Annotated in this window: 97 protein-coding genes and 3 pseudogenes (2 of these 100 cut by a window edge); 42 read left to right on the top strand and 58 right to left on the bottom strand. The window is 47.2% G+C overall.

Annotation, left to right across the window (positions count from 1 at the left end; genetic code table 11):
- Positions 1 to 58 carry the 3' end of a 3'-5' exonuclease gene (locus G3352_RS10475; protein WP_163756246.1) on the top strand. It extends 614 nt beyond the left edge of the window, so the window shows 58 of its 672 coding nt (coding positions 615–672); the start codon falls outside the window, past its left edge; its stop codon occupies positions 56 to 58.
- A gap of 55 nt (positions 59 to 113) precedes the next feature.
- Here G3352_RS10475 and G3352_RS10470 read toward each other — a convergent pair whose 3' ends face one another.
- The 3 genes from G3352_RS10470 to G3352_RS30880 form a co-directional block, all read right to left on the bottom strand.
- Positions 114 to 1,079, bottom strand: a complete 966-nt coding sequence (locus G3352_RS10470) for a helix-turn-helix transcriptional regulator (RefSeq protein ID WP_163756245.1) — start codon at positions 1,077 to 1,079, stop codon at positions 114 to 116.
- Positions 1,080 to 1,241: 162 nt separating this feature from the next.
- Positions 1,242 to 1,946 (bottom strand): hypothetical protein, encoded by a 705-nt coding sequence (locus G3352_RS10465; protein ID WP_163756243.1) that lies wholly within the window; start codon positions 1,944 to 1,946, stop codon positions 1,242 to 1,244.
- Positions 1,947 to 2,153: 207 nt separating this feature from the next.
- Positions 2,154 to 2,321: a hypothetical protein gene (locus G3352_RS30880; RefSeq protein ID WP_205524809.1), complete on the bottom strand. Its 168-nt coding sequence runs from the start codon at positions 2,319 to 2,321 to the stop codon at positions 2,154 to 2,156.
- 340 nt (positions 2,322 to 2,661) lie between these two features.
- On the opposite strand from G3352_RS30880, the gene G3352_RS10460 reads away from it, so the two are divergent.
- The 6 genes from G3352_RS10460 to queF all read left to right on the top strand — a co-directional run bounded on the left by G3352_RS10460 (position 2,662) and on the right by queF (position 6,743).
- A complete protein-coding gene (locus G3352_RS10460; protein WP_113051754.1) occupies positions 2,662 to 3,117 on the top strand; it encodes a hypothetical protein in 456 nt (151 codons plus the stop codon).
- A gap of 18 nt (positions 3,118 to 3,135) precedes the next feature.
- Entirely contained in the window at positions 3,136 to 3,840 is a 705-nt protein-coding gene (locus G3352_RS10455) for an AIM24 family protein (protein WP_163756241.1), read from the top strand.
- Positions 3,841 to 4,202: 362 nt separating this feature from the next.
- Positions 4,203 to 4,892, top strand: coding sequence for a 7-cyano-7-deazaguanine synthase QueC (gene queC / locus G3352_RS10450; protein ID WP_163756783.1), 690 nt, complete (start codon positions 4,203 to 4,205; stop codon positions 4,890 to 4,892).
- Positions 4,889 to 5,380, top strand: coding sequence for a 6-carboxytetrahydropterin synthase QueD (gene queD, locus G3352_RS10445; RefSeq protein WP_163756239.1), 492 nt, complete (start codon positions 4,889 to 4,891; stop codon positions 5,378 to 5,380). The genes queC and queD overlap by 4 nt, the downstream gene beginning before the upstream one ends.
- Positions 5,373 to 6,125, top strand: coding sequence for a 7-carboxy-7-deazaguanine synthase QueE (gene queE / locus G3352_RS10440; protein ID WP_163756237.1), 753 nt, complete (start codon positions 5,373 to 5,375; stop codon positions 6,123 to 6,125). Before queD ends, queE begins: the two co-directional genes overlap by 8 nt.
- 126 nt (positions 6,126 to 6,251) lie before the next feature.
- Positions 6,252 to 6,743, top strand: a complete 492-nt coding sequence (queF, locus tag G3352_RS10435) for a preQ(1) synthase (RefSeq protein WP_063564570.1) — start codon at positions 6,252 to 6,254, stop codon at positions 6,741 to 6,743.
- 88 nt (positions 6,744 to 6,831) lie between these two features.
- Here the strand turns inward: queF and G3352_RS10430 are convergent, their stop codons facing one another.
- A complete protein-coding gene (locus G3352_RS10430) occupies positions 6,832 to 6,972 on the bottom strand; it encodes a hypothetical protein (protein WP_163756235.1) in 141 nt (46 codons plus the stop codon).
- A 217-nt stretch (positions 6,973 to 7,189) separates the two neighbouring features.
- Here G3352_RS10430 and G3352_RS10425 point away from each other — a divergent pair, with 217 nt between their 5' ends.
- Complete coding sequence (locus tag G3352_RS10425) at positions 7,190 to 8,458, top strand: MFS transporter (RefSeq protein ID WP_062324021.1); 1,269 nt, start codon at positions 7,190 to 7,192, stop codon at positions 8,456 to 8,458.
- A 231-nt stretch (positions 8,459 to 8,689) separates the two neighbouring features.
- On the opposite strand, the gene G3352_RS10420 is transcribed toward G3352_RS10425, so the two are convergent.
- From G3352_RS10420 to abnA, 7 genes are all read right to left on the bottom strand, one after another.
- Positions 8,690 to 9,538: an EcsC family protein gene (locus tag G3352_RS10420; RefSeq protein ID WP_163756233.1), complete on the bottom strand. Its 849-nt coding sequence runs from the start codon at positions 9,536 to 9,538 to the stop codon at positions 8,690 to 8,692.
- Positions 9,539 to 9,731: 193 nt separating this feature from the next.
- On the bottom strand, positions 9,732 to 10,712 hold the full coding sequence (locus tag G3352_RS10415; RefSeq protein WP_163756231.1) for a glycoside hydrolase family 43 protein: 981 nt from the start codon (positions 10,710 to 10,712) through the stop codon (positions 9,732 to 9,734).
- Between the two features lie 708 nt (positions 10,713 to 11,420).
- Positions 11,421 to 12,842, bottom strand: a complete 1,422-nt coding sequence (locus G3352_RS10410) for an arabinan endo-1,5-alpha-L-arabinosidase (RefSeq protein ID WP_163756781.1) — start codon at positions 12,840 to 12,842, stop codon at positions 11,421 to 11,423.
- Positions 12,843 to 12,898: 56 nt separating this feature from the next.
- Positions 12,899 to 13,741, bottom strand: coding sequence for a carbohydrate ABC transporter permease (locus G3352_RS10405; protein ID WP_076290170.1), 843 nt, complete (start codon positions 13,739 to 13,741; stop codon positions 12,899 to 12,901).
- A gap of 26 nt (positions 13,742 to 13,767) precedes the next feature.
- Entirely contained in the window at positions 13,768 to 14,658 is an 891-nt protein-coding gene (locus tag G3352_RS10400; protein ID WP_062324023.1) for a carbohydrate ABC transporter permease, read from the bottom strand.
- 247 nt (positions 14,659 to 14,905) lie between these two features.
- Positions 14,906 to 16,246 (bottom strand): ABC transporter substrate-binding protein, encoded by a 1,341-nt coding sequence (locus G3352_RS10395; protein WP_163756229.1) that lies wholly within the window; start codon positions 16,244 to 16,246, stop codon positions 14,906 to 14,908.
- 132 nt (positions 16,247 to 16,378) lie between these two features.
- The gene (gene abnA / locus G3352_RS10390) at positions 16,379 to 17,338 is read right to left on the bottom strand and encodes an arabinan endo-1,5-alpha-L-arabinosidase AbnA (protein WP_240343037.1); all 960 of its coding nucleotides are present in this window, start codon (positions 17,336 to 17,338) and stop codon (positions 16,379 to 16,381) included.
- A gap of 351 nt (positions 17,339 to 17,689) precedes the next feature.
- Between abnA and G3352_RS10385 the strand changes: the two genes are divergently transcribed.
- Together G3352_RS10385 and G3352_RS10380 are read left to right on the top strand one after the other, a co-directional pair.
- The gene (locus G3352_RS10385; protein ID WP_076290172.1) at positions 17,690 to 18,607 is read left to right on the top strand and encodes an ArsR/SmtB family transcription factor; all 918 of its coding nucleotides are present in this window, start codon (positions 17,690 to 17,692) and stop codon (positions 18,605 to 18,607) included.
- Between the two features lie 224 nt (positions 18,608 to 18,831).
- Complete coding sequence (locus G3352_RS10380; RefSeq protein ID WP_205524807.1) at positions 18,832 to 19,359, top strand: NAD(P)H-dependent oxidoreductase; 528 nt, start codon at positions 18,832 to 18,834, stop codon at positions 19,357 to 19,359.
- Positions 19,360 to 19,444: 85 nt separating this feature from the next.
- Here the strand turns inward: G3352_RS10380 and G3352_RS10375 are convergent, their stop codons facing one another.
- Together G3352_RS10375 and G3352_RS10370 are read right to left on the bottom strand one after the other, a co-directional pair.
- Entirely contained in the window at positions 19,445 to 19,804 is a 360-nt protein-coding gene (locus G3352_RS10375) for a winged helix-turn-helix transcriptional regulator (protein WP_163756225.1), read from the bottom strand.
- Positions 19,805 to 19,846: 42 nt separating this feature from the next.
- Positions 19,847 to 19,942: pseudogene (locus tag G3352_RS10370) on the bottom strand (helix-turn-helix domain-containing protein); the annotation flags it as partial.
- A 399-nt stretch (positions 19,943 to 20,341) separates the two neighbouring features.
- On the opposite strand from G3352_RS10370, the gene G3352_RS10365 reads away from it, so the two are divergent.
- Positions 20,342 to 22,642, top strand: a complete 2,301-nt coding sequence (locus G3352_RS10365; protein WP_163756223.1) for a helix-turn-helix domain-containing protein — start codon at positions 20,342 to 20,344, stop codon at positions 22,640 to 22,642.
- Between the two features lie 113 nt (positions 22,643 to 22,755).
- On the opposite strand, the gene G3352_RS10360 is transcribed toward G3352_RS10365, so the two are convergent.
- The 8 genes from G3352_RS10360 to G3352_RS10325 form a co-directional block, all read right to left on the bottom strand.
- Positions 22,756 to 23,802 carry a glycoside hydrolase family 18 protein gene (locus tag G3352_RS10360; RefSeq protein WP_163756221.1) on the bottom strand — a complete coding sequence of 349 codons (1,047 nt, stop codon included), beginning with the start codon at positions 23,800 to 23,802 and terminating at the stop codon, positions 22,756 to 22,758.
- A gap of 6 nt (positions 23,803 to 23,808) precedes the next feature.
- Complete coding sequence (locus tag G3352_RS10355) at positions 23,809 to 26,442, bottom strand: transglutaminase domain-containing protein (RefSeq protein ID WP_163756219.1); 2,634 nt, start codon at positions 26,440 to 26,442, stop codon at positions 23,809 to 23,811.
- Between the two features lie 7 nt (positions 26,443 to 26,449).
- Positions 26,450 to 27,472 carry a carbohydrate-binding family 9-like protein gene (locus G3352_RS10350; protein ID WP_163756218.1) on the bottom strand — a complete coding sequence of 341 codons (1,023 nt, stop codon included), beginning with the start codon at positions 27,470 to 27,472 and terminating at the stop codon, positions 26,450 to 26,452.
- Between the two features lie 63 nt (positions 27,473 to 27,535).
- Positions 27,536 to 28,822 carry an alpha-L-fucosidase gene (locus G3352_RS10345; protein ID WP_163756215.1) on the bottom strand — a complete coding sequence of 429 codons (1,287 nt, stop codon included), beginning with the start codon at positions 28,820 to 28,822 and terminating at the stop codon, positions 27,536 to 27,538.
- 33 nt (positions 28,823 to 28,855) lie between these two features.
- Entirely contained in the window at positions 28,856 to 30,451 is a 1,596-nt protein-coding gene (locus G3352_RS10340; RefSeq protein WP_109997973.1) for an extracellular solute-binding protein, read from the bottom strand.
- Positions 30,452 to 30,492: 41 nt separating this feature from the next.
- Complete coding sequence (locus tag G3352_RS10335) at positions 30,493 to 31,401, bottom strand: carbohydrate ABC transporter permease (protein WP_076290184.1); 909 nt, start codon at positions 31,399 to 31,401, stop codon at positions 30,493 to 30,495.
- Positions 31,402 to 31,416: 15 nt separating this feature from the next.
- Positions 31,417 to 32,388, bottom strand: a complete 972-nt coding sequence (locus G3352_RS10330; protein WP_076290185.1) for an ABC transporter permease — start codon at positions 32,386 to 32,388, stop codon at positions 31,417 to 31,419.
- Between the two features lie 1,201 nt (positions 32,389 to 33,589).
- The gene (locus G3352_RS10325; RefSeq protein ID WP_090997860.1) at positions 33,590 to 34,513 is read right to left on the bottom strand and encodes an S-layer homology domain-containing protein; all 924 of its coding nucleotides are present in this window, start codon (positions 34,511 to 34,513) and stop codon (positions 33,590 to 33,592) included.
- Positions 34,514 to 34,872: 359 nt separating this feature from the next.
- Between G3352_RS10325 and G3352_RS10320 the strand changes: the two genes are divergently transcribed.
- The 3 genes from G3352_RS10320 (at position 34,873) to G3352_RS10310 (ending at position 39,086) form a co-directional block, all read left to right on the top strand.
- On the top strand, positions 34,873 to 36,615 hold the full coding sequence (locus G3352_RS10320; protein WP_163756213.1) for an ABC transporter ATP-binding protein: 1,743 nt from the start codon (positions 34,873 to 34,875) through the stop codon (positions 36,613 to 36,615).
- A gap of 106 nt (positions 36,616 to 36,721) precedes the next feature.
- Complete coding sequence (locus G3352_RS10315; protein WP_163756777.1) at positions 36,722 to 38,467, top strand: ABC transporter ATP-binding protein; 1,746 nt, start codon at positions 36,722 to 36,724, stop codon at positions 38,465 to 38,467.
- Positions 38,468 to 38,570: 103 nt separating this feature from the next.
- On the top strand, positions 38,571 to 39,086 hold the full coding sequence (locus tag G3352_RS10310) for a hypothetical protein (protein WP_163756211.1): 516 nt from the start codon (positions 38,571 to 38,573) through the stop codon (positions 39,084 to 39,086).
- Positions 39,087 to 39,099: 13 nt separating this feature from the next.
- Here G3352_RS10310 and G3352_RS10305 read toward each other — a convergent pair whose 3' ends face one another.
- A complete protein-coding gene (locus G3352_RS10305) occupies positions 39,100 to 39,531 on the bottom strand; it encodes an Lrp/AsnC family transcriptional regulator (protein ID WP_163756209.1) in 432 nt (143 codons plus the stop codon).
- Positions 39,532 to 39,658: 127 nt separating this feature from the next.
- Between G3352_RS10305 and G3352_RS10300 the strand changes: the two genes are divergently transcribed.
- Positions 39,659 to 40,432 (top strand): MBL fold metallo-hydrolase, encoded by a 774-nt coding sequence (locus G3352_RS10300; RefSeq protein WP_163756207.1) that lies wholly within the window; start codon positions 39,659 to 39,661, stop codon positions 40,430 to 40,432.
- A gap of 207 nt (positions 40,433 to 40,639) precedes the next feature.
- On the opposite strand, the gene arfA is transcribed toward G3352_RS10300, so the two are convergent.
- Positions 40,640 to 42,145, bottom strand: coding sequence for an arabinosylfuranosidase ArfA (gene arfA / locus G3352_RS10295; RefSeq protein WP_163756205.1), 1,506 nt, complete (start codon positions 42,143 to 42,145; stop codon positions 40,640 to 40,642).
- A gap of 374 nt (positions 42,146 to 42,519) precedes the next feature.
- Here arfA and G3352_RS10290 point away from each other — a divergent pair, with 374 nt between their 5' ends.
- Entirely contained in the window at positions 42,520 to 43,428 is a 909-nt protein-coding gene (locus G3352_RS10290; RefSeq protein ID WP_099855718.1) for an ArsR/SmtB family transcription factor, read from the top strand.
- Positions 43,429 to 43,515: 87 nt separating this feature from the next.
- On the opposite strand, the gene G3352_RS10285 is transcribed toward G3352_RS10290, so the two are convergent.
- From G3352_RS10285 to G3352_RS10265, 5 genes and pseudogenes are all read right to left on the bottom strand, one after another.
- Complete coding sequence (locus G3352_RS10285; protein ID WP_163756203.1) at positions 43,516 to 44,295, bottom strand: C40 family peptidase; 780 nt, start codon at positions 44,293 to 44,295, stop codon at positions 43,516 to 43,518.
- A gap of 425 nt (positions 44,296 to 44,720) precedes the next feature.
- Positions 44,721 to 47,996, bottom strand: coding sequence for a glycoside hydrolase family 48 protein (locus tag G3352_RS10280; RefSeq protein WP_163756201.1), 3,276 nt, complete (start codon positions 47,994 to 47,996; stop codon positions 44,721 to 44,723).
- A gap of 75 nt (positions 47,997 to 48,071) precedes the next feature.
- Positions 48,072 to 51,064, bottom strand: a pseudogene (locus G3352_RS10275) (glycoside hydrolase family 9 protein).
- Positions 51,065 to 51,394: 330 nt separating this feature from the next.
- On the bottom strand, positions 51,395 to 53,131 hold the full coding sequence (locus G3352_RS10270) for a methyl-accepting chemotaxis protein (protein ID WP_240343016.1): 1,737 nt from the start codon (positions 53,129 to 53,131) through the stop codon (positions 51,395 to 51,397).
- 202 nt (positions 53,132 to 53,333) lie between these two features.
- Positions 53,334 to 53,885 carry an undecaprenyl-diphosphatase gene (locus tag G3352_RS10265; RefSeq protein ID WP_076290195.1) on the bottom strand — a complete coding sequence of 184 codons (552 nt, stop codon included), beginning with the start codon at positions 53,883 to 53,885 and terminating at the stop codon, positions 53,334 to 53,336.
- A 184-nt stretch (positions 53,886 to 54,069) separates the two neighbouring features.
- Here G3352_RS10265 and G3352_RS10260 point away from each other — a divergent pair, with 184 nt between their 5' ends.
- Both G3352_RS10260 and G3352_RS10255 read left to right on the top strand, forming a co-directional pair.
- The gene (locus tag G3352_RS10260) at positions 54,070 to 55,059 is read left to right on the top strand and encodes an LCP family protein (RefSeq protein ID WP_163756199.1); all 990 of its coding nucleotides are present in this window, start codon (positions 54,070 to 54,072) and stop codon (positions 55,057 to 55,059) included.
- Positions 55,060 to 55,220: 161 nt separating this feature from the next.
- Positions 55,221 to 56,471 (top strand): acyltransferase family protein, encoded by a 1,251-nt coding sequence (locus G3352_RS10255; protein ID WP_163756197.1) that lies wholly within the window; start codon positions 55,221 to 55,223, stop codon positions 56,469 to 56,471.
- Positions 56,472 to 56,522: 51 nt separating this feature from the next.
- Here G3352_RS10255 and G3352_RS10250 read toward each other — a convergent pair whose 3' ends face one another.
- Positions 56,523 to 57,257: a hypothetical protein gene (locus tag G3352_RS10250; protein ID WP_163756195.1), complete on the bottom strand. Its 735-nt coding sequence runs from the start codon at positions 57,255 to 57,257 to the stop codon at positions 56,523 to 56,525.
- A gap of 219 nt (positions 57,258 to 57,476) precedes the next feature.
- Between G3352_RS10250 and G3352_RS10245 the strand changes: the two genes are divergently transcribed.
- Both G3352_RS10245 and G3352_RS10240 read left to right on the top strand, forming a co-directional pair.
- A complete protein-coding gene (locus G3352_RS10245) occupies positions 57,477 to 58,424 on the top strand; it encodes a hypothetical protein (protein ID WP_163756193.1) in 948 nt (315 codons plus the stop codon).
- Between the two features lie 36 nt (positions 58,425 to 58,460).
- Complete coding sequence (locus G3352_RS10240) at positions 58,461 to 58,721, top strand: NHLP leader peptide family RiPP precursor (protein WP_240343015.1); 261 nt, start codon at positions 58,461 to 58,463, stop codon at positions 58,719 to 58,721.
- Between the two features lie 77 nt (positions 58,722 to 58,798).
- Here G3352_RS10240 and G3352_RS10235 read toward each other — a convergent pair whose 3' ends face one another.
- Positions 58,799 to 60,658 carry a sensor histidine kinase gene (locus G3352_RS10235; RefSeq protein WP_240343014.1) on the bottom strand — a complete coding sequence of 620 codons (1,860 nt, stop codon included), beginning with the start codon at positions 60,656 to 60,658 and terminating at the stop codon, positions 58,799 to 58,801.
- A gap of 206 nt (positions 60,659 to 60,864) precedes the next feature.
- The gene (locus G3352_RS10230) at positions 60,865 to 61,146 is read right to left on the bottom strand and encodes a hypothetical protein (protein ID WP_076290201.1); all 282 of its coding nucleotides are present in this window, start codon (positions 61,144 to 61,146) and stop codon (positions 60,865 to 60,867) included.
- Positions 61,147 to 61,290: 144 nt separating this feature from the next.
- On the opposite strand from G3352_RS10230, the gene G3352_RS30875 reads away from it, so the two are divergent.
- The 3 genes from G3352_RS30875 (at position 61,291) to G3352_RS10220 (ending at position 62,268) form a co-directional block, all read left to right on the top strand.
- The gene (locus tag G3352_RS30875; RefSeq protein ID WP_017690239.1) at positions 61,291 to 61,452 is read left to right on the top strand and encodes a hypothetical protein; all 162 of its coding nucleotides are present in this window, start codon (positions 61,291 to 61,293) and stop codon (positions 61,450 to 61,452) included.
- Positions 61,453 to 61,651: 199 nt separating this feature from the next.
- Entirely contained in the window at positions 61,652 to 62,020 is a 369-nt protein-coding gene (locus G3352_RS10225) for a hypothetical protein (protein ID WP_163756054.1), read from the top strand.
- A 38-nt stretch (positions 62,021 to 62,058) separates the two neighbouring features.
- Positions 62,059 to 62,268 (top strand): hypothetical protein, encoded by a 210-nt coding sequence (locus G3352_RS10220; protein WP_163756189.1) that lies wholly within the window; start codon positions 62,059 to 62,061, stop codon positions 62,266 to 62,268.
- Positions 62,269 to 62,450: 182 nt separating this feature from the next.
- Here G3352_RS10220 and G3352_RS10215 read toward each other — a convergent pair whose 3' ends face one another.
- Positions 62,451 to 63,662, bottom strand: a complete 1,212-nt coding sequence (locus tag G3352_RS10215) for an MFS transporter (protein WP_076290204.1) — start codon at positions 63,660 to 63,662, stop codon at positions 62,451 to 62,453.
- Positions 63,663 to 63,919: 257 nt separating this feature from the next.
- On the opposite strand from G3352_RS10215, the gene G3352_RS10210 reads away from it, so the two are divergent.
- Complete coding sequence (locus G3352_RS10210) at positions 63,920 to 64,567, top strand: peptidylprolyl isomerase (protein WP_163756187.1); 648 nt, start codon at positions 63,920 to 63,922, stop codon at positions 64,565 to 64,567.
- A 145-nt stretch (positions 64,568 to 64,712) separates the two neighbouring features.
- On the opposite strand, the gene G3352_RS10205 is transcribed toward G3352_RS10210, so the two are convergent.
- Positions 64,713 to 64,895 (bottom strand): hypothetical protein, encoded by a 183-nt coding sequence (locus G3352_RS10205; RefSeq protein ID WP_024632483.1) that lies wholly within the window; start codon positions 64,893 to 64,895, stop codon positions 64,713 to 64,715.
- Between the two features lie 128 nt (positions 64,896 to 65,023).
- On the opposite strand from G3352_RS10205, the gene G3352_RS10200 reads away from it, so the two are divergent.
- Positions 65,024 to 65,281, top strand: a complete 258-nt coding sequence (locus G3352_RS10200) for a YqkE family protein (RefSeq protein ID WP_024632484.1) — start codon at positions 65,024 to 65,026, stop codon at positions 65,279 to 65,281.
- Between the two features lie 156 nt (positions 65,282 to 65,437).
- Positions 65,438 to 66,232 carry an SDR family oxidoreductase gene (locus G3352_RS10195; RefSeq protein WP_090997800.1) on the top strand — a complete coding sequence of 265 codons (795 nt, stop codon included), beginning with the start codon at positions 65,438 to 65,440 and terminating at the stop codon, positions 66,230 to 66,232.
- Between the two features lie 160 nt (positions 66,233 to 66,392).
- Here G3352_RS10195 and G3352_RS10190 read toward each other — a convergent pair whose 3' ends face one another.
- Entirely contained in the window at positions 66,393 to 67,154 is a 762-nt protein-coding gene (locus tag G3352_RS10190; protein ID WP_163756184.1) for a YwaF family protein, read from the bottom strand.
- Between the two features lie 225 nt (positions 67,155 to 67,379).
- Between G3352_RS10190 and G3352_RS10185 the strand changes: the two genes are divergently transcribed.
- Positions 67,380 to 68,354: a ring-cleaving dioxygenase gene (locus G3352_RS10185; protein WP_163756183.1), complete on the top strand. Its 975-nt coding sequence runs from the start codon at positions 67,380 to 67,382 to the stop codon at positions 68,352 to 68,354.
- A gap of 103 nt (positions 68,355 to 68,457) precedes the next feature.
- Here G3352_RS10185 and G3352_RS10180 read toward each other — a convergent pair whose 3' ends face one another.
- From G3352_RS10180 to G3352_RS10170, 3 genes are all read right to left on the bottom strand, one after another.
- On the bottom strand, positions 68,458 to 69,171 hold the full coding sequence (locus tag G3352_RS10180) for a stalk domain-containing protein (RefSeq protein ID WP_163756181.1): 714 nt from the start codon (positions 69,169 to 69,171) through the stop codon (positions 68,458 to 68,460).
- A gap of 248 nt (positions 69,172 to 69,419) precedes the next feature.
- Entirely contained in the window at positions 69,420 to 70,265 is an 846-nt protein-coding gene (locus G3352_RS10175) for a hypothetical protein (protein ID WP_163756180.1), read from the bottom strand.
- 169 nt (positions 70,266 to 70,434) lie between these two features.
- Positions 70,435 to 71,712, bottom strand: coding sequence for a methyl-accepting chemotaxis protein (locus tag G3352_RS10170; RefSeq protein ID WP_113054149.1), 1,278 nt, complete (start codon positions 71,710 to 71,712; stop codon positions 70,435 to 70,437).
- 324 nt (positions 71,713 to 72,036) lie between these two features.
- On the opposite strand from G3352_RS10170, the gene G3352_RS10165 reads away from it, so the two are divergent.
- The gene (locus G3352_RS10165; protein ID WP_163756178.1) at positions 72,037 to 73,467 is read left to right on the top strand and encodes an aspartate ammonia-lyase; all 1,431 of its coding nucleotides are present in this window, start codon (positions 72,037 to 72,039) and stop codon (positions 73,465 to 73,467) included.
- A gap of 158 nt (positions 73,468 to 73,625) precedes the next feature.
- On the opposite strand, the gene rpoN is transcribed toward G3352_RS10165, so the two are convergent.
- A complete protein-coding gene (rpoN, locus tag G3352_RS10160) occupies positions 73,626 to 74,930 on the bottom strand; it encodes an RNA polymerase factor sigma-54 (protein WP_163756176.1) in 1,305 nt (434 codons plus the stop codon).
- A 122-nt stretch (positions 74,931 to 75,052) separates the two neighbouring features.
- Positions 75,053 to 76,600 (bottom strand): L-glutamate gamma-semialdehyde dehydrogenase, encoded by a 1,548-nt coding sequence (gene pruA / locus G3352_RS10155; RefSeq protein WP_163756174.1) that lies wholly within the window; start codon positions 76,598 to 76,600, stop codon positions 75,053 to 75,055.
- Positions 76,601 to 76,843: 243 nt separating this feature from the next.
- Here pruA and G3352_RS10150 point away from each other — a divergent pair, with 243 nt between their 5' ends.
- The 3 genes from G3352_RS10150 to G3352_RS10140 all read left to right on the top strand — a co-directional run bounded on the left by G3352_RS10150 (position 76,844) and on the right by G3352_RS10140 (position 82,315).
- Positions 76,844 to 77,767: a proline dehydrogenase family protein gene (locus G3352_RS10150; protein WP_063564617.1), complete on the top strand. Its 924-nt coding sequence runs from the start codon at positions 76,844 to 76,846 to the stop codon at positions 77,765 to 77,767.
- Between the two features lie 834 nt (positions 77,768 to 78,601).
- On the top strand, positions 78,602 to 80,272 hold the full coding sequence (locus G3352_RS10145; protein ID WP_240343013.1) for a sigma-54 interaction domain-containing protein: 1,671 nt from the start codon (positions 78,602 to 78,604) through the stop codon (positions 80,270 to 80,272).
- Positions 80,273 to 80,365: 93 nt separating this feature from the next.
- Complete coding sequence (locus G3352_RS10140; protein ID WP_240343012.1) at positions 80,366 to 82,315, top strand: AraC family transcriptional regulator; 1,950 nt, start codon at positions 80,366 to 80,368, stop codon at positions 82,313 to 82,315.
- Between the two features lie 197 nt (positions 82,316 to 82,512).
- Here the strand turns inward: G3352_RS10140 and G3352_RS10135 are convergent, their stop codons facing one another.
- Positions 82,513 to 84,582 carry an ATP-binding protein gene (locus tag G3352_RS10135; RefSeq protein WP_163756168.1) on the bottom strand — a complete coding sequence of 690 codons (2,070 nt, stop codon included), beginning with the start codon at positions 84,580 to 84,582 and terminating at the stop codon, positions 82,513 to 82,515.
- Between the two features lie 308 nt (positions 84,583 to 84,890).
- Between G3352_RS10135 and G3352_RS10130 the strand changes: the two genes are divergently transcribed.
- Positions 84,891 to 85,175: a hypothetical protein gene (locus G3352_RS10130; protein ID WP_163756166.1), complete on the top strand. Its 285-nt coding sequence runs from the start codon at positions 84,891 to 84,893 to the stop codon at positions 85,173 to 85,175.
- Positions 85,176 to 85,228: 53 nt separating this feature from the next.
- Here the strand turns inward: G3352_RS10130 and G3352_RS10125 are convergent, their stop codons facing one another.
- Positions 85,229 to 86,899 carry a PucR family transcriptional regulator gene (locus G3352_RS10125; protein ID WP_163756163.1) on the bottom strand — a complete coding sequence of 557 codons (1,671 nt, stop codon included), beginning with the start codon at positions 86,897 to 86,899 and terminating at the stop codon, positions 85,229 to 85,231.
- A gap of 190 nt (positions 86,900 to 87,089) precedes the next feature.
- On the opposite strand from G3352_RS10125, the gene ald reads away from it, so the two are divergent.
- Positions 87,090 to 88,223: an alanine dehydrogenase gene (gene ald / locus G3352_RS10120; protein WP_163756162.1), complete on the top strand. Its 1,134-nt coding sequence runs from the start codon at positions 87,090 to 87,092 to the stop codon at positions 88,221 to 88,223.
- 151 nt (positions 88,224 to 88,374) lie between these two features.
- Here the strand turns inward: ald and G3352_RS10115 are convergent, their stop codons facing one another.
- On the bottom strand, positions 88,375 to 89,292 hold the full coding sequence (locus tag G3352_RS10115; protein ID WP_163756773.1) for a PD-(D/E)XK nuclease family protein: 918 nt from the start codon (positions 89,290 to 89,292) through the stop codon (positions 88,375 to 88,377).
- A gap of 389 nt (positions 89,293 to 89,681) precedes the next feature.
- Between G3352_RS10115 and G3352_RS10110 the strand changes: the two genes are divergently transcribed.
- Positions 89,682 to 90,365, top strand: coding sequence for a serine/threonine protein kinase (locus G3352_RS10110; RefSeq protein WP_163756160.1), 684 nt, complete (start codon positions 89,682 to 89,684; stop codon positions 90,363 to 90,365).
- A 125-nt stretch (positions 90,366 to 90,490) separates the two neighbouring features.
- Here G3352_RS10110 and G3352_RS10105 read toward each other — a convergent pair whose 3' ends face one another.
- A complete protein-coding gene (locus tag G3352_RS10105; protein WP_163756158.1) occupies positions 90,491 to 91,378 on the bottom strand; it encodes an AraC family transcriptional regulator in 888 nt (295 codons plus the stop codon).
- 130 nt (positions 91,379 to 91,508) lie between these two features.
- Here G3352_RS10105 and G3352_RS10100 point away from each other — a divergent pair, with 130 nt between their 5' ends.
- Both G3352_RS10100 and G3352_RS10095 read left to right on the top strand, forming a co-directional pair.
- Complete coding sequence (locus G3352_RS10100) at positions 91,509 to 92,396, top strand: sugar phosphate isomerase/epimerase family protein (RefSeq protein WP_072735191.1); 888 nt, start codon at positions 91,509 to 91,511, stop codon at positions 92,394 to 92,396.
- Positions 92,397 to 92,471: 75 nt separating this feature from the next.
- A complete protein-coding gene (locus tag G3352_RS10095; RefSeq protein WP_163756156.1) occupies positions 92,472 to 93,527 on the top strand; it encodes a Gfo/Idh/MocA family protein in 1,056 nt (351 codons plus the stop codon).
- Positions 93,528 to 93,835: 308 nt separating this feature from the next.
- On the opposite strand, the gene G3352_RS10090 is transcribed toward G3352_RS10095, so the two are convergent.
- Complete coding sequence (locus G3352_RS10090) at positions 93,836 to 95,155, bottom strand: glycoside hydrolase family 125 protein (RefSeq protein ID WP_163756154.1); 1,320 nt, start codon at positions 95,153 to 95,155, stop codon at positions 93,836 to 93,838.
- 248 nt (positions 95,156 to 95,403) lie between these two features.
- On the opposite strand from G3352_RS10090, the gene G3352_RS10085 reads away from it, so the two are divergent.
- Positions 95,404 to 96,462, top strand: a complete 1,059-nt coding sequence (locus G3352_RS10085; protein WP_163756152.1) for a LacI family DNA-binding transcriptional regulator — start codon at positions 95,404 to 95,406, stop codon at positions 96,460 to 96,462.
- A gap of 133 nt (positions 96,463 to 96,595) precedes the next feature.
- On the opposite strand, the gene G3352_RS10080 is transcribed toward G3352_RS10085, so the two are convergent.
- The 3 genes from G3352_RS10080 to G3352_RS10070 form a co-directional block, all read right to left on the bottom strand.
- On the bottom strand, positions 96,596 to 98,191 hold the full coding sequence (locus tag G3352_RS10080) for a DUF4179 domain-containing protein (RefSeq protein ID WP_163756150.1): 1,596 nt from the start codon (positions 98,189 to 98,191) through the stop codon (positions 96,596 to 96,598).
- The gene (locus G3352_RS10075) at positions 98,172 to 98,744 is read right to left on the bottom strand and encodes an RNA polymerase sigma factor (RefSeq protein WP_163756148.1); all 573 of its coding nucleotides are present in this window, start codon (positions 98,742 to 98,744) and stop codon (positions 98,172 to 98,174) included. The genes G3352_RS10080 and G3352_RS10075 overlap by 20 nt, the downstream gene beginning before the upstream one ends.
- A gap of 199 nt (positions 98,745 to 98,943) precedes the next feature.
- Positions 98,944 to 99,459 carry a mismatch-specific DNA-glycosylase gene (locus tag G3352_RS10070; RefSeq protein WP_163756147.1) on the bottom strand — a complete coding sequence of 172 codons (516 nt, stop codon included), beginning with the start codon at positions 99,457 to 99,459 and terminating at the stop codon, positions 98,944 to 98,946.
- 121 nt (positions 99,460 to 99,580) lie between these two features.
- On the opposite strand from G3352_RS10070, the gene G3352_RS10065 reads away from it, so the two are divergent.
- Entirely contained in the window at positions 99,581 to 100,501 is a 921-nt protein-coding gene (locus tag G3352_RS10065) for an AEC family transporter (RefSeq protein ID WP_163756771.1), read from the top strand.
- A 191-nt stretch (positions 100,502 to 100,692) separates the two neighbouring features.
- Here G3352_RS10065 and G3352_RS10060 read toward each other — a convergent pair whose 3' ends face one another.
- From G3352_RS10060 to G3352_RS10045, 4 genes and pseudogenes are all read right to left on the bottom strand, one after another.
- On the bottom strand, positions 100,693 to 100,944 hold the full coding sequence (locus G3352_RS10060; protein ID WP_063567677.1) for an RNA-binding protein: 252 nt from the start codon (positions 100,942 to 100,944) through the stop codon (positions 100,693 to 100,695).
- Between the two features lie 247 nt (positions 100,945 to 101,191).
- Positions 101,192 to 101,446 (bottom strand): annotated as a pseudogene (locus tag G3352_RS30870) (polynucleotide kinase); the annotation flags it as partial.
- The gene (locus G3352_RS30865; protein WP_205524805.1) at positions 101,430 to 102,236 is read right to left on the bottom strand and encodes a nucleotidyltransferase domain-containing protein; all 807 of its coding nucleotides are present in this window, start codon (positions 102,234 to 102,236) and stop codon (positions 101,430 to 101,432) included. The gene G3352_RS30865 and the pseudogene G3352_RS30870, both read right to left, overlap by 17 nt.
- Positions 102,237 to 102,261: 25 nt before the next feature.
- Positions 102,262 to 103,755 (bottom strand): TROVE domain-containing protein, encoded by a 1,494-nt coding sequence (locus G3352_RS10045; protein WP_163756141.1) that lies wholly within the window; start codon positions 103,753 to 103,755, stop codon positions 102,262 to 102,264.
- Between the two features lie 459 nt (positions 103,756 to 104,214).
- Here G3352_RS10045 and G3352_RS10040 point away from each other — a divergent pair, with 459 nt between their 5' ends.
- Both G3352_RS10040 and G3352_RS10035 read left to right on the top strand, forming a co-directional pair.
- Entirely contained in the window at positions 104,215 to 105,570 is a 1,356-nt protein-coding gene (locus G3352_RS10040) for a helix-turn-helix transcriptional regulator (protein ID WP_163756139.1), read from the top strand.
- Positions 105,518 to 106,411 (top strand): WYL domain-containing protein, encoded by an 894-nt coding sequence (locus tag G3352_RS10035; RefSeq protein ID WP_163756138.1) that lies wholly within the window; start codon positions 105,518 to 105,520, stop codon positions 106,409 to 106,411. Before G3352_RS10040 ends, G3352_RS10035 begins: the two co-directional genes overlap by 53 nt.
- Before the next feature lie 150 nt (positions 106,412 to 106,561).
- On the opposite strand, the gene G3352_RS10030 is transcribed toward G3352_RS10035, so the two are convergent.
- The 6 genes from G3352_RS10030 to G3352_RS10005 all read right to left on the bottom strand — a co-directional run bounded on the left by G3352_RS10030 (position 106,562) and on the right by G3352_RS10005 (position 110,708).
- Positions 106,562 to 107,059 (bottom strand): LURP-one-related family protein, encoded by a 498-nt coding sequence (locus G3352_RS10030; RefSeq protein WP_163756136.1) that lies wholly within the window; start codon positions 107,057 to 107,059, stop codon positions 106,562 to 106,564.
- A 134-nt stretch (positions 107,060 to 107,193) separates the two neighbouring features.
- Entirely contained in the window at positions 107,194 to 107,934 is a 741-nt protein-coding gene (locus G3352_RS10025; RefSeq protein WP_163756134.1) for a hypothetical protein, read from the bottom strand.
- Positions 107,931 to 108,629 (bottom strand): ABC transporter ATP-binding protein, encoded by a 699-nt coding sequence (locus G3352_RS10020; RefSeq protein WP_163756133.1) that lies wholly within the window; start codon positions 108,627 to 108,629, stop codon positions 107,931 to 107,933. Before G3352_RS10020 ends, G3352_RS10025 begins: the two co-directional genes overlap by 4 nt.
- A complete protein-coding gene (locus G3352_RS10015) occupies positions 108,622 to 109,032 on the bottom strand; it encodes a GntR family transcriptional regulator (protein WP_090893961.1) in 411 nt (136 codons plus the stop codon). The genes G3352_RS10020 and G3352_RS10015 overlap by 8 nt, the downstream gene beginning before the upstream one ends.
- A 190-nt stretch (positions 109,033 to 109,222) precedes the next feature.
- Positions 109,223 to 110,089 (bottom strand): aldo/keto reductase, encoded by an 867-nt coding sequence (locus tag G3352_RS10010; RefSeq protein ID WP_163756130.1) that lies wholly within the window; start codon positions 110,087 to 110,089, stop codon positions 109,223 to 109,225.
- 37 nt (positions 110,090 to 110,126) lie between these two features.
- The gene (locus G3352_RS10005) at positions 110,127 to 110,708 is read right to left on the bottom strand and encodes an STM3941 family protein (protein ID WP_163756128.1); all 582 of its coding nucleotides are present in this window, start codon (positions 110,706 to 110,708) and stop codon (positions 110,127 to 110,129) included.
- Positions 110,709 to 111,051: 343 nt separating this feature from the next.
- On the opposite strand from G3352_RS10005, the gene G3352_RS10000 reads away from it, so the two are divergent.
- Complete coding sequence (locus G3352_RS10000) at positions 111,052 to 113,052, top strand: S9 family peptidase (protein WP_163756126.1); 2,001 nt, start codon at positions 111,052 to 111,054, stop codon at positions 113,050 to 113,052.
- 245 nt (positions 113,053 to 113,297) lie between these two features.
- Here the strand turns inward: G3352_RS10000 and G3352_RS09995 are convergent, their stop codons facing one another.
- A complete protein-coding gene (locus G3352_RS09995) occupies positions 113,298 to 113,993 on the bottom strand; it encodes a stalk domain-containing protein (RefSeq protein ID WP_163756124.1) in 696 nt (231 codons plus the stop codon).
- A 330-nt stretch (positions 113,994 to 114,323) separates the two neighbouring features.
- On the opposite strand from G3352_RS09995, the gene G3352_RS09990 reads away from it, so the two are divergent.
- On the top strand, positions 114,324 to 115,343 hold the 5' portion of the coding sequence (locus G3352_RS09990) for a MalY/PatB family protein (RefSeq protein ID WP_163756122.1). The gene runs 177 nt beyond the window's last position; 1,020 of the gene's 1,197 nt are visible here — the first part of the coding sequence; it begins with the start codon at positions 114,324 to 114,326; the stop codon falls past the right edge of the window.

Raw genomic sequence — 115,343 nt, 5'->3', positions numbered from 1 at the left:
TGACGAGAAAGATTCCCCTTTCGGTAACCTTGCACACCTGTTCAAGACCAAAGAATAATGGACTACGATTGCATGTTGAACAAAGGCAGACCAGCCATGATCTGCATTGAAGTTCAGTTGTAGATCTTTCTCCAACGTTCCAGACGTTCTTTCATCATGAGGCGGCATTTCTCGGGTTCCAGAATTTCGGCATCGGGTCCATATTGAGACAACCACGTTAGAAACCCTTCTTCATCACTCAATATGGCTTCAAACAACAACGTGCCTTCCGGTTCAATCGTCAAGATGGGGCGTGCAAAAAACTGCTCCTGCATGACACGCTCCACAGCGTGCGGTGAGAATCTGATTTTGAATGCAGTCCACTCCGTACTGCCGCTAAGTTCCTGTGGCGTACGGAAGTGAGATTGTAAAAGGTAGTCATCTTTGCGGAACGTGCGTGGCAAAATCCGAACCCTGTACAAACGGTTCACTTGAAATATTCTCAGTTTCTCTGACAGGTGACAATACGCCAACAGATCAAATCGGTATTCACGAGGAATAAGACAGTAGGGGTCCATTCGTGCAGTCCCCTTTTTACCTTGAAACAGATATTCTCCTTCAATAGTGTTCTGGGAAATTCCGGCCTGAAGCAAGGTCACCAGTGAATGATTCAGAAGTTCGGTACTTTCATTTTGCCAAGCAGAAGTACCCACCTTGAACAACCCGCCAATTTGCTCAGACCATTCCACTCGCTCTGTTTTGTTTTTCTGACTCGAAGCAACCACTTTCTCATACGCGCTCTCAAAAGCAGGCTTCAGCAACGGACGAATATTCTCCATGACTTCTGCCAGGTGCATAAAGGCTTGAGCTTCTTCATCAGACCAATTCAGCGGATACATGGCAAAATGGCTGATAAACATATATCCTCTCCCGTGTCCCATATTGGCGATGGGGATATGCATTGCACTGAGGGCCTCCATGTCGCGGTATATCGTCCTTTCCGTTGTCTCGCACCGCTCGGCAAGCTCACGGGCCAGAATACCCGGCTTGGCCTGCACAAGAGTTATAATGCGCATTAATCGGATCAGTCGGTCTGTCATTTTGCCGGACCCTCCACGATGTTGTTTCAATAAATTCGATACAACTCCATCCATTTTTTTATTATTATGTTGTTTAGTACATTCGACTTATTCCTTGACTTCACCTTCAAAAAATTATGTAGAAATATTCCTTTCCGCACCAACATCCCTAGTTCTTTATCCCTATTCTCCTAACATCGTTTTTCCGCGATTACGAACCATGGAATTAAAAGTAATCCCGTAATGGTGCCGAAGTTTCTCCACAATTTCGGCTTCCGCATAATAATCCAGATCCTGTTTTCGTGCCGCTTCAATTAACAGAGCATCTGCGTGACGACGCAGCATGTCGCTGCCCTCTTGTGTACGACCTCTTTCATAAGCGCGCAAAGCTTGTTTAATCAGAGGAACTGTTTCGTTTAATTTGATTGTCTTCTCTACCTTGGGATCTTCCGGCTGGCGCAGCATGCCCAGATGACTGGTGTACTGAATGTACAACTGTTCTCTGCGCAGCAGTACTCTCTGGCTTTGTTTCAATTTTCGCGTACTCCAATAAGCTGAACATACGGCACTTTTCCCCGATACACGAGGTCCCATGGCGAATTCGAGTAAAATTTGTTTACTCTCTCCCTTGTATACATCTCCAAGTCTTAGAACCCAACCGATATCCGTTTCTTTGGAACGACAGCCGTAGATGCCTTTAAGCTGAATTCCAAATTCCGGTTTGAGCAAAAGTTCCAAGTCTCGCGACACAATTTTGGGTGCTATTTTCCTGAGTCTTTTGGCAGGGGCACCGTTACGCCACTCTACCATCATATATACGGGGTCCGCTCCCCCTGTCGGTATGGCCTCTCTATTCCACGAATAAGATACTTCAAAGACTGAGTTCACTGGTAGTCTCTCCCCCGATTTATATGTATTATCTTCTAAGTTATCAGGGTAAATGGACACTATATTGTCACGGAACATATGTTCGCAGGAAATTTTTCCATAATATTAGTTTCTCGTCCCTAAATCCGTGTAATTACGACAATAAACGACGAAAAAGCTTGGCAGTATGCCAAGCTTTTAGACCACTTTCATATGACAAGTCCTAACTTAAATCGCAGAAGTATTTATTCCCATTTTGTGTGAATTTTGTATAGAATCAGGTTCTGTAATCGGAGCATAAGTAATACTGTCGATAATCAATTCACGCCCGATTGGCTCACCATTTACAGTGATCATAATCGTTTTGGTTGTTGCAGTTTGTTTAGTTGTGTACATACGTTTCTACCCCTTCGTATTCACGATCTTCATAAAAATCGGATATATTGTTTTCACTCATTAAATTACAAATTTCGTTAATATGAATAGCAGGCACCATGAGCTGAAGTAAAAGAATGATGTCAAGATCGTCCGCAGTACTGCCCTGTCCTTCTATTACCCCGGCGGCCTAGAAATTAAACACCTGTCTACATGTATTGAATTATTCTCATATAGGGTAATTAAAACTACATCATCTTGAACCCATTGTCCCGGTTTTGACGTATAATGTAAGAGCCGTATTTCAACAAATGATGACGAAATCGGCAAACGATTATGTAACCGAAAGAAGGTGCCATTCATGCCAAAATCCATTCAGGGTTATTTCATTCGGGTGTTATTCACCACATGTGTATTATTTACTGTTTCTTTGACTTCTACAGTCAGTGCAGCAAATGCCAATATATTCTCCGATATCTATAGTGGATGGGAACGAGTCTCCGAGCTTCCTGGAGAAGTGAACGCCTTGCAGGAAAGCTATAAACAGACGCTGGAGCAGTTGAATCAGACTTCCGCCCAATTGGGACAAGCCCAGGCAAATGTCGAAGCATTCAAGGCCCAGAACGAGTTGCTGCTGGCGCAAAACGAAAAACTGACCGACATGGTGAGTAAGCTGCAAAATGATCAGGATGCCAAAACGGCAACTGCCAAACGCATTCAAACGATGATTATCACAGCCGTTTCACTCATATTGGGATACTTTATTCTGATTCGGGTGATGCGCTGGGGAATGCGTCGCCGTTCAGGCCGAGTATAAAAGAACAGGAGCAACCGCATGCACATACACCTGAATAATGCCGAAGCTGGCGGAGCCGGACAAGTGGTCACGTTCTCGTTGATCCAGGACGACCGCCTGCATATTCTCCATCCCCAGCAAATTGTCGCTTTTCGCGGCCCCAGCAGCAGTCGCCATGATAAATTCATGAATATTTCGGGTATCTATCGCAAAAAAAAGCTGATCAAATCCGAAATTACCGGTCCTTGTCAATTTGTGGCCGCCCTGCCTCCCGGATTCACTATGAAGGAAGTTGAACTGAGTGAGAACAGTGATCTACTGTACGACTTCCGCCATCTGTTCTTCTACTCTGACGGCGTCACGATGCACACCAAAATTCAGAAAATCAAAAACATGCTCATCACTCGGGATGCCGTGAAAATGAAGTTTTCGGGCAAAGGCAAAATTGGATTGCTGACACAAGGTCAGGTCTGCCAACAGGAATTGCACCCTACCGCACCACTATACGTGGATGCAGGCAGTATTATCGCCTATCCTGAGAACGCGCAGCTTGAACTTACCGTATACGGGAACAATCTTGCCAGCCAGCATATGAATTATCATTGGAAGATGACAGGACATGGCTCTGTACTCTTTCAGGCTGGTCGTGAAAATCATAGACTGGAACAGGATATGAACGATGAAGGCTTATTTAAGCGCATTCTGAAGGAAGTCATTCCTTTTGGAAATGTATTGATCAAATAAGTCCAGATGACGTTAGGCTCGGTTATAAATGGGTTCTCATGGAAAGCATGCTCACCGTATTGGAAATGTGATATACTGAACCGGACAATTGAAGAAGAAAATCCATGCCTATGGCATGGGAGAGGTTCGCGAACTCCCTCTATAAGACTCGACCTTTAGTAAGGTCAATAAGTCTTGCGTACATTTTAGGTAACAGCGTACGTAAAAAACTAAGGACACTAGATCGTGCCTGCTTTTTTTGAAGCAGCCTACGAGAAGGTGTGTTTTTTGATGGATGCCAGTTCATGAACTTCTCTGTTCTTCCGACGCTCTGTGCCTATGTGCATGGATTGATCTTAAGAAGATGGAGAGGTTTTTTTATGTTGAACGAAGAAAAAGCAGTCGTTGTATTCAGCGGCGGTCAGGACAGTACAACTTGTTTGTTCTGGGCCAAACAGCAATTTGCTGAGGTCGAGGTGGTTACCTTCGATTACGGCCAGCGTCACAAGCTGGAGATTGAATGTGCCGCAGAGATCGCTCGCGATCTGGGTGTACAGCAAACGGTACTGGACATGAGTTTGTTAAACCAACTCGCGCCCAATGCACTCACCCGTACGGATGTAGAGATTACGCATGAAGAAGGCGAACTGCCGAGTACGTTCGTCGATGGACGGAATTTGCTGTTCCTCAGTTTTGCAGCCATTATGGCGAAGCAAAAAGGGGCTCGTCACCTCGTCACAGGTGTATGCGAAACGGATTTCAGCGGTTACCCGGATTGTCGGGATTCGTTTGTGAAATCGATGAATGTAACGCTGAATCTGTCCATGGACTATCCCTTTGTTATTCACACCCCACTGATGTGGCTGGACAAAGCCCAAACATGGAAAATGGCGGATGAGCTTGGTGCCTTCGATTATGTACGTGAGCGCACACTGACCTGTTATAACGGGATTATCGGCGATGGCTGCGGAGAATGTCCTGCCTGCAAACTTCGCAAAGCCGGACTGGATCGCTATCTGGAGCAACGCACTGATTCTGCTACTGTTGAAGCTGCGGGAGCGGACGTACGATGAGAGAACCGGGAACATTTCGTATTGTGGAACGGTTGCAGCGGATTGGTGAAGACATCCTCCCTGCACAGCTTCGCTATCATCGTAAACGTGTGCTTGTCAGCAAGGAGTTTACGTTTGACGCTGCGCATCATTTGCATTGTTATGAAGGCAAGTGCAAGAATTTGCACGGGCATACGTATAAAGTCGTTTTTGGCATTAGCGGTTATCCGGGTGAGACCGGACTTACGGTTGATTTTGGACATATCAAGGAGATATGGAAAACACAAATAGAAGGGTATCTGGATCATCAGTATCTGAACGAAACCCTTCCCCTCATGAACACAACTGCTGAAAATATGGTCGTCTGGTTGTTCGAGCAGATGGAACAAGCCTTGCAGACCGAACCGTATGCCGCACTGACCGAAGGTGGTCGAACAGAGTTTGTCCGCTTATACGAGACACCGACCAGTTACGCCGAGGCTAGACGGGAGTGGATGATCGATGAGTAGTGTGGAACGCAGCAAAGAGACTCGCATTCCTGTGATGGAAATCTTCGGTCCTACGGTTCAAGGTGAAGGCATGGTTATTGGGCAGAAAACGATGTTCGTCCGCACCGCGGGCTGCGATTATCGATGTTCCTGGTGTGACTCGGCCTTTACTTGGGACGGCAGCGGCAAGGATTTGATCCAAATGATTACGCCGGAGGACGTGTGGAAGGAGCTGCGCCGCGTTGGCGGCTCGCGCTTCTCCCACGTGACGATTTCCGGCGGCAACCCTGCCCTGCTCGCTTCGCTGGGGGGATTGGTTAAGCTGCTTCAGGAGAACGGCATCCGCACCGCGGTAGAAACGCAGGGCTCCCGTTGGCAGTCTTGGCTGGCGGACATTGACGAAGTCACCGTGTCGCCCAAGCCTCCCAGCTCAGGCATGAACACTGACTGGGCTGTGCTGGATGATCTGATCCACCAACTGGCTGCACGCCCGGTGGAACGAAGCCACAGTCTGAAAATCGTGATTTTCGATGAGACAGACTTGGACTATGCCCGCCGTGTGCATGCACGGTATCCGGGCACGGATTTATTTTTGCAGACCGGAAACCCGGATGTCACTTCTGCTGATACGCCAGATCTGGCGTCTTCGCTGCTTGCCCGTTATGAGTGGCTGATTGATCAAGTCAGTGCTTCCGATGATCTGAACAACGTTCGTGTGCTACCACAGCTGCATACCCTTGTGTGGGGCAACAAACGCGGCGTCTGATGGGCTATTTGGATGGAATAATGGGCGGCATGATGTAATTTTGGGAACAACCAGAGGCTAAGATGGCCTATCATATATACCGGTAAGCTTCGTGCGTCGCCGGAAATAAGGAGCGTTTACGAATCCATGAGACAACCTGATGAGATGCAAGATCTAACGTTGCTGGGAAACCAGGGCGTAAAATATACGTTTGAATATGATCCGGGAATTTTGGAGAATTTCGATAACAAACACCCGTACCGGGATTATTTTGTCAAATTCAACTGCCCTGAGTTCACCAGCCTGTGCCCAATCACAGGTCAGCCGGACTTTGCAACGATCTATATCAGCTACATCCCTGATGTGAAAATGGTGGAGAGCAAGTCACTTAAGCTGTACCTGTTCAGCTTCCGTAACCATGGCGATTTCCACGAGGATTGTGTGAACATCATCATGAACGACCTGATTAAGCTGATGGACCCACGCTTCATTGAAGTGTGGGGTAAATTCACGCCGCGCGGCGGCATTTCCATCGATCCGTACACCAACTACGGCAAACCGGGTACGAAGTATGAACAAATGGCTGAGCATCGCATGATGAATCATGATATGTATCCAGAGACTATTGATAATCGTTAATTGGGTAGACACACCAATTATGCTTTGTATGAAATAAAATTATAGAGCGCACAAAAGCCGAACTCTTCTATCTGAAGAAGTTCGGCTTTTACTTTTTTACAAAAAATCCGATAGCAAAGTACAGAGACGTCGATGCAACATAGATAGTCAGAAAAGTCATGACTGCCATAAATAGAATGGTCATCGCCAAATTACGTTTGGCAAGAACATATGGTGATAGCGATTTCATATTGATCAGTCCTTTATCATTTCTGTTTTAGTAGAACTTTAATAGTAGAATTTTTAAAGTATATTAATAGTTTACATTATAAAGAGAACGTTAATTTCACCTGTTCCCCTTGTCGACCTTTCAAATCTGTCCTATTATGTAACAATATGCTTAGGCACATCACATCATCAGGCGCTGATCCCTCGTGACCGCGACCAAAGGAGAACTGTTCATGTCCATGCAAAATTCATTATCCAAAGACGCCGCTGCGCGTTCGAAAGCTCCACCCGGATTGGATGCTCAAGGTACCGTTTACCGGATCTTAATTGCCATCAGTCTGGTCCATTTGTTCAACGATTCAATCCAATCTGTCATTCCGGCTATTTTTCCAATTCTGAAAGACTCCATGCATCTCACGTATACGCAGATCGGATGGATTTCGTTTGCTATTAACTTTACTGCTTCCATTATGCAGCCTGTTGTAGGCTGGTTTGCTGATAAAAAACCGACACCATCCATTCTGCCCATTGGCATGGGCTTTACGTTTACCGGTATGCTATTGCTTGCCTTCGCCGACAGCTATATGGCTGTCCTGATCTCTGTCATCTTTGTTGGGCTCGGTTCGGCGGCTTTCCATCCAGAGGGTTCACGGGTATCTCATATGGCCGCAGGGCCTCGTCGGGGTCTCGCTCAGTCAATCTTCCAGGTGGGCGGTAACGCTGGTCAATCTCTGGCTCCATTGCTCACCAGATGGATTTTCATCCCGTTTGGTTTGTTCGGTGCCATCGGATTCACGGGCATTGCAGCTGCGGGAATCGCGGTTCAAATCTACATCGCTCGCTGGTATGGACGAATGCTGCAATCGGGAGGATATTTGCGCAGACAGGCTGCAGCTCGTCGTGCTCCCAATCCAGCATTACGTAAAAAGATTGCTGCTGCAATAACCATTTTGATTCTGCTCGTCTTTGTCCGTTCGTGGTATGTCGCTTCGATCGGCAGCTTCTATGCGTTTAACCTGAAGGATACATTTAACTTGTCCACAGAGGACGCACAGATCTATATCTTCCTGTTCCTGGCGGCTGGGGCTCTTGGTACGTTCTTTGGCGGTCCACTCGCGGATCGCTTCGGTAAACGTAACATGATCTTCCTGTCAATGGCCGGAGCCGCTCCACTGGCGCTGCTGCTGCCTTATGCGAATCTGTTCTGGACAGCCGTGTTGCTGAGTATTATTGGGTTCATCATGTTGTCCAGCTTCTCGGTGACCGTTGTGTATGCACAAATGCTGATTCCAGGTAAAATTGGGACCGTCTCCGGTCTGATTACTGGTCTTGCATTTGGTATGGGCGGTCTGGGGGCACTCGTGCTGGGGAACTGGATCGACGTGTTCGGCGTATCTCCAGTCATGCAAATGTGCAGCTTCCTGCCACTGATCGGTATCTTCACCTTCCTGCTTCCATCGGATAAGTTGCTGAACCGTTGGGCGGAAGAGAACGGTAGCGAAGAATAACAGATCCTATATAATCTAAGCTCCAATATACAATGAAACAAAAGTACGCTGTTAAGACAGCCTAATGAAAAGTAACGTCAGATGGTTAACCAAGCTAGAATTAACGCCAGCATATGCAAATGGGATGAAGCCTGTACCTTTAGGGCTTCATCCCGTTTTTGTTTTGTCAGCGTTAGCGTTAGAATCAGAGCCTCGTATCTGTCGTTTCATTGCCAGTTTTGGTGATGGACATCATTGCGAAAGGCGCTGAAGTATCAGCCGTTTTTTGTACAACATTTTTCCGGCTTCGGCAACATCACGAATCGTATTTTTGTTACTCACCGAACCGAATACCATGCCAGCAATCGGAATGAGTTGGAACAGCTTTTTCCACCCAAACGATTCACTGTAGGAATTAAAAACCTCCCGCCAGCCCTGCATTTGAGAGATAACCTCAACCTGCTTGTCCGGATTATCGTAATCGGCGAGTTCATCAATTATCGCTTTCTTGCCCACAATATCGGCAGAGGAGAATTGCAGACATTTGACAATAAATATGCGCTCTTGAGGTTCGTCAGGATCATATCCGTAGCATAACGCCATCTCCTGCAGCACCTTCAGGGAAAGCCCCATCACCATTGGAATATCTGCCGCAATTGTCACTATGCCACCGATGCCTGTTGCAGCTCCTTGTGCGGCAGCAAACCTCGTTCGACTGTCCGTAATGTTATCGGCAGTGCGATCCAGCACTTTAAGCGGTAAACCTTCCACACTGTGAATTTTCGTCGTATCTTTTGATTCTCCATCCTGTTCATCGTAAGAGGTATCGGCCTTCATGGAATAACCGGATTGGATCGCTTCTTCTTGGAGCAGCTCGGCCACCTTCTTTTTCTGAACGAGAAATTTCCCGCCATTCTGCACATACAGACCGACTTCGTTCAGCGAGTCCCCAATCTTCTGTTTCAGCGCTTTGGGCATAACTTTATCCAGCATGGCAAATGGCAAACGTCCAATTTTGTCCCAAATAAACAAGTCCTTCTGCCCTTTTTCCCATTTTAAAATCTGTTCCAGCTCCCGGTCCAATGTCTCGCGTGAATCCATATATGGCCTCCTAATGTTATGTGTATAGTGAATTGTATACTCCTCATACGCAGAGTTCAGAGGATGGTTGCTTCTATGCTACCCCTCGTATCCGTCTTCATGTCTCCCTTTTCAATGTGTACATAAGTAAAAGCCCCTAATCAGCATGGCTCGCTGACTAAGGGCTTACTATATTAAAACTCTAGCAGTATTATTATTTCGCTTCAGCCGCAGCCTTCCCATCTGGAACAGGGACTCCAAAGTCAGGTGTGCCATCTTCGTTCCAGTGAATTACCTGCGCGCGGGCATGACGGTTTGGATCATAGAGAGGATCTCCCTCGATGTCCTTGTAGTTTCGTGCGTGATAGATCAGAATATCCGCTTTGCCATCCGGTGATACCGTAAAGCTGTTGTGACCCGGACCATATTGACCATTCGTCTCACACGTTTGGAATACCGGCTTAGGCGATTTCACCCAGCTCGCTGGATCAAGCAAGTCGGCATTTTCATCCGCAGTGAGCAAACCCATACAATAATTATAGTCGGTCGCACTTGCAGAGTAGCCAATGAAAATCCGGCCATTGCGATGCAACACTGCTGCCCCTTCATTTACCTTAAAGCCAATGATCTCCCAATCGTACTCAGGTGTAGCGATCATGACCTGTTCTCCACGCAGCGTCCATGGATTTTCCATCTCGGAAATGTACAGGTTTGAGTTACCCACAATGTCCGGATCTTTCTGTGCCCAAACCAGATAACGAATTCCCTTATGTTCAAAAGTCGTTGCATCTAATGCAAATGTCTCCCAGCGCGTATGAATCTGTCCTTTCTCCACCCAATCACCTTCCAGTGGATTCGCAGAATCGTTCTCCAACACATACATCCGGTGGTCGAAAAGGCCTTCATTCGTCTCGCTGGTATGAGCTGCTGCGTAATATATGTACCATTTTCCATCGATAAAATGAATTTCAGGTGCCCATATGTTGGCACTCATCGGTCCTGTATCACGTTTGTGCCATGCCGTTACCGGCTCAGCATCTCTTAACTCTTCCAGCGTTTGTGCACGACGAATCTCAATCCGGTCAAAGGCTGGCACGGAAGCTGAGAAATAATAGTACCCATCGGTGTGACGGTACACCCACGGATCAGCTCGCTGCTCCAGGATGGGATTGGTAAATGTAATGGAATCAGTCATGGGAATGCTCCCCTTTCAAATGTGTGTGTATGGCTCGGAGTGAAGGTTTGAAAAAGCTGACGGATAAAGTGCAAAGACTATTTTGGTGGTGCACCGCGGACGCTCCGGGGGTGGTAGGGCCTTGTCGCTCTCTTGTCCTCCGATTTCCTTTCCCACCGCTCTTGGCGGTTGAAATCGGATGCCAAAGTCGCTCCCTCGGCTCCTTCCTCCCCCTTCGCTGCTTGTGCACCTTGAAAGCACAGCTTCGCTCTATCAGCGCTCGCTGAACCAAACCCAAACTCCGAGCCATCGGTGTGGCTCTGTATCTATGGGGTCGACCGCTTCGCTTGGTCGACTCTCCCCACTAAATGCTTGGCTGGACTTTTTTTTCGGGCCAGCTCTTGGTGCACCGCGGACGCTCCGGGGTCGGAGGGCCTTGTTGCTCTCTTGTCCTCCGATTTCCTTTCACACCGCTCTTGGCGGTTGAAATCGGATGCCAAAGACGCTCCTTCGGCTCCTTCCTCCCCCTTCGCTGCTTGTGCACCTTAAAAGCAAGAGCTTCGCTCTAACCGCGCTCGCTGAACCAAATCCAAACTCCGAGCCATCGGTGTGGCTCTGTATCTATGGGGTCGCCCGCTTCGCTCGGGCGGCTCTCCCTACTAAATGCATGACTGGCCGTACTTTCTCGGCCAGCTCCAATTCCAAACTTCGAGCCATATCTACGGCTCTCTACTTCTCCGCTGCGCTAATCTGTTTGCCCCAGACGGCAATGCCGTGGTCGTTCAGGCCGGTAACTACAAGCGCAGGCTGGCTTCGCTCCCAGTCCCAGGACGGGAGCAGCTTGAGCTCCTCTGTGGAAGCTCCGCCCCACGGGCTTTCTTTCCACTCCAGCGTCAGTGTTTGTTTGCCGTCAAACGTCCATTTGCCTGAACCGTTTTCGCTTTTCAATTTGCCGTTGGCTTGCAAAGTGTAAGGCACTGCCTGCACCTGTCCGTCCACCGATGGGTCAACAGCCAGGCCTTCCCACTCCCCAGCGATCATTGACTTCGGAATGTCCTGTACGTACTCACCTGCATAACGTTCTGGTGACACAACAGGCCAGCCGTCCTTGGTCCACAGCATTTTACGTACATGCAGATACGGCCAGTTTTTATCCGTCTCGCCTCTCGCATGATGCACGATATAATAATCGTCGCCATCCTTAAGGACTGAGTTATGTCCTGGTGCAACCCAGCCCTCACCTTCGGTGAAGCGATAGCCACCCAGAATTTTGGTTCCAACTTCATATTGAGGCAGATGCTCCGTATCCAGCATGTTCATACCATTTACATCCGTGTAGGGGCCTGTAATGGAATCAGCGCGGGCTACACGCACGTTATAATCTTCGAATAAGGAATCATACGAGACGAATAGGTAATACTTTTTGAACTCCGGGTTATACACAATATATGGGCCCTCGACCGCACCTTCTTCCGTAGCACGATCACGGGCGGCAATGCGTGTACCATACCCCTCTTCCTTGAACTTTCCGGTTTCCGGATCGAGAGGTGCAATGTATATTCCGTCAAAAAAGGAACCGTAAACCATCCATGAATTGCCTTCGGCATCCAATACTGGATTGGCATCAATGGCATTCAACTTATCCTTTTCATTCTCGGATGTTTTAACTACCAACCCTTCATCTGTCCAAGGACCCACCGGAGACGAGGATGTCTGTAAACCAATAGCCGAACGCGTACTGCCAAAGGTTGAAGCCGAATAATACATTCGGTAGGTATCACCAACCTCAATCACATCCGGTGCCCACAGGTTAACTGCACCTGTCCAATCGAGGGCTTCCTTTGGAATACCCGGCAAAGCCTGACCTATCCATGACCAGTTGATCAGATCATCCGACTTGCGTACCATGACGCCAGGTTTCGCTTCCCCTGCTACACGAACGTCTGTGGAATAAACGTAATATCCCTGATCTGTTTTGATAATGGCCGGATCATGCGCATTGTTCACCGTCCAACGGGATTCGTCGTCCAGAATGGAGGTGTCATACAATTGAGTATCTTGGGGAGCATCCGGAAAGACTGGCGGGGAAACTGATTCCCCTGCTCCATCTCCAGAACAGCCTGTAGCCCCAACCAGCAGCATAAGCAACATGGAAGCAACAACTCCTTTTCCTGAATTCGTCCAGCCCCGGAACAATTTCCGCGGGTTCATCCCTTCACTCCTGAGATCGCTACCGATTCAATAATCTGTTTCTGGAAGATCAGGAAGATGATCAATACTGGCAACAGAGCAACAATGGACGCTGCCATAATAAGCGGATAATCCGTCTGAATCGCATACGTGGCATTAAAGTTCGCTATAACGAGCTGCAAGGTCTGCTTCTCTGGTGAATTCAGATAAATAATCGGTGCCAGATAATCGTTCCAGATGCCCATGAACCAGAGAATCAGCTGAGCTGCAATCGCCGGTTTAATGAGCGGGAACGTAATGCTGGAGTACAGTCGGAAATAGGAGCTGCCATCAATTTTCGCTGCTTCAATAATGGCATCAGGTACACTAAGCAGGTATTGACGAAGGAAGAAGATCATGACCACGTTACCAAATAATCCTGGAACGATAAGCGGTAACAGTGTGTCCACCCACCCGAGCTTCGAGAACATGATGAATTGCGGAATCATGACTGTCGGATACGGAATCATCATTGATGCGAGCAATGCTAGAAACAGTTTGTTTTTATGCGGAAATCTCAATTTGGCAAAAGCAAAGGCAGCGATACTCGACGTAAACGTCCCGACAACGGTAACACTGACCGCCACGATCAAGCTGTTTTTGATCCCGCTGAGAAGCGGACCTGCTTCCCAGATTTCCTTATACTTTCCGAATTGGAACACTTCAGGTATCCACACAGGCGGAAGTGCGAACACATCCTGTTTCTCCTTCACGGAAGTGGATAACATCCAGATCAGTGGTGCAATCATCGCAATCGCACCAAGCGCCAAAACGATAAAAATGATAGAGTTCGTTAATTTCCTCTTTTGACTGTAAGACATCTCCGGTTCACTCCTTTCCTAGACCATTAATCCCCATCATAGGCTGATTTTTCGTTCATTTTGAATTGCACCAAGGTAATGACAAAAATGAAAATTCCAAGAATCATGGCCATCGCAGAGGCATAACCCATTTGCAGGTTACTGAATGCTTTCTGCCAGATGTAGAAGACAATAGATGCGGAAGAATATTCAGGACCACCCGTAGGCGTCATAATGTTCATTTCGGTGAAGATTTGGGAACCACCAATAATATTCGTAACGACGAGGAAAAAGGTAACCGGCTTCACCATCGGCCAGGTGATGTTGCGGAAGATCTGGAACCCGTTCGCTCCATCGAGCTCTGCCGCTTCGTAATATGTACGTGATACACTTTGCAATGCAGCCAGATACAATAACATCGTGTAACCGAGGCCTTTCCACACCGTCATAATAATCAGGGCTGGTTTAACTGTGTCTTTGTTTGCGAGCCAGTTAGGACCCTCAATACCAAATAGATCAAGGAATTGGTTCACTAATCCGTAATCCCCGTTGTACGCCCAGTTCCACATGATGGACACCGCTGCGAGGGAAGAAATGACCGGAATATAATAGATTACACGGAACGTCGTTGTGCCGGGAATTTTACGATTCAGACCCATCGCCAGCAGTAACGCAAGCAACAAACCAATCGGTATACCCAGCATCAGATAAAAGGTGTTGAACATCGCTTTGTAAAACAAATCATCTGTGAGCAAATCCTTAAAATTGGCTAAACCGATAAAGTTCATTTGTCCCAATCCATCCCAATCCGTAAACGAACCGTACAAGGAATAAAGGAAAGGGAACAAAACAAAGATCAGCAAACCAAGAACCGGAGGCAAAATAAACAAATATCCGTACAGCCTCTCTTTGCGATACAAACTAGATTTTGTAATCACTGCGCTCACCCCTGTTTCTAATATCAGCATGTTGCATGAATCGATGGATGCCTGCATTCTTAATCAATTCATGCAACATGCCCGTATGGAATCCAAAATGATGCCAGCAGCGTGATAGCAGGCTGCTGGCACCGCCTTTTTTTGAACACGGAATCTACTGCTCTATCCATTTGGTGTAGGCTGCTTCTCTCTAGAACCTACCCTTCAATCTTTTCAGTCCCATTATTTCAGCATGTTGCTAATTGTTTTATTTCTGAGATTTCTTCTCTTGTTCTACCGCTTTGTCTAACAGCTTTTGCATTTTTGGCTGCTGTTGCTTCACATATTCTGCGGCTGTAATCTTGCCATCCAGAACAGGTTGAATGTCGGTGAAGAACATGTCATACCACTCCGCATTGTACGTGTAGTTACCTGGAAGTGCGCGGCCGTAATCTTCTACGATATCAATGAATTCCTGTTTGTTGGCCGGTTTCGTTGAAGTATCCTTGGCCCATTCGTCTGCCATATCAAGCAGATTCGGAATTTGCACTTTGGCATCAACCAACTGCTGCATGCCTTCTTTGGAAGCTGTGAGGTAATTAACCAATGCTGCTGCTTCTTCCGGATGTTTCGTTTTGGCCGATACACCGATACCCAGGGAACCGATCCACGTTGCGGATTTTCCGGTAGAGCCGGCTGGGAAAGGTAGCAAATCATATTCGAAAGGCAGTTTCTCAAATGTACTCATATCCCACGGACCTACTGGGAAGAAAGCCATTTCCCCTTTCATCCAGCGTTGGTACGTATCCAATGTTTGCGCTTCCTCAATGGAAGGCGTGATTTTGTATTTGTTTTGCATATCCGCAAAGAATTGCAGTGCTTCCGCGAATTTCGGATCATCAATGGTTACCTTTGTTTTGCTATCATCCAACCAGTCTGCACCATTGCTCCATACAAAGGACTGCAGCGCCCATTGTACGTTGAAGCCTGTACCAAATACGTCCGGTTTACCGTCTCCATTCGTATCCTTGGTTGCTTGTTGGTTGACCTTGATGAATTCTTCCCATGTGTAAGGCTTGTCCTTATCAGGGAATGGGATGCCCTCTTTTTCAAATAATGTCTTGTTATAACCGAGTGCAAACGGACCCAGATCTTTCGGCATGCCGTAGAGATCACCCTGACCTGCCATTTTGCCATCATAACGGTACAGGTCCACACCATATTTCCAGATGTTATCCAGATCTACGTCCGCATTATTTTCAATGTAAGGTGTCAGGTTCATTAGCACATTGCTGTTTACATAGGCTTTTATATCACCAGGGTTAAAATAAAATACGTCCGGCAAGCTGTTGCCTGTAATGGCAGCTCTCAATTTTGTCGCATATTGATCCGCAGCTGTTACGATAATTTTGACTTTGACACCTGGATGCTCTTCTTCAAACTTTTTAACAACTGCTTGATATGCTTTCTGTTCATCCGTGCCCCCCCGGAACATGAATGTCAATTCCTTGTCCCCGCTTGATCCGCTGCTTCCTCCGCAGCCCGCAAACACGAGTGCACTTACCAGCATTAGAAGCATAAGTGTGACCAATCTTTTTTTCTTTACCATCTGAACCCCTCCTGATCTGGATTTGTAACCGTATTCAATTCAGTAAAATAGGATTTCTGTTGTTAAATTTATCAAATCCAGATCACTTTAGTCAATACTTTATTAAAACATTTTATATTTGTTTAAAATAAACTAGTAGGTTGGCCATCCGTTGGAATCCCACAGCAGGTCGTTAATTAGCAATTTCGGATTGCCATTATCATCAGCATCATAGGCGTGGCGCGCAATCACATTACCGTTATACACATCCTGACCACCGGGTCCCTTCCACTTGACGTTCCCCGAGTCCAATATAGTTCCTCCGCCATTCAACATGCTCACACCGTTTTTGTCCACATACGGACCTGTAATACTCGTTGAACGTCCATAGACCATTTTGTACGTGCTATTTACGCCCTGGCAGCAAGAATCAATGGAGGCAAACAAGTAATAGTAACCGTTACGGTACACAATACTTGGTGCTTCAATGGCCCCGCCATTATTCGGACGCGCCGCAATGGAGGATATACTTCCGGTCGGTTTCATTGTGTTTTTGTCGAGTTTCACAATCTTCAGACCGCTCCAGAAAGAACCGAAAGCCAGCCACGGGTTGCCTGAAGCATCGATGACCAGATTCGGATCAATAGCGTTATAATCGTTGGCGGTTGTGGTTTGAAGTACTAACCCCTCATCCTTCCACTGACCTGCTCCAATGCTGGTTGCAGACGCAAGCCCGATCGCAGATCTATTGGAGTCAAAAGTAGAGATGGAATAATACAGCCACACTTTTCCGTTGTACTGCTCCACGTCAGGTGCCCATACATCCAGACCACTCTGTCCCGGAACGGCCGAGGCCCACCAAGATGGCTTGCTCAGAAAAATCTGCGGAACGCGATACCATGAGGACCCGTTATCTGATTTCAGTACCTGAATGCCAGGACCTGTTGAGAAGGTATACCATGAGTTTCCTTCTTTGATGATGGATGGATCGTGGACGGCAATATCTCCGCTCAGATTCCAAAATGCCGCGAATGCCCGGGACTGACCCGCCAATAGCAACACAAGTACAAGTAGTGCAGGTAATGCCCAACGTTTCTTCCTGAATCCTGTCATTCCTTTGACCTTTTCCAAATCGAATCCACCTCTCCTGATCAAATAGTTAATTTGGTTCATGAAGTATTAAATCAATTTAGGTATACTAGGATTATAAAAGCGGTTACATCACATTTCAATGGTATATTTCAAATATATATGAAATGATTTAAGTTATTTTCTAAAGTAAATATTCATCAATTTATGAATAATACGCTCAATTATGCTATGTATATAAGGGATTTGGCTTCCTGTACTCCGCCCTTCCCTTCCATCGGGTAATCATTTATAATTATCTAAAACAAACCATATAAATGTGCAGAAGCCTGGATCAGCAGGGCTTTGTTCAGAACGTGGAAAGGAAAACCACCTATGATTTATATTAAAGATCTGATGTCTGGCGTTAATATTTTCAAGGCACTCAGTTCAGAAATTCGGATCCAGATTATTGAACTGCTTGCCAAGAACCAGAGTCTTAACCTCAATGATCTCGCAACCAAACTGGGGCTCAGCAATGGCGCCATTACAATGCATATTAAGAAATTGGAAGAAAGCGGCCTGATTGAGATCAATACCGCAGTTGGCAAACATGGAATTCAGAAGATATGTTATCTCAATGAAGAAAAACTAATGGTGGACCTGCGTTCACAGGAGATTTATAACCGATACGAGGTTGAAATTCAGGTAGGTCATTATAGCGATTATCAAGCAGCTCCTACATGTGGTCTCGCTACCCGAGACAGCATTGTCGGTGAGTTCGATGACCCGCGCTACTTTGCTGATCCACTCCGTATTGATGCGGAGATGATTTGGCTGGCCGAAGGTTATCTGGAATATCGTATTCCCAACTACCTTAAGCCTAACCAGACGTTCAGCGAAATCCAGTTGTCCATGGAATTGGGTTCGGAGGCACCAGGTTTTTGCGACAACTACCCTTCGGATATTTATTTCTACGTTAACGGCATCGAGATTGGTTGTTGGACGAGCCCAGGAGATTTTGGCAATACCCGGGGTACGTTCAATCCGGACTGGTGGCCGCCACATCTGAATCAATACGGGATGCTGAAACTGATCCGTATCACCCAAGAGGGCAGCTATATAGATGGATGCCGTATCTCCGATGTAACTCTAGACGAGATTGGCCTGGATTACAAAAGCGATATCCACTTTCGAATCGCTGTAACGGACGGACCAGTGAACAAACGAGGATTGACGATCTTTGGCAAAAATTTCGGCAATTACGGGCAGAACTTGCTTGCCCGTGTTCTCTATAATGTGCAAGAAGAATAGATCAACGAATAGTCATTGTCATCACATAAAACAAAGCATTAAAACAGCCGCCAGTTGAGAAACTGGCGGCTGTTTTCATTTCATTCACCCCATCTCGCCATGCTGTTCTTCAGGAAGGGTGCTTACCTTAAGGTAAGTACCTGTACTAAAAGTGCATACTTACATCCTGGCAATTCTCCCTTTATACTCAAGAAACATTATAGCTTAGAGAGGAAGAATTCATTTTGAAAACACTTGTCATCGTAGCACATCCCAACCTGGAAACGTCGGTCATCAACAAACGGTGGATAGAAGAACTCCAACAACATCCGGAAAAATATACGATACATGAACTATATAAAGCTTACCCCGATGGACATATTGATGTGCAGCAAGAACAGCAGCTCATTGAAAATCATGACCGTCTTGTGTTGCAATTTCCATTCTATTGGTTCAGCAGCCCACCTCTTCTTAAACAGTGGCTGGATGAAGTTTTTACGTATGGCTGGGCTTACGGCTCCGAGGGAGACAAATTGCAGCAACGCAAAGTCGCCTTGGCCGTATCTGCCGGTATCAAAGAAGCGGATTACACGGAAGAGGGCAAATATCGCTATACCCTTGAACAACTGTTAACTCCTTTTGAGACGACCTTCTATTACTGCAACGCCGATTATCGACCATTCTTTGCCTTCTATGGGGCAGAACATGAGCCTACGGCAAATGAATTGGAACAAAGCGCACAAAACTATTTACGTTTCATGAATAACCTCTAATACTCACTTCATGCAAATCAAAAAAGCAGTATCTCCCATTCAGGAAGATACTGCTTTTTGCTTTTTTAATCTCACAATCTTACCGTTAGCGTTGCATTAATCCCGGGGCAGACACCATATTGGCTTCTCCCCAATCACACATCATATCTAACAGCGGCATTATTGATTGTCCTCGTTCCGACAATGAATATTCAACTTTGGGCGGAATTTGGGGGTACTCTTTGCGCAGAATCAGATCATGTTCCTCTAACTCCTTAAGCATGATGCTCAATGTTTTGTAGGAAATGGTACCAATACTTCGCTTCAACTCATTATGTCGCATCACCTTATTTTCAGACAGCCAGTACAGAATAACCATTTTATATTTACCGTTTACCAGGGACAGCGTATAACCAAAGCCGGTATCTTTTAACGCAATGCCAGTTGGAACACAGGTTTCTCTCACACTCACCCCTCCTTCTTTTGTTCATCACACCACAGCGACATGTTATAGAGATTGCCTGTAGGTTTTGGGAGACATGCCATACACCTTTGTGAACTGCCGGGTAAAATAATTGCTATCGTTAAACCCACATTGATAAGAATTTGGCTTTAAACTAATTCAAAATAGACGTTGCTCAACAATTCGCCCTCCATGGTTTATGTTGGGATGAATGTCTATATCATGCTACTCCATGGCCGAAAAATCAAGGTTTGCCGATCCTTAGATCGATTATAATTCCTCATGTACTGAAGCAAATGAACCTCTCATAAAAAAGCCCTTCCATAGCTTTACACCTGTTATTCTCACCGAGTTTCTCTTCTTTCATGTGACTTTCTTCCTGTTTGCTTTGAAACTTAGAAAAGATTCATTGATTTATTAGAGAAGTTCTCCTAATATTTTTAGTAGGAACACCTAGCAGCTCGGCATCATGGTAATACTTCACTGTCTTTATGAGAGCGCTATCGCTGCAGCTCTAAAGAAAAACGGGAGGTTGCAGATATGAAATGGAATCACTTCAAGTCCAAGCTTCTGTTTAAGTACACACTATCCTATATCTCCATTTTCCTTATCCCTCTTGTTATATTAACTATTATTATTTATCACAATGCTGTGGACACACTCCGTTCAGAGATTGAACAGACTAATGTCAATCAGTTGACCCAAGCAAAAACGGTCATTGATGACCGCATGAAGGAATTGCAGGACATCGCATTTCGTATCGCCTACGATGAGCAGCTGACCCGCTATTGGACTCACCATCCCTACTATAGCCGGGAATCAATTGCTGCCTTGGTCAAATACAAAGCCACCAGTTCCATTATCGATGAGCTATTTCTGTTCTTCCGCGGAGATGATAGCATCTACTCGTCTCAGGGCTCTGAGAACCTGGATGTATTCACGGGCCGCTACAAATTTAATACATGGAACAAAACGGATATGATCCGGGATTTGAATAACGTTCAGTTTCCCACGATACGACCAGCCGAGCAAGTCGTTCAAGGAACCAAAGTACCCAATTCAATGCTGGCCTACCTTGTACCGATTGCACCTAACAATACGCCCGCCCACGGCACTGTCATGTACCTGATTCACGAGTCCAATCTGACCGGATTGATTGATTCCATTCTCAGCGACTACCATGGGATGACTTATATTTTCGATAATTATGGGCAGGTGCTGGCCGCTAATTATAAGGGGGAAACCATTACCGAACAGGAAGTCAAATCTCTGTTTGAACTTGAGCCGGGAACACACAGCCTCTCCTTAAATCAAGAACCGCATTCGGTTGTATCCGTCAAATCAGACGCGGGCTGGACTTATGTAACCGCTATGCCAAGCAATCAATTTTTCAGCCGAATCGTCCATATTCGTACCTTTGTTGTTCTTGTTTTCTCCTTCATGGTGGTGATGGGCACCTTCCTCGCCATTTTGTTGGCCCGGAGACAATACCATCCGATTTCAGACTTGATGGAGTTTATCCGTTTAAAGAATAATCCTGAACCTTCCACAACCAGCAACGAGCTGGAATGGATCAAGAAAACGCTGCATGATTACAGCCAGCGCGTGGACCTTCAGGAGCCCTACGCCCGTAATCATATTCTGCTCATGTTACTGAAGCATGGTCATACCGGAGAGCTCCCCTCTGAGTTTACGGATAATCTCGGCATACGCTTTAACCGATCCCATTATTTTGTTATGACCTTGGGATTGGAAATGCATGATCTTCCCAGCGGGGATCATCCCGAACAGCGTACTGTTATGCAGCTGATCAACGATATGGAACTGCCGGAGTTGTCTGCTTTTGCTTACGGCGTGGAGCTTCCACAGCCAGACCAAGTAGCCCTCATCGTCGGATTTGATGCCGAAGTCGGGCATGAATCCAGCTTGAATGCTCGTATGGAGTCTATTGTTGAATCACTACAATCGATGGTGGCAGATCACGTTGGAGTTGCTCCCGCGATCGGGATCGGCAACAGCTATAGTTCTCCATTACAGCTGAACCAATCCTATATCGAGGCATCAACCGCGCTGGAAGCGTCCATGCTGCACGGACAAGGCAGCAGCACCTTCTTCAACGCCCTTTCCGGCTCTAGTGAAGAGGATTCTTCCTTCTGGGTCCCTAAGGATGTGCTGCTGAAACTGGTTCAGAGCTTGAAACAGGGCAGTTACGATGTGGCGGTTCAGATGGTATCAACCGCATTGAATACCCTGAAATCCGAAATGCCGTCTGTACCATTGCTACGCTGCATCTGCTTCGATATTCTGAATACGATGCTCAAAACGGCCTCGGAACTTGGCATTCATCACGTGGTTAATCAACTTCCAAGGATCACTTCCTACGACTCGTTGGAGGATTTGGAGAAAAAACTGACAGGACTTGCCGCCGAAATCTGTGCCCATGTCGAGGCGAAAAGCGAGACGGAAGAAAGCTCCCTGATGGATGAAATCGTTGCTTATATTGATGCCAATTTCTCTGATTATGACCTCAGCCTGGGTACGATTTCATCGAAATTCACGATCTCTTCATCGTATTTCAGCCGTTCATTCAAAGAGAAGATCGGTATGAACTTCACCCAATATATCTGGCAGAAACGCATGGATGAGGTCATCCGACTACTGCTGCATACTACCGACCCGTTAAAGGATATCATCACTCGCGTCGGTTATCTGGACACACCGAACTTCATCCGTAAATTCAAGAAAGAGACGGGTTATACCCCAGGGCAGTACCGCAAAATGCACCGTCCCAATGACTCCTCCGATTCCCCGGATGACGATGACGAGGAATGCCTTGGTTAATGGATGGATTCGTAAAATAAATAGAAACCTCCCCCAACCTTTTGGTTAGGGGAGGTTTTTTATGTTTTCGGCTCATATAGGCAAGCCGATCCTTCGCACCCGATTCTCTTCTTCTATTTCCCTACCGGAACATCTTGAAGCCCTTGATGTATTGCTCCCAGCAGACGATGGGTCGGATCACAGCCGTATTCCCAGAACATGATGCCAGCCAGGCCCTGATCCTTCACGTAATCACATTTGCACTGAATCGATTCTTCATCATCATAAGATATTAGGCTCGACCCATTAAACAGAAACGGTGCACAGGCTTCCTCATCCCAATAACGGATATAACCATTCTTGTTGATGTACTTCGCATCCAGTTCGGCAAATGCCGGACCGTAGCCGCCTGTGCTACCGGCCATTTGGTGAAGGCCGTGGTTTCGGTCAGGAACCTCAGTCCAGATCCGGGAGTAGAACGCAGCACCGATAACGATCTTCTCCTTCGGTACGCCGGCGCGGATGAACAGATTTACGGAAGCATCTGTACTAATTCGGAACAGATCACCGGTTGGTGTATACAGATTCGTATGATGTCCGGTCAGAATCTGAAAACCGCCGCGCATATCATAGGTCATCACCTGCACAAAGTCCAGGTACTGCTGCACCTCAGCCATCTCTGTACCGTCTACGTAGTATTGATCAGCCCCTGCCGCAATGGTGAGCAGATAATGACGGCCATCCTCGGAGCCCTTGGCATCCAGCGTTTCCCGGATCGTTTTGAGAAGTAAGGTGAAATTCCGTTTATCATCAGGACTGGATGCGATACCGGCTTCTCCGTAACAAGGATACTCCCAGTCCAGATCGATTCCGTCAAAAGGGTATTCCTCCAGCACCCTAACCGCTGATGCGGCCATGCTGTCCCTCCCCGCCTGGGTTGAGGCGGCTTCAGAGAAACCACCAGCGCTCCATCCGCCCACGGACAGCAGCACCGTTAGATTCGGATGCTCCCGCTTAATATTACGGATAACCTCTCCGTTTTTTAAATGTTCGGTGGTGATTTCATCATTCTTGACATGACCAAAGGCTACATTCAGATGTGTCAACTTCAACAGATCCTCATCCGTCATGTCGGGAAGAACAGAATCGACGACATAACCAGCAGCAATATATTTCGTCATCCTCTTTCACTCCGATCCATTCAATGATTGAGATATCGCAGCAGCAATCTGCAGAGCTTCCTTGCCTGTACCAATCTTGTACCCGGAGGCCGAGTATCGGATTTGATCCTGATTATCCAACACGAACAGATGCGGATAGCCCGCTTCGTGAGCGGCAGGTTTCGAAATGAAACCGGACAAGGCCGCATAGCTTGAATCCCGTACAAAAATCGTACGTACCGGCAGCTTCGGATAAGCCCCAGAGTCAAAGGAGGCGTTCCATTCTGTATCTCCGATCACCAGCACGATTGGCACGCCCAGCCTATCCAACGGCTCAGCCAGCTCACACAGCTCACGAATCAGATGTTTGGTCGGTTCCCTTTCTGGTTCAATCCACGCAGCAATGGCCCCCTCTGATCCCAGAAGGTCCTTCAGTGCCACCTCTGAACCATCCAAACGAGTCAGTTCATTGCCGGTTGCCAGTTTACCCAGCACAGGGATGTCTACCACCGTCTCGCGATAAGTCAGTACTACCTCCGTGGTTTCTCCAGCGCGAACGATGAAGTAAATGAAGCGGACTCTTACCGTTCCATCTTTCAGACGGATGCCGGTCGTTAAGCGATAAGCTCCAGGTTCAACCTCAAATGGATCGCTATAGATGTCAGTGTGACCATATGGATAAATCAACGTTTTGTACACGCCATCCTCCAGACGGGCCAACGAGAAATTCTCCGCATAGGATGCTGACGGCGCATCCTCCCGAGCCTCTGAATCCTTGAGAAGTTGCAGCATTCCCCAGCTTGAGCTCTCCTGATTTCGAGAAGAGGTGAGACTGAACACCGCATCCTCCCAGCCTTTGTCACTAAGATACTGCGGTTTCTGCTCGCTCGGATGCAATCGGGCCGGAATGCCCAAACTGCGGCACACAGCGACAAACAGAATATCGAGCGACTGTGGATCTCCCTTCATCAGGCTGTACGTACCTACAGGGTTTCCCTTGCCTTTCAGGTTAGGGAGATCCTCATAATACGAATAGCTCTGTTCCAGATTGAATGCAAGCATCGAAGGATCTTCCCTGAACGCCGCTGCTTCTTCCTCGGAATAAGCATCCTGGAATACGGATCGATAAGGCACCACCATTTCATAGGAGACCCTCGGGCACAGGATGTACTTCACAAAAGTCTCTTCTGCCCATTGTCCACGCTGCGAAAGTGAACCTATAAGATGATCGTCCAGTGTCAGCCGAAAAGTATCGATCAAGTCTTTTTCGTTCATCGACTCCAGCAACTGTAGGGGCCACTCACCAAATTCACCGGAACGTTCCTCTAGGAAAGCAGCGATTTCGCGGCTGTTGCCCCGTGCCTTCTGTAGAATATCCCGTACTCGCTCCGGAGGCAGTCCAGTTGTATGAGCCAATGCAAATGCATCTTCCTCACTCAGGAATGTATCCTCATATCCACTCCGAATCTTCGTACCTTCCTCCAGGCGGCGGGTGTGAGCCCGGATCTTCTCTTCCGGTAACGAAGCCGCTACTTCTCCCTCCCCTTCCGGAGGAGGAACCATATCAAAATCCACGATCCCTGATGGCTGCTCTGAGGAATCCAACACGAGCTCAACATAATCGCCGTCCTGAGCTTTGAATAGAATTTCACCCCACTTGCCACCACTAACCGCACGAATCACTAGGTCGCCATGACCTGTCTTAAAGGAAGCATCTCCTTGTGCATCAGTCTTGATTTCGGCGATGGGATAAAATTCAGCACTATTGTACAGCTCAAAGCGGATACTCGCTTCAGGCACGGGCGCACCCTGCTCATTTATTACCCTCACGCAGATGGTATGCGCTGGCGCATAGTTCTCCAGTAAGTTGATCTCCGTATATCCCTTCTCGGAGAGTGTTATATCCTCCGGTCCCGGATAGTCGGCAAATATCCTCGTATTAATCAGCATGGCCCTGCGGGCTGGTGGACTGAACCACCCTTGATTCAATCCCGCTTCCGGCTCGCATGCCCCAATGTAATACCACTGGCCGTCCGCCCAGGCTTCTACCCAAGCATGATTGCTGTCACAGTGAGCCCAGCGTGGTGTGTAGACCTGACGGGCAGGTATGCCGATGCTACGAAGAGCGGCTACCGCCAGCGTGGATTCTTCTCCACAACGGCCGCGGGCATTCCGAATCATCGTCAGCGGCGATATCGTTCGCAGATCGCTGCCAATATAAGTCGCTTTTTCATGACACCAGTAATTGGTCTCCAGAATGGCATCCGCCATGGATAACTTCGCTGTCCGGTCGGCCAACTCGTCAAAGATAATGCCACGGAAATCTTCAATATTCTCTGTATTGATTCGATAGGGGAGCACAAAATGCAGAAACAGATGATCTGGTACGCGTTCCCCCCAAGGCACACGCTTGCGAATGTCCAGTGCCCGACGCACATGACTGAGGAACAGTTCCCCATCATAATCAGCCAGGTCGTTCACCGGCATGTAGGCATACACATATTTCAAAGCCCATGCCTCTTCTTCAGTTAATGGCTGCTGAAACACATGAAACAGTTTATCTTTGCGGGCATCCGCAAAGTTTAACTTCTCCTGGAACTTCTGCTCGATCCGCTCCAAGGACTGTGCATCCATCGAAAACACCAAGGTTTGGCTGGTCATCGCTAGCTCACTCCTTCCACAGCTTTCCGTCTTCCCGAATACAGATTAAGGTAGTGCCGTCCGAGGAAGGCGTACTAATCTGAAATAGGCTACGGGTCGTTTCAATTACAGGCTGGCAAATCAATGTTTCCTCACCCATTAGTAACTTCACATCCTGTGTAAATTCACCATGGGCTTCAAAATAATTGCGTTCACGGTAGTAGAGTCTACGAAGCTCCCATTTGATTCGTTCGTCTTCTGGCAGCTCAAAGGACTGATCCGTTCCGTCATCCGAAAATACGACATATCCCCATAGCTCCGGATAATGCATGTTGATAATACCCATGGGCGACCAGACCCAGTTGTCCTCCGGATAAGGTTTGCCTGTATCCGGATTCACCACCTTGCGGTACTCACCATCCTGCACCTCAGTCTGCCATTCCACCCGCGAGAAGTTGACACGCCAGAACTCACCCGGTGCAGGAGGACGGTTGCCTTCTGCACATTCCTTTAGGCTGGTCCAGGGAATCGCGACCTCGACGCTCCATTTTCGGTTATCGGCGCCAGGTGTGTTCAGCTCCCCATCGATATGTACGGCTGTCTTAAGACCGCTGATATCCCAACCGTTGACCGGAGGTCCACCATCCCGATATGGCTTCACCAATAACAGGTCCCATACCGTATTCAGCGCATTGATCTCGAACTCATAATATTGATGGGTATCCCCGTCGGGATCGATAAAAATCTCAAAATCATTGTCATAGAAAATAACAGAATCCCGCTCGGTCAACGTAGCCCATATCTGATCTTCAATCAGTTCGGCAGCAAAGTAGAAATAGTCGTCATCCCACAGCATTTTTACCCGAGTCTGTTTTCCTGGTTTCGGACGAAGATCCCCTTCGATATCAACGAAATCATCCGTCCAATGAGCTGCTTCCCAGAATGCCTTATCTACGCGGCCGTCCAGCATCAGCGGTTCCTGCGCACGCTTGCATATATAATGTTTGGGAGCATACTCAATCTTCGGCTCAGGTACTCCACTTTGGTTCATATCGCTCTCTCTCCGCTTCATGAGGGAGGGCATGCATCTATAAGTGCATGCCCTCCCGTAATGTTAGTTATGGGTAACAACGGCTCCTGAACCGCCGTACATTTCCAGTTCCTCGTCGAATTCGAGCTTAAGAACCGTCACCTGCTCATGTGTGTCCTCCGGAGTCATTTTGATCCACGTTGTCCCCGGGATATTGAACCAAGGCACACCCCCATGAATCTCATGGTTAAGTTCTTTGCCCGAATGTAGCACAGTAATCTTCTTGATCTTATTGCATAGTCCCTTGATGCATACATTCTCTTTTGGATCGTCATAAACAAACAGATACAATGTCTTTCTGTCCTCGGATACAGTGCTTCCCCCCAGATAATAGCGAGGCATAATACCTTCGCCCGTTCCGAAGACGGCCTCTTCATGGGTTCGGATCCAAGCTCCCAGTCCAAGCAGAATATCCTCCTGCCTCTTATCAATGGTGCCATCCTCGCGCGGACCGATATCCAGCAGCATGTTGCCCCCCATCGAAATACAATCACAGAACATCCGAATGATCTGATTTAACGATTTGTATTTATGGTCTGTTGGCACATAGCCCCATGATGTGTTGATCGTGGTGCAGAACTCCCATGGTCCCTCTGGTCTTGTAATCGGAATGCCTTGCTCTGGCGTTTTATAATCCCCATAACCTTGAAGGCGGGAGTTAATGATGACATCCGGGTTAAAAGATTGCAGGTAATGCTTGAACTCCGGGAGATTCCACTGCTCGGCGCTCCGCTCCCAGTCCCCATCGAACCACAGCAGATCCACCTTTCCGTAATTCGTCATGATCTCCCGCAGCTGGTCGTTATTGAACTCAAGGAATTTCTTCCATTTCTCCTGATCCTGAGCACCATCCACAGGGCTTGAATGCCGATTGACACTGCTGAGATCCTCCGGTACCTTTCCACCTTCAAACACGCTAGGATAATCCGGGTGCGACCAATCAATCAGCGAAAAGTACATCCCCAGATGTATGCCCTTCTCCCGAATTGCTTCCGCATATTCCCTCACGAGATCCCGATTCGCTGGTGTCTGCTTAACGACATTGAGGTCACTATACTGCGTATCCCACAGAGCAACACCGTCATGATGCTTCGTTGTCAGCACGGCGTATCGGGCTCCGGATTTCTCAATCAAGTCCGCCCACTTCTCCGCATTAAACTTCGATGCCGTAAAGCCGTCCAGCTGCTTCATGTACTCTTCGTAGGAGATCCTTCCATTATAGAAGGACCACGATTCCGAAACCCCGTCCACAGCATAGATGCCATAGTGGATGAATATTCCCAGCTTTGCCTCTTCAAACCATTTCTGCATCCTTGTTCACACCTCTTTCTGGAGTCCTTGTTCTTATTGGCCTGTGTTCCAGCGATCGTACGCCCCTTGATACAGTTCAACGATACGGTCGCTGCCCATTTTTTTGATCTGTGCAATATACTTATCCCAGTTCTCAAGCGGCTCTTGGCCTGTTACGAACTTCGCTTCCATCTGCTTGACGTACGTATCCAGATCAGATAATAAAGCGGTCGCTTCGCTTTGCTCTTCATTTGTTAAATAAACGTTAGGGAATGGTGATTTTCCGATAGGCACCAACTTCTCTTGATTCTGCTGGTCAAGCCATTCATCAAATTCGGTGCGAAGACCTTTTGCTATATCCGGATCATTAATACCCGGTGTCAAAATGCCATAGTTCGGCGTGATTTTACCGCGATATTCCTCACGATCCCCGCCGCCAGGAACAGGCAGCCACTCTTTTACGAGATTTTCCTTGTCTTTGAATTTCCACAGCAGACCTTCAGGACCTTGATTGAACAGGGTCGCCCCATCATAGCTGTACATATAATCGATCCAACGCATAGTTGCCTCAGGGGACGGGTTGCTGCTCGTAATAGCAAAGGTTCCACGTGCCGATATGCCCGGGTGTTTACCGTATACAGGTGAGTCTGCGATCTCACTCTTCACTGGTGTCATCAGCGGATGTTTCGTGCTAGGCTCGCCGCCGAGTGTGAAGTATGGATGGTAGTCATTGAACAGCGCAAGCTTGTTGCTTTCGCCTTTTGCTTTTTTCTGATCGCCGGTTTGGGAGAAGGTCTCATGATCCAGCAAATCTTCTTTCCACAAGCGGTTCATGAACGTCAGATAACCTTTGTAGCCTTCTTCTTGATAAGGATAGTGAACTTTTCCGTCCTTATCCGCATAGATTCCTTCGTTGTACATTCCCCAGAATCCGAAGAAGTACATACGAAGATCGTCCAGTTTTACAGAAGTAAGCGGAATTTCATCTTGTTGTCCGTTGCCGTTAGGGTCTTCTTCCTTAACACGCTTCAGGTACGTATATAATTCTTCCGTCGTCTTAGGTTCTTCTACATTAAGTGCTTTTAGGAATTCCCCGTTATACCACATCGGGCCTCTGTACCACACGGCAGCCGTATCGATAAATGGCAGTGCATACATATGTCCGTCAGGCGTTGTAAATGATTTGCGAACATCCGGGTTTTCGTCGAGAATCTTCTTAATATTCGGTGCATAGCCCTCATCAATGTATTTTTCCAGTGGAATCAGAATGCCTTGAGTTCCATAAGTAACCTGCTCAGCTGGCTTGAGATCCGCAGCATAGAACATATCCGGTAAGTCGCCGCTTGCGAATACCAAGTTCTTCTTTGTTTCAAAGCTGTCGATCGGCGAAAGCTGGTACTCCAGCTTGATGCCTGACAATTTCTCCATCTCTTGCAGGACTGGCATCGTGTTCCAGTCGGCTACGCCCGCATCCTGGGACATGACCTTTAACGTAAGTGGTTTGTCCACAATCGGGAATCCTTCTTTTTTGACCCCTTCGACAGTTGAAGTCGCAGAACCTCCATCTTCATTGGAACCACAAGCTGCTAGCAATGCTGCTGATAGGGTAAGGCAGAGTACAATGGATGAAGCCTTGCGAAGCTTTTTCATGACGACAACTCCCCTTTTTTAGTGTGGATTATGGTTTAAGATCATCCCTTAACGGAACCGATCATAACACCCTGCACAAAGTAACGCTGAAGGAATGGATAAATCGCAATCACAGGTAAGGTTGAAACAATAATGACAGCATATTTGACCAGCGCAGCAATTTCCGCTTTGGAATTCATCGCCGTTGCTGAAGAGGTATCGATAGCTCCCCCGCCCTGCGCTGCCATCTCCTGAAGTACCAGGATTTGGCGAAGGAATAGCTGCAGCGGATACTTCGAGGAATCATTTAGATAGATCATGGCACTGAAATAGCTGTTCCAGTGTCCGACGCCGTAGAAGAGCGCCATCACGGCAATGATTGGCATGGAAAGCGGAAGCACAATTCGGATGAACAACCGGGTGTTGGTACACCCGTCGATATGGGCCGCTTCCTGCAGCTCCTTCGGTATGGTCGATTGGAAAAACGTACGGCATACGATAATATTCCAGATGGATGCAGCTCCCGGCAGAATTAGCGCCCAAATGCTGTTCACCATACCAAGATCCTTAACCAGCAAGTAGCTCGGGACAAGTCCTCCGCTGAAGAACATCGTTACCATAAACATAGCCATGAAGAATCCACGTCCCGCAAAATCAGAGCGGCTGAGCGCGTAGGCTGCCGGAAGAGTGACCATGAGGTTGACGAGTGTACCTAAGACGGTATAGATGATCGTATTTTTGTAGCCAATCCAGATGTTGGTGTTCTCAAATACGCGGGCATAACCTTCAAACGTAATTCCTTTAGGCAGCAACCACATCTCACCGGAGCTTACAAATTTGGGATCACTGATTGAGGCGCTAATGATGTATAACAGCGGGTAAAGCACAATTACGAGCGCTATCGTCAGATAGATGTAGTTGCACCATAAGAACACTTTATCGCTTCTGCTTTCCTTAACCGCGGTTGACATGTGTTTCCCCTCCTTTTACCACAAACTGTTTTCACTGGTGCGACGTGCTATTTGGTTCACCGTAATCAGCAGAATCGCATTAACTACCGAATTGAACAATCCTACGGCTGTGGAGAAACTGTACTGCGCATCGACCAGACCGGACCGATAGACAAATGTCGAGATGACATCGGATGAACCCATGTTCAACGGATTTTGCAGCAGCAAGATTTTCTCGAATCCAACACCCAGAATACTGCCCATATTCAGAATTAACAAAATGGTGATCGTAGGGATGATCGCTGGAATGTTAATATGCAGAATCCGTTTAAACCGGCTCGCACCGTCCACCACAGCTGCTTCATGCAGTTGCGGGTCCACACCCGAGAGAGCTGCGAGGTATATAATGGTACCCCAGCCTGCACTTTGCCAGACACCCGAGAGTACGTACACCGTCTTGAACCAAGCAGGGTCCGTCAGAAATTGAGGGGCCTGAAATCCAAGAGCCTCCACCAAATTGACAATCATGCCTGACGAAGGTGACAAGAAGGTAATGATCATACCCGACATGACAACGACCGAAATAAAATGCGGTGCATACGTGACCGTCTGTACGGTACGTTTGAAGAAGGAGTCCTTTACTTCATTGAAGGCTAACGCCAGAATGATCGGCAGCGGAAAACCTATAGCCAGCTCATACAAGCTGATACTGAGGGTATTCCATAACAAATCCCAGAAATAATACGAATTAAAGAAGCGGATAAAATGATCGAACCCAACCCACGGGCTTCCCGTAACACCAAGCGTCGGGATAAAGTTTTTGAATGCGATTTGTATGCCGTACATCGGCCCGTAATGAAAAATCAGAAAGTATAGAAATGCTGGCGCGATAAACAGATACAACTCCCAGTTTCGAATCATCCTTCTCCATAATTTATTTTTCTTGCTGTTCGGAATCGTGTACACCGATAGGTTTTGCGACAAGGCGGACTTCCCTTCTGGCTGCATCAGTTGTTTCCTCCTTTTCTAAATGAAAATCCGTCCGTTTTGTAAGAAGAGCGAAACACTCCTGTTCAAATGTAAGGAATGAGTCCCGGACCACATTTCTATCATGCGAGACCTTGTTTCCCTCGCAATTTGGTAACGCTTACATACTGAGTTTATGGATCATTTCCGAATCCGTAAATATGCTATTTCGATCTTCACTCTTAAAAACACGAAAAGTACTGTTAAAACAGGGGTTTAGGCATTTGGTTCCAGCTTGTCATTGTCATTTTGGAGGCATAAAACATGTGGAATTTGACCCATTTTCCTCTTGAAGTTGTCGTTTGGAATAGCTTCGCATGAACTTGAGAGGTGTCAGATCTGAATGAAAGTTGAGAAACAGACCTTAAAGTCAAAACCCACATATGTTCAGGAAAGAGGTATTCCATGTGTGTAGGTCGCATTCTGGATTCACATCGGTCATACAGGTCGCAAGGTCTTAGCAAGGTCGTCTTCGCATCGACATCTTGAATGTAATAGAAGTTCCTCTTCATTGCTACTGTGTTTCGACCTCCTTCTCATGCATTGGTCCTTACAATGTCTTTCCGGTCTGCTCTCGTAATGGGCGAGGTGTACCTTTTTCTCTTGATGCTTAGAAAAAGTAATAAGGATAGATTTAATTCAATCACATAAATGTAATATTATCTATCATATATTTACCACTTGCATCAAGCTCCCTTACGGCTTGGCTTTATTCTATGAGTTTCTTCCCCGCTCGGTAAATATGTCGTTTTTATCCTTGACTACAATGCACACAAACGTAGATAAACACTGGGTATATCCAGTCATATATGTTGATTTTGCACATGACATGGAGAGCTGGAATGAATGATAATTTTCGGATCAGGCCAGAAAAAAAGCCGCTCCGTTAACACGAAGCAGCTTTATCACCTATATAGATATTGATTTACATCTTATAAATGACAATTTTAATGTCATCTAACATTACACAATTTAACTTAATCCTACTTTCCCAATCACCTATGAGTCATAAAATATAACATGCATAAATAGAATTATTACATTTCAGTCGGACTACTCAAGATTCGGACTGAAAGACAGCCCCTCTCCCTACGCAAATTCTTCATATCGATCGTCGGTTTCAGAAAGAAATCAAAAAAAAGCGCGCTCCGATCAAGGATCGAAGCACGCTGGCAGGGCTTGATTATTTTCCAGAAGGCTGTGCTTCTGCAGTGTATCCTGTTGGAATGTCTGTCTCTGCGGTTACATCGGTAATCACCATTGGATACATCATGTCCGGGTCAGGTTGGATAATGGTATACAGCACAATGGCACGTCCATCCTTCTCCAGTTTCACATCTTCAATCTTCAACCCATAGCCAGGATGAGGCATTTGCGCGGTCAGTTTGACTTTTACCGTCTTGTCATCCACTTTGGTTGATGTCACGGTAGGCACAATCCCTTGTTGGCCTTCGCCTGGATTCGTTGGAGTCGGTTCTGTCGATCCGCCATTGCCGTGCTTATCTACAAATTCAAGTGCATTGAAGATCATGCTTGCAGCCTCCATACGGGTAAGCGACTGATCTGGACGGAAGTTTCCGTCCTTATCCAGTTCAATGATGTCCATGTTCAGCAGGTTCTGGACCGCAGATTTGGCGTCCTTACCGATTTTATTTTCGTCCTTAATATCATTATACAGCATGATCACCGGATATTCTCCGGTTGTATTAATCCCTTCAAGGAGCAAAATAGCAAACTGCTCACGCGTCATTTTGGCCTGTGGATTCAACTCCACCGGAATGGACAGACCATTCTGTGTTGCAGCCTGAACGGCATCGGCGTACCAGGTCGTTGGACTAATTTTATTTTGTGCCGAGGCGGCAGCGTATTCATTTTTCAGACCAAAAGCGTTCACGATCAGTTGAACACCTTGTGGCTCGGACAATGCGAGATCTGGACGAAACAGATCCGCCGTTACTCCATTAACAACACCCTTGGCATGTAACGAGTCCACAATCGTTTTTTGTCCTTCATCTTTTACATCCGAAAATGCAAGTACCGATGCACCTCCTGCCGTCAAAGACACGCAGAGCGCAAGCGTTGCAGCCAATCCTTTTTTATGTTTCATTTCTTGGCACCTCCATATTTAGTAAACCCAATTTTTGACCTCTTCAATCCTACAGACGGGAGACTCTCCTGAAATGTTTCAGTAAATTCAACATCTGGTGAATAAATGACGGAAATACTGCATATATCCCTTACTCTGCGGGCGCTGATCTGCTTTCTTTCCATTATGCTTGCTTGCTTCGTTGACATCCTTACCGATTAGCGCAAAAATAAGAATAGAGAATTCTATCGAATGACGGATAAACAGCAAACCGGATCGCATAAAGTAAGAGGGCACGACGCGCTATTATCAGGTGTCGGCCCTTTTCTTGACTCCGATTCCAAACCAACTTTTACCCTGAACAAAGGAGAACAAATCTTATGTCCAAGAAAGGATTACTACGAGGCTATGTCATTGCCAACTGGCCCGTATATCTGTTCGCTGTACTACTGATTATTGCCTCCAATGTGGGTCAGGCGTCCTTGCCCCGAATTCTGGGCAGCTTCACGGATCAACTCATGCAGAACACCCTTCAGATGAATACGGTCATCCGGTACAGTCTTTCGCTTTTGGCTATAGCCATCGCTTATAATCTGTTATTCGGTACCGGGCAATTCATGATCATGAAGCTTGGACGCCGCTTCGAATTCATGACACGTGAGCGCATTTTCGGCAAGTTTTCGGAGATGAGCGAGTACTATTTTTCCAAACAGGGAAATGGGAAACTGCTCAGTTACGTCATGAATGATGTCACCTCTGTACGTGAAGCCATCTCCAACGGCGTCACCATGATGACCAATGCAACATTTCTATTATTATCTTGCATCGTGATGATGCTGCTCAGCGGAATCCCGATGAGACTTATTCTGATCAGTATTGTGCCTTTGCTGGCCATTCCCTTTCTGGTCGTTTTTTTCGGTCCGCGAATTCGCAAGCGCTCTCGTGATGTGCAGGATGCTCTTGCAACGATGACGGAATCCGCAGAGGAACAGCTGGGTGGTATTCGTGTAACCAAAACATTTGCCATTGAAGACAGCGCCCGTGAACGATTTGGATTCACAGTAGATGCAATCAAAAGCAAACAGCTGCGGCTTGTTCGTCTGTCCTCTCTATTTCAGGCCTTGCTACCGCTGCTGGGCGCCATTTCATTGGTTGTCTCCCTGCTTGTTGGCGGAATTTTGACGATGCAGAACTCCATTACACTCGGAAGTTTTGTTGCATTGACGTTATATTTGCGGATCATCATGGGACCGCTTCAACAAATCGGTAATGTGATCAATACCATGCAGCGTTCTGGAGCATCACTGGAGCGGGTAAATGATCTGTTGACGGAAGTGCCTGACGTGCGCGAGCTTCCCAATGCGACCAGTCTCAAAGCCGTGAACGACATTACGATAGAGAATCTGTCCTTTTCCTATCCCGGCAGTTTATCCCCTGCGCTCAAAAACATCAGTCTGAATATCCAGGCAGGACGAACCGTGGGCATTGTAGGCAAAACAGGTTCTGGTAAAAGTACCTTTGTGAAGCTATTGCTGCGTACATATGAGCCGCCTGAAGGCACGATCCGTATTAACGGAACCGACATCCGGCAGCTGTCGCTGGAAAGTCTGCGATCCCGTATTGCCTATGTACCGCAGGATGGATTCCTGTTCAGTACAACCATTCGGGACAACATCGCTTTTAGCGACCGTGAGGTTCCGCTGGATACAGTAGAGCACAGTGCACGACAAGCGATGATATACGAGAACATTATCCGGTTCCCTGATCGGTTCGATACCCTGCTGGGTGAGCGCGGACTTACGTTGTCCGGTGGGCAGCGTCAGCGTACCAGTCTGGCACGGGGTTTGATCAAAAAAGCGCAGGTGCTCATTCTAGATGACAGTATGAGTGCTGTGGATGCCGTCACTGAAAGTGGCATTTTACGCAGCCTTCGTGAGATCGGCAGAGGAAAAACAACGCTGATTATCTCCCACCGGATTAGTGCGGTCCGTCATGCCGACGAAATTATCGTTCTGGATGAAGGCCGAATCGCTGAACAGGGAACTCATGCAGGTCTGATGGCCGCAAAAGGGTTATATGCTGCAACCTATCGTTTGCAGGAGGAGGGATTACATCATGACTGACCGTAACGCTGAAGTTCGTTCAGATGCCGGAGCACAAGCACCGTCAGGGCATGGGTCCGGTTCCGATGCAGGCGCAGACCAGAGTAAGCGCACTTCCTTCAAAGCGATGATGTCCTACGCCAAACCCCATAAATGGGCCTTTGCAGGTATTTTCCTCTGTTCGCTGCTCGGCATCTCCGCCGATTTGCTTCAGCCTTATCTGGTGAAGATCGCGATCGATGATCATCTGGCCATCGGCCAGACTAGTGTGGGTTTTCTTGTCCAGTTGGCAGCTATCTTTTTGGGGCTGGCTGTAATCAGCTTTATTTTCACCTATGTACAAAACAATCTGCTGCAACATGTCGGTCAGAACATCGTCTCTCGCATTCGTAAAGACCTGTTCAAGCATATCTCCAAAATGTCGATGTCTTTCTTCGATCGCTTCCATATCGGCAGTCTGGTGACGAATGTATCCAGTGATACGGAAACGATCAGCAGTTTCTTCACTCAAGTACTGCTTAGTCTCATCCGGGATGGCATGATGCTGGTGCTCATTATCGTCTTTATGTTCCAGCTCGATCCGGTACTCGCAGGATACTCTCTCATCGTGTTGCCTGTGATCGCCATCGTTGCTGTATTATTTCGGAGCCAACTGCGCAGGGCTTATCAGAATGCCCGAACTCGTCTCTCCCGTTTGATTGCATTCACGGCAGAGAACCTGTCCGGCATGTTTTTGATCCAGGCATTCCATCAGGAAGAAGAGCAGAAGAAAAGATTCACGGAACAGAACCAACTTCACCTGAAGGCCAATATCACACAAGCCCGTTCCAATGTTATATTCAACCGGACGTTTGATATCCTTGGCAATGCGGCGCTCGTTATGATGGTTTGGCTTGGAGGACGTGCCGTGCTGGGTGAATCACTGCAGGTAGGTGTGCTCTATGCGTTTATCAGTTACATCCGTCAGTTCTTCCAGCCAATTAACCAGATCACCATGCAGTGGAACACATTCCAGTCGACAACTGTATCCATGGATCGAATCTGGAACATTCTGAGTACTCGTCCGGAAGTCGCTGACCCCAAACCCGGGACTGCCTCCACACTTGAACCACGGAACGTGATGGGACAGATTGATTTTAATGATGTTTCGTTCGGCTATCGGGCAGATCGCCCCCTGATTCAGCATATGAATCTGCATCTCTATCCAGGTGAGATGGTGGGCATTGTAGGCACTACAGGAGCTGGCAAAAGTACGTTGATCTCCCTGCTCAATCGCTTTTACGATGTGAATCAGGGCAGCATTGAAATCGATGGAGTAGACATTCGCCATTTCCCACAGGCCAATCTTCATCGGATCGTTGGTCTGATCCAGCAGGAACCATTCCTCTTCTCGGGCTCCATCATTGACAATGTACGAATGTTCCGCGAGGATATTACGAGAGAGCAGGCTATTCAGGCCTGCCGATTCGTCGGAGCACATGCCATGATTTCACGTTTGCCGCAAGGGTATGATACACGTCTTTCCGAACGCGGAAGCGGTCTGTCCGCCGGAGAACGTCAACTGATATCGTTTGCCCGAATCGTGGTCTTTCAACCCCGAGTGCTCATCCTGGATGAAGCAACCGCGAATCTGGATTCGCATACCGAACAATTGGTACAACAGGCGCTGGAATCCGTCTCTCAGGGAAGAACAACGATTGTTATTGCACATCGTTTATCTACAGTCATGCATGCAGATCGGATTCTCGTTATGGAGAATGGTGAGATTGTCGAGGAAGGCTCACACCAGAAGTTGATCGATGCTGAAGGGGTATATGCTGATCTTTACACCCATGCGCGTGAAGCCGGTAATGATTCAGCTATTTCTGGCTAGCTTATCGAACCAAATGGGTTAAATAACGTTGAACGTGCCGCTCTGCGATGCAGGCGGCATGTTTGATATATTTTCTGGGAAATGATGTTAAGGAGGCGTATTTATGAAACCTGAATTATATAAATCATCAGAGTCGAAGCTTGAGCATCGACAGATTGGCTATCGCCGTTTCACGGCTATATGGAAAGGAGCAATATGTCTTCTGCTCTTGCTGTTATGTATCACCCTGTTATGGATCATCTATGACGATCATGCTGGACAACTGGAGACATTGTATTATTCCATCGCAGCCATTCTTGGCATGTGGTTTATCGGGCCTTTATTTTTTATGTTTCTATCCCGCGCAATCGCGAGTTCTCCTGTGTTATTATCCTGGAATGATGAAGGACTTCATACCCTTAAACGGACCATTCCCTGGAATGAGATTCGTAAAATTGAGCTTGGCTCTCCCGCCTTCAGCAAATGGATATTGTCTGCTTCCCCCATGATTGCCCTGTATTTGAAAGACGGCACCCGGCGTCATATCCAGACCGATCATTTGCTAACCAAAAAAGAGCTCAATCGATCAGTTGGCCTTCTGCAGGAGACGCTCCGAGAGAAACAGCAACAGGACATCTGAAATCCAGCTCGCATCATTCCGACTTTTCGATACCAACAGACAGGTTCATTCTATAATTTCCATACGGCAAAATGGCTTCCAGCAAACTGCCAAGCTGCTCCATTGTTCCTGTGCGTACGATCATCAGATAACAGCCCTCTCCGCTGACACGGTGAACCTCCACGATGTCTTCACGTGCAGCCATAAATTCACGGAAAGCGGCATGTCGGTCGCCGGAATTCAGAAAGATCGTCACAAATGCCTGCAGGCCAAAGCCAAGGCGTTCGGGGTTCCATTTTACAGTATAACCTTCAATAACACCCAGATCATGCAGCTTGCGCACTCTCGCACCTACAGCCTGTCCGGTCAGATGCACCTCTTCACCGATCTCTTTGTGAGAGCGTTTGGAGTCCCGGATCAGGCTTTTCAGTATGCGTATATCTGTATCATCAATCGTCTCATTCATCTATTTTGCAATCCTTTCAACTTGAAATTAAAGTGGTCTGTTTTCTTTCAGTGTGTTATTTACGCCCATAAACGGGTTGTATAACATATAGGATAATAACATTAATTCCCGAAGGAGTGCAGGTTCAATGAAAATTCAATTGATTCGTAATGCTACATTATGGTTGGAATATGGGGGTCTGAATATACTGGTTGATCCCATGTTGATGGATAAAGAAGTGATGCCTGCTTTCCCGAACACGCCCAATGAATTACGCAATCCTAGAGTCTCCTTACCCGAGACGGAAACGGATTATATGAATCCAGATCTGGTGATCGTTACGCATACGCACCCCGATCACTGGGATGAAGCAGCAGCGAAGCAGCTCCGCAAGGATGTACCTCTGCTGTGCCAGCCAGGAGATGAAGCCGTGTTCAATGGAGCCGGATTTACTAACGTTACCGCCGTAGATGAGAAACACGAGTATCATTCTGTCCGTTTTGCCCGTACTTCAGGACAACACGGAACCGGGGAAATCGGCGAACGTATGGGCAAGGTATCTGGTTTTGTATTGGAAGCAGACGAAGAACCTGTCGCCTATATCGCCGGGGATACTATCTGGTGTGAAGAGCCAGCCGAAGCCATTCGTCAATATCAACCTGAGGTGATTGTGGTGAATGCTGGCGGTGCTCGCTTCCTGCAAGGAGATCCGATCACGATGGACGGTCCTGACGTAGCTACCGTGAAACGCCATGCACCGGATGCTCATGTCATTGCTGTGCATATGGATGCCATTAACCATTGCATGATGTCCCGCGTGGATCTCGCCAGTTATCTGGCATCTGAACAATTGGACGGACAGGTGCTCATTCCACGCGATGGCGAGAGCTTTGTGTTCGGACCGGATACTGAGTTGAAATAAAGTTCATTGATGTGATGAGTGACTTTTAACAAACGAAGTCTTCTCTAGTAGTTCTCTCCAAGAAACGCAAAAAAGCTGGATGCGATTCGTTCGCATCCAGCTTTTATTTACGTTTATAGTTGAGGAACACAACGATCCCAAGTTATCTCCACCATCGGAGTGCTCAGTGTAACTAACCCTGAATGATTCCTCGACTCATTTCACCTATTATTGAACTTTCAATCGAATTACGTTCCACGAAGCTTTGGCCAGGCTTGCCGTGATCAGTGTATCTGATACTTCTGCATCACCACGATTATGCGGAGCAACGCGATTCGGCTGTGCTGCGGTATTGGCTGCTTTTAGATCATCACTTTCCAGCACAATATGCTCAATCAAGTTGCACTTTCCAAAGCTGCGCAGATCCACTTCAAGTGGCAGTGATTCTTCCAGATGGCGGTTTACAGCGAAAACAGTTACTTCACCCTGCTCCTCGTTATGAACCGCAATGCCCTCCAGATAAGGAACATCCGTAATTTGTTTGGTGTCATACTTCGGTGACTGGATCAACGGTACAAGTGCTGTTCCACGTCCAAACACGGAAGCATGCATAAAGGGATAGAAGATCGTCTGTCTCCATGCAGCACCACCATTATCGGTCATGATTGGAGCGATCACGTTGACGAGCTGCGCCAGACACGCCATCTTAACTCGGTCCGCATGTTTCAGCATGCTGATCAGCATACATCCCACAAGCAGTGCATCTTCATGGTTGTATACGTCCTCCAGCTGTGGCGGAGCAATCTGCCATGGGTCCAGCTTCTTGTCACTTTCATTAGAGTGGTACCAGACATTCCATTCATCAAAGGACAGAAACATGGTCTTCTTGCTACGCTTCTTCGCTTTGATATAATCACAGGTCGCTTTTACCGTCTCAATAAAACGATCCATCTCAAGGGAACGCGCAAGGAATGTTGGCGTATCCTGTTCAGCATTACCATAATACTGGTGGAGCGACAGATATTCAACATGATCATACGTATGATCCAGTACCGTTGCTTCCCATTCCGGGAAGGATGGCATACCCAGGGATGAACTTCCGCAAGCGACCAGCTCAATCGTTGGATCTGTCCACTTCATCACTTTTGCCGCTTCAAGTGCAATCCGTCCATACTCTTCTGCTGTTTTGTGACCAATCTGCCACGGACCGTCCATTTCGTTGCCAAGACACCAGGTTTTGATGGCATGAGGCTCTTTGTATCCATGTTTAATACGCAAATCACTATAGTAGGAACCTTCAGGATGATTGCTGTACTCCACGATGTTGCGGGCTGCGTCTACTCCCCGTGTTCCCAAATTGACGGCCATCATCACTTCCGAATTCGCCTGTTTGGACCAATCCACAAATTCGTTAAACCCGAATTCATTGGTCTCGATTGTTCTCCAGGCGAGTTCAAGTCTGCGTTTGCGTTCAGAGACAGGTCCGACGGAATCCTCCCAATTGTAACCGGATACAAAATTTCCGCCAGGATACCGCACAATCGGAACCTGCAGCTCCTTAACCATCTCCAGCACATCTCCACGGAATCCCGCTTCATTCGCTGTAGGATGACCCGGCTCATATATACCACCGTATACGGCACGTCCCAGATGTTCAATAAATGAACCGTATAAACGTTTATCAACTACGCCAATTGTGAAATCCTTGTCTACCGTCATTTTAGCTTTTTCCATCGTGAAGTTCAGCTCCCTAAGATTAATATAAAAATTAATTGATAATCTATGGATCAACGTTCATATTTATATTAAAATCGATTATGGCACCAATTTCAACCTGAATTTTGCAAAATGTTATTCTTTCGACTGGATTTATGTTTAACTTAATTCTATAAAAATAATTGATATGAGTTAACTCGATATTCACACGTGCACGAAGAGGACAGAAAAAACCTGTAGAAGCGTAGCGGTCGCCTTTATCACCGGATTTCACTCATTATAAATGGAATCAAAGAAATCCGGGGATAACAGCGATTGGAAGGTTATTCTGTCAGCGTAGTGGCCTCGTGTGAATAACACTAGATCAACTCATATTACCTGGAGGAACAGATGTGATTAGAGCAAATACCGATGCAGAATGGTTGCCCTTATACGAAGCACTCGCGAGTGAAGTGCGTCTGCAGATTATCAGACTTGTCGCGGAGACCCCTATGAACGTGAAGGACATTGCCGCATCACTCGGCCTGAGCAGCGCAATTGTAACCATGCATGTTCGCAAGCTTCAGGATGTGGGCATTATTCAGTCCAAAATGATTCGCAAGGATGGCGGCACGCACAAAATGAACAGCCTGGCAGTCGACTGGATTGGCATCTCTATGCCACAGGAAACGGGAGCTTCCCGCAAGCTTCATGAAGTGGCAATCCCTGTCGGGCATTATACCCATTTTGATGTGTATCCAACTTGTGGTCTGGCTACATCCAATCAGGTCATTGGACAATATGATGATCCACGCTATTTTCTGGATCCCGAACGCATGCATGCCCATATTCTCTGGTTTGGACGCGGATTCGTAGAATACAAAATCCCAAACTATATCTTGTCAGGTCAACAGATCAGTGCCATTGAATTGTCACTTGAAATAGGTTCAGAGGCCCCTTCGGTCAATCCAAACTGGCCTTCGGATATTACCTTCATGCTCAACGGTATTCGACTAGGTGAATGGACAAGTCCTGGAGATTCCGGAAATGGACGAGGCATGTTCACCCCGGAATGGTGGAGCGACAGTGTCAATCAATACGGCATGCTCAAAGTGCTGCGGATCACCCATGAGGGCACATTTATTGATGGACAGCTTATGTCCGAAGTTACACTTGCTGATATTCCCGTGGAACGTAATCAGTGGACATTACGCCTCTCCGTGGAGGAAGATGCGCAGCATGTGGGCGGGCTGACGTTATATGGTCAAGGATTCGGCAACTATGATCAGGATATTCTGTTCCGTCTGTACTACCAGGACTAATAAACAACAAAAAGAACCTTCCATCCCCCGTATAAGCAGAGATGGAAGGTTCTATATGTGTTCATTATTTAATAAGCATGCTGGAACTTAAAGTGCACTTCCACCAAACAGGAAACGGTACTCCCAATGTTTGCCGGAGATATCACTAATCGTTACACCGCCGCCAGCGTTGGAATAGGTGTGCAGTATTTTGCCGTCACCCAGATAAATTCCCGTGTGGGTAATTCTAGCAGTAGATTTGTTCACACTAGAATACGATGAAGCCGAGCTGCCTTTGTAGGACATAAAGTACATCAGGTCACCGCGCTTCAGATTTTTCCAATTGGTCTGAACGGTACCTTTGGCTTTCACATAAGCACCTTGTTTACGTGAATCGGACGGAAGCTTGATTCCGAGCGCATCAATAAATGCCTGGCGGACAAAGCTTGAACAATCGAACGTAGCCGTACTGTTACGACTTGCGCCAAATTCATAAGGCGTTCCCCAATATTTCATGCCAGCAGCTATGACTTTCTCTACAGAGGCACTGCCTGTAACTGAACTTCCTGTTGTCGTGTTGCCTTTCACGGCTTGTGTATATTTTGAAGAAGATGATATGTATCCTGTCCGGTTACCGGAGTCCTTAACTTTATACCAGCCTGATCCGGATTTTTGCAGTACCGTAACGTTCTCTCCTTTTGGCACCAATCGAACAATGCTTGCGGAAGAAGATGGTGATGTACGCAAATTTACTCCCCAGATGACTTTAACTTTTGAATTTTCAACTGCGGCTGCTGATGCAGGTGTCGTTAATGCTCCTGTTGTCAGACTTCCCATCAGCATCGTTGCTGTTACACTTGCAGTAATAATCTTGCTTTTCCAGTTCATGATGTCGTGTTCCCCCTGATGTTACAGAATTTTAACCTGGCCTCATTCGCCGGGCTTGCCCCATTGTAAAACGGGCTGTCCATAACGATCATCAGTCCAAAGTCCTGTATTCGATCAGACAGGCTTGAGCACTAAGAATCAGGGATACCTCTCACACCAGTTGGCTAAAACTGCCGCAAATCTCTTCTTTTTCAAAGGTTAAATTATTGTAACTATTTGCTGTGCTTCGTTTTAAGCAGAACTGAGGCCTAAACTGAGCATCACTTAGGACATGCGTCATATTACCTATATTTTAATGTTTAAATTCTATATTTGGTAAACATTACTATGGTTCATTTCCCGATTATGAGTACCTGTAATCCCAAAATCATCACAAAAAAGCCGGAGACCTCTCCCCGGCTGTACTCTGTCTCAATATAAATCGATTATGGCTCAATCCCCCAAGCGTTGACTCCTCCAATATAAGCGGTCACTTTGTTCCAGGCGCTAAAGACCGTTTTGGAAGCATCGAAAGAATAGTCATTGGTCTGATCAAAATTCGTCCAGTTGTTCTTCGAGAAGCGACCCTGGATAATTCCCGTCTCTGCTCCGGCAGCCAGACTGCCTGCCCCAGATTTGAACCCAATCTCCAGATACGTATCCGCTGTCCCTTTAGCCGGATCTACCGTCACAAAGTGAGCTTCAACGTTGGCGCTGCCAATCTGAGCGTAATCACACCAGAAACTCAGATCGGATGCACTATCCTTCGTAAAGTAATACCGCACCTTCACCTGGCTCAGATCCACTGCTGTCGTGCCTGTATTCTTGATATTGAACTGTGGGGTCACCGCATTGCCTGACGTCCCTGAACTACCATTGCGGTATTGCACTTCAAGTGCACCTGTTGTTACAGGAGGCGCTGTGGGTGTCACCGTCACTACATTGGACAAGGTCTGCCCGCTTGTATTCACTGCCACCACTCGGTAATTGTATTCGGTACCGTTCACTGCCGTGGCATCCGTGTATGTCAGTGCCGTCAGACCTGTTGCCAGATCGGCGTAGGTTCCACCTGCAACCGAGCGTTGTACCTTGTAACTTGCAGCCCCGGTCGATGCGGTCCATGTCAGCACAGCCTGATTAGTGCCTGCCGTTCCTGTAAGGGTTAACACTCCCGGTATAGATGTTCCCGCTTGCGGTGTTGCAGAGACCTGAGCAGAAGGTGCAGATTCACCTGCCGTATTCACTGCTGTCACCACATAATAGTACGTTTTGCCATTGGTCAGTCCTGTATCTGTGAAGGTCGAGCCAGTAACCCCCGTTGCTACGGAAGTATACGGGCCACCGTTTACCTCTGCACGTTTTACTGTGTAAGAAGCGGCACCAGTGGATGCGGTCCAGTTCAGAACAACCTGTTCACTGCCTGCTGCAGCTGTCAGACCAGCTGGAGCTCCCGCCACCTGAACTCCTGGGCTGCCGGCATCACCCAGGAGACGATCATATTCTCCATACGCGGTAGCCATATCCACCTGAGACCAGAAACGGTGATACGTAAAGGTAGGTGCACCATTTTCCCATTTTTTCGTTGTTGGATTATAAGACGTTTTGTACAGATTATCCAGATAAGCCCATGCCGGATCTTGCTTGATGGCTGGACGCAGGTCAGAGTAACCAATGTATACGCCATTACCACCTTTGGCCGGGTCAGAAGGTACGCTGGCTGTACCCGGTATCGTGTTCTCCTGCCCGAAGGTTCCCGTCCAGTTTGCCGGAATGTAGATCTCTTTGGCGAAGAAGCGGAAGTAGTCTTTACGGACTTCTTCGGTGACAATTCCCACACCATCATTGTAATCCCAGGCTGTATTCAGCAGTTTCTCGGCCATATCTTTGGCTTCCTGTCCTTTGGCACTGAATACGCCGCCTTCGGCTTGAGTCCCCGCAGCAAAGAACGTCAAGGCTTTGATATAACTCCCCAGTACGCCCGTATCCTGAGCAGGATCTTTGGTCACGACATGGAAATTAGGATTGTTCGTAAAGGAACTGAACCCATTCCATTTATCCGGTTGCCCCTGCCATTCTTGGCTGCCTGGTATCCAAAATTCGCCTGGTGCAGGTGTAGTGGCTACCTGTGCATTGGTACCACCAAGAATACGCTGACCTGCCGCATCCAGATAATATCCTTCAGCATCCGTCACTGGACGTTCATCGACGAATACATAATCCTTGGACCAGTCAATCCACTTGGTAATGACTTTTTTGGCCATCTGGAAGTTCTCGGAGCTGAGGTCCCCGCTCTCGGCAAGAATGTAATACATCTCAGCTACACGCTCCAGCGACCAAGCCTGGAAACCAAACCACGTGTTGGAGTCCGGGTCCCGATATACTGGAGCTTCCTGATAAGCCATGTCGTAGAACGTACTGGTTCCAGTAGGATAAGCATTGTAGGAGCCATCAAAACTGTTCGTCGCTCCCCCTCCAATCGCTCCTTCGTGAGACTGTAGCCAAGTGTAGAACTCCAGTTGGCGCTTCAACGATGCATTCCAATCTGCCTTGGCTGTTGTTGATTTTGGAATCAGACCGCCTGCCGGATCAGATAAGGCATACGCTGCCACTGGATTCTGGTAAGCCTGATGCGTGTGACTGGCTCCAATCCGCCAAGCCCAGTTCCCACCCTCGCCAAGGCCGCCGCCCCATGAGGTATACCATGCCATCAGATACATATTAGAGTCTTTGCCTGTACCGGCAGTTGGTGTGCCGTTCTTGGCACTTCCGATCTTCTGGAAGTACTTGTCGTGCATCCCATAGCGCAGATAGTCACCCATCTTCTTCGCTTTGTCCAAATACGCTGTATTGGTATAGCCCATCTCCTTCGCCCAATACAGTACCTGTACCGCACGTGCGTCAGCATCCGTTGCGTTGGTATAACGCCACTGGGCTGCCGGTACCTGGGTCTCCTTGGTGAACAGGCTCATGAAACCTTCGCCCGTTTTGCCAAACGTTTTATTGTCCTGGGATGGATGAGGGATGGCCTCCCACACAGACTCCTGCTCTCCACGCTGGAACGTATTCACGTAAGCCGCCGTATGATTCGGATTCAGCAGATTACCATAGCCGTACCAATTATCCACATCCAGCAGCCAATGCATCAGGTATGTCTGATTGTTGCCGTAGGAAGCTTTCAACTCGGCATCAAGTGGGTCTTTTCCGGCAGCATATTGACCGTTAATGGCAGAAGGATATTGATCCGGAAAAGGTTTTTCCGCTGCATAGGTGGCCGGGCTGTTCGGATTGTAATAACTCATCGTAGGCTGCTCTTCCTTGCCGTCACCTTCATTGACTGGGATGATGTATTTCTCCATGCTGTCCCAAGCGGCTTCCAGTTTGGACCAATCACCTGTATAGTGACCGTACATCGTTTCCAGCCAGAGCCAGTAACTGTATGCCTCGGATGTCGTCATGTGCCCATAATCCGGTGCCTCGCTCATCAGCGTTTCAATGGAGTGATACGGAATGCCCTCTGGAGAAAAATAACCGTTCGCCGGGTCCTTCAGTTGATCATACAATTGCAAAAATCGAGCTTCGTTTATTCCGTCCGCCTGAGCATCACTGGTCTGCTCTTCGGCATAAACCGTTTGGGGACCTGCCCACAAACCGGTGTACCCGGTTAACATAACAGTGCCTGCTAGCATGGCAGACAAACTTTTTTTAGCAGCTGATTTCAACATGTACTTACCTCCCTGGAATGGTGAAATTCAATTAGAATTACTGCGGGTCTGCCCTTGCTGTTGAACTCCCTTAGGTTACGGCTCCATACCCCAGACTTTCGTATCTCCCTGAAACCCAGTTACCTGATTCCATGCGGTAAAAGCCGTCTTAGTTGCATCATAGGAATAGTCGTTGCTCTGATCGAAATTGCTCCAATTATTCTTGGAAAATCGCCCCTGAATCACGCCCGTCTCCGCTCCGGCAGCCAGGCTGCCAGCCCCAGATTTGAAGCTGATCTCCAGATACGTATCCGCTGTACCCTTTGCCGGAGTCAGCGTGACAAATTTGCCTTCAATATTGGCCGTGCCGATCTGGGCATAATCACACCAGAAGGTCAGATCGCCTGCATCGTCCTTGGTAAAATAATATCGGAGCTTCACGGTACTCAGATCAATCGCCTGAGTGCCTGTGTTTTTCAGATTAAACTCCGGAGTCACCGCATTGCCGGAAGCACCTGACCCTCCGTTACGATATTGCACCTCAAGCGTGCCCGTCGTGGCCGGAGGCGCACTCGGTGTCACTGTCACGATGTTGGACAACGTCTGTCCGCTCGCATTCACAGCGACGATTCGATAACTGTACGCCGTTCCATTTACCGCTGTTGCATCGATATAATTCAATACTGCCAATCCAGTTGCCACATCGGTATATGCACCACCTACAACTGAGCGCTGTACCTTATAAGTCAAAGCTCCCGTTGCTGCCGTCCAGGTCAGAATCGACTGGGCATTGCCTGCCGTACCGCTTAATGTCAGTGCACCAGGCAGCGATGTTCCAGCCTGCGGCGTGGCAGAGGCTTGTGCAGAACCGGGCGATTCCCCGGCTGAATTAACAGCCGTCACTACGTAATAATAGGTCTTCCCATTCGTGAGCCCCGTGTTCGTGTATGTCAATCCATGCACACCTGTCGCTACAGAAGTATATGGACCGCCATTCACCTCGGCACGCTTCACGGTGTACGATTCTGCCCCAGGTGATGCTACCCAGTTCAGGATTACCTGAGCATTCACTGATACAGCCTGCACCCCCGAAGGTGCAAAAGGAGTAACGACCGGTGTAACACCTGGTTCCTGACCGTATACCCGTATTCCCGCATCGTAGACTGGGAGATATACACTCTTCGCCACACCGCCTGTGCCCAAGCCCTGGAATGAATGATCATTATTCGCATTCCAGGCGCCTTGCGGGCCGGTAATGCGGAACTGGACCTCTTTGCGATAATGTCCTTCTCCGCCTGGATATATCTTGGTTCCGGTAAAGTCCGCTGTAACAGCGTAGATTCGTTTCTCTGCATCAACCACAACCGGTTGGGATACGGTAGCCCCCTCCGCATATGCGGTTGTAACATGGACATCAGAAACGGTGTATCCTGCAGTATAAACTTCACTCAGATCCAGGAAATAGCGAAAAGACAACTTATCCCCCATCTGCGCAGGCCAGCCGGAACGATTGTTCAGTTGAGCCTTGATTTCCGTGTAATTGGAACCGGATGCCTTCACGGCAGCTTCGACAAAGAACTCATCCGTCTTCACTTCCGGAGACGGAAAATTCGCGATGGGCTGATCGTTCTGGCCGAATAACAGATTCATTTTGGCTAACGCGCCTGTAAAGCCTGCATTGTAATCGGTTGCCACCTCATTGCTGACATAGTCCCCAATGGAATCGGTATAGGCATCCGATGCATCCGGTCCACCAACCATCGCGCCGTACAACGTGTGACGGTGCTCTGAAGGTACATTTTCATTGTTCGTCCATGAACTGTGGGAGGTCCGATGATGAGGGTGCTTAGGCGGATTCTGACCATAACCGACCACATAACTGCTCTGGCGAGGATTATCCCCCAGAATGTAGTTCATTTGTGAAACGGCAAAGTCCTGATACCTCGCTTTCTTCACCGGATCACTGACCCAGTCGGAGTACACAAAAGCAATAAACGATGCATTCGCTGCATACCGGAGTGATCCCCATGTATCAAGCCAGGCAAGCCCGCCCGGTGTATACTTGATCCTTTGTCCATTCGTGCCTACAGACCAATAATCCAGATTGCGCTCCGTGGATTGAATGAACCTCGTCGCTTCTGGCATGTTCAGACTCGACGTAATGCGGGCCAGCAGAATCTGGGCTCCGTAGTGTTTGTCATCCCAGCCTTGGGTCCAAGTATAGGCCCAGTTCCCGTTCTGTCCATCTGCCTGCCACAGATTCGCTGTAGCAATCGCCTTGGACAAGTAAGCGCTATCATTCGTCGCCATATATAACCATGTTGCTGCCCAGGCGAGTTCATCATAGTAACCTGTCAATGAATTGTAGAACGATTGAGCATCTGTAATGCAATCCGAGTATTTGCCTCGATACGTATCCGCGAAGCTGTAAAGTTCCTTCGCATGCTGAAGCAGTTTGTTGGCATAGGCCGGGTCACTGTCACGGAACACAATGGATGAAGAAGCGAGTGCCGCTGCGGTTTCTCCCGCAAGTTCGCTTCCCGGACAGGATGCATCGATCTTATAAGCAGGACGGTTCATCTGCATCACTTCAGCAGGCCCCCACCAGGCATGGTCTGTATTGCCTGCTCCAACCTGTCCCCATAATTCATTTGGTTTCGTATGCGCTTTCACAAAATAGTCTGTAGCCCATCTCAAGTTATCCTTAATCTGCTCCAGTTGCCCTGCCTGCTCGTATCCCTCACGGTATTCCACAACAGACCAAGCTAACATCGTAGCCGAATAGGCATAGGCAGACCAAATTTCACATGATCTCCAGCATCATACCACCCTCCGGTCAAATCAACCCCAACATCCGCTCCGTCATTTAATCCGGAATCACCACGCCATTCCACCCGATTGTCTTCGGGCAAAATCCCTGAACGCTGTGTTTCATAGAAATAAACCGCCTTTTGTAATGCCTCCGCATAGTTATGATTCCCGGCAGCCGCATCTGCCTTACCATCCCATGCCTTTATGGATGTACTTCCTGCCAGTAGCCCTGCCGATAACGCGAGGATAGCGATTCGTCTCCACCAGCTTCCCTTCATCTTCAACCATTCATCTCCTTTTGCAATAGTCGTCTCGTAATTTTCCAATTACACTGATGTAATGACCCGCTCCTTTCTATGGTGTGACTCCATGTATTTCCACCATTAATTACCATTATATCCTTTTGCTCCAGTTGCAATATCAGCGCTGGTGACTTCTGAAATAACATTGTTGTGACATGTTTGGGTAGTGATATGACAAAAAAGACTGTTTCTCATATCGCTTGAACGCAATATGAGAAACAGTCCTGATATTTTGAATAACCCGTGCTACAGGTTGCATGATGATCCATGGTACTATCCAGTCTGAACACCCTACTTTTGGATCGTTTACACTCTGAATTTGTTGATTTGCTCCTGCAACTCTTCAGCCATTTTGGACAAAGAACCTGCGGAGGAAGCGATCTCTTCCATCGAAGCCAGCTGCTGCTGGGTTGCTGCGGATACATTATGCACCCCACCTGCTGCTTCTCCAGCGATGTTAGAGATCTGATCCACATACCCTACAACTTCATTCGTACTTGCTGACATTTCCTCCGAACCTGCAGATACTTCCTGGATTTCACCAGCGACCTTGTTCACTGCATCCGAAATCTGCTCAAATGCTTGTCCAGCCGCTGTAACAATCTCAATGCCGGTTTCCGTTTCATTGCTGTTCACTTTCACAGCCTGCACGGCATGATCTGTATCCTTCTGAATCAATTGGACAAGATCCGTAATCCGCTGTGCGGATGTAGAAGACTCCTCTGCGAGCTTCCGTACTTCTCCGGCTACAACTGCGAAGCCACGTCCGTGCTCACCTGCACGTGCCGCTTCAATTGCTGCATTCAATGCAAGCAGATTGGTCTGACGGGCAATATTGTTGATAACCTCGGTAATGGTACCAATCTCTGCGGAACGTTCTCCCAACCCTGTAACCAGTTCTGTCAGTGATGCAATGGAGTTGCGAACAGATCCCATCTGTTCAACAGCCTGCTGAATAATCATATTTCCTTCGGCAGACTGATTCGCTGCATCAACAGCAGATACGGATACACTTTGAGCAAGCTCAGCAATTTGTTCCGAACCAAGAGCCATCTCACTCATCGCCTGTGAAGAACGTTTCACCATATCTACTTGATCCGATGTACCTACAGCCAATTCCTCAACCGTCTCGGAGATCTGTTCCGACGCCCTTGTATTCTGCTCAGCACTCGCGAGAAGTTCTTCCGAGGAAGCGGCTACCTGTTCGGATGTCATCGATACGGATTGAATCATCTCCCGCAGGTTGCCAGTCATCACATTGAAGGAATCGGCCAGCGTTCCCAGCTCATCCTTGTTCTTGAGAACAATCTTCTCACTAGTCAGATCCCCATCTGCAATCAACATCGCTGCTGCATTCATCTTCTGTATTGGACGTGAGATGATGCTCGCAATGAAGAAGGCAATAAACATGGCGACCAGGAAAGCAACAATAGTGACTCCCAAAATAATATTAAATGCTTGTTCAGCAGACTCAACCGATGCATTCGTTGCTGCATCCGACAGTGAGTTCCCCATCGTGATTAATTGAGCAATGGTATCATTCGCTGTATACCATAATGGATAGGCCTCTGAATGCAATCTGCTGGCTTCTTCGTAATTGTTAGCCATGCCCAATTTCATAAATTCCGGCATTTTCGCCAAATACGCCTCATAGTTCGTGCTAAATGTATTGTACATTCCCACTGCTTCGGTATTGCCTGCGATAAGTGAAACCAGTTCCTTGCGCTCAATCGCAATCTTGGCTTGGAGCTGTTCCAACACTTCATTCATCTTGGTGATTTCAGTTGGATCTGTTTCGACAATTACGGCAAGAGCAAGCCGTTCAACGTCGGAAATATCCCCATTCATCATCCCGAGCAGGCTCACACTGGGCATCCACATCTTATCGATTTCATCGGCCTTTTTGGACATATCATGAATTTGGGTTAACGCATAAATGCTTACAAAAGCCAGTAAAGCCACTACCATTAGAAATCCAGTCAGTAATTTCATTCGAATTGTTAATCTCAATTTCTTTGTCACGTTTCCCCGCGAGTCTTTCATGTTCCCCACTCCTCAACTAGTACATATTTATAGTATATCGACACGTATCGTCATGAATTGTATATATGAGAATTCGATTTTTTGTAAATTTCAGTTAACTTCGAAATAAACACAAAAAAAGCCTTAAGTCTTTGGCTCACCAAAGACTTAAGGCTTTCATATCCGAAACTTCTCTTCCAATCCCTACTATATTCAACCATTTCTAACGGAAAATCCGCCGATGAATGTTAATGAAGAAATCGGGAATCGACTTGGTATAATTACGCGTAGCAATCAAGATTACACTGACCAGGCTACCCAGAATAAATCCGCCGAGGATATCTCCAGGATAATGTACACCAACATAGACACGCGAGACTCCTGTCAACACAGCAAGCAACAGCATCCACATACCGAAGCGACGTCCAATAAAAAACGAAGCTGCAGCTAGCGCAAATACGAAGGAGGCATGTTTACTTGGAAAAGATGGATCTGGTACATGCGGAACCAGTTGATTCACCGTGCCTTCCATGAACGGCCTTGGATGACCTACCACAGGTGAAATTCCCCATTTTGCCAGAACAAGTGCTACGATCGAAGCTACACACGCATAAAACACAATTCGTTGCTTCGACGGATTGCCAAGAAACCACACAATCACAAGAAGCCCTATCATAACCCAAACGGCATATTCAGCGGATGTAATCATAAACCAGTCCAGAAACGGAATACGATCAGCAAACTGGTTGATCCAATTAAATACAGATTGATTCATAACAGTCGTTTAATACCTCCATTACACAAAACACGATTATTTTTTACATAATAAATATACACTAACTATTTGTCAAACATGTCGCCTAGTAACCGAACTTTCGAAATCAAAGAGGACATTTCTCTTACTTTTTGTTAAACTAGTTTGGGTTACATAATAGTTCATTCATAGAAAGGTGAAGATTATGCTTAAGAAATGGTTATGGGGAACATCCCTAACCCTGGCACTTGCCATAGCCGGTGTCATTGTATATTACGGATACTCGATCGTTCATTTTGCCAATAGCATCTCAACTGCTTCCGAGACTTCCACTTCTGACACAAACCAAAATACAGACACTCCAACCACCCCTGTTCCCAAATGGGAAGGGAAGGAACGAGTTAACATTTTGCTGCTTGGAGGTGACACCAGAGGGGATGATGCCGGCCGTTCAGATTCGGTCATGGTCGCTTCCATTGATCCGGTATCCAAGAAAGCCCATCTCTTCTCTGTTCTGCGTGATACATATGTTGATATTCCGGGACACGGAAAGAGCAGACTCAACGCGGCCTTCTCCTACGGCGGAGCGGAATTAACCAAACAAACGGTCGGTGACTTGCTCGGCATCCCTATCCAGCACTACGTGTATACCGATTTTATCGGATTCATGGCGCTGGTTGATGCTGTAGACGGGATCGATATTGATGTAGAGAAAGACATGTATTATACCAGCAAAGCAGATAAACATATGTACGATATTGATCTCAAAAAAGGACTTCAGCATATGGATGGTAAGACCGCCCTCCAATATGTCCGATTCCGGCATGATGCCACATCAGACTTTACGCGTACCGAACGGCAGCGGATTTTCATGACTGAGCTGGCCAAGAAGATGCAAAGCACTACTTCACTCTTCAAGATTCCTGAAATATTGGAAGCTGTCGCTCCATATATCGAGACAGACCTCAGTCCAACACAGATGTTAAAATTAGCTTCGCTCGGATTCGATATTAACGTGAATGAAATCGATAAACAGCAGATCCCTCCTAACAAGCTGCTTACCAATGAGCTTGCAGGTTCTGCCCAGGTACTCGGTGTTAATAAACCGAAACTCCAAGCATACATTCAGAATTTGTTTGAGGAAGATGCGAAATCTTCAGAGGATGAATCAACAAATGGACAAGACTTAAACTAAATGGAATGGAAACAAAATGAGGCAGGTATCGCAAAGATACTTCGATTAAAAGATGGCTGCTGCCATCTTTTTTTGTACCTGTTTTCCCCATTTAATGCAGTCTTAATGTTTAACAGGTACCCTTAAATGATGAATTCCGGTTACACGAAGGAGGAATACACGTGAATAAACCGCGAATCGTGGAATGGACTCAACTGCGCGCCCTTGCATTTCTCGCCATTGTGATGCAGCATAACATTGCAGAATATATATATCGCGCTGATATTGAACAACCTGATTCCATCATGCTGACCATGATTTATCATCTGACTCGTTTTGGTACACCGACATTCGTCTTTCTCTCCGGTGTAATGCTGTTCTATCATCATAGTCATGCCAAACCGGATTACCCCAAGTTTATCCGTAAGCGGTTTGGAGATATCTATGTGCCCTTTGTGGTATGGACATTCATCTATTGGTTGTTTGTCCGGATATTCACGCCCAAGTTCTGGATTTCGGGTATGCCAGACTTCCGTAGTCTTGTTCGTGAACTCTTCCTCCCCCAGACAGGATATCATCTGTGGTTTGTAATTATGGTGTTTCAGTTCTATATTCTGTTTCCTCTGTTTCTTGCGGGAGCCAAGTTCATTCAGAGACGTATTGAAAAAGTTACACGCTTCACCCCAATGCAATCCGTCATCACGCTGATTCTCATTGGGATGGCATTATACACTTTACTTATGAAATGGTCCTACTACGATATGGGCGGATGGACAGCTTCCTTACCCCAGCCTTGGTCGGGTTTGCTGCAGTATCGCTCTTATTCATGGATTATGTACTGGTTTTACTTTTTGTTGGGCGCAGTCTGTGCCTGGTCAGTGGATAGTTGGAGAAGTTGGACCGCAAAAGTATTGCCCTGGATGGTCTGTCTGTTTATTGGCATGTACATCTGGCTTGGGTATGATGTGCTGCGGGGATCGGGTGATGTCGTTAACCTGAATATATCAACCTATCTGAAACCAACAACATTCATCATCATCATGGCCCAGATGTTCATGTTCTATGGGTTCCTTGTACTGCTGCGTGGCAAAGATACACCATTTCAGCGTCTCCTTACGTGGATTGGCCGATATTCCTTTGGTGGCTATCTGGTTCATGCACTGGTTATCTACTGCATTGCGTATATTACCCGACCATTTACGCTAACCGGATGGCATCTACCGATTACATTGCTTTCGTTTCTTGTCACCGTGGCAACGTCTCTTGCAATCAGCTGGGGACTTTCCCAACTTCCTGGTTCTCGCTTCACCATAGGATTACAACGGAAGAAACGCCTAAGTCCCCGTTTACGTGATACTGTTTCTGCAGGGAGAACAAGTTCACCCGAGCGTAATCCGTCAGCTAGCGCAAATCGCAGTCCGGAAACCAGCTAATCCTGGTTGAATATAGAAAAAGCGTCTCCCTTCGTGGAAGACGCTTTTTTCTTACTTCACTTCTGTGGAAGCGGATCGACCGGGTACAGGTTCGTGAGGACCAGGAGCTTGATGTGCATTGCCCTTCTGATTAACAAACCTTTTCAGGTCACCCGTCAACTGCTCCTTCAGCTTGTCTACCAACTGCGTTTCACTGATGCCTTTTGCCTGAGCAATCTCAGCTAGTGATTTCCCGCTTTGAAGCTGCTGATGGAGCTGCTCCGGGGTGATGCCGAGAAAACGTGCAATAGCGCCCTTGTCCATCATTGGATGTCTGTTGCCATGGTGAGCAAACTCACGTCTTAACTCCCGCAGTGGTGTGTTGATTACCTTCTTCAGCTTCGTATCCATACCTGCTTTGGCTGCTGCTGCCTGCTCTTTCGTGAGACAACCTTCCTCGGCTGCTTTATCCAATCGCTGAGAGAGCGAAGGCTTCAGCTTCTCCAACAATTGATTTTCACTAAGTCCCTTGCGTTCCTTAGCAATCTGAGTCAACGTTTTGCCAAGCTCCATCTGTTCCTTTAAATCACGGAGCCCAATACCGAGTAGGTCTGCGGTTTCTCCAATCATAAACAGGCCATGACCTGCTTGCATGCATGGCTTCGTTTGGTTTGTGGAGGAGGATGGTGTCGCCACTTGATCTTCAACAGATTCATTTGGATCCGCGGATGCCGTATAGCCGGTTGATGCTGTTATAAATACGGCTGCCAGTCCGGCTGCCATCCATTTTTTCCATTTGTATTTCATTTCTCTTCTTCCTTTCATATGTCAAAATCCTTTGCTCTCTTAGTTTGAGCCTAACTTCCACTTTTTTATGCCATAAAAATACAAAATGTCATTATATTTTTCACAATTCATCACAAAACCTCCTATTTTTTTCAATTCATTTCCGGTATACTGGAATTAACTTCATGATCTAGTCGAATAGTCCTTATTACTTTATTACGGGAAGGGCGTAACCAGACGATGCGGAGAGAATGGTTTGATCCGTTTAGATCCGATGTGGAGGTGGTGTTCGCTGCAGCAGAGCAGCTGGTACAGAAATATCCTGAACCAATGTCAGAACATGCACTAGAACAACTTCATTTGGTCAATCCTTTGTTACGAGATTCGGGTCACAGCTACATCGGCTACATTATTCCATTGTGGATGCAGCTCTCGGATGGTCTACCTCCAGAGAAGGCACACAAACTAAGTACTGCTTGTCTCCTGCATATGCTATATTTTCTGAATCAGGATGAAGTTATGGACGAACAGCCAGAAGATGTGACACTGAAATTATCACTGGGTAATCTTTACTACGTGGATGCGATCTGTGCCTATTCAGAGCTATTCAGCCTTTCTTCCCCGTTCTGGACGTATTTCAGACAGTATGTGGAGGATTGGGCCATGAGCGTCACCGGTGAGAACTCCATCGATTATTTCAAGAGAAGCCCGCTATTAATCGCCCAAAAAGCCGCCCCACTTCAACTTGGAGCTGCTGGCTCACTCCTTCTTTTGGAACAGGAGCATCGCATTACTCCGGTATGTTCTGCCGTCAACATTGCACTGATGACTCTCCAGATGACAGATGACTTCACAGACACGAAACAAGATGCTGTGCATGGAAATTACAACAGCTTCCTCTCCCACATATCCGCAGCACTGGAACATAACTACCCGGCTCATCCTGTAAGCGAACGTGTACATGATAATGTATACAATACCCAATTGATGAACTCCTATGTAGACATTGCTCAGCAATATAACATCAGACTAACATCTTCTAACTCGGGAATTTCGCATCTCGAAGCATTTAATTCCTACTTATGCGGCATTCTGGGACAAACTGTTCACGACATTGAACAACACAAAAAAATGCTTTTTCAAGGCGGGTTTCATTACTGGATCAGCGAGAAACAACATTTGTCCTAATCACCAAAGAAGAGCTGGTACAGTTGAATTTTAAATATGAAGGGAATGTTGACGATGATGGTATCAGAGAAAACGTTGCACGAGGATATTATTGAAAAGGCCTGGACTGATGAGCACTTCAGACAACAACTGCACTCCAACCCGAAGCAAGCGCTTCGCGAAGCATTTGGCATTGATATTCCTGAACACATTCAAGTCCGTACCGTTGAAGAACAACAGAACGACTACGTTCTCGTGATTCCTCCCAATCCCTCCAAAGTGGATTATGACGTAAATTGCGGACCGTGGAGAAGCTAAACGGATTAGATTGAATATGTGATTGAACGACATCAGGGGTAGCGAACCAAAAAGCCATCGTACACTTCTGCCGCTCGTCATTCGACGAACGCAGCAAAAGATACAACGGCTTCTGTTCCTACCCCTTTTGTGCTTGTAAAGCTGATCTGCCCATGCATGGCTTCAACGATTCGGAAAGTCACCATCATGCCAAGGCCTGTCCCCTTAATTTTATTCGAGAAATAAGGCTCCCCAAGGCGGACCAGCGCTTCCTCATCCATGCCCTCTCCATTATCTCTAACATGTACCTTGATGATCCCGTCCTGGGCATAAGCCCAAATATCAATCTGACCCTGTCCTTGCAGAGCTTCTATACTATTCTTAATAATATTAATAAAAGCCTGTTTGAACTTGGAGGAGTTCCCTCTAATCCATAGATTTGGCGGAATATCAGTTGTTATTTTGCCGCCTTCCAGATTAGCCATCGGTACAAGAATACCTTCAATATGATCAAACTCATCCGCGATATTCAGAGAGACAATATGATCGAACTCCGGTTTGGCAAACGTGAGGAAATCGGTAATAATGCCGGATGCCCGATCAAGCTCCTCCAGAGCTATCCGCACATACCCTTTGTTTTTGTTGTCTTCCTGCTCTGTCATGAGCTGAAGGAATCCTCGTGTCACCTGCAGTGGATTACGAACCTCATGAGCAACCGACGCCGCCAGTTCGCTAATGATCTCCATTTTCTCGGATCGCTGCAACTCATTATTAAACAATTCCAACTCTTTCGAGTATTCAAGCACTTTGGTATGTTTTTCAGCAAATCGGCTTCCCAGTATGGCAATAAGTGAGATAATAAAAGCAACCATGGACCATTTCCACCATATCAGATGATATGTTCCATTACGCTGGTAATACCACAGTAGTTCAGCAACACTGATTAAGGCAAATGTGCCGAATCCCGTAGCCAGCAAAAGAGCTTCCCGGCTCCGTTGAAGCGCTTTGGAGATGGTGCCGATCATTAAGATGCTCAACAGAATTACGAGAACAAATCCAATTACATTCTGAACCAACAAACTATAGAGCATGTCCCATTGACCGCCTGAAATAAAATCAATCATCAGGGCAGCCACAGCTACTACAGAATAGATGAATTGGAATTTTCTTAGTTTGGTAAAGATGCCATAACGACCTGGTCCGATAATTTGTTCAAAAAAATAACAGAGTGCAGGCATGCCCATCAGCATAGCCAGGTCAAACAATACGGAATACAGATTACCGTAAACCTGGTAGAACGTATATAAAAACTGTGAATAGGTGATAATCATCGTTCCGATTGAACCCATCACGATACATAGCGAAATCCACAACCCTTTATGGAATTTGCCCAGGAAAAAAGTGCAACTCAGCATCGTTAGAGCCGTGAACACAAAGGTCGCTCCCAATATTACATCAAGCAGTCCATTGTGAATGTATTTTTCCTGTAATGTAGCATAAGGCCCAACCTGAACTGTTCCGTAGATGCCAAGTCTGCCTTTTTCATTCTCGGACCATACATACAGTTTGCTACCTGAATTCTCACTCGAAAGGGGTAACAACACAGCGTTGTTATCATAATTGTAATGATAATTCTCATACACCCTACGATCGTCCAGATAGATTACAATGTGGTTCCCTTTAATATTTTCAAAACGGATTGCTGAGCTATCTTCATTTATTTCAGGAATGGTCACACGAGTCCACATAGAACCCGAAGGAGCCTCTTCGCTGCTATATTCCAGCTTTTCTGCACCTTGCTTCTCCCAGATCTCCTCTGAACCTTGAACCTCACTGATGAATCCCTGATCGTGTACGTTCCCCCATTTTACTTCCCATCCCGTAATGGATACAGGTTTGTCAACTTCTCCTGCAGTCGCTGAGACGAAATCATGCGGCAAGCAAAGAATATTCAACATACTTATCCATAAGATGATGATAGCTTTGGGCACATTTTTCATTCACAGCACCTCAAAGTTCTTATTTTCTCTATCCCTCAAGTTCTCTCATTTATCATTCGCCACAGTTTGACGTGTCACCTTCTTGTAGGGAAATGAAAATTCACATTTTAGTAGATTTATAGTTTTATTTCCATTTTATTGATAGATTTCGAGTGTTTTCTCCATTATCCGCGCAGATCTTCGAACTGGTTCTCAATCATTTCGCGTTCTTTCTGTTCAATCTTCGTACGATATTCCAACCACTGCTCCGTTTCCTCATCGTCATAGATCGTCCATATATCCGAGAAAAGATAATCCCGCAACTGGACAATCTGTCCTGACCATATCCCGCCTACCCAGAACAGCCCGTCCGGACGGCGTATAACGGTACGTGAAAACCCAGGCGTAGACGCTTTTTGCCCGATTCGGATTTGAGTGATCATATTGCCCAGCGTATACCAATCCAATTGGAATCCCTCCCTCATATATCCATGTTTCATCATATCATAGGCCAAAGATGAAAAGCTGTAAAACTGATCTCTGCGATTCAATCGTCCCTTCCGGGTGTAATGTTCCTCAAAGCAAACACTTACCATTGAGGAGTGATTCAAATGAATGAGCCACACAGAACGGTAGAGGTAGAACATAAGGATGTCCAACACAAATCGGATTCAAGTATGGTCGCTTCCACGTTTATCAAGTATGCGGCTTACATCATTATTTTCTTTGGATTTCTGTACTTTCTGGTCAAATATGTATTTCCTAAATTTTAAAGTATATACGTTGAAACTGTAACCCTACATTGTTCACTTTCAGCTTATATTCATATTTTGGGAACACAAGGGAATCATAAGTTGTGCGAGATTACTACGTTAGCCCTTTGGGTAACTACGGAATAAGAACCTTTACTAGATAACTGCCCAATCAAACAAATAACCATTAAATATAATCCACTAAAAAGGAGTGCTACTTATGTCAGACAGACCGATTAGTAATGAAGAGAGCGAACGTTACTACGACCGTTATCAGAGGTCACGTGATATTCCACTGGAAACCGAAGTTCCTGAAGGTGACATAGACACTTTTGATGAAGTTACGGGAAAACGTATCGATACTGATAATACAGTGAATCCGCCCCTTGTAGCGGCTACGGAAGAACCGGAATTAGAGTCACGAACAGCGGAGCCTGCACTCGAATCCGTACCTGATGCTGATCTTATCCAACCGAATAGTCCTGTTGATCCTGCCGCACCCGATCCCAATGCTCTTCACGGGACGGACCTGCTAAACGGCGCTGGGGCAGATGCCAAACCGGAGAGCGATATTCAACCACGGCGCTAATCCTCTTGTCACAGCCTGAATTAGGAGGTGCAGTCACGATGAAAGATAATCACAAGCGACAAGTAAATGAGCCCGATAATCTGGTAACCGAACGGGATATTGATCCGAATTTTGGATTATTCACGGAAGATTCCTTTCCGGAAGCACTAGCGGATGAGGATCAACTTGATGCTGTTGAACATGCCATTCCAAAGGAAAACAATGAAGGCGTTGAAGGTCCACGAAAAGATTCATCCTTGGATGAATAGGTACTCATTTCAGATTACAGATCCAATAAGGATATTGGAAACCTCTTTGCTGAGAGGTTTCTTTTTGCTTTAATTTCGTAATAACAAAGGCTGTATCCAGAAAAAGAGATGGCTACCGTATCCGTACGGTGCCATCCCTCTCTCTTCTATCTGATAAACCATTTAACGTTTTACGTTTTTGATTACTTCGCCAAAGGTTTGCCCGATCCCGGCAACTTCTCCTCCAGTCGGGACCATTTCGCCACAATGGCTGTAATTAGTAGCGCCACTCCATTGATGATAAAAATCCAACGAATTGGCAACCAGCCACCCAGAACACCACCGATTATCGGCCCCGCCATCGTACCGATCTGGGAAGCCGACTGATTCAGGCTGAATGCTCTTCCTCGGAAGCCAGGTTCAGTCACTTGCACAATCATCGCATTAATCGCCGGGAACACCGCAGCAAAGAACAATCCATACACAAAACGCAAGATGCCAAATCCAATATAACCTGTAGTGAAAAACTGCAGCAGGTTACCAATCGCCCCACCAACGAGGCCAATGATCAGTACTTTGCCATATCCGATTCGCGAACCGATCTTACCCCAGCGCGGCGCCATAATAACTGTAGCTACACCAACCGCAGAGAAAATAATTCCCGAGCTGAGAGAAGCACGATCGGGCTGAATGCCCATTTCCATCACGTATACGGTCAATAATGGCTCCAGAATCATCACGGAGAAGGTACATATGCCCATCATGCCAAGCACCGTAATAAACAATCGATTGGCCCTGGCTTCACGGATGTCATCCATCACATGAGAACGTGCCTTGTTCCGGTTGAAGTTCTCTTCTTTGACCCAGAAGGTTGCGATCAACGCCGAGACCAACACTACGATACTGGAAAATAAAAATGCATTCCGGTTGCCATAGTAGTGGCTTACCACCCCACCAATTAACGGGCCAATTATACCTCCTGTTGCCCCGGCTGTTGACATGATACCAAGTGCATACCCTGTCTTCTCTTCCGGTGTATTGGTACCGACCAGTGCAATCGCCGCTGGAACAAACCCCGCGAGCAATCCCTGAAACAAACGAACCACGATTAGCGAATAGGGGTCCTGCACAAAATAATTGATCAAATACAAAACCGCAAGGCTGTATCCCGACCGGATCAGCATTGGCTTGCGCCCGTATTTGTCAGCCAGTGATCCCCAGAAGGGAGACACCAGCGCACTTGCCAGAAACGTGATGCCAAAGGCAAGCCCTGACCAGAACTCCAGGTGATCACGAACGCCCAGATCGCCACTCAGAAACAAAGGCAGAAATGGGATGGAGATTGAATAAGCGGTGCTGCAAAAAAACACACCAATCCACAAAATCACCAGATTACGCTTCCACGAGAAGTCCATATACCCGCACGCCCTTTCCGTTAATGACGTCGGGACTGCCGTGTATTGGAGCGGACGGAACAGACCCGTACGTCCCTGACTGCGGAAGCATTTTCCTTATTTTACACCTCTGTAAGCATTTACACCATCCCTTATCGCCCATAATATCCTGCCTTGCATTGCCATCTTGTCTGCAAAAACGGTATGATAGTTGAGGGATTATCCGAAAATAATTCTGACTAAATATATTATGCAGAGATGCAAGGGGGAACGTTCTCATGTCTTTTCGGTGGAAAAAAACAACAGCTGTGTCGCTGGTTCTAGCGATGCTGCTTATCGTCATTAGTGGTTGTGGGCGCCCTGCAAGCAGTGCGACGGAAACACCTGCTCCAGTAGAGCCTACTGGTCCAAATCCTGTAGCCACAATTGAAATGTCAGATGGGCAGAAAATTGTCATCGAGCTCTATCCGGAGATTGCACCAAACACGGTGAACAATTTCATCTCACTCGCCAATAAAGGTTTCTATGACGGCCTGATCTTTCACCGCGTCATTCCAGGGTTCATGATTCAGGGTGGTGATCCCAATGGCGACGGTTCAGGAGGTCCTGGTTATGCGATCAAAGGAGAATTTACATCCAATGGTCATAAAAACCATCTGAATCATACGCGTGGGGTTATCTCCATGGCGCGGACAAATGATTTGGACTCCGCAGGCTCCCAGTTTTTCATCATGTTAGCTGATGCCGATTATCTGGATAATGCATATGCCACATTCGGTAAAGTTACAGAAGGTATGGAAGTCGTTGATGGAATTGCTGCTCAGGAAATAGGCGCACAAGACAAACCGGTTACCGATCAGGTGATGAAAAAAGTCACTGTTGACACCCACGGTCTGGAATATCCAGAACCGGTAAAAATGCCTTAACCTTTGTAAGACAAACAAAAGCTCTGTCCTGCGTATTCACGCAAGGCAGAGCTTTATTTAATGTTAGCGTTTACAAAAATAACTTTATAAAAAATGCCCTCTTCTGGCACAACTCTATATGCAGCAGCTCTGCAACCCGCTGGTCTCAATACATCCATCCCATCAAACGCAACCAACCGATGATCGCAATCCATAGCGGACAGCTGAAAGCAACACCCCATGCAAGCCCTTTCAGTAAACTACGGTTTACTTCCACGAACAACGACTCCTTTCTCCAGGGAATAGTCGCAGTATCGGTAATAATATATGAATTTATACCCGTTTTCATTCGTCACGTAACCCCCTATTTCCTGCTTTTGTCCAGCAGTTTCATGGAATGGGTTTGGTGAACCTGATATAATATGTTTACTGAACGATAATGGAAGCTGATTCATGTTTTTGAGAGGAGATTATTCTATGGCAAAATCCAAAAAACACACCCCTGCTCCCAAAGCAGCACAGGATAAACCGACCACACTAAAGGATCTGCTGAGCAGTGATGTGTTAGAGAAACTGAAAGCTCAGGCGGATGAAGCCAAGGCTGCCGAGGCAGACCGCAAAGAGCAGGAACGCCTGCAGGCGGAAGAAGCGCGTAAAGCTGAACAGAAGCGAAAAGATAATGATTTTGAGTACCTGTTGAATAACAGTTCGATGGACTGGAAGAAACATAAGTAATTTTGCAGCAATCAGATCATCATGATATCTAAATGATAGAAACAGGGCCGTTGAACGGTCCTGTTTTTTTGTATCGTACATTTGATTCATGACTCTTAAGTCGGGTATGTAGAGATAGAGAGTTACTGATAATTCATACGATACGGAGGGATCAGGATGACAGAACAACGTTTGCAAGGGAAAGTTGCGATTGTAACCGGAGGTGGCTCAGGAATTGGTCAGGCAACAGCCATTCGTTTCGCTGAGCATGGGGCTAAAGTGTTTATGCTGGACCGGACCCCGGAGAATGCAGAGGAAACCAAACAGACGATTGAGAACGCAGGCGGAGAAGCCCACGTCATTGAATGTGATATATCCAAACCGGACAACGTACAAAAGGCAATCAATCAGGTTGCGGAGCAAGCTGGACAGCTCGATATTGTATTTGCCAATGCGGGAATTAATGGCACGATGGCTCCCATTGAAACGATGGAACCGGAGGACTGGGATCAGACGATGGGTATCAATATGCGCGGCACGTTCGCAACTGTGAAGTACGCCATCCCCCATTTGAAAGACCGCGGAGGTAGCATTATTATTACGAGTTCCATTAACGGTAACCGAGTATTCTCTGGTATCGGGTTCTCTGCATACGCTTCCAGTAAAGCAGGTCAGACGGCATTTACGAAGATGGCTGCATTGGAACTGGCCCGTTACAAGATCCGTGTCAACGCTGTCTGTCCGGGGGCCATTGATACCAACATCGATGACAACACCTATCCTTCGGACGATCTGAAAGAAGTACAGATTCCGGTTGAGTTTCCGGAAGGTCATGAACATCCACTCAAAGGTGAACCTGGAACGTCGAAGCAAGTCGCCAATCTGGTGCTTTTCCTCGCTTCCGATGAATCTTCCCATGTGACCGGTACCCGGATCTACGTGGATGGAGCGGAATCTTTGCTTCGTGGATAAAAATTAGAAACATATCCCTGTGAAATTAAAAGCCAAACATCCCGCAAATGGTCTGAATATCCAGACTGCTGCGGGATGTTTGATTTGAAATATTACTTTATAGAAGAACGAAGAACAGCTCCCGCTGCCTACCCTACCATCGGTACCCAATGGCCTTTAACTAGAGCGCTGAACTCTTTCCTCTCTTCATTCGGTTATTCAGCCTCTCCGGAATCGCAAAGAGCAGGACGTACATCAGGGAGAACATGACTAACGCCAGTACCTCTTCCCCAAGAATGTACAAGGGATAGGGACCCAACATGTCGAGCACTGATGGCGTATCCGGTTTGTGTCTCAGGAACATATAATTAGCGTCAAGCAGGACGTCCACGCCGTATACGACTAACGCAGCCACATTCACGAATATCATCGAACCCAGCACAGATCTCCAGCTTGGACGAAGCTGTTCTACCCAAGTCATATAGAGCAACGCCAGAATAATACAAGCGTGAGCCGTAAAAAATTGAATGAAACGAAAATGTGCATAAGCATAACCGAGATTAGGCGTTACGATCGCCATCAAGGCTCCTGCTATTCCTGCGAACAGCAATGCAGAATGCAGCAGTCTGCTGCGTGTCAATAATAGCAGCGCCGATAACAATAGTGACAGACTGCATAACTCCAGCGGCAATGAAGTCTGTAGACTCCATACATCCCCATATACATACCAGAGCTGAAGCACAATCTCACAGCCAAACATGACACTGGCCATCGTAATTCGAATGGTACGGCGTATATTGGATGACAATGAGCGCAGCCAATTCCGAAACAGGAACATCAATATAATTAATACAGCGATAAGACTGATCGCCCATAGGTGCGAAGTGGAAAACTGCATAAACGGTTCTGCATCATAAGGGTCCAGCCACGGTAGATAAGCCATGCTCCTCTTCTCTCCTTTATGTTACACAAACACAATATATCTCTTTAATGTTAACTTTTTCATTTTGTCATTGAATGAGCAGACTGTCCAGATGGAATTCTAAATTAGGATTGTATTTTAAATATCTTTATGTTAAGATAAATCCAACAACAAAACAAACTAAAAGTTAGTAACTTTCTTAACGGAATATTATAAAAATAAATTAACCACCAGGAGGAATTTATAATGCAAATTAAAGGACTTCACCATGTATCTGCACTGACCGCACACGCCGCTGAGAATTATCGGTTCTACACCAACGTCATGGGTTTACGATTGATCAAAAAAACAGTCAATCAGGATGATGTTTCGGTCTACCACCTCTTCTATGGAGATGAAAAAGGAAATCCGGGTACCGAACTTACCTTCTTTGAAATTCCAATGGCCGGACAGACACGTGAAGGCGTGAACAGTATCTCAGCAACGTCACTTCGTGTTCCTAGCGATGCAGCCCTTGCGTACTGGCAACTGCGTTTTGATGAATTCGATGTTCCTCATGGAGAAATCACCGAACGTGGGGGGCGTGCTACTCTCTCGTTTGCGGACTTTGAAGGACAACGTCTGATCCTTGTTTCTGATGAACACAATACAGGTGTTGCCGGGGGCAAACCTTGGGATCAAAGCCCTGTGCCTGTCGAGTATGGCATTGTCGGTTTAGGCCCAGTCCATCTTACCGTTAGAGATGCGTCCCTTACCGCTCCAGTTCTTACCGAACTGCTCGGCTTCCGTCAAAAAGGAACCTATCCTGCTTTTGTCGCAGGCCAACCCGATGTACTCGTCTTCGAATCCGGTGAAGGTGGTAGCGGCTCCGAGGTTCATGTCGAAGAACGAAATGACCTTACCCAAGAACGCCCTGGACGAGGCAGTGTGCACCATGTTGCCTTCCGCGTCGATAATGAAGAAGAATTGAAACAATGGGTAGAACGGGTTCATAATTTCCGATTCCCGAACTCCGGTTTCGTAGACCGTTTCTACTTCCGCTCCCTGTACTTCCGTGAAGCTAATGGCATTCTGTTCGAGCTGGCAACCGATGGTCCCGGCTTCGACACGGATGAAGAACTGGCTTATCTTGGAGAGTCCCTGGCATTGCCTCCATTCCTTGAAGGTCGCCGTGCAGAGATTGAAGCGAATCTCAAACCGCTCGATACCGTAATTCGCTAACCTGATCATACGTCCCAAAAGAACAAAAAAACGATTATCGTTATGCCAGTCCGGAATAACCGTCCGGCTGATGCATAGGCGATAATCGTTTTTAATATCTCGTTTATTTTTTGGTTAAATATGAGGTCGTCAATGGAACAAACAGAGAGGAGCCCGGGGCCTCATCAACGATTTCAACAAAGATGAAATCCGTGTCTGCAACATCCACGTCTACCCCAATCAAACCGTCTTCAGGGGCAAGCGATACTGTCTTGAGCGTTGTATTGTTTTCGTCCATGATCTCAAGCTTCTGTGAACCGCCAAGAACAGCCAAATCGAGATGCAGCTTGGCATACTTTTTCTGGGTCATGACTTGGAAGCTCTTGCCTTGCTTGGCTGTGTCGGTATGCAGGTATACATCTTTGTAATCTTTGCCTTTATACGCCGTTTCGGCCGGATCCTTGGTATGCCAATCCGAGGTGCCCAAGGCGGCAGTTCCGAGCGAGCTTAATGTCAGCTTGCCGGTTTCGGATGGTGGTACAGATCCATTATTGCTGCCAATGTTAACGGATGAGGTTGCACTATCATACGTAATTTCTGTACCCAGTAGCGTGCCGACTGCACGCACTGGCAAATAGGTCGTTCCGTTATAAGTAATTGGCAATACCGTTTTGCCATTGGCATCTTTGGCTGTTACCGTTGTCCCATTTAATTTCAGAGATATCTTGCTGTTCAAATACGCTTTGATCGGTTCCAGACCCGTTGCTGCAAGTGCCCCAGTGCCGATGCCGAGTGTTAAAGTACCCACTATTAAACCCAATACGACCTTCTTCTTCATGAATGATCCCTCCTAAAAGTATGAAATAGATGAGTTCCATCCTTTATACATTTAAACGACTAAAGTGCTTGTGTCAACCATTTCATGGTAAATTCCTGGAATAAAATCCGATATTGGATAGCACAAAGTGAGGCTAAAAGTACATCATTTTTTTCAGCCTCACCTGTTTCCCTCTGTCATTTCAGACCGTGGGGACATATTTTTTTATCATTGTTCTCAGCAATCCCGCTCTTCTCTAAACACTCGATTCAATCAAAAGATTCATAGTACTCATCTTCATACTCTTCCGTGCTGTATTCCAATTCTACAGCCTGCCACTCGCCATCTTTATAGTCATAGGCAAAGTTCAGATCACCGTCATACAAGCCCATACCGTATGCACCGGATGCCGACACAACCAACTTGCCATTCTCCACACTGTAATAAACAACACCGCCGAACTTGAGCAGCTCGTTATACACTCCCTCGCTCGTGTCTTCCTCCACCAGGGAAGGTTCTGAATGAACACCATCAACGGTAACGTTGATCGTCACCTGACCTGGTGTAACACTGACTTTCGAATTTACATGCTGCTTCACAATCTCATCCAGTGATTGCATCTTCATCTCTTCCAGCGTATCTGGATCGATAATATGCGCTTCACCCAGATAGATGCCTGTTCCATGACCGGCTGTAAACAATACAACAATCTCCTTCTTGCCATCTCCATTCAGATCCAGTTCATGCACTTCAGGTTTGTAGGACCCGCCTTCTCCTTGCCATTTACTGAATTCACGTTTGTTGCCGTTCACTTCCAACACCATTCCGTTATATATATATCCTGAACCTTCAACTTTCATGGGGTACAGTCTTACATTCTCATTTTCCGGAGCAACCGAAACGTACTCTCCCTTAACAGGAATTGATTCCTTCGTTGTAAACGCTGCTTCATTCATTGTTTCTATATTGGAAGCCACGACCGCTGAGGTCTGGCTGGATTGATCATCTATGTTAAGCTGTTTTTGCGATTCATTCATGGTTCTGGCAGACGAAGTTGTACTAATCGTCGCTACCGCCAAAATAATCATCAGCAGGATACCTGTCCAAGTTTTCAATATGCTGGGCTCCTTAATCTGTAGTGGAATACTACCATTATATCTTCATTTATCGCCCAAGCGTTGCGAATTTGTTAATGTTTCATAAAAAAATCTTTACATATTTCACTTTCTACGAAAGAACGTTCGGCTTTAACCATAATAAGCAAAAAAACACCCCGGAAACAGCTCAAGGCTGCATCCGAAATGCTTTCGTTTTGTCCATTAATCGATCTGTTAACTGTCTCAGCTCTTCTGCCGAGGATGAAATCTCCTGCATGATTGCCGTCTCTTCATGTGCCGCATCCATAATCCGTCTCGCCTCATCCGAGAATGATCCAGCTTTCCCTTGAATCTTTTTCACATGACCGTGCGTCTGTTCCACGCGGCTGGTCTGTTCCCCGATTTTGGACCCGATTTCATGAGCGCCCTTCATAAATACTTCTACCGTACCTGTAAGCTCCTGCAACGTCTGATCAACAGAGATCGTGCGCTCGGATTCATTCACGACGAGGCCATGCTGTTCATGAATCAGTTGAGCTGTATCTTTAATCCGCTGCTGTACGCGGCTGATCAGCTCATTAATCCGATGCACCGATTGTTTGCTCTCATCTGCCAGCTTACGAATCTGCTGAGCCACGACAGCAAATCCTGCACCCTCTTCTCCTGCACGCGCAGCCTCAATGGAAGCATTCAGGGCAAGCAGCCCTGTTTCCTCTGCAATGTTTTTGACGGACTGAGTAATGGCTTCAATATCCGAGGCTTCCTTCTCGAGCAGCACCATGATGTCCCGGGAACGGTTGTGAGATTCCGTCAGCTCGTCCATTCCTTTCATCAGAGAAGAGAAGGTCTGCTTCGTATGATCTACCGAACGTTCCATCTGGCCGGACATCTCTGTCATCCCGATCGACTGACTGTGCATACGCTGAAAATCGTTCAACATCTCATCCGCTGTAATCAACGACTGATGTGATGTCGTCTTTTGCTCTTCCACACCCACAGCAATATGGTCCACCGCATCAGACATCATCTCGATCTGCTCCGCTGCCTGGGCAATTGCTTCGCTTAGTGACTGGGCATTCTGAGAGGTTGTACGTGTACTATCTGTAATATCGTTTACAATACTTCTCAAATTGAAAACCATTACGCGAAAAGCATCATATAATACAGTAATTTCATCCTGTGTTCGGCGCTCTGGAATCTCGGCCGTCAAATCCCCTGATGAGACTTGTTGTGCCGCACGGGACAAATGCACAATTGGACGAGTCAACCAACGAGAGGCAAACCAGCCCAGAATCGCGTTCCAGCATACGCCCATGATAAGTACGATAGAGATATATAACCAGCTTGGCATAGAGAACGAGAGCCAGTCCTGAAGGAAAAATATAAAAAAGCCGCTAGTTCCGTACGTAATCAGTGAAATCAGTACCAAACCTGCGACGGTTTTTGCGCCTAAAGTCCATTTCATATTCACACCTCATAGTCCTTTTTTCCTATTTTACCAGTAGATAACCAAATAACATGTGATTTAGATCACTGAAAACGACAAATCCACCACCCACTTAATTCTTCATGCATGACTTCTCCTCTAAGTGGAGCATAATTGATAAGACGAGTTTTGACCGACTGAACCTTTGTAGTCTGCCAAGGTGATATCCTTAATTTAAATTATTTATCGGCAAATAGGGTGAAATGATTTAGCTTGGCATCCATTTTGCTTAAATGATATACTGAGTGCGCTTCGGCATTGCTGGAGCTGACCTATTTTTGGATGCCACTGGAGGCGAACGAAATGTCTACAATGTCCACAAGGACGGAGAAAGATTTTATTGGAGAAAAAGAAATTCCCGCTTATGCTTATTACGGAATACAGACGGTTCGGGCTGTAGAGAACTTCCCGATAACCGGCGTTCCTGTACACCGGGAACTGATTACAGCTCTGGCTGCGGTGAAAAAGGCTGCAGCAATCACGAATATGGAGCTGAAGATGCTGCCACGCAAAATTGGCGATGTCATCGTCATGGCTGCTGAAGAAATGATGAAAGGCCATCATCTGGATCATTTTATTGTTGACTCCATTCAGGGCGGTGCAGGCACCTCCATGAATATGAATATGAACGAAATTCTGGCCAATCGTGGACTGGAACTGTTATTGCAGAACAAGGGTGACTATTTCCACTGTAACCCGAATAACCATGTGAACATGTCCCAATCCACCAATGACGTGATCCCAACTGCACTGCGTATTGCTGCGTATCGGTTGTCCGAAACGCTGCTGGATACGATGAAACGTCTGCAGGATGCGTTCCGCAAAAAAGAACAGGAATTCAACGATGTAGTCAAAGTAGGTCGGACACATCTTCAGGATGCTGTGCCTATTCGCCTTGGACAAGAGTTCGGTGCCTATGCGCGCGTTATCGGACGTGATATTGAGCGTCTTGAGTACGCAAATCGCCGCCTGCTCACCATCAATTTGGGTGCAACAGCTGTAGGTACAGGTCTCAACGCCAAACCCGAATACATCGTCAAAGTCACGGAGCATCTGTCCGATGTGACAGGATTGAATTTGCAAACGGCCGAGGATCTTGTGGATGCCACACAGAATACGGATGCCTATTTGGAATTGTCGGCTGCACTGAAAGTATGTGCTGTCAGTCTGTCCAAAATCTGTAACGATATTCGCATGATGGCTTCTGGCCCACGTGCAGGATTCAATGAGCTGCGTCTTCCACCACGTCAGCCAGGTTCGTCCATTATGCCGGGCAAAGTGAATCCGGTTATGGCGGAAGTGATCAATCAGGTATCCTTCCAGGTTATGGGGAACGACCATACGATCTGCATGGCTTGTGAAGCCGGTCAATTCGAATTGAACGTCATGGGCCCCGTTATTGCGTTCAACTTGCTGCAATCGCTGAAAATCATGAATAACGGCATCGACGTCTTCACTCGTTATGCCGTTGAAGAAATGGAAGCAAACCGTGAGCGTTGTGCATTGATCATGAAGCAGAGCTTTAGTGTAATTACAGCGCTCAATCCACATCTGGGCTATGATGTGGCAGCCTCCATTGTGAAGGAAGCGTTGAAGACCGGAAACACCTTGCAGGAAATCATTCTGGAACGGGGTCTACTGACACCGGAAGAACTGGAAGAAATTTTGCATCCGGAGCAGATGACTACTCCTGGTATTGCAGGTGAGCACTTCCTGCACAATATGGAACGGTAGTAAGCTGTTTAAATTCAACTAATGAGTGTTTACATTGACACTCCGATGATAGTACAACCTTCCGATCGCTGTTAAGTCGGAACGAATAACCCCCGCAGACCGTTACCACGGCTCGCGGGGGTTACTTGTTTAGGATATATAATGAAGGCAAACGTCATTCATGCCCAGCGCTTCCGTTCAAGTGAAGGCAATATCTGAAGCTCTTCCCTGTATTTCGCAACCGTTCTGCGGGAGATAACGATGCCTTCATTCGCGAGCAATGCCGTGAGTTGGCTATCCGAGTATGGGCGTTCTGCCCGTTCAGAACGAATCAACTCTTTCAATCTGAGCTTCACCGCCGGCGCAGAGGCCATTTCTCCGTTCGTTGTTTCCAGACCTGAGGCAAAAAAAGCTTTGAGTTCAAAGACACCATGCGGTGTCTGAACATATTTGCCATTGACCGCACGGCTCACCGTCGACTCATGCATGCCGATGACCTCGGCAATAATCGCCAGATTGAGCGGCTTCAAACCGGCAGGTCCTTCACGCAGAAAAGATTCCTGTTCACTCATGATCGCCGCCAGAACACGCATCAGAGTTCGGCGACGCATACGCACGCTGCGAATGATCGCTCTGGCCTCTGCTGCCCGGCCTGACCAGACCTCATCTGCATCAATCTCCCTGATCCAGCGGCAACAAGCTTCGTTCAGGGATACCCGCGGCACACCCGCTAAATTTAACCTTAGCGAAAGCTCACCATTTCTTATCTGCACAACGGCATCCGGAATAATATAATGTGCACGTTCCGTACACCCGATGGATCGGCAAGGTTTCGGATCAAGACAAGCAATATAGTCATAAGCTGCCTGAGCCTGTTGTGACGTAATCCCCAGTCTTGTTCCCGCTCTGCCTGGATGGAAACGAACCAACTCTTCCAGAACTTCCTCCACCATGTTCTCCGCATGCTGGTTAGCGAATGGATCACGCCTAATCTGAAGCAACAAGCATTCACGCAAGTTGCGCGCTCCTACACCTGCCGGGTCCAGCGACTGGAGTATGTCCATGGCTGCTTCAGCCTCAGGCATCGATATTCCCCTTGCCGATACAACCTCAGTCAATTCCATCGTCAGATAGCCATCTTCATTGACACAACCAGCCAAATATACAGCTGTTTTCTCCGTTACAGGCGGAAGATTCTGCAACCGAAGCTGAGATATCAACAGTTGTTCAAGTGTAGGTTCGGCCCCTTTTATCAGTAGCAGCGGATCATAAGAGGAGAACCTCTCCTGATTCAATCGTCGGGGAAGACGGGTGCGCAGGGTAGAGGGCTCTTCTAGCTCAAGCACCGGATTTTCATCCGCGGCTTCCTGCAAATATCTAGCCAATTCCTGACCCGACAGGGTCAGCAGATGAATGGATTGCTTCATCTCCGGCGTAATGGATAATCGAATACGCGCCTCCTGCACCAACTGAAATCCTAACATCCGTCTCCCCCCTTAAGCGCTGCTCAAGCTACTACAGAATACTGACGAACAAAGACTATTTTCAGGAAATGATAGCATATAAACCAAGCGATTGTCAGCGGGCCCAAACCCAATTTCTCAACTTAATATTTCTCCGATACCAACTTCGCCTGCGTGAACAGCAGCAAGTAATCCCTTCCTCCTGCCTTGGAATCCGTTCCCGACATGTTAAATCCGCCAAATGGATGTGTACCCACCAGTGCACCTGTGCATTTACGGTTAAAGTATAGATTCCCCGCAAAAAATTCCCGTCTGGCTTGTTCCAGATGTTCGCGATTGCGAGAGATCACTGCACCTGTCAGTCCATAATCGGTATTATTGGCAATATCCAGTGCATCCCCGAAGGATTCTGCCTTGATAAAGGCCAACACCGGTCCAAAAATCTCTTCCTGTGAAATCCGTGCTTGCGGGTCCACATCGGCAATAATGGTCGGTTCAATGAAATAACCTGCCTCGTTCCCTGTACTACCACCGAGTACAAGGCGACCTTCAACCTTGCCTATTTCAATATATTCTGTGATCTTGGCATACGCCTTATCATCGATAACAGGACCTACCTGATTTCCGACTTCAAGTGGACTGCCCATGCTCAGCAGCTTGGTTCGTTCAATCACTTTTTGCAATACCTCGTCATATACATCTTTATGAATAATGGCGCGGGAACACGCGGAGCACTTCTGTCCCGAGAAACCAAACGCGGAAGCCGTGATGGATTCCGCAGCCAATTCCAGATCACTGTCGCTATCTACAACAATTGAATCCTTGCCGCCCATCTCAGCAATCACCCGTTTAATCCATTTCTGCCCCGGCGCGGTGCGTGCTGCACGTTCATTGATCCGCAGACCGACATCTCTGGAGCCTGTGAAGCTGATAAAGCGGGTGAGCGCATGGTCCACCAGATAATCGCCAACCTCACTGCCTGGTCCTGGCAAATAGTTCACTACGCCATCCGGCACACCCACTTCTGCAAGCAGCTCCATGAATTTGGCGGCAATAACCGGTGTTGTGCTAGCTGGCTTCAATACAACCGTGTTGCCAGATACCAATGCAGCAGAAGTCATGCCTGCCATAATCGCGAGTGGGAAGTTCCATGGCGGAATGACAATCCCCACACCAAGCGGAATATAACTCAATTCATTATCTTCGCCTGCAATTCGTGTGAGCGGCTGTGGTTCACTCAGACGCTGCATCTCTCGGGCATAAAACTCCATAAAATCAATAGCTTCCGCAGTATCCGCATCCGCTTCTGGCCATGTTTTGCCTGCTTCGTACACCATCCAAGCGGAGAATTCATGCTTACGACGCCGCATGAGCGCCGCTGCTTTGAACAAATAACGGGCACGTTCATTCGGGTCCGTATGTTTCCAGGTGCGAAATGTTTCCGCAGCCGTTTGGATGGCCTGCTCGGCAAGCTCTTGATCGGCCTGATAGATCTTTCCGACGATCTGATTTTTGTATGCAGGATTCACGGAGGATAACGTGCGGGCGCTTGTTATTTTTTGTCCACCAATAATAATGGAGTATTCCTGGCCAAGTTCAGCCTCCACCTTACGAAGTGCGTTCTCAAAAGCTTCCCGGTTGGCCGGGACTGCAAAGGATGTGAATGGTTCGTTAACAAAAGGGATATTCATGAATGATTTCCTCCTTCAGATGTGGGGTTCGCTGGCTGATTGCCTGAGTTGCCATGCATTTTACTCATCACCCAATATATGTAGCAAGATCCGTGCCAACTCCGGTTGATGAAGGAATATTTTTATAAATAAATGTTTTTCTTCAAAATCACCGCCCGTTTTCTTCTATGCAGAATAACCTTGGCATGATTATTGCTTGATAACTTTGTTATAAAGAAACATGATCCATAAGGAGGAACCCCGATGAGTATCGGAACCGAAATGTACCGTAAAACGCTGCTGACCGTCGCAGGTAATAAAGCTGTGGAGAATCTCTCCATTAAATACGGCAAAAAGCTGGCTGGCAAATTTATCGCAGGCAACACACTGGAAGAAGCTCTCGAAGAGATTCGGGTACTCAACAACAAAGGCATTATGGCTACACTGGATCATCTGGGCGAGGGCATTACCCATTTAAGAGAAGCTGCGCTGTATCGGGATGAGTATATACGTCTGGTTGAAGGCATTGCCCGTCAGGGTGCGGACTCCAATGTCTCGCTAAAACCAACCCAAATGGGACTCGCACTGGACCCTGAGGAAGGTTATCGAAATATACGTGCGGTTGCCACCCAAGCGAAGCTGCATAATCTGTTTGTGCGGATCGATATGGAGGACAGCCCGTTTACCCAAGCGACTTTGGATATTGTGCGCCGTTTACACTCGGAGGGACTGGATAATACAGGTACGGTACTGCAAGCTTACTTGCATCGTACCGTGGAAGATACACGTGATATGATTCGAGAAGGCATCCGGCTGCGTCTCGTCAAAGGTGCTTACAAGGAACCTGCATCCGTAGCTTATCAGAACACTTCAGAAGTGATTGATCAATTCAAAACAATGATTCGCAACCATCTCGATCAAGGCGTATACACTGCGGTTGCTTCACATGATGACCACATTATTTCCTGGACCAAGCAATATGCGAAGGACCGTGGAATTTCCCCGGATGCGTTTGAATTTCAAATGTTGTACGGCTTGCGTATGGGCGAACAGGAACGCCTGGCCAGAGAAGGATACCGCATTCGTTGTTACGTGCCCTATGGAACCATGTGGTACCCGTACTACACCCGCCGTCTGGCCGAGAAACCCGCAAATCTCTGGATGGTGGTCAAAAACATGTTCCGATAATCACCTCGTGGATTAATACTATCTAAACTTACAAAGATAAAAATAAAAACCATGCTGCCACTTTCTAATCCCGGCAACATGGTTTTTTATTCTGTACACACAGTATTTCAGAGTATCCGACCTTGCCTTTCCAATAGCCACCCTTTTAATGTCTAAAAAATGAGCATTCTCAAATTGAAACGTCTACTTTTCTGGACACATTCCGTTTGCTATTTATGAATAACCGCTTTATTCCGAGCCTAAGGTAATATCACAAAAGATGTATATTGAACACATCTATCAAATTCCGGTTATCGATTTTGATCGTGACGAATTGAGTCGGCTGGGCACCCGTTATTCCAGAAATGTTATTTTCAATGGGACCCGTTGATAGAATGGCCATATCTTCACTCTCCTTTGATTAAATGCACTCATCCCTTTATGGCCTTCGCGTATAGCATTATTCAGAAGCTTCTCAATGGTGTGGACAATTCGTATACTATAAGAATAATCACTTCAATTGCCCCGTCATTTAAATGTCATGTTTAATAACAAAGATCAGACTATAAATCCCATTTATCATTCCAGATTTAACGATTATACCTAAACTATAAATTTGAAAGCGCATTCTATATTGAATAAATAAATACTGCTATCTTCTATAGCTGTGATATGTATGCTTCATGTCAAAAAATATATACACACTTCATTTGGAAAGTTATAATATGGGTAACTATCATCCCCACAATCATTTCATCTGGGGGCCGCTTGTAAGCAGCTCGTGCAACAGGTATAGTTTCCGAAAGTTATGCCCTAACTGAGGTGATATTGATGAAACATTTACTTCCAGAATTAATGACCTTATTACGTACAAATATGAGTATCCTGGATTCGGGCCTTTCCATGCCCGTTATCCCTTCAACCACTGGACTGGCCGACGCCATCCCCCTATTCAATACCAGTCCTTATCTGTTAGTTCAGGATGATGGACCTCTATTGGGCTATATCGCTGTATCCGATGTTTTACAAGAAATGATGCACGCCCATCGTCTTATGGAAGCTTATTTCGAGACAACACTGGAAACCGCAGGCTCAGCTCTCACATTGATTAATGAAGAAGCAAAGGTGACCTACTGGACATCGGGTGCAGAGCATGTTTTTTCCATCAACAAAAAAGATATCATTGGTAAACCGGCAGCGGATTTCTTTCCGCCTGATCGCCTTCAATCGCTCAAAACGTTATACACAGGGGAAACCGTGTATCGAAAGCAGCACCAGCCAAGGCCCGATCTATTCGCCTTGATTAATGCACGTCCAGTGCAACTCGATGGACGTATTGTAGGTGCGGTTGCCGCCGAAGTGGATATAACAACCGAAATACGTCTGCATCAAGAGTTATTACATATGACATCCAAAGTCCAGCATCTGGAGAAAGCCGTTGCCCGTCTGCGCCCGGATTCCGATCCATTTGCCAGAATTAAGGGCAGCAGCCTGGTAATCAAGCAGTGTCTGGAGACTATTCGTAAGATCAGCACTACCTCAGCTACCGTGCTTATTCTTGGAGAAAGCGGAACGGGCAAGGAGCTATTCGCCAAAGCTATTCATGACCTGCGTGAACCGCAGACAGCGCCGTTTATCGCCATTAACTGCGGAGCTATTCCCGGTTCATTATTTGAAAGTGAGTTATTTGGCTACGAGAAGGGTGCATTTTCAGGGGCTGATCCCAAAGGAAAAAAAGGGAAAATCGAACTAGCTGAAGGCGGTACGCTCTTTTTGGATGAAATAGGTGAAATGCCGTTGGAGCTTCAGGTGAAGCTCTTGCGTGTATTGCAGGAGAAAAGTTACTTCCCTGTCGGTGGAACACGCATGAAACAGGCAAGCTGCCGGATTATCGCCGCAACCAATCAGAATCTGCTGGGCATGATTGCCCGCAATCAGTTCCGGGAGGATCTCTACTATCGACTGAATGTCATTAACCTCGTCATCCCTCCCCTGCGTAAGCGCAAGGAAGATATTTACGAGTTGACACAGACTTTCCTGCAGGAGTTTTCCTTGCTCTATAATCGTCATATTGAACTGGTTCCTCCTGAGGTGTTCAAGCTGTTATTCCAGTATGACTGGCCGGGTAATGTACGGGAATTAAGAAATGTGATTGAGCGGATCACTATTCTCACCACGGATGGCGAGGTCAAGCCCGAATATCTCCCTGACACCTTCATTGCATCCATGGATCAGGAACAATCCATATTGAACGAGACGGTACAGCTTCATCCACAGCGTGGCCTGGAATCGGGCCCATCTCGTTTTCATGGAAGCTCGGACGCATCTGTCTCAACACATAAAGGGGGACAAAACGACTCGCAGGAGGCTTCTACCCTATCCTATCAGGAGAAGTTGGACACCTACGAGTCGGAACTCCTGCTGCAATATTTGAAAGCCGCCGGAGGCAACAAAAGAACACTCGCCCGGCAGCTGGGCATTTCCAGAGCAACGCTCTATAATCGCATGAAGAGGCTCGGTCTATGACCAGCCTCTTCTTGTCGTTATAATGAATGGTACAGAGAATTGTTAAGCCTCGATGAAGAAGGTTGGTTGTAGCACATGGAGATACAGAATCACATGATGTTGTGGAATCACGCTTCCTTCAACATATTTGATATCCGCCGCGTAGTAGTCCGAGCAGGTCAGACTTTGCGTCCCTATGTCTTGCCAGCCAGTGTCTTTATCATGTCTGTCCGCGGAAGTGCTCAGATTATACTCGATGAGACATCACACAATACACGACGTTTTCAGATATTCCATGCGGGTAAAGGAAGCATTCTGAACGTAGAAGCCGGACAAGAAGAGTTCGAATATTATTGCGTATATTATAAAGCAAAACTTTCACTGCCAGCCCATAGCGAACTTGCAGCACTGGCTGAACGTCTTCGTCCTTTCCACGTTACCTACAGACTAATCCCTGCGGAACCCGTTATACTCTATCGCTATTTGACGGACATGCATAAGGAATGGAGCAAAGCCGAAGCGCTTGGACATCTGCGTGCCAAGAGCCTGCTTTTTCAATTCATCACTGAAGTGCTGAATCAGATGCAGACTCAAGGTGCACGTTCTCAGAAACGCGATCTGGCTGCGCAAATCATCTCGATTATTCAGTCTCGATACGCCGAAGCCATTACGCTGGAATTACTATCAGAGAACCTGAATTATAGCGTTCCACATCTCTCCTCCTATTTTAAAAGCCGGACCGGACTCAGCCCGATTGATTATCTCATTAAAGTACGGATCGAAAAGACGGTAGCATTGCTGCTGGAGACGGATGCCACCTTAAAAGAGATTGCATCCAGCGTTGGTTATCAGGACCCCTACTATCTGGGCAGGCTGTTCAAAAAGTATAAAGGTGTCTCCCCCTCACATTTCAGAGCGGAGCATAGAGCCACCCAACGAGAAGATAGTCCTTCCACAACCATGAGATTATCCATTGGCCCTCCAAAACCCCTCAGCTATACTGTTGTAGATGATAATGATTATCAACGAGCTAGGGATGGAGAGGACGAATTGAACATGTACAGAGGATCAAGACCACCTATCACGACGGTATTATTGCTTAGCTTTATGCTGTTGATCAGCGCTTGCGGGACGGAGACTACAGGTAATAGCTCCTCGGGAGCAGCAGAGAATGCGACAACTCCGACCAATACCAAACAAGGACAAGCTGCTGGAACTACAACTGCCGAGCAGCCACAGACCAAAACCGTATCCACGGTTACAGGAGATATTGAAGTCCCATTGCAGCCCAAACGAATTGTAGCGGGTGAATACCTGGGCAGTCTGATCGCTCTGGGTGTAACTCCTGTTGGAACATCAAGTCACCACATTTCGAACCCCTACCTGCATGATGCGCTGAAAGACGTGGAGGATCTGGGAGATGGCAACGGCAACTTGGAGAAGATCGCTGCCATGGAGCCGGATCTAATTATTATGGATGATATGTACGCTGAAATGAATGAGCAGCTAACTAAAATCGCCCCGACTGTAATCATACCCTATGCCTCATTCAAAACCGTGCATGAAGAAGTTAGCTATTTCGGTGAGCTACTAGGCAAGCAAGAGGAAGCAAAGGCCTGGCTTGCTGATTATGACCGCCGTACAGCCGCAGCGAAAGAACGAGTGCTCCAGGTTATCCCTGCCGAAAGCGCATTCTCCATTCTGGAATATATGGGTAAAGATATTTCAACCGTTGGCGCCAACTATGGCAAGGGCGGACCCGTGATATACAATGTGCTTGGTTTCAAACCTCCAGCTGAGGTAATCGCTGAGTTAACCGATCCAGGCTGGGCGAGTCTCTCCACGGAAGTTTTGCCTAAATATGCTGGGGATTATATCGTTCTAACGACAGATAACCAGACGATGGAAGATTTAAAGGCTGACCCCATCTGGGGAGGATTGGACGCCGTCAAAAATGATCATGTATATATCTGGGGTGCCGATCGTTCCTGGTATTGGGACCCCATTGCCATTCTCACCCAAACGGAAGAACTGGCTGATTGGTTAGTGGGAACAAAGCATTAATGCTTCAATTTCACTAACCAATCAGCATCATGGCCCCTGGATTTCACGGTCATCTGTTTGAGATTTATTTCAACCAAAAAAACACGCAGGACTGGCTCGATAGGCCGGTTACTGTGTGTTTTTTTGGTTTATTCCAATGATATTAATTTATGTTTGATGTTAATTTCCCATGAATCCATATTATTCTTTCAATCACGCTACAGTACTCTTGCCAGTCGGATCAAAGCCGCTCGTAGATGCCGATAGAATGTCGCCCGGCTCATTGAGCATGCCTGTGCTGCGGCAGTTGGATTGCCAGCATATGTCCAATAGGCTGCATATAACAGCTTCTGATCCTGCTGGGAGATACCATGAACCCGGCCCTCCAGCAAATCCAGGATATGCGACTGTAGATGAATGCCGTCCGTCATGCCATTCACTCGCCCTGCGGACTCATGCAATTCTCCGGGAGAATGCAGATGAGTCAGCATTTTGCGTAAATCCTGTTCGGACCAGGGTACCTGACTCACGCCAGATGCCCCCTGCTGTAATCCGCTGTTCTTCGTATCAGGAATCAAAAGAGACATCACCCAATCACCGAATTGTCCACTGCGCAAATCCAGATCCAGCACATCTGCCTGATCTGCATACAGGTCACATAAACGAGTACGTGCTCTTTTACTCCGAAAACCAATATTCTGCAAAAACAGCTTCAGATACGGATTGGTTGCGACCAGTATGACCCTGGCCCCTTCTCCCAGTAGGGACAACCGATCCAGTGACATATAACCCACAAGTTCTTCACGTTTGTAGCCTGGCACATCATCCCTTGCTGCAGCGAGTACCGCAAAGTGAGTATCCGTCTGGTCTGGATCACAATCCAGCTCTTCCGGTGTGAAACATTCCTGCATCTCGGCTGGAAAATACTTGGACAACATCCCGCTGCTCTCCCGGTGCACGAGTACCGTAATGAACATCGCGATCGGATCGCCCTCCTTGTCCCGCATCAGTACAATCCCCTCAGGATAACGCTGTGCAAGTTCGTCTAAAAAAGCAGGATAAGACGGCGCCTGCCAAGGCTCCACACTATACTCACACCACTGTTGGAGTAATTTGTGCAACGCTGGCAAGTCCTCCGATCGCATCACCTCCATCGGAGAAAACAGTGAATCCGCCGACACATCAGCGTACTTCCGATGCTGGAGCATGGATTCCTGACACAAAAGGAGCATTTTCCTCGTAATCTGGCGTCTCTCATGTGGACCAGCTTGTTCATGGAGCGGCTTCAGCAGCCCCGCTATTCGAACGCGCATGGCTTGCAGACGCTGTGGTTCACGTTGGCGAAAATCCCGAAGCAGATGTAATCTGGCCATATCATGCAGTGCCAGACCATTAGGACCGGAACGGATGAACGACATACGTCTCAAGACGTTATATTCCTCAAGCGTCACCTCTGTTTGCAGCACGGATGCCAACAATTCCTGATTCGCCGTTTCCAGCAGCGTTAATACCTCTACCATTGGGTGCAGGCGAGGAAGCGTCAATTCAAGCAGCAGCCTGGCACTAATCATTTGTGATAATTCGGTCCAATCGGAGATGGGAATATTCCTGCGCTGATCCGCAGCCTCCACAGCAAGCGCTAGCCCGAGCGGATGTCCATCCGTCATACGCGCAATCGTCCCCGCTATGCTCCTGTTCAATGATCCTGCCACTGCAATATATTCGGACACTTCTTCACCCGTAAAATGTTGAAGAGGCATCTGCACGAGGCGCTGCCGCAACCTTGGATGTGTCCGCCACGCTGAAGCAGGCTCCGGTCGTGAGGCCAGAATAATAAGTACTCCATATAACGGAAGCTTGGATACGAAGACTTCCATAAACCAACTCTCCAGAAGAGCCAGCTCTTCATAGTTATCCACAGCAAGGACCAGCCGCCTCTTTACTGAAGTCTCACTCAGCAGGCTCAATGGCCGCGTGTTACCATCACTCCCCATTGTCTCTAGTCCCAATGTAGAGGAGAGATAATCCAAAAAGACCGACGGTGTAGAGCCGCAGGATCTGCCATCCATCCATATGGCGGTCGCTCCCTGGTTCCGAGCAACGGACAACATCTCAGACAGCAAGGATGATTTACCGATTCCTCCCATGCCCGTAACCGAAAAAATGGTTAAAGGTGCTTCCGGATTGTTGAGCCATCGGTCCAACACCATCAGTTCCTTGGCTCGACCCACAAAACGTTTTCCATGACCATAATGGCTATCATATTGAATCTCACTACTGTTTTCCATCTGTGTCCTCCGTACTAGATACTGGTACTTTCCTTAACCGTATTTTCTCACAAATTGAGACTACATTGAGACGCACAGTTACATGTGAAGTGATAAAATCTAGATAAAAGCCAAATTATAGTAAATATACAAAACAGCTGTTTGCAAACGTTTAACACAGGGTACATACATCTTTCATGAGGATGTTCAACATAATTCGCCATTCCGCTAATCGAGCACACCAATCAAGTGGGCATCCACCCATTTCGAACTTCATGCTTCCCTTTCAGAACCTATACAGCCCGATATTCCAGGAAAGGCGGATTTGTGTGAGAAAAAACCTCGATATCTGTAATCTGAGCGGACAACTAGGAATCAACCGTGAGCGACTTGATGAATGGTTGCGTCAAACCGTTGTTTCATCCAAAAAAATGGAGACGGAGACTCTTCCTGAGCGCAGTTCTTCGCCATATCGCTTGGCCGCTCCCACCTCGTTATCCCTTGCACCTTCCTCCGGCCAACCCAAACTGTTCCGTGGCCGCCGTCCGGCTTCTGGCAACTCTGTATTACCAAGAGCATTACGACACGCTCGTCGCATCAGTAAAAATTGCTAGACTGTGCATGCTTTTCAATAATGCACAGTCTGGACTGTCACCAGCCTGATTCATCAAGACGGAAAATCCTGTTCCTCCTCGATCATGGCATGAGCAAGCAGCGCCATCTCCAGGCAGATTCTTCTTTCCTGATCCATAAAATCAGGTCCCATTAATTCTTCTAACTTCTCCAATCTATTGTACAAGGTTTGCCGATGTATGAACAATTGAGCAGCCGCATCCCGCTTGGAACCGAAGTTTTGCAGGAAAGCATCCAATGTCTCCACCAGCCTTAGATGATGTGTCCGATCATAGTCAATCAGAACGCCCAGATGATCATTCACAAAAGGCTGCAAAAACGATTGGGGCAATGCTTTAAGCATTTGATATATACCCATACGTTCGTAAAAATGAATATGTTCCAGCCGATCCACGGATCGTGAAACTTCAATGACCTGATACGCCTCTCGCAGACTGTCCGGCAATCCTGTTAATCGGTTACGCACCTTGCCAAATCCGGCATGGATCGTAACCTGCTTCAGGTTGCGACTCGCAAATCTCTTCACATCACCAATAATGCCTTCAAGTGATTTTACCAGTTGATTTCGTGTGGATGTCTTACTCTCTTCCTTGGCACAGCATACATATACCTGATTATTTTTCAGCATGATGAGGCTGGCCAGGTTGTTCTTTTTGAGCAAGGAACGCAGCAGCACCAGAATATCCTGATGATTGGTTTCCATTCGCTCACGGCCGATGCCTTTCAGACGGTGCTCCATCTCAATAACTCCGCCGGCAAACCAGTACTGTCCCTTCACCAACAGACGGAGCCCCATTCGGGTCTGAGCCTGCTCCTCTTGAAGAATGTTACCGTTCATCAGATCCTGGATCAGCTCATTCTGGTTGCGTACCATCTTCTCCTCCAGAAACTGAGAGCGCAGAGTCAGTGCGGCCGCAGCCTTCGCTGTATAATCGAGCAACAACTTAAGATACTCGACGGGTGCTGAAGGATGTACAACCATGCCTACCGCGGAAAAAACCTGCCCAAAACATACGACCGGATGACACAGTAACACCTGTTCCTCATCCAGATGGAACCATAACTCCGTATCTGAATCATTGAGATCCAGATGCTCAACCTCCTGTTCATACCATGTGTAGATCGCTTGCTGTGTCTCGGAGGGTAACTCGGGCACAAAACTGCCCGGTTCCATGGACGAGATATACACAACCGGCTTGGCTGCGTATTCATGCAGAAGATTGAGCACTGCCGACATGTCTGTACTCTGTAATGTTCGCTGCTGAAGCTGACGGGAATAGGTTTCCAGGCTCTTCAGCAGCTGGTGCTGATGATTAATAAGCAAAGCGTGAATATCTTGCGTGATCTCAACAAAACGGACCGGTTGTTCAAACACGATAAGCGGGAATTGATGCCTGTCGGCCAGTTCAATCAATTGTTCGGGAATGCCATGAATGCTCGTGCCAAACTCCACGCAAAGCCCCGCCGCTTCGCTCCGGATTAACTGGAGCAGATATTCTTCGCGCCCTTCTTCCGATTGAAGCCATAGTCCAGTGGATAAAATAAGATCATGGGGACTTACAAAGGGAGAAACATTGGTGATCTCCAGCACATGAACCCATCCAACTTGACGTGATGTTCCTTCTTTCCCCGCAGCAAGCCGGGCTTTGGCAAAGACAGGGCGAGCCAGAATATCCTTTATCGTAAACACGCGGTCATTTCTCAATATCGATCCCTCATAGTGTCATTTTTTCTTACATTATAAGCGATGGACAAATGTCCTGAATAGTCTTTTCTCGACATTATGTTGATTCAATTCTTCAAAACATAGACATCAGGTAAGGTGCAAAACGATGATCCAGGTCATAAACTTGTAGTATAAGCTAACAACCATTAAATGGACGAGGTGCATGGCGATGAGAATCGGAATTCCGAAAGAAATCAAAAACAATGAAAATCGTGTAGCAATGACCCCAGCTGGAGCTGCTGATTTTGTCAGAGCCGGACATCAAGTCATGATCGAACGTGGGGCAGGATTGGGCAGTGGATTCACAGACAACGAATATCAATCGGCCGGAGCGGAGCTTCTGGATACAGCTTCAACTGTGTGGGAAGAGGCAGATATGATCATCAAGGTCAAAGAACCCCTTGCCAGCGAATACGCCTATTTTCGCCCTGGCTTGATTCTCTTCACCTACCTGCACCTCGCAGCGGAACCTGCACTGGCAAAGGCACTGATTGAAAGCCGGGTGACCGCCATTGCGTACGAGACATTGGAAGTTAACGGGACGCTGCCTCTGCTCACCCCGATGAGTGAAGTTGCCGGACGAATGTCGGCTCAGATTGGAGCGCAGCTGCTGGAGAAAACGGAAGGTGGCAAAGGTATTCTGTTATCCGGTGTACCCGGCGTAAGCCGTGGCAAGGTCGTCGTTATTGGTGGCGGCACGGTGGGTACCAATGCCGCAAAAATCGCGATTGGTCTGGGTGCGGATGTGACCATCCTCGATTTGAATCTGAATCGTCTGCGCCAGCTGGATGATATTTTTGGCAATCAGATTCATACGCTGGTATCGAGTCCATCCAATATTGCGTCGGCTGTTGCGGCTGCCGACCTGCTGATCTGTGCGGTGCTGATTCCAGGCGCCAAAGCGCCAACCCTAGTCAGCGAGCAAATGGTTACCACCATGGCACCCGGTTCGGTCATTGTGGATGTGGCGATTGATCAGGGCGGAATTGTGGAGACCATTGATCATATCACGACCCACGATGAACCGACCTATGTGAAGCATGGTGTGGTGCATTACGCGGTAGCGAACATGCCAGGCGCGGTGCCGCGCACGTCTACGGTGGCGCTGACTAACGCCACTATGCCTTATGCGCTGCAGCTGGCGAACCACGGTGCAGCAGCCGCGATTCGCGGCAGTGCGTCCATTCGCAGCGCGGTGAACGTGCTGAATGGACATATCACGTATGAGGCGGTTGCCCGGGATCTCGGGCATGCCTATGTTCCCGCAGGACAGGCGCTGGAGAATACCGCCACGGTCCAGTAATCTTGATATGACCGTTCCACCTGGCGCCTTGTCGCCGGCCTGTGGAACGTAATAGAAGCGCCAGTCCGGGCAGATCCTGTCCAGGCTGGCGCTTCTTGTTTTATTTTTACATGAAATAGGAATGAGATCTGAAGCTACTTCAGGTGGCGCTCTATACTACACGTTCGCTGCATACCTCACGGAAATTACAGTCCCGGCAAGCGCGGCGTGAAGGCATTGGCGTGAAATATGAGACGTCTTTGGGACGGTTGTAATACTCATCATCCACACAGGAGCGCATCTCCGCAATATACCTCCCCACGTTCTCCTCCACCTTCAGGATATCCTCTTCCGTTGCCGTAAACTCTCGGTGTGTTCCGGTTAACAGGTACTCCACCCGCAGCTCAATCTGCTCCAGTGGAACCCGGTAATGCTCCTTCACATAGGATGCGTACAGCATCAACTGATCCGAGAAGTCATCCTCCTTGCCCGTCTTCCAGTCCACAATGACGATGTTGCCGTTGCTGCGACGATATAACAAGTCCATCTTCACATACACACGCGTATCGTGCAGCATCATCGTATCCCATTTCTCAATCTCCAAAATATCCGTACTTGCACGGGACAGGTCCTCCCACGTAAGTGTCTGATACAAATTGCCGACACAGGCCGAAGCTCGTTCTTTAATTGTCGCAATCCGGTCATTCAACGTGTCATCCCCGTAATACATCTCAGACAACATCACCCGGTTCTTGGGATCGAGCCGCCACTGATCTTGATCCATTGATTCCACATACGCCTGATTCAGCAGCTTGCGCATCGTCAGTTCCAGAAAGTGCTCACGAGGTTTATCCTTGCCTTCTTCCCTGCTGCGAACCGCTGATTCACACATCCGATGTGCGAGGTCACCGAATACGAGGTATAGATTACTGAGCTGCTTCAATCGATACAGACGTACCTGCATCTCATCAGCCGAATCTGCCTTCCAGCCGTTATGGGCTCCATAATAATGATAATAATATTTGCGCAGGCACTCATCGAACATACTCGCCCGCGACTGCGAATAAGACCACTGCGGGTATTGTGCCATAAGATATTCTGCCTTTCTGTATGCCGGATCTGCATGAGATCCCTTAATGCTCACAGTATATAGGAAAGAGCAAAAACGTCGCAAGCACCCCTTCCGTAATTTTCTTCTATCCGCAACCGTTTCCGATTCGTTGCGTAACGTTTATATAGTAACATCACCAAAAGATGAAATTACAGAGCAGAACGCATACTATTCTAAATAGAGTACAGGATTTTGCTTTGATATAAGATGAACCTTAGAATTACACTAAAACGGAGAGGGCAGAAAAATCTGGGGGTAACAGCGATTGAAAGATTATTCTGCACGCGGAGCGGCCGAGTGTAAAACTCATGAGTTGATCTTATATGAAAAAATATTGTACAGGCATATCCTAAAAGGAGGCACCACCCATGAATCGACCGGATTGGTTCCAGGCGGAAGAAGCATTACAACAAATCCAAGTCATCGGAAGCGACCGGAATGAGCTCGTGAACATCATTGGCCATGTAGAAGGACTGAATTGTATTGGCACAGGAACGGATGCGGCGGTATTTACGTATGACGGATTGCCGCAGTATGCCTTCAAGATGTACTCAGATCATGCCCTGGACAAACTTGAAAATGAAAAACAGGTATATGAGCAGCTCAAAGGCCTGCCCTATTTCCCTACCTATTACGGCAGCGGCCGAAATATTCTTGTGATCAGTTTTGAAGCGGGAGATACCTTGCTCGAATGTCTGGAAAAAGGAATCCCGGTTCCTGAGCAGGTGATGCTCGATGTGGACGCAGCGCGAGAAGCCGTTCGCAGCCGCGGGCTGAACCCTCGCGACATTCATCTGAAAAATGTAATTCTCCAGAATGGACGCGGGAAAGTCATCGACGTCTCGGAGTATATTCAGGACGGGAACGATAATCGCTGGGAGCATCTCGTCTGGGCCTATCACAACATTTATCCACGGATCAAAGGTACGCCCATCTCCCCACGCATGCTGCAAACGATCAAATGGGGATATAATCAACTGGATCAGGCCAATATCAAATTGGACGACCTCTCCAAAAAAGCTAATCGATTATTCTCTAAATTCATGAAATAAGCATCTTCATAAACAGATCAAATGTTTGTTCTGATATCTGATATTCATAAAATAATCCGGATTACTCGCGCATCTCTGGCGGTGATCCGGATTTTTGTTTGTACCCTGTCGACCGCAACGCCTTCCTATTTTAACCGCCCCTGCGAGGGTGTCATCCCTTTGTATTGTTTATACAGCTTCGTAAAATAGTTAGCGTTATCACAGCCAACCTGGGCAGCGATTTCGGTAATGGTCAGGCTGCTCTCCTGCAGCAGCTGTTCGGCTTTCGTCATTCGGCACCCATTCACATATTCCACAAAGGTGCGTCCTGTCAGTTTTTTGAACATTTTGCAAAAATGATACGTGTTCAGCCCTACCTGCCCGGCTGCCTCGGTAACGGACATTTTTCCTGTTGGCTCCGCTTCAATCTGTTCAATCAAATGCTTGAATCGTTCCCGATTGGGAAAATACGATCCCGTTGTTTTATCAGGGAGATGGTGTGGCATAAATGTGCGGGCAAGTAGAGTGAATAAGGCATGCAGCTTGGATTTCACAACCAGTTGGTAGGCCAGCGGCTGTGATGCCATCTCCTCAATGGCTTCATCCAACAGGGAGTAATAGCCTTGGCAAGCTATGTCGTGCTCCGCCGGTTTTACCGGGAACCTTACCTTCCCCTCCAGATAGGGAGCAACATATTTCAAATGAACGGGATCATGGGTAAAATCATGAAATAATGCACTGTTGAGCACAACCGAATCATAGTGGATATCCCCTTCCTCCAGGGCATACCCGACATGCAGCGCCCCTCCAGGAATAATAATGACCTCACCTGCTTGAGCTACATAGGGCCTGCTGTCGATATGAAACAGTGCACTGCCTTTCCGCATAAAAATCAGTTCAAAGTGTTCATGCCAGTGCAAGTACAGAATACATTCTTCCGTTTTCATCCCCCAACAACGATTCTGGAACAGCTGAAATGGATGCGATTTATGGTCAATGCGGGTATTTTCGTGAAGCGCTTTCAGATCCAGCACGCTGTCTCCTCCTTTCCCCACAAGATCAGACTAATATTGCACAAGATTGTATAGAGCCATCCGGCAGATGCCCGGCTATAATGAGTGTGTCACGAAGTACTATAAGCCAATATTGGAGTGAAATACAACCATGAATAATCCGTTACGCATAGGCACCCTTGTGGGTGGACACGACGCAGTCCGCGTCATTCCACAGATCATGAAACATGGTTTCGAATCATTCAATCTGACCTTCTGGCAAACAACTGGTGATTTGGACCTCGCCGAAACTGCCAAACGTGTCCGTGAAATTGTGGACGAACAAGGAATTGTCATCTCTGCAGTAAGTGTGTTTGGCAATCCGCTCACCGGAGCCGGGGATAATGCTGATACATTGGCCAGTTGGGAGCGGGTAATTGACCATGCCCAGCTCTTCGGAGCGGATATCGTCTCCGGGTTTACCGGACGACTGACCGATCAACCGATTGACCAATCGATTCCGCGGTTCAAGGAAGTGTTTGGAGAACTGGCACGTCGGGCTGCAGACCGGGGTGTACGCATTGCTTTTGAAAACTGTGATATGGGTGGTACATGGCAGACAGGCGATTGGAACATTGCGCATAATCCAACGGCCTGGGAGATGATGTTCGATGCAGTTCCTGATGAAAACATCGGATTGGAATGGGAACCATGCCATCAAATGTCCAGCCTGATCGACCCGATTCCGCAGCTGCGCAAATGGGCGCCTAAAGTGTTCCATGTGCACGGCAAAGATGCCACCATTGCCTGGGACATCGTCAAAGAATATGGCGTGCACGGCCCACGTGAATTCGTCTGGCACCGTACGCCTGGCTTCGGGGATACCAACTGGTCCGATATCATTACGATTCTGCGCCAAAACGGGTATCAGGGAACGATTGATATTGAAGGCTGGCATGATCCTGTCTACAAAGATGAACTTGAAATGACCGGACAGGTGCACGCGTTAAAATATTTGAAACAATGTCGTGGTGGAGATTTTGTTCCTAATCCGGTATAAAAACAGGATTAACGTTGTGTTACATGATGCCCATTGCAAGAGCATAAAAAATGAAAAGCATAAGGAGATGATAGGATGAGTCATCCTTATCGGGTAGTTGTGGCAGGCTGTGGGGCCATGTCCAATACCTGGGTTGATTACGCCATGCAGAGACCGGACACGGAAATTGTGGGGCTTGTCGATCTGTATGAACAGACTGCCGTTGCACTCGCTGCACGGCACGGCCTCTCCTGTCCCACGTTTACGGATATCAGTGAGGCCATTCGAGTAACAGATGCCAATATCGTATTTGATGTCACCATTCCAGCAAGCCATCACACCATTGCGATGACGGCATTACAACAAGGATGTCATGTATTTGGCGAAAAACCTCTGGCGGAGTCCTTCTCTGACTGTGAAGATATTGTTCAAACTGCACGCCGTACGGGCAATATTCAGGCTGTGATGCAAAATCGCCGTTTCGATCCACGTATTCGCGCCTATCGTCAGTTGATTTCCGACGGAACGATTGGTCAGGTCGGTTTTGCAGGGGCAGATTTCTTCCTGGGACCTCATTTTGGAGGATTCCGTGACCTAATGGATAGTCCACTGCTGCTGGATATGGCGATTCACACCTTCGACCAGGCACGATATATTCTCGGTGCCAACCCGGTCTCGGTGTACTGCCACGAATTCAATCCTCCGGGGTCCTGGTATCAAGGTAATGCGATGGCACTATGCATCTTCGAAATGTCCGATGGCTCCGTGTTTAACTACCGCGGGTCCTGGTGCACAGAAGGTGTGCCTACTTCATGGGAAGCATCCTGGCGCGTAACCGGCGAAAAAGGAACCGCGATCTGGGATGGACATGATGACATTTATGCTGAAGTTGTCTCGGCACAGCATCTGGATGCGGAAGGCAAACCGTCCTTTTTCCAACCATGTGAGCGGATTGAGGGACAACAGCCCGTCATGGAGAAAACAGGGCATCACGGCTGCCTCGAAGACATGTTCGCAGCGCTGGAATCCGGACAACTGCCTGAGACCGATTGCAGTGACAACCAGTTCAGTATGGCCATGGTCCTCGCATCCCTCGAATGTGCCCGCACAGGTCAAAAGGTGCTCATTGCGGATCTGCTGAAAACCACATAGCGAAGCCGTGAGTCGAATAACCCTCCTCATAAACCAAGCCCAAACTGCGAACCTTCTGCAGTTTGGGCTTTTTGTCTGCTTACTCTTCTATTCTAGAAATGATGTAGCCAAAAAAAATGTCATGCTAAATAGCAAACGCAGTGCAGGGGACGAAATCGATTCTGGAGAAACGAAGTGCTCGCCTTTATCCCCGGATTTCGACTTTACAAAAGGCGATCAGGAAATCCGGGGATAACAGCGATCGAAAGAACGATTCGTAACCGGAACGGCTGCTTTGCAGGCAGTTATTTTTTTGAACTTACATCATTTTATAGAATCCCTTTTTTCATTGCCTTGTACACAAGCTGCGAGAACAGGCTGTTGGACCAAGCAAACCAGGGCCTTGTGAACGTGTTTGGATCATCCGAATGAAACCCTTCATGCATGTAGCCGGTGTCTGCATCCGTGTTCTCCAGCAAATCTATCATGTCCAGCATTTCCTTATCATTGTCTGCGGTCAAACCCTGCATGGACAGCGCCATATGCCAGACGTATCCGGGAGGAGTATGAGGGCTGCCGATGCCTTTGGCTGCTTGTCCTTCATAATAAAACGGATTTTCCTTGCTCAAAATAAAGCGCCGTGTATTCTGGTACACGATGTCCTCGGTGGAAGCATACTCCAAATACGGAATAGACATAAGTCCCGGGGTACCTGCATCATCCATTAGGCAAAAGTTGCCGTAACCATCCGTCTCATAGGCATAAATCTGCCCATACTCGGGGTGACGGTAAGTACCGTATAAGGAAATACCATGTCGTATTTCTTCTTCCAGATGAGCCATCTCACTGACAAGCTTCTCATCTCGAAATACCCACCTTGCAATCTCCCCCATTTGGCGCAAAGTCACCGCTGCAAACATATTTGCCGGGATATTATAATGAAAATCACATGCATCATCACTGGGGCGGAAACCGGACCAGATCATCCCGGTATAGTTTACCGGCATCCCCAATCCTTCGTTACGGAGCGTATCGTGGGCTGGACAATTCCGGCGCATGAATCGATATGGGGACTGTTCACCATGGCGCTGCTCCGTTTTCCACAGACGTACTACGCTCTCCATTACCCTCTTGAAACGCTCGTCAAATATATCCGTCAAATCCGTCTCACGCCAATACGCATAGGCTAGCCGCATAGAGAAACAAAGTGAATCCAGCTCAAACTTGCGTTCCCACACCCAAGGCGACATCTCTGTCTCATCATTCGCATCCCAATGCCATCCATTAGCTGTTTCGTTGAACGCATTGGCATAGATATCGATGTCCGCATAGAACGTATGCCGTTTGATCAGACCTCCAATGATCCGCTGCAGCTGTTCGTCTTCCTTCGCCAGCGGAACGTAGTGCATCACCTGCTCCACTGAATCACGCAGCCACATGGCCGGGATATCCCCTGTAATAACAAAGGTTGTCCCATCATCCAATAGCTTTGTCGTCGTTTCCAATGTGTTGGGAAAACAGTTACGGAACTGTGCCAGCAATCTTGGTCTATGTTGCAGCCGTTCCTCGGCCTCGGTAAGAATGTTCTGCACAGCTTGCGGTAATTCCAGATGCGGCATGGGGATTTTCGGTAATCTGAACTGTTCCATGGATGTCGTCTCCTTTGAATTGAAGTTTCCATATTTGTTTGCATCGTTTCATTCAATGATTTGTGTCACATTGTTATTTTCGTTATGATAAATTATAATAACATTATTATTTGTAAGTGTACTGTGCCGGAAGATGATCGTCAATTCATAACGGATGGTTCATCGAAAAAATAAATTGGATCATATCTTGTAGATTGAAATGACAAGTTGGATTTATGCATATTGTTTACATATGAAGGAGTAATGTAATGTCACGTAAAGTATCTATCCAGTCGCTGGCCGACCAGCTTGGATTATCCAAATATGCCGTCTCCCGTGCACTCAGTGGCAAGACAGGTGTCAGCGAAGCGACTCGCGCCCGTGTGCTGGAATTAGCCCGTGCCTTGGGATATCGCCAAAGCACCCCCGGAAGCAGCACTGTTCCAACTGCAATCCATACGGAACAATCCGAGCCCCCATTTGCTCTCATCTGCATGAATCAGCTCAACCGGGGTGAGCCCCACTATTGGCAGCGCGTCCTCTCCGGCATGATCTCTGCCTGTAATGAAAGAGGTTGGCATCATGCTATTGTATCTCCCTCTCTGGGAGTCGCTGATGAACACACGCCTCCAGAACGAGCAATCGCTCCTCACTTGGATTGGGAACGTTGTGCAGGAGTCATCGCCATGGGCGCTTTCCCCCATGCAGTCCTGCAACGACTGACCCAGACAGGCCGCCCCATTGTGCTCGTGGATCATCAGGAGCCACTATTGAACTGTGATACCATCAGCCATGATAACCTGGAAGCAGGCATTACTGTGGCTAGATATTTAATGTCGATGCAGTGCCGCCGCATCGGTCTGATTACGGATGATGGCCGAGCTGCCAGCTTTGCGCAGCGGAAGATCGGCATCGAACTGGCTTTGAACCATTTTCACGCAGACAACAGTCGGTTGACCACGTTCAGAGAATGGAATATTCCTTATGAGAACGGCGAATGGATCGACCAATTGGCTGCCACAATCAAAAACATGCCCGCGAACGAACGGCCCGATGCCTGGATTGGCGTCAATGACGATATCGCCTTGCAGTGGATGAATAAGTTGCAGGAAATGGGATTCTCCACACCTGGGGATTGCCTTGTCATCGGTATCGACAATGTACATGCCGCCGCCACATCGTCACCGCCCCTGACCACAGTCAACCTGTGCAAAGAGGAACTCGGTCAGCGTGCGATCGAAGCTTTGCAGCGCAGGATTGAACGCCCGGGAACACCAAAGGAAACGGTGATGTTATCCACGTCCCTTATTCCACGGGAATCGGCGTAACTCAATGTGCACAACTTCTTTAACATCAGCACAACTTAACTTTATTGAATATCAAAAAGGCCCAGCATTTTATTATGCTGGGCCCTTCTATCTCTATCTTGTTATTCTTCCAAGCTTATTCCGTTCCGTTTCTTTATTTCTGCCAAGGCAGACTGGTATACGATGGAAGATCTACTTCCCAATTCACGTCCCGATACTCACGATTAACTACGGTTCGTTTTAAGGTTAATTTTGTTCCATCTTCTTTGTAAAAACCACGGATGACCAATTTCAGATTGTCTGCAACGTATTCTCCGTCATTATTAGGCTGGTCTGGATAACCGATGACTTGAACAGGATACTCTTTTCCTTCCGGATCTACAGCCGCCCAGCGATCGCCATTAAAAGCATTTCGGAACGTACCGCTTCCCTCCAGGACTAATGAGTAGTTTTTGTCATAGGATTCCCACACCGGTTTGAAATTGAAATCAGAAAATAAAATTTCATCTCCATATTGTTCAAATTGCAGTACGTAGGTGTAAATTTCAGCATCCTTACGCATCTTTTCCAGATCCACTTCCACCGACTTCTCTCCCCACACTGGTATGGTGTATCCTTCCAGGACAAAGCGAATCTTCTTCGCATCCACCGTAACAAAAGCAGGGTCCCATGTCTCCGATAACTTCAATGGACCACCATCCATTAATCCACTCAAATCTCGGAACCGGAACTTGGCTTGACGGGCATCTGGTCTGCTCCCGTTGAATATTCGATACTCATTCGTTTCAGGAATTTCGATGTGATACATCAAGTCCATATCATCTGCCCAATCTTCTCCGACTTTGGCACGAAGTTGATCATCCAGACTGATGTTCATGTCAAGGCGGGTCCCGTTTGGCGTACGTACTAGCTGTGTCATATCCAGTTTCAAACCCTCAGGAGTGGTGTAGGTATTGTTCATAGGAGCCTCAACAGCCAGTGATTTGGCTTTGGTCATATCGATGTTGAATTGAAAGCTCCAATCTATCACAGCATTTTTATCTTCGTATGATTTTGTCTCAAAATTATAATAGCTTCCTACTTTTAGATGCCCAAGTTCTCCACGCACGATCACCTGATCCGGGATATCATCATGCAACTGGAATACCAATCGTTCAGCTGCCGAACCGCTTGTTCTGGTATCCCGCGCGAGAGTTGCAACCTGTCGCCCCTGATCGTCCGTAATATGAATTCTCCCCGCCTCTGGAGATATTGCAAAAAGCCCTAGCCCATCAGGTGTTGTTTGTTTCAGTGTGATCACGATTTGAGAGCGATCTACCAACACATCTTTGATCTTAAGCGTGTAGCCCTGATCCTCAATGTTGATATTCGGATTAACCACTAGACCGAGTGGCTTCAAGCGTTTGTAATCATCGGCAAAATAGGAATACTTGAGTTCTTCTGGAACAGGTATGTTAGGTAAAGGCGGGTTATTTACGGCATTCACCGTGGGTTGAGTCAATTTTGCTGTGTGATCAAAAGCAAACCAGGCCCCTCCCACAAGGATCACAACTGCCGCCACTGCGATTCCCGTACGGCGCATCCAATGGGACTTGGAGGCCTTTTTCGTAAATGGATCCCCGTCTTCTGCGCTCTCCATGGACACCCCTTCCAGCTTCCGCATCACCTCAAGCGTAAAGTCCGCATCCGGCTCCTCACGGAATAAATGCTGTTCCCATAATCGATCCTCATCATTTGGAATAGGCTTCATACGTCGATAAACCTCCTTTGCGCTCCATTTGTTTCTTCAACGTTTTCTTCCCTCGATAAAGTGCATTACGCACTTGTGCGGGGCTCATGTCCGTGATATTTGCAATCTCTTCGTAGCTCAGCTCATTCGTATATTTAAGCAGCAGCACAAGCCGATACGACTCTGGCAGTTGGTCCATCTGGCGATATATTTCACGCTGCATCTCCTTATGCAGCACATGTTTCTCTGGCGTTTCACCATTGGTTTGTTCCAAGCCTGTATGAACAGCGGTCATGACCGGTTTCTGTTGCCGCATAAAATCCCGCATCCGATTCACAGCGATGGTGTATACCCAAGATGAGAAACTGCTTCCTTCCCTTCGTGTCGGAAGATAGCGGTACATCCGAAGAAACGTATCCTGAGCGAGATCCTGTGCATCCTGATGACTCGCACCCATTCCGCGCAAAATGCCGAAGACTTTATTTTTATATTGATCTACGAGCACAGCAAACAGCTGTTTGTCCCCGGCGATAATACGCTGAATGAGCTCCTTCTCTGGTATCTGTTGAGTCATGTAATCCCCCTTCTCTACAGCTTCCATGCATGGTTCTGTACTATATAGACGGAAACACTTCCTGAAACCTCTCACTTTATCCAAAAAAAAGAATTCGCGCCACCCGGTGTAAACCGGGTAGCCGAACTCTGCAACCATTGAAGGTTCATTGTTACTGCTGCACTTGCTGCCATGTGGAGTTTCTTTTTTGCTTCGTTTTTCAGTCCTCTCTGCTTTTCTCTGAGACAAAATCACTAAGCTGGGAATAGATCGCTACAATCTCATCCATCGACATACGCACGAGTCCACTGGATGACGGGGCTACAAATTCATGAATTTCCTTGACGACCGGGTCGTCCTGAAATCCCCATTCCGCTTTGGTACGCTGACTATACTGGGTATATACCCCTTTCCCAACAAAACAGGCGATGTCTGGTCGGTATTCCTTCAGCTTTTGCCGTAAAATCTGCCGTCCCTCTGCATATTCTTCCTTTGTAATATCGTCCATACCTCTCGTCGGCCGGGACACAATATTCGTAAATCCGTACCCCAGCTTCAGCAACTCTCCATCCTCTTGTGCATCATATAAACGAGGAGTCAATCCGGAACGCTCAAGAATGCGCCAGAAACGGTTTCCTTTATAAGCATAATGATGCCCCGTCTCTCCAGACGTGATGCTGGGATTGAATCCAATAAATAATATCGATAAACCATAATCCAGATGATCTGGAATCATAATGAAAAGCCCCCTTATCTTTTTTAGTCATTTACATCTTTCATCTGTGTATAAAATGATATAATGGTTGAAGTATTTTCGAAATCGGACTGAAATTTTCATGAAAAAGGAAGCTGAACTGATGATTGCAGACATCATGCTTGAAGTCGTCCTGCCCGTCTTTCTCCTGATTGCCGTCGGGTCCTGGATGCAAAAGGTGTTCAAGTTGGACTTGTACACCCTCGCCAAAATCAATTTCTATTGTATTACCCCCGCTGCCGTCTTTATGAGCATGTACCACTCCGATATGTCGGGGGAATTGCTCGGAACTGTCACGCTTTTTTACGCCTTATATGTACTTATTCTCTATATTGTGGGGTCTGTGTTGGCACGCTCGCTTCGCATGAACAAAGGCATGAAGGCTGCCTTCAACAACAGCATCATGCTGGACAACGCAGGCAATTATGGTCTGCCCATCAACTCCCTGGTATTTCGTGGTGATCCGCTGGCCTCTTCCATCCAGGCACTGGTCATGTCTTTACAGGCATTGCTGACGTTTACCTATGGTGTGCTGTCCATTCAGGGTGCCAAGCTCAAAGGCAATTACCGTGCGGTGATCATTGGATTTCTAAAAATGCCCGTTCCTTATGCACTGTTGCTCGGCATTTTGTTTCATATGGGGAATATTCCATTGCCCACTTTCCTGTCCATGCCGCTGACTTACGCGCAGCAAAGTATGGTCGCTGTAGCACTCTTGACACTTGGTGCCCAAATTGTAAAATATCCGATCCGCCTGTATCGTCTTGATGTGTATATTAGCACATTTCTGCGTTTGCTGATTGGCCCGGCCATCGGGATTTCGATTGTACTACTGCTCGGTTTGCAAGGTATCGCCGCTCAGGCCCTTATTATCGCATCTGGTATGCCTACTGGAGTCAATGCGTCCATTCTGGCTGAGGAATACGATAACGAGCCAGACTTTGCCGCTCAGACGGTGCTAATCTCGACTTTGCTTAACATCATTACGATTACCGCACTGATTTCGTTTGCGAAGACGTTCTGACCTCATACGCAAAAATAACTAGTCCACTCTCCTCAACGGAGCTGTGGACTTTATTTGGTCTGAGGAGAAGTCAGCAGAAAGCCGGCACAACCAAAAAAGTCCAAACACAGCCGTCTCCGGATGCACTTGAACTTCTTTTATTACCTGCATATTCGATCTGATCAAGTCCATTATATGATTGACCAGAAAAACTAAGATTCACATGTCGTCCGTTCAGGGAACTTACCGCCTTCTCTGAACAAACATCGAACCAGTCGTTGCGCGGCCCGATTGAAATAAAAACTTGGACTCACTCCCTCGACCTGAACAGGTTCCAGCTCTTTCACACTTTCCTTGACCTTATTCATTTCAATGAGTCCCATCTTCCGCTCATTCGGTCCGAATCGATAAATAACCTTTTCATCGTCTTCCGTCTGTTTCACCAGCAGAATCATTGACGCCATACAGGTTACCCCCTATCGTTACGTTGTGAGATTCCAATCACCACTTGCTTACTATTAATTATTACCCAGAACGGATAGGAAACATATAGGGCTTTAGTTATTTATATTAACGTTAAAACTCCTAATTTTAATTATCTTGAATGAAATATTTTGACGAAAAATAAACAAAAACAGGCTTGGATATACCAAACCTGCCCTATTACCTTGCATCTAAAGGAATCAGAAGTCTCATGCTTCATCGATCCTGTTACAAACGTGGGTCCACCGGTTCAGACTCCAAAGCCAATGTCGCGAGCACACATTCATGCACCCTTTCCACAGGCTCCATGCGCACAAAGCGCTCGATTCCTTCCATGCCCAAGGCACTTTCCATCAGAGCGTGGCGCTCTTTTTTGGACGTTTTGCGTTTGCTGAGCCGGGACAAATTGTCCGGTGCGAGGTAATCCATGCCATAAATGATGTGCAAATACGCACGACCTCGTACTTTAATCGCAGGTTGGATCCCACACCTCTTGCAGTGCAAAACGGAAAATCCGGTCCAGTTCTTCATATTGAATAATCTGTTCATTCTCCAGCTGGGCGGCCAGTTGTTCAAAATGCGCGATCTGCTCTGCCAAAAAAGCCTGTATCGCAGGGAGCTGCGGTTCCAGATCCAATTCCTCACCCGCCTTTTTCCGGCGTAGCAGTTCATGGATTTCCGTATAGAGCGGCGCGCTCTGAGGAACAAGCTCTTGCACCAGCTCTTCAAATGCCATCGGCGGCATCGCATCATAACGTTCGATCCAGCCACAGGCGAGCAGTGGGCGCAGCACATAGAAATATTTTTTGATCTTCACCTGTTCACCCTGTAGATAATCCCGGAAGTTCCCCTTCGCCATATTCAGATAATGGTACATACAGGACTTTGGTGAGAAGGTCAAAGGCGACAGTGCACGAATATGCTCTGCCACGCTGTACGGTTCGTCATACTGAATCGGGGATTGCAGCCACTCCAGCAGTGGTGGATTCGACTTGCGAAACAGCTTCAAGGCTTTACGCAAATCCCAACCATTCATATCAAGCTGATCACTGATCGGGCGTTCGATAACATCCCTTTTATCCTCAATGGACAAGTACCATTCCAGCGGTCTCACATACAGGAAACGAACATCGTAATCGCTGTCCTGTGAAGGAAATCCCCATGCCCGGCTGCCCGATTCACAGGCATAGATGATCCGCACCTGCTCCTCCTGTTCGATCTGCTTCAGCTGCTGTCTAATCGTATCTCTCATTTCTTCATGAACATGAGTCATCTCTGTGGCCTCCACATTTTCCAATTTAAATCTCTACCTCTCTCACCCGGTTCGCAAGTGTATCATATCCCGTTATAGTCTCAGCAATATACGTCAGTACCGTTTCACTCCACCCATAGATATAAAAGGTATTGCCATCCCGTGGCGGCACCATTGCCTGCTGATAAGGTGCAATATCCACAATAAATGCTTTCAGGTCCGGATTCATCATCCGCCGATAACGTACAAGCTCAGCATATAACGGACTGCCTTCATTCTGCTGTTCATCGGTGATCATAATGATCTGATCCACTTTCTCTCCAATATCCCGAAGCTCTCGTACAGGCCGTCCCGTGTCGGTTCCACCTTGTGCGCGAATCCGATGAGCTTGGGAAAGGATACTTTCATCCATCTTGGGACGAGCATCCTCAACAATATGGTCGAATAACCAAAACAGCGAGTTGCCTCGTGTTTGTTTATATAGCGCCAGTGCCAGCACCGATCCAATTCGCAAATAATCCCCTTGCATGGAACCGGAGCGGTCCAAAAAAATGGCGGTTCTTCCCGGCAACGATGGCAGGTTGCCAATCGATAGCTCCACCGCTTCCCGCAAAGCAGAGCGCAGCTCTTCTCTTGCGATCATTTCATATGCACTGGCGAATCGGAAAGGTAAGATGCGCGACTTGCGCAGGGCTTCTGCATCCGTTAGACGACCCGTTACGTAATCGATATTTTTCGATTTTTCAAACACTCCCGCCCGATCCATTGCATTCAGATGACGTAACAATGCAAAGGTCGGCATCTGAGACATCAACGCCTCCCATACCGTACGTGTCGGCTGCATGATCGATGTGACCACCGAATACGGCAGTTTGCCTTTTTCAATCAGATGCATCCGACTTGCAGGGTTTGGGGTAGCCTTCAGCTTTTCCAGCGCCTGCAACTGCGGCAGGTCTGTAAGATCCACTTCATGTCCTCGCAAATAACGGAACAAGGCTTGCTGCTTCATATCTGTCGGCTTGGGGTGTGCTGTAGCGATCATATCGCCCAGACTGTATCCACGGCCGCGCCCGTTGTATTTGATTGCCCAATATTCAGTGATGCCGTTCAAAAATTGACTCACCTGGCGCTTCACCGCTCGACCGCCCTGTCCTCGCCCCGTTCCTCTTAGAATCGTCAGAAAATCGGCCAAATCAGCCGGTGTCTGTACCACCTTGGAGAATACTTTCGCAAACTGATCCGGGTCCACCTTGGACAAGAGTGCCAGCCCGTATAGAGGCTGTAACCGCATCAAGCCTTCATTACGAGCATAGACCAGCGCCCGCGCCATAAACCCTGCATCGACCTCAGCCATCTCCTGATGACTGACCATCGCATCATCCATCAGTTGCTGTGTGTCTGCATAAAACGTATTGTTCAATGTATTGGTCATCAACATCTGTATATATTGTTCCTCCACCAAACGGTCATAGGCTCCGTAGCCCCCATGATTACGTGTCGTTGGCTGAGGTTGACTAAATAATTGTTTTGCTCTGCTCATCACTCATGACCTCCCGGTGTGAGTCTATTTACTGATATTCCATAATAAAATGTTCCGAGGAAAAAGGTGGGAAGGTATAATACCCGCTCTACCGCTGAGCTACACCGCCATGAACGGCGGCGATTGGATTCGAACCAACGACCTGGTCGATTAACAGTCGAAGTAACCCTCCCTGGCGCCTCGGAACCTTGATCCGCAGAGTTTGTTGCTGCCCCGCTTCACAACCTTATTATGCCTCACACATCTGCACCCGAACATGGCGAAAGTATGGCGACGTACCCATTTCATAACTCATTAAATTATCGTAAGTTTAAAATGAAACCAGCCACTCATCCTGATACAATGTAGGGATATAGTAAATGGGAAGATCACCAATGTTTCTATATAACGAAGAATTGTTCTGCCAACATAGTCATCCATACATTCGCCTGACTCCAGGCCACCAAGGAGTGAATATTCATGGCTAAAGAGAGCTTTGATAAAGAAATCCAATTTCTGCGCATGCTGTCCCTGACAAGTGGTGCCTACAACCGTAAACAATATGCCGAACGGCTTGGTATATCCGTACATACTTTTGATAAAACCCAGCGTAGATTAAAAGAAATCATGCAGACCGTCGCTGACCAACGCTCAGGCTCGGAACCAAACAAAGAAATGGCGGACCTTGTTCGCTTCCAGTACGGAGAATCTGCTGAGCCTATGCTGCTCTTCCTCTTTCGAGCCAAGTCGATGAAAGAGACTGAAGTGCAGCGACTTTCTGTCCTTTTGCATACCCTGCAAGATCAAGCTTTAACAGCAATGGAATTACTGGATGCCTGCTGCGCTGAACTTCCAGAGGAACTGGCGCTGCCTGACGAAAAGACCATTCGCTCCGATCTGAAGTATCTGGAAGAAGTGGGGGTGATCCGCAAGGAACCTGGCGGCAGGCCATATCGTTACCTTTTGCAGCAGGACGTACTTACGGGTCTATCCGTGGAAGAACAGTTGGAGTTGTATGATTTTGTGGATATTATGGCAAACACTCAGGTTCCGTCCGTACAAGGCTATATATTGCGGGACAGTCTCAAAAAGGCCATTGCCGCAAGTTATCCGCAGGAAGAAGCCACCGAGCCATTCATATATAAATACCACTATTATTCACGCATTCTGGACGAAGCACATCTGTACACTCTGCTTAGTGCAATTCGCCAACGAAAACATGTCAAGTTTCTGTACTATTCACCCAAAAAACCGTCCAGCTACAGCTCGCAGAATACGAATCCACGCTTTGAACGGGAAGCAGGCGGACGATCCAACCGGATCGTACCACTTGAAGTGGTCTATGACCATCAGTATGGCCGCTGGTATGTCATTGGATATCAGGGACGCCGAGGCTTTGTGAAATTCCGCATGGAAGGCATAACACAGCTGGAGGAACAGGATTCGATTGAAGAAGGATATATGCTTGAATTGAAACAACAGTGGGCCGAGATCAGCCGCTACAGCTGGCTAGTGGATACGGGAAACACCGTAACGGTTCAAGCCCGCTTCTTCCATCCTCAGGACAGCCAACGTAACTTCATTCTGGATCGGGTTCGTTTGCAAGGCCAATGGGGAACGATTACGCCCGAAACGGAACATACCTTTCTGTATGAAATCCAGGTCAACGGTATCACCGAGATTAAGCCGTGGCTTCGGAGTTTTGGCTCAAGTTGTGAGGTGATCGCTCCACAGAGGCTGCGTCAGGAGATGATTAAGGAATGGAAGGAGATTGCGCAATATTATGAATCTGTTCGAGAAGATGTTCAACTACCAGATGATGACGAGATTGAATGAAACCGGACTGTTCACCTGGACATCCCAGGAACGGGCCTGGCTGCGCATGATGCTGAATCACCCTGCCGCACCAGAAGCGCTAAACCCTGACACGTTGCACAAAATGCATGACATGCTGGATGCAGAGCAGGATCTGGACCTTCAGGATTACCTGACCGAAAAAGCCAAAAGTGAAGAAAACAGTGTCTTTCATCCGCTGCTCAAACCATTACGGCAGATGATTTTGCATCATCAGGGGTTTCGCTTGACAGGGCGTGTACGCAATGGACGAATCAGCCAGGATCAGTTTGGATACCCCTACAAGCTCGAATATTCCATGGTCAAAAAAGAATGGTACGTACTCTGGTATGCTCCACTCTACAACAAACTGATGTCCACCAAGCTGCACAGCATCATTACCGCGGAAGCTCAGCCGCTTCAACCGGAAACTGCTTCTCAATATGCTGCCAAAATCGCGATTTTAACGGAAAACCGGAAGACGACTGTAATGATCGAAGTGCTGCCGGAGTTCAATCAGGAGTTGTCCCGAATTCTGTATGCCTTTTCCTGCTTCGAGAAGCAGGTGGAATTTGTGGAAGCCCAACAGACGTACCGCATTGAACTGACCATCCCGCGGAATGAGATGGATTATGTGCTGTCCAAAATGCGTTTTCTGGGCAAACGGGTACGGATTGCAGACAATGCTGCGCTTCGAGAGCGAATGTCCGAGACAGCCGCCAAAGTATTGGCACGCTATGCGGAAACCGAGCTTGAAGCAAAGCCTGAACGGACTTCTGGAGGAGTGCGCAGCCACACCATTGAAAAGCCTTTCGCCAATGCAGACGGCAGTGATTCTGCATAGCTCTTGTTAGTTGTGATTTGTTAAACGTCCAACTTATGCATAGGGGGACAAATAGCGTGTGTTCGTTTCATTAGAATAATATAATACAAAGAGGCTGTCCCCCGTTATACTAACGACCTGAGGGACAGCCTCTTTGTTCATATGTTTTCTCTACGCGCCACTACCGGCAGCCGAGTTCCTTCTTTTATTAATCGCATGCACACCCATCACAACCGCTATCATTTCATAAGTGTCCAGATGTTCTGATTGGTTGTCTAACACAAATGCGCCTGAACCGAACCAGCCACTTGTACGCCTGAAGCTTGCCACAACTTTACCGCCCATCCCGGTGATATCATAATCATGTGAAAACGCCGGCGCGGAGACATCATACACACCACGCGGTCCTGCATCGTACTCATACTTCTTACTGAAAAAGCTGAACCTCGCCCGTAAGACACCCCACTCCCTTCCATCGGCTGAGGTCACATCCCAACGGTTACTAAACATGCGGAATTTACCACTGCAAATGAGTCCCGAGTTATCGAATACATCAAGCGATGAACCAAAGGCACTTTTCAAATCGAGATGACCTGCCTGTTCCTGTTCATGGTTCATAATCTCGGTGTACCCTGCATTAAAGAAATTATCTCTGAAATAGAGTTCCATGGAATTCCTCCCTTACAAGAAATAAACCTTCTCCCATATTGTAAAACGACATATATCCCTATTTACGTATAAGAAATGGGAATTGCTTCAAATAAAAAATCTGCCAGCTAAATTACAGCTGACAGAATCTTATCTTAAACTTCAACTTTTTTATTATTCAGATACACAGCAACACCAACCAAAATCACAGCCACGATGATTTCAAAAATAATACTGGCCCATGTTCCATCTGACCATGTAATCCGATTGGACGTAAAGGAGAGCGCTGTGCTTTCTTCAGTGAAATGAAATAATTCGTTCGAATTAAAACGACCCGAGAAGATGATATTCTCCAGCCAGCTAATGACATTGACTAGTACGAAAAATGCGACAATACTAATCCATGGTCCTGTTTTAAAGCGGAAGCTGCCTCCGATAGAAATGGAGAGAAAGATGATTATGATACTGAACATAGCCACCCACCAGAGAAACAGCAACACATTGAGAATCTCCGAAAGATGAATACCCGAATCGTTAATGTAGCTGGTAAAGTTAATCCCTGTATGCGTTGTACTGTAAATAAAGTAGTGAATGGCAGCAACAACCATTAAGCCCAGCCAGCAGAGTGTTCCGAATATGATCGGAGACAAGACGTGAGACAGCCCTGTTACCGGCACAAGACGACGGTTAAACGAACGGATATTGGATCGGTATGTCTTGATCATTTTCACATAAATGGCCACACCTGCTCCGACATATGCAATGACACCTATAACACTCCCTGTTACTTCAGAAAAAAACAATGCCAGCCCAATTTGAACGATAATCAATACGGCTAACCCAGCCAACAATGTATTCCAATTCCTTCTAAAGTCATACTTCAGCAGTGTCATCATTCCGCATATACCTCCTTGAACATCTCATCCACACTTTTACCGTACTTGAGACGCAGTGTCTCCACTTCTTCCCGCATCACCAGCTCACCTTCACGAATGAAGATGACTTCGTCAAAGATCCGTTCAATATCTGTTACAAGATGCGTAGAGATAATCAGACTGCTGTCTTCGTCATAGAACTTGACAATTGCATCCAGAATTTTGCCCCGGGCAACCGGGTCTACCCCGCCAATCGGTTCATCGAGCAAATAAAGACGAGCTTTACGGGAAAGAGCCAGTGTTAATTGCAGTCGTTCATTCATGCCCTTCGACAGATGTCTTACCTTATCTCCCTCTCCAAGCTTCATGAAATCAAGCATCTCTCTCGCTTTCTCTTGATCAAAATCAGCGTAGAAATCACGGTAATACGCGATCGCGTCCCTTACCTTCATCCAATTCTCGGTCAATGGGCGGTCCGGCATAAAGGATACCAGTGACTTCGTTTCCAAGCCAACCGCTTTTCCCGTGACACGAACATCTCCACTGCTGGGGTGCAGAAGCCCTGCAACCAGCTTCATCAAAGTACTTTTACCGCTGCCGTTACTGCCCAGCAGACCTACAATTCGGCCTGGTGCGATATCAAGCGTGATGTCATGAAGTGCTTTCTTACCGCCATATGTTTTGCTCACATGGTTCAGCTCAAGAATATTACTCATTCACTGTTCCTCCTCTGCCATCACGATGCAGTGATTGCTTTCCTTCTGCAACGGCATCCGCCACGATATTTACGATATCCTGTTCTTCGATGCCCAGTTCCTGCATTCCTGTCAGAAAACGCTCCAGCAATTCACCAGCCATCTCTTTTTTGATCGTCATAATTTTCGACTCCTCACTTGTCACGTATCGACCCAGACCTCGCTTGGTTTCAACCACTTCTTCCCGCTCCAACTCCTGAAATGTTCGCTGTACTGTATTGGGATTGATCTGTAATTCGGCCGCGAGCTCACGAACCGAAGGGATTTTATCGCCTGCCTTAAGTGTTCCGGTCACAATCTGTCTTTTGATGTACTGCATAATCTGCAGGTAGATTGGCAAGTTGTTGTCAAATTCGATGCTCACAATGTCCTCGCTCCTCTCTGTATCTGTGTGTTAGTTACATAGTACACTAGTGATTTGTTGTTGTAAAGCCCATTTATTTAAAATGGCTTCAAATGCAAAAAAAAAGAACAGATCCTCAGATCTGCTCTTATTACTCTTAATTCTTTCAACTACGTTCATTGTATGATGTAATCGGTCTGACAAGAAGTTTCTATACAATATCCAAAGGCACTTTACCCTTAGGTGCAGGGAATGCCTTATTCAACCGAAAAATTTCATCTTGGGTCAAAATAACATCCATCGCCGCAGCATTTTCTGCAACATGATTCAGCTGTACAGCTTTCGGGATCGCCAGTATGTCTCCATCCCTGATAACCCAGGATAACGCAATTTGCGAAGGACTGACTCCTCGATCCTTGGCAATCTCAAGGATAACCGAATGCTCCAGCAATTCTTTACGAAGCCTGCCACCTTTGGCCAGCGGACAATAGGCCATCACAGGAATACGGCGTTCTCTCAACCAGGGAAGAAGCTCGTATTCAATACCACGAGAAGCAGCATGATACAGCACCTGATTCACTGCACAATGCTGACCACTTGGAACGTTCCAGAGCTCCTGCATGTCCTCTGTATCCAGATTTGAGACACCCCAGCGCAGAATCTTGCCTGATTGTTTCAACTGTTCCAGAGCTTCAACCGTCTCTTCCAACGGCACACCTCCACGCCAGTGCAGCAAGTACAGATCCAAGCGATCTGTACCCAAACGCGAAAGGCTGCGCTCACAAGCGATAATCATCTGCTTCCGATCCGCATGGTGAGGATACACCTTGGATACCAGAAATACATCATCGCGACAGTCTTTTATAGCCTCACCAGTGACCTCTTCCGCCCCACCTTCAGCATACATCTCAGCCGTATCTATTACTGTCATTCCACGTTCAATACCGTGACGCAGTGCCTGAACTTCTTCTCTCCGACTGGATTGTTTCTCACCCATGTACCATGTTCCCTGTCCGATTGCAGGCAGTGTTGTCCCATCGGGCAGCTGGATCGTACGCATCTGATTTCCTTGTTGCATCTGTACTCCTCCAATCTGAGAATACTCTTCTTCCTATCTATTGATTATTAAACAGATCAAAGCTACTCCCTTCACTCGTCCCTTCACTCGCCCTTTCATTCGATCGCTTCCAACGCTCCACCATCATGATATACAACTGGTCCAGTGGTAATGTGAGGCTGTTCTGGGCAATGCTCACCGTAGCATCGACCATGCTGCTGTTTACCGTCATTAATTTGCGTTTCATCCCATTCTGACGATCCAGAAACGCTTTCTCGTCCCACAATTTAACCCCAATCATCTTCTGTCCCATGAATTCATACATAAAAATATTCTCAACATCTTTCCAGGCAATTAGCCCTCCTGATGTGTAAGAAGATGAATCCACAAACCCATGCTCATCCACAACAAAGGAAGGTTCCTTCTTAATCATCTTCACCAGGCTGTAGCAGAGACAAAGCCCAAAAAATAAAACGGAGAACAAGCCTATAACGGAAGAAATGGCAGATCCCTTGGCTGAAGAATCATCAAACATCAGAAAAAATCCGGCTGCTACAAAAAGTGCCGCCCCCACTGTAAGCCATGCCATTCGTTTCCGGCTCGGGTATTCCACGTGCTGTTGATCATAGGATGTGGACAAAGTGATGCTCCTCCTTCATGGTGACTGAGACAAGAATGATCTATATAAAAGGGGTACAGCTCATTAAATGAGCTGGATTATCAAATATACTTAAATAGCATTGTTCATTAAACAGATTCAACTGACATTAAACATCATTTTCAGACAGCTTTTCGTCTATTTCATGACTATTCAACATTAGGATTCGTCATGCTTCCAATAATTCCTTTCGGGCACAGGCGATATTGTTAAGAAATAGGAGTACGTTCGTTAGAATCGTGTTGTCCTGCCTCATGCTTTCCGTTAATATAAATGGAAAGGTTAGGAAATTAAAACAATCTGAATCGTGGCGGGAGGACAAACAATGAAGAGTCTGCGCGGCATAACATCGGAAGATCTTTTTCAGATTACATGGGTTAATGATCCAACTCCGTCTCCTCAGGGCGGACAATTGGTATATGTAAGTCGGAAAACAAATGAAGCACGAGACGGTTATTCTTCTCACCTGAGACTCCTTAAGCTGGAGAACCAGAAGGAAAGACCTTTCACATCTGGGGATAAGGATCACGCTCCTGCTTGGTCGCCGGATGGTTCACAGCTTGCTTTTTTACGAGAGCATGAAGGCAAAACACAAGTGTGGCTGATCGCCTCAGATGGTGGAGAAGCACAACAAATCAGTCATTTGAAGCATAGCGTCAGCTCCCTGCTCTGGTCACCAGATGGGCTCAATTTGCTTGTTAAGTCATCTGTGGACATGAGTGAAAAAGACGAAGATGAAACGGAAGACATAGATAAAAAACTGCCGCAAGAACTTGTGGTGGATCGAATTCGAATGAAATCTGACAGTGGTGGACTGTGGAACGGTCGACGAACCCATCTCTTCCGTGTTCCAATCGAAGGCGGAGAGGCGATCCCTGTAACGACAGGCCATTATGACGTTGGTGACTATGCTTGGTCGCCGGATGGAGAGTCCATTGCCTGGATCGCTCAGTTTCCGGAAGAGGGTGAGGAGCATAACGATTACACCCTGACGAACCATGTGTATCGTACCAAGGCTGACGGATCTGACGTGCAGCAGTTGACACCAGAAGGATACTCTTTCGGGCGGCTCACGTACGCACCTGACGGACAATCCCTTGCACTGCTTGCCAGCGACCGCTCCTATGGAAATGCTACGTTGGTCAAGCTCTATACCCTTCCGATCTCAGGCGGCCAACCCGTATGTCTGAGCAAGGAATGGGATGTACAGATCAATCACAGCCTCGTTGGTGATATGCGTTCACACCTGACTAATACGGGCCCGGTATTCAGTCGTGATGGTTCATCCATTCTCTGTCTTGCTACTATTGAAGGTAGTGTCCGGATTGCCCGATTTGCACGGGACGGCAGTCATGCCGAATACATCTTGCCGGACGAGAAAGAGTTCTATCAGTTTGCTGAGCTGGAAAATGGACAGATTGTGGCTGCCGTAGCAGACGTACTTAGTCCTGGTGATCTCTTTCTGTATACTCAACCTGATAAAGTTGGGGCCGAGCCTATACGATTGACCCATAGCAATCCTCAACTGGATGAAGAAATCCAACTTAGCACACCCGAGACCTTCTGGTTCGATTCCTCTGATGGCCTGCGACTGCAAGGCTGGATGCTAAAACCGGCTGGTATGGTGGAAGGGGTCAAAGTCCCAACCATCCTTGAGATACATGGCGGGCCACATATGATGTATGGCTTTACGTTTATGCATGAGTTCCAGATCCTCGCAGCACAGGGATACGCTGTTGTATATATCAATCCAAGAGGTGGGCTCGGATACGGGCAGCAATTCGTGAATGCCTGCCGGGGTGACTATGGCGGCGGGGATTATCGTGATCTAATGGAAGCCATGGATTATGCGTTGTCCCGATATCCGTTTATCGACGAGTCCCGTCTGGGCGTCACTGGCGGCAGCTATGGTGGCTTCATGACTAACTGGATTGTTGGACATACCGACCGTTTCAAGGCAGCCGTCACTCAGCGTTCCATCTCTAACTGGCTCTCGTTCTACGGAGTCAGTGATATTGGATTCTTTTTCACGGAAGACCAGATTGGCGGTAATGCATGGGATGACACCGAGAAGTTATGGAAACACTCCCCGCTTGCATACGTGGGTAATGTCAACACGCCGCTACTAATTTTGCATGGTGAGCAGGATTTGCGTTGTCCGATTGAACAGGCTGAACAACTGTATGTTGCCTTGAAGCGGCGCAGACAGACCACTCGGTTCATTCGTTTCCCGGGAGCCAATCATGAGCTGTCTCGCGGAGGTCACCCGCACTTAAGGGTACGTCGTCTGGAGCATATTGCCGGATGGTTTAACGAGTACTTGTAGCGCCATCATAAGATCACATTTATGAAATAAAGGATATATATTCTTCCTTCTGCTCTTATGTATACCTGAGCGAGAAGAATTCAGGATCAGCGAAAAAACCACCAGTAGAATCGGTCATATCATGACCTTCCCTGGTGGTTTTACTGTTTGGACGTTTGGAAATAGGGTAGATACTGCGTTCTACGTTACTATCCCATGTTTATTTTTATCAAAGCATGGCTACCAGTACTTGTTGTCACGCTTTCTTATTCATCTTCCCATACAACAGTTATTTCGTTAACATCCTTGTCGGTTGTGGAAAGTGAACCAGTAATGGATACGGCAAATTTTCCTTCTTTACGGGCAATAACGTTGAATCCTTCACCCTGTACGTCTTGGCTGTATTGAGTGAGGTTTTTGTTCTGGTAATAACCTTTGTAGGATGTGCCTACCGTCAGCAGCGTTTCTTTTGTTGTATATGTAAAGACGATTTTGTTGTTACCTCCATCTATACTGGCTTCGACCAGGACAATTGTCTTAGCATCCGTTGGCAATGGGAAATCTGCTGGTAAGTACTTGGCCTTTACACTCTCAGCCTGCTTGTTTTTATCTGTTGATGTTGTTGAAGTCGAACCGCTGTTGCTTGTGGAACTGGACCCACTGGAGGAGCTTGTGGAACTGATGCTTACTTTATCGGTTTTCGAATCATACGTTATTTCCGTGTTCAAAGCATCTGCAATGGAACGAATCGGCAGATAAGTACTGCCTTGATACGTAATGGGGGCGAGTTTCTTGCCCTGGTCACCTGTCGGTGTGAACTTCTGTCCATTTACTTCAATGCCTAACCCATGGTTTAAATAAGCCTTGATGGTTTCCAATTGCGTTCCTGCATATACCCCCGCTGATCCCGTTAGCACCATGCCGAAGACACCAGCGGTTAAAATCCACTTTTTATTTTTCATCCAAAATCCCTCCTGATTGTTTCTATTACCGAAAATATATGTACGGTTGCTGCTTCGTTGTTAAACCATAGGTTGGAATCATAATACCATCTGGTGAGAGCTTGTACATGATTTAAGAGGAAAACAGGACCAGCGGCGCACAAAATTAGTCGTTTCATTATTTTACTTTACGCACACTCGAATCATTGTTATTACATGAATATATTCCTGGATGCAGCTCTATATAAAATGGAATCCATCCGCTGTTACAAGTTGCGAAAACACCAAATTTATTAGATAATAATCTGTCGATTGTAGTCGAAGGAACGGATTTCAAGGGGGATTTAAGCAATGAGCAAGAACAATAATCATTCATTTGACGAGCCGATTAATCGGCTCTCCACGGGATCAGAGAAATGGGATGCGCTTGAGGAGATCTTTGGTGTTGCGGATGCGCTCCCCATGTGGGTTGCTGATATGGATTTCGCCGCTCCGCCGTCGGTCATTCAAGCGTTGAAGACTCGAATGGAACATGGTATTTTTGGCTATACGGTGCGAACAGATGCGTATCACGCAGCGCTATCGGGATGGATGGAGCGACGTCACAACTGGAGCATTAACGATGAATGGGTTGTATTCACCCCAGGTATTGTTCCTGCACTCAGTATTGCTGTACAACGGTTCACCGAACCGGGAGATGCAGTATTAATTCAGACTCCGGTGTATGCACCCTTCTATGATGTGGTACGTGGTCAAGGCAGAGAACTGCTGACTAATCCGTTGGTGGAGAACGATGGACATTACTCCATGGATTTGGAGCATCTGGAATCCTGCCTGAAGACGGGTCGGGTCAAAATGCTAATTCTGTGCAGTCCTCACAACCCGGTTGGACGGGTATGGACTCGTGAAGAACTTCAAAGCCTTGCTGCACTCTGCGTGCAATACAATGTACTCATCGTTTCGGATGAGATTCATGCCGATCTGGTCCACGAACGCGGTGCGCATACTCCGCTGGCCCTTATTTCTGAATCTGTCGCTGATCTCAGCATCATCTGTACAGCACCAAGCAAAACATTCAACATTCCGGGTCTCTGCACCTCCAATATCATCATTCCAAATGTCAAACTGCGGGACTCATTCATGCAAGGCGTGAAAACAATGGGACTTGCCAACATCAGCACGTTGGGAGCAGTAGCAGCCGAAGCGGCCTACAACGGCGCTGAAGAATGGCTGGATGACTGTCTTGCCTATATCCGCGGAAATATGGAATACGTGCAGGAGTATGTCGCTGAGCATATGCCGCAAATCGGAATCCGACTTCCAGAAGCGACTTACCTGCTGTGGATGGATTTCCGAAAGTTGAATATTCCA

The sequence above is a fragment of the Paenibacillus sp. ALJ109b genome (genome assembly GCF_010747435.1).
Lineage (GTDB): Bacteria > Bacillota > Bacilli > Paenibacillales > Paenibacillaceae > Paenibacillus > Paenibacillus taichungensis.
Note: the sequence above shows the minus strand (reverse complement) of the source record. Positions and strands in the feature narration are given on the sequence as shown.

Excerpts from the sequence above, each read along its gene's own strand:
- G3352_RS10470 (WP_163756245.1), bottom strand. The coding sequence starts at position 1,079 with ATGACAGACCGACTGATCCGATTAATGCGCATTATAACTCTTGTGCAG.
- G3352_RS30880 (WP_205524809.1), bottom strand. The coding sequence starts at position 2,321 with ATGTACACAACTAAACAAACTGCAACAACCAAAACGATTATGATCACT.
- G3352_RS10460 (WP_113051754.1), top strand. The coding sequence starts at position 2,662 with ATGCCAAAATCCATTCAGGGTTATTTCATTCGGGTGTTATTCACCACA.
- G3352_RS10455 (WP_163756241.1), top strand. The coding sequence starts at position 3,136 with ATGCACATACACCTGAATAATGCCGAAGCTGGCGGAGCCGGACAAGTG.
- queD (WP_163756239.1), top strand. The coding sequence starts at position 4,889 with ATGAGAGAACCGGGAACATTTCGTATTGTGGAACGGTTGCAGCGGATT.
- queE (WP_163756237.1), top strand. The coding sequence starts at position 5,373 with ATGAGTAGTGTGGAACGCAGCAAAGAGACTCGCATTCCTGTGATGGAA.
- queF (WP_063564570.1), top strand. The coding sequence starts at position 6,252 with ATGAGACAACCTGATGAGATGCAAGATCTAACGTTGCTGGGAAACCAG.
- G3352_RS10430 (WP_163756235.1), bottom strand. The coding sequence starts at position 6,972 with ATGAAATCGCTATCACCATATGTTCTTGCCAAACGTAATTTGGCGATG.
- G3352_RS10425 (WP_062324021.1), top strand. The coding sequence starts at position 7,190 with ATGCAAAATTCATTATCCAAAGACGCCGCTGCGCGTTCGAAAGCTCCA.
- G3352_RS10420 (WP_163756233.1), bottom strand. The coding sequence starts at position 9,538 with ATGGATTCACGCGAGACATTGGACCGGGAGCTGGAACAGATTTTAAAA.
- G3352_RS10415 (WP_163756231.1), bottom strand. The coding sequence starts at position 10,712 with ATGACTGATTCCATTACATTTACCAATCCCATCCTGGAGCAGCGAGCT.
- G3352_RS10410 (WP_163756781.1), bottom strand. The coding sequence starts at position 12,842 with ATGTTGCTTATGCTGCTGGTTGGGGCTACAGGCTGTTCTGGAGATGGA.
- G3352_RS10405 (WP_076290170.1), bottom strand. The coding sequence starts at position 13,741 with ATGTCTTACAGTCAAAAGAGGAAATTAACGAACTCTATCATTTTTATC.
- G3352_RS10395 (WP_163756229.1), bottom strand. The coding sequence starts at position 16,246 with ATGGTAAAGAAAAAAAGATTGGTCACACTTATGCTTCTAATGCTGGTA.
- abnA (WP_240343037.1), bottom strand. The coding sequence starts at position 17,338 with ATGACAGGATTCAGGAAGAAACGTTGGGCATTACCTGCACTACTTGTA.
- G3352_RS10385 (WP_076290172.1), top strand. The coding sequence starts at position 17,690 with ATGATTTATATTAAAGATCTGATGTCTGGCGTTAATATTTTCAAGGCA.
- G3352_RS10365 (WP_163756223.1), top strand. The coding sequence starts at position 20,342 with ATGAAATGGAATCACTTCAAGTCCAAGCTTCTGTTTAAGTACACACTA.
- G3352_RS10360 (WP_163756221.1), bottom strand. The coding sequence starts at position 23,802 with ATGACGAAATATATTGCTGCTGGTTATGTCGTCGATTCTGTTCTTCCC.
- G3352_RS10355 (WP_163756219.1), bottom strand. The coding sequence starts at position 26,442 with ATGACCAGCCAAACCTTGGTGTTTTCGATGGATGCACAGTCCTTGGAG.
- G3352_RS10350 (WP_163756218.1), bottom strand. The coding sequence starts at position 27,472 with ATGAACCAAAGTGGAGTACCTGAGCCGAAGATTGAGTATGCTCCCAAA.
- G3352_RS10345 (WP_163756215.1), bottom strand. The coding sequence starts at position 28,822 with ATGCAGAAATGGTTTGAAGAGGCAAAGCTGGGAATATTCATCCACTAT.
- G3352_RS10340 (WP_109997973.1), bottom strand. The coding sequence starts at position 30,451 with ATGAAAAAGCTTCGCAAGGCTTCATCCATTGTACTCTGCCTTACCCTA.
- G3352_RS10335 (WP_076290184.1), bottom strand. The coding sequence starts at position 31,401 with ATGTCAACCGCGGTTAAGGAAAGCAGAAGCGATAAAGTGTTCTTATGG.
- G3352_RS10330 (WP_076290185.1), bottom strand. The coding sequence starts at position 32,388 with ATGCAGCCAGAAGGGAAGTCCGCCTTGTCGCAAAACCTATCGGTGTAC.
- G3352_RS10325 (WP_090997860.1), bottom strand. The coding sequence starts at position 34,513 with ATGAAACATAAAAAAGGATTGGCTGCAACGCTTGCGCTCTGCGTGTCT.
- G3352_RS10320 (WP_163756213.1), top strand. The coding sequence starts at position 34,873 with ATGTCCAAGAAAGGATTACTACGAGGCTATGTCATTGCCAACTGGCCC.
- G3352_RS10315 (WP_163756777.1), top strand. The coding sequence starts at position 36,722 with ATGATGTCCTACGCCAAACCCCATAAATGGGCCTTTGCAGGTATTTTC.
- G3352_RS10310 (WP_163756211.1), top strand. The coding sequence starts at position 38,571 with ATGAAACCTGAATTATATAAATCATCAGAGTCGAAGCTTGAGCATCGA.
- G3352_RS10305 (WP_163756209.1), bottom strand. The coding sequence starts at position 39,531 with ATGAATGAGACGATTGATGATACAGATATACGCATACTGAAAAGCCTG.
- G3352_RS10300 (WP_163756207.1), top strand. The coding sequence starts at position 39,659 with ATGAAAATTCAATTGATTCGTAATGCTACATTATGGTTGGAATATGGG.
- arfA (WP_163756205.1), bottom strand. The coding sequence starts at position 42,145 with ATGGAAAAAGCTAAAATGACGGTAGACAAGGATTTCACAATTGGCGTA.
- G3352_RS10285 (WP_163756203.1), bottom strand. The coding sequence starts at position 44,295 with ATGAACTGGAAAAGCAAGATTATTACTGCAAGTGTAACAGCAACGATG.
- G3352_RS10280 (WP_163756201.1), bottom strand. The coding sequence starts at position 47,996 with ATGTTGAAATCAGCTGCTAAAAAAAGTTTGTCTGCCATGCTAGCAGGC.
- G3352_RS10270 (WP_240343016.1), bottom strand. The coding sequence starts at position 53,131 with ATGAAAGACTCGCGGGGAAACGTGACAAAGAAATTGAGATTAACAATT.
- G3352_RS10265 (WP_076290195.1), bottom strand. The coding sequence starts at position 53,885 with ATGAATCAATCTGTATTTAATTGGATCAACCAGTTTGCTGATCGTATT.
- G3352_RS10260 (WP_163756199.1), top strand. The coding sequence starts at position 54,070 with ATGCTTAAGAAATGGTTATGGGGAACATCCCTAACCCTGGCACTTGCC.
- G3352_RS10250 (WP_163756195.1), bottom strand. The coding sequence starts at position 57,257 with ATGAAATACAAATGGAAAAAATGGATGGCAGCCGGACTGGCAGCCGTA.
- G3352_RS10245 (WP_163756193.1), top strand. The coding sequence starts at position 57,477 with ATGCGGAGAGAATGGTTTGATCCGTTTAGATCCGATGTGGAGGTGGTG.
- G3352_RS10240 (WP_240343015.1), top strand. The coding sequence starts at position 58,461 with ATGAAGGGAATGTTGACGATGATGGTATCAGAGAAAACGTTGCACGAG.
- G3352_RS10235 (WP_240343014.1), bottom strand. The coding sequence starts at position 60,658 with ATGTTGAATATTCTTTGCTTGCCGCATGATTTCGTCTCAGCGACTGCA.
- G3352_RS30875 (WP_017690239.1), top strand. The coding sequence starts at position 61,291 with ATGAATGAGCCACACAGAACGGTAGAGGTAGAACATAAGGATGTCCAA.
- G3352_RS10225 (WP_163756054.1), top strand. The coding sequence starts at position 61,652 with ATGTCAGACAGACCGATTAGTAATGAAGAGAGCGAACGTTACTACGAC.
- G3352_RS10220 (WP_163756189.1), top strand. The coding sequence starts at position 62,059 with ATGAAAGATAATCACAAGCGACAAGTAAATGAGCCCGATAATCTGGTA.
- G3352_RS10215 (WP_076290204.1), bottom strand. The coding sequence starts at position 63,662 with ATGGACTTCTCGTGGAAGCGTAATCTGGTGATTTTGTGGATTGGTGTG.
- G3352_RS10210 (WP_163756187.1), top strand. The coding sequence starts at position 63,920 with ATGTCTTTTCGGTGGAAAAAAACAACAGCTGTGTCGCTGGTTCTAGCG.
- G3352_RS10205 (WP_024632483.1), bottom strand. The coding sequence starts at position 64,895 with ATGAAAACGGGTATAAATTCATATATTATTACCGATACTGCGACTATT.
- G3352_RS10200 (WP_024632484.1), top strand. The coding sequence starts at position 65,024 with ATGGCAAAATCCAAAAAACACACCCCTGCTCCCAAAGCAGCACAGGAT.
- G3352_RS10195 (WP_090997800.1), top strand. The coding sequence starts at position 65,438 with ATGACAGAACAACGTTTGCAAGGGAAAGTTGCGATTGTAACCGGAGGT.
- G3352_RS10190 (WP_163756184.1), bottom strand. The coding sequence starts at position 67,154 with ATGGCTTATCTACCGTGGCTGGACCCTTATGATGCAGAACCGTTTATG.
- G3352_RS10185 (WP_163756183.1), top strand. The coding sequence starts at position 67,380 with ATGCAAATTAAAGGACTTCACCATGTATCTGCACTGACCGCACACGCC.
- G3352_RS10180 (WP_163756181.1), bottom strand. The coding sequence starts at position 69,171 with ATGAAGAAGAAGGTCGTATTGGGTTTAATAGTGGGTACTTTAACACTC.
- G3352_RS10170 (WP_113054149.1), bottom strand. The coding sequence starts at position 71,712 with ATGAAATGGACTTTAGGCGCAAAAACCGTCGCAGGTTTGGTACTGATT.
- G3352_RS10165 (WP_163756178.1), top strand. The coding sequence starts at position 72,037 with ATGTCTACAATGTCCACAAGGACGGAGAAAGATTTTATTGGAGAAAAA.
- rpoN (WP_163756176.1), bottom strand. The coding sequence starts at position 74,930 with ATGTTAGGATTTCAGTTGGTGCAGGAGGCGCGTATTCGATTATCCATT.
- pruA (WP_163756174.1), bottom strand. The coding sequence starts at position 76,600 with ATGAATATCCCTTTTGTTAACGAACCATTCACATCCTTTGCAGTCCCG.
- G3352_RS10150 (WP_063564617.1), top strand. The coding sequence starts at position 76,844 with ATGAGTATCGGAACCGAAATGTACCGTAAAACGCTGCTGACCGTCGCA.
- G3352_RS10145 (WP_240343013.1), top strand. The coding sequence starts at position 78,602 with ATGACCTTATTACGTACAAATATGAGTATCCTGGATTCGGGCCTTTCC.
- G3352_RS10140 (WP_240343012.1), top strand. The coding sequence starts at position 80,366 with ATGATGTTGTGGAATCACGCTTCCTTCAACATATTTGATATCCGCCGC.
- G3352_RS10135 (WP_163756168.1), bottom strand. The coding sequence starts at position 84,582 with ATGGAAAACAGTAGTGAGATTCAATATGATAGCCATTATGGTCATGGA.
- ald (WP_163756162.1), top strand. The coding sequence starts at position 87,090 with ATGAGAATCGGAATTCCGAAAGAAATCAAAAACAATGAAAATCGTGTA.
- G3352_RS10115 (WP_163756773.1), bottom strand. The coding sequence starts at position 89,292 with ATGGCACAATACCCGCAGTGGTCTTATTCGCAGTCGCGGGCGAGTATG.
- G3352_RS10110 (WP_163756160.1), top strand. The coding sequence starts at position 89,682 with ATGAATCGACCGGATTGGTTCCAGGCGGAAGAAGCATTACAACAAATC.
- G3352_RS10100 (WP_072735191.1), top strand. The coding sequence starts at position 91,509 with ATGAATAATCCGTTACGCATAGGCACCCTTGTGGGTGGACACGACGCA.
- G3352_RS10095 (WP_163756156.1), top strand. The coding sequence starts at position 92,472 with ATGAGTCATCCTTATCGGGTAGTTGTGGCAGGCTGTGGGGCCATGTCC.
- G3352_RS10090 (WP_163756154.1), bottom strand. The coding sequence starts at position 95,155 with ATGGAACAGTTCAGATTACCGAAAATCCCCATGCCGCATCTGGAATTA.
- G3352_RS10085 (WP_163756152.1), top strand. The coding sequence starts at position 95,404 with ATGTCACGTAAAGTATCTATCCAGTCGCTGGCCGACCAGCTTGGATTA.
- G3352_RS10080 (WP_163756150.1), bottom strand. The coding sequence starts at position 98,191 with ATGAAGCCTATTCCAAATGATGAGGATCGATTATGGGAACAGCATTTA.
- G3352_RS10075 (WP_163756148.1), bottom strand. The coding sequence starts at position 98,744 with ATGACTCAACAGATACCAGAGAAGGAGCTCATTCAGCGTATTATCGCC.
- G3352_RS10070 (WP_163756147.1), bottom strand. The coding sequence starts at position 99,459 with ATGATTCCAGATCATCTGGATTATGGTTTATCGATATTATTTATTGGA.
- G3352_RS10065 (WP_163756771.1), top strand. The coding sequence starts at position 99,581 with ATGATTGCAGACATCATGCTTGAAGTCGTCCTGCCCGTCTTTCTCCTG.
- G3352_RS10060 (WP_063567677.1), bottom strand. The coding sequence starts at position 100,944 with ATGGCGTCAATGATTCTGCTGGTGAAACAGACGGAAGACGATGAAAAG.
- G3352_RS30865 (WP_205524805.1), bottom strand. The coding sequence starts at position 102,236 with ATGACTCATGTTCATGAAGAAATGAGAGATACGATTAGACAGCAGCTG.
- G3352_RS10045 (WP_163756141.1), bottom strand. The coding sequence starts at position 103,755 with ATGAGCAGAGCAAAACAATTATTTAGTCAACCTCAGCCAACGACACGT.
- G3352_RS10040 (WP_163756139.1), top strand. The coding sequence starts at position 104,215 with ATGGCTAAAGAGAGCTTTGATAAAGAAATCCAATTTCTGCGCATGCTG.
- G3352_RS10035 (WP_163756138.1), top strand. The coding sequence starts at position 105,518 with ATGAATCTGTTCGAGAAGATGTTCAACTACCAGATGATGACGAGATTG.
- G3352_RS10030 (WP_163756136.1), bottom strand. The coding sequence starts at position 107,059 with ATGGAACTCTATTTCAGAGATAATTTCTTTAATGCAGGGTACACCGAG.
- G3352_RS10025 (WP_163756134.1), bottom strand. The coding sequence starts at position 107,934 with ATGATGACACTGCTGAAGTATGACTTTAGAAGGAATTGGAATACATTG.
- G3352_RS10020 (WP_163756133.1), bottom strand. The coding sequence starts at position 108,629 with ATGAGTAATATTCTTGAGCTGAACCATGTGAGCAAAACATATGGCGGT.
- G3352_RS10010 (WP_163756130.1), bottom strand. The coding sequence starts at position 110,089 with ATGCAACAAGGAAATCAGATGCGTACGATCCAGCTGCCCGATGGGACA.
- G3352_RS10000 (WP_163756126.1), top strand. The coding sequence starts at position 111,052 with ATGAAGAGTCTGCGCGGCATAACATCGGAAGATCTTTTTCAGATTACA.
- G3352_RS09995 (WP_163756124.1), bottom strand. The coding sequence starts at position 113,993 with ATGAAAAATAAAAAGTGGATTTTAACCGCTGGTGTCTTCGGCATGGTG.